Source organism: Paenibacillus lutimineralis (assembly GCF_003991425.1).
GTDB classification, from domain to species: Bacteria; Bacillota; Bacilli; order Paenibacillales; family Paenibacillaceae; genus Fontibacillus; species Fontibacillus lutimineralis.
The window spans coordinates 90001-205343 of the sequence record NZ_CP034346.1; the positions used below are offsets into that span (position 1 = coordinate 90001).

Sequence of the window (115343 nt, forward strand, 5' to 3'; positions counted from 1 at the left end):
GTGGGAGCCTAGGAAGCCGGAGCGCCAGCTTCGGTGGAGGCGCCGTTGGGATACCACCCTGATCGTGTCGGAGTTCTAACCTAGTACCGTGATCCGGTGCGGGGACAGTGTCAGGCGGGCAGTTTGACTGGGGCGGTCGCCTCCTAAAGAGTAACGGAGGCGCCCCAAGGTTCCCTCAGAATGGTTGGAAATCATTCGAAGAGTGCAAAGGCAAAAGGGAGCTTGACTGCGAGACTGACAAGTCGAGCAGGGACGAAAGTCGGGCTTAGTGATCCGGTGGTACCGCATGGAAGGGCCATCGCTCAACGGATAAAAGCTACCCTGGGGATAACAGGCTTATCTCCCCCAAGAGTCCACATCGACGGGGAGGTTTGGCACCTCGATGTCGGCTCATCGCATCCTGGGGCTGAAGTAGGTCCCAAGGGTTGGGCTGTTCGCCCATTAAAGCGGTACGCGAGCTGGGTTCAGAACGTCGTGAGACAGTTCGGTCCCTATCTGTCGTGGGCGTAGGAAATTTGAGAGGAGCTGTCCTTAGTACGAGAGGACCGGGATGGACGCACCGCTGGTGCACCAGTTGTTCCGCCAGGAGCATAGCTGGGTAGCTAAGTGCGGAAGGGATAAGCGCTGAAAGCATCTAAGCGTGAAGCCCCCCTCAAGATGAGATTTCCCAATTAGTAAGACCCCTTGAAGACGACGAGGTTGATAGGCCTGAGGTGGAAGTGCAGCAATGTATGGAGCTGACAGGTACTAATCGGTCGAGGGCTTATCCAAAAAACACCCCAAAAAGTGACGTAAGGCTTCGAAGGTAATTCCGATTACTTTTCGGGGACCCCGGAACTGAGTAAGGGCTAAAATGCAAATGAGTTTCGTATCCAGTTTTCAAGGATTAACCTTGAACGTTTGGTGGCGATGGCGGAGGGGTTCCACACGTACCCATCCCGAACACGACCGTTAAGCCCTCTAGCGCCGATGGTACTTGGACCGAAGGGTCCTGGGAGAGTAGGAAGTCGCCAAGCAATAAGAACCACTACCGATAACCGGTGGTGGTTTTTTTGTATATAGAATAAAATAAGAACAGAAGAACTTACGATAATTTTTATATCACCGTATCGATTACGGTGATTTTTTCGTTTATTACAGTGAAGGCTCTGCAAGGAGCGAACAGAAAGATCATCAAATGATAAGGGGGCATGGCCGAGTGGATCGAATAATTCCAATGAATTCGAAGGTTAAGGATACAGAAGCTTCTCCCGAATGGATACAGGAGCATCATCAGGTGCTGCAGAAATATTGTCGTTCTCTGACTGGCTCGGTCTGGGAAGGAGATGATCTTGCTCAAGAGACCTGGATGAAGGTATGGGCATATGTGCAGGAGAGGCCATTGGCACAGACTCATATAACTCGGGCTTTCTTATATCGCGCTGCTCGGAACGCATGGATTGACCAGGGACGCCGGAAGCGCTTGGATACGGTATCGTTGCCCATGGAACCCGAGCAATTAGAAGAGCCATTGAACTCGTATCAGCCATATGATCCTTCTGCTCTCCATCACATCATGGAGTTGATGATTCAGAGGTTCAATCCAGAGCAGAGGACCGTCCTTCTATTGATAGATGGCCTGAAGTTCACGGCTAGAGAAGTATCGGGGATGTTGAATATGACCGAGGGTGCGGTGAAGGCTCTGCTGCATCGTGTCCGGACCAAGCTAAAGGCCTTGGTAGACCCTATGAGCCAGGCTGATGATCCAGGCAAGGTAAAGAGACTATTCGGCTCTTACCCTGCCTCGCAAGTGGATGAGGACACTGTCTATGCCTATATCAAGGCATTCCATGAACAAGATGCCGCAGCATTGCTCTTATTAATGAACGAAGGAAGTAGGGATGTTCTCCCAGCGGTGCAATACGTGCATAAGGATAGATCCAGGAAGAAGACTCATGCCGAGGTGAGGCCTTTTAACTTGTTGCTCGGTCACGACTTGATCCAGAGCATGGTAGCTTAAGTTGTGTGTTGAACTGTTTTGATGATAACGCGTTGGATTAACCAACCTTTTTTAGAGGAGGCAATACAAGATGAGTACAGTGATTCCTTATGTTATTGACCAGACTGCTCATGGCGAACGGTCGTATGATATTTACTCCAGACTATTGAAGGATCGGATTATCTTCTTAGGCTCGGAGATTAATGATACCGTGGCGAACAGCATCGTGGCGCAAATGCTATTTCTGGCGGCAGAGGATCCGGAGAAGGATATTCACTTCTATATCAATAGTCCTGGTGGTTCGACCTCAGCAGGGTTCGCTATCTATGATACGATGCAATATGTGAAGCCAGATGTGCAGACGATTTGTTCGGGGATGGCGGCTTCATTTGCAGCTATTTTGCTGTTAGCTGGAACAAAGGGGAAGCGATATGCGCTTCCGAATAGTGAGGTCATGATCCATCAGCCCCATGGTGGTGTGCAAGGGCAGGCTAGCGATATCGCGATTAGTGCTAAGAGGATTATTAGTATTCGCAGTCGACTTAATGAAATTGCAGCGGAGCGAACAGGGCAACCTTTAGAGCGGATTGAGAAGGATATGGACCGTGACTTCTTCATGACCGCGGAGGAAGCGAAGCAATATGGGGTTATCGATGACGTTATTCAAAGGCAGCATAATATATAGTTCTGAGGAAGATGGGTAACATACTCAAGATCGAGGGATTGTCCAATGTAGTTCTCACTACAGGGGACAGTCCCTGTTTCGTCTGAGGGCATCTACCCAACAGCGGAATCAAAATGATGCGTTTGGGGTAGCATTATGATCATAAAATGTTCGAAATTGCAGATATGTACACTGCTGATGGACAATCGTGTGTACTGGGGAGCCTAACCTTTTTTCCTGACACATTTTCTTGACAGCCTATAGGGGCTTTGCTAAGATTGCAATTAATATATTTTCGTAAGTAAGGAAATGGCCTTGATTTATACGGGAATCGGTCGAATGGTAGTTCAAACTAAAGGAGGAAATTTCAAGGTGTGGGAAAGCAAATTTAACAAAGAAGGCTTAACATTTGATGATGTACTACTAATCCCTCGCAAATCAGAAACATTGCCTAAGGAAGTCGATGTATCGACCAGACTTAGCAATCGGGTGAAGTTGAATGTGCCTTTGATCAGTGCAGGCATGGATACGGTAACTGAATCAGCTCTGGCAATTGCAATTGCTCGCGAAGGCGGTATTGGTATTATTCATAAAAACATGCCAATCGAACAGCAGGCAGAGGAAGTGGATCGGGTTAAACGTTCGGAAAGTGGCGTAATTACGAACCCGTTCTCCTTGACAGCTAATCATCTTGTCTCTGATGCGGAGACAGTTATGAGTAAATTCCGGATCTCCGGCGTACCGATCGTGGATGAGGACAATAAGCTGATTGGCATTTTGACGAACCGTGACTTGCGTTTCGTACATGATTACAGCATCAAGATCAGTGAAGTTATGACTCATGAGAATTTGGTGACTGCACCTGTTGGTACGACCCTCCAAGAAGCAGAGGTTATTCTGCAGAAACACAAAATTGAGAAGCTGCCATTAGTGGATGACAATAATATTCTCAAAGGCCTTATTACGATTAAGGATATCGAGAAAGCGATCCAATTCCCGAACGCGGCCAAGGATTCCCAAGGTAGACTGCTGGTTGGCGCCGCTGTAGGTATCTCCAAGGATATGTTTGAACGGACTGAGGCATTGGTAAATGCCGGTGCGGACGTCATCGTGCTCGACTCTGCGCATGGCCATCATATTAATATTATTGAAGCAGTAGCTGATATTCGTAAAAAGTATCCTGAGTTGACTATTATCGCAGGTAATGTGGCAACGGGTGAAGCTACTCGTGAACTGATTGAGGCAGGCGCTTCAGTCGTTAAGGTTGGTATCGGGCCAGGCTCGATCTGTACGACCCGGGTTATCGCCGGAATCGGTGTACCGCAGATCACAGCGATTTATGACTGTGCTACGGTAGCCCGTGAATATGGCGTTCCAATTATCGCCGACGGCGGTATCAAGTATTCTGGTGAGATCACCAAGGCCTTGGCTGCAGGTGGACATGCTGTAATGTTGGGAAGTATGTTTGCAGGCACAGAAGAGAGCCCTGGCGAGTCTGAGATTTACCAAGGACGCCGCTACAAAGTATACAGAGGTATGGGTTCTATGGCTGCGATGAAGCAAGGCAGTAAGGACCGTTACTTCCAGGATGATGACAAGAAGCTGGTTCCAGAGGGTATTGAAGGCCGTGTAGCTTATAAAGGGCCGCTAGCTGATACGATTCATCAATTGATTGGTGGACTTCGCTCAGGTATGGGCTACTGTGGAGCTAAGAATCTGGACGAGCTTCGTAATGATACAGAATTTGTACGAATTACTGGCGCGGGACTTCGTGAGAGTCATCCACATGACATCCAAATTACGAAGGAAGCACCTAACTATTCTATTAGTTAATAGAAGAATAAGATTGGAGAAAGACAGGCCAGGCGGAAATCGCTGGGCCTGTCTTTTTTTGCAGGGTGCCCTGTGATAGAATAGACTAAGCAATAATTGAGAATATGAGGGGAGCTTAAGGAACATTGAAACTGAAAAGAAAACAACGCGCAATTCCGACTTCCAAACAAACTATGAAACCGCATTTTATTCGTAAAAGTGCTGCTTCTATATTGGTTTTGAATATGCTGTGCTTCTCTCTGGTTCCAGCGATGGCGCTGGCTGAGGGTGGACAAACGCAGCAAACGACGCAAAAGGAATCGACAACAACGACGAAATCGACAACTCCTGCCAAGGGAACGGCTATACCATCTGCGGAATCTCTCGACTTGAAGGTAAGCTCGGCTATTCTGATGGATGCAGAGACGGGGCAAGTTCTGCTTGATGTAAATGGAGAGCAGGCACTGCCACCTGCGAGCATGACCAAGATGATGTCTGAATACATCGTGGCGGAGTATGTGAAGCAAGGAAAGATCAGTTGGGATACCGTCGTGACTACAGGCAAGAATGCCGCCTTAACTAAGGGATCACGTATTTTTCTGGCTGAAGGGGACCAACATACTGTCAAGGATCTATATGCAGCAATGGCTATCGGCTCAGCCAATGATGCAACGGTTGCTCTAGCCGAACACGTTGCCGGCTCCGAGCAGGAATTCGTACAATTAATGAATGATGAAGCTAAGCGTATGGGGATGACTACAGCTCATTTCGCCAATTCTACAGGTCTTGATATAAAGGATATGCCGGAAGAGTTCCGTACTCCTGGTGATCAGGAGACAGTGATGTCGGCCAAGGATGCAGCTATTTTGGCCCGATATATTGTGACTGACCATCCGGATTTTAATCAATTTACTTCGTTGCAGACTTACAAATTCAGAGAGCGCGATAAGACACCAATCGTCAATTTGAACTGGATGCTTGAAGCAAATAAGGACATAACCAATTTCAAAAAATATGCCTATGAAGGTCTTGACGGCCTGAAGACAGGCCATACACAAAATGCGGGCAACTGCTTCACGGGAACCGCTGTTCGTGATGGTCATCGTCTGATCAGCGTCGTTATGGGGACCTCCAGTGATTCGGCGCGCTTTGTTGAAACGCGCAAAGTTCTCGACTACGGCTTCAACAACTTCGAGACCAAACAGGTCGTTGCTCCTAATGCGACGGTAACTGGATCTGAGACAATTACAGTGAAGAAGGCGAAGAACACCGAGATTCCGCTTGTGAGCAGCCAAGAAGTGGCCTTTGTCATTCCAAAGGGTGCGGATATCAGCAAGGTGGAGTCCAAAGTAACAATGACGCCGGAGAGCGCATCTCTGACTGCTCCTCTTCCAAAGGGAACCAAGGTTGGAACAGTGACTTACACCTTGAAGCCTGATGGAATGAATCAGACATTGGAGAAGACGGTTGACTTGGTTACTTCCCAAGATGCAGAGAAAGCGAACTGGTTCAAGCTTTTCATGCGAGCAATCGGTGATTTCTTCAGCGATTTGTTCAATGGCATTAAGAATTTGTTCTAGTACGAATAAATTCCGAGTGAATGGGTTGTATATTTTAGGCGACTGATGTAAAATATCAAGTTAGATTATTATCGGGAGGCGTGGAATTTATGGAAACTGGAACATCGAGAGTTAAAAGAGGTATGGCTGAGATGCAAAAAGGCGGCGTCATCATGGACGTTATGAACGCCGAGCAAGCAAAGATCGCCGAAGCAGCTGGTGCGACCGCTGTTATGGCTTTGGAACGGGTTCCTTCCGATATTCGTGCAGCTGGCGGCGTAGCTCGTATGGCTGACCCAACCATCGTTGAAGAGGTTATGAAAGTAGTATCTATTCCAGTTATGGCCAAAGCAAGAATCGGTCATTATGTGGAAGCTAAAGTTTTGGAATCGCTTGGGGTAGACTATCTGGATGAGAGTGAAGTTCTGACTCCGGCAGATGAAGTCTTCCATATTGATAAACGTGATTTCACAGTTCCGTTCGTATGTGGTGCAAAGGATCTGGGTGAAGCACTTCGCCGTATTAGCGAAGGTGCATCGATGATTCGTACGAAGGGTGAACCAGGAACAGGCAACATTGTTGAAGCTGTTCGTCATATGCGTCTAATCAATAGCCAAATTCGTAAAGTACAGAACATGTCCAAGGACGAATTGTATGCTGAAGCCAAGAACCTTGGCGTAGCCTATGATCTGCTGTTTGAAGTACATGAAGCTGGCAAGCTTCCAGTTGTAAACTTCGCCGCTGGTGGAGTGGCTACTCCTGCAGATGCTGCCCTAATGATGCATTTGGGTGCTGACGGCGTATTCGTTGGCTCGGGTATTTTCAAATCAGATAGTCCTGAGAAGTTCGCTCGTGCGATTGTAGAAGCGACTACCCATTATACAGATTATAAGTTGATTGCTGAAGTATCCAAGAACCTGGGTACGCCAATGAAAGGCATCGAAATCTCAAAATTGTCCCCCGCTGAGCGTATGTCCGATCGCGGTTGGTAAGATGGCTCCGAGGCGCGCTTCATGTTTTATGAAACGCGTCTTAAGTTGATAGCTTGGATAGAGAAAGAAGGTTTGGCCATGAAGGTAGGAGTATTGGCATTGCAAGGTGCTGTAGCAGAGCATATCCGCAGCATAGAGCTAGCGGGAGCAGAAGGCGTTACTGTGAAGCATACTGAGCAGCTTGAAGAGCTGGATGGATTGATTATTCCGGGCGGCGAGAGTACGACGATCGGTAAATTGATGCGGAAATACGAATTTATTGAAGCTATTCGAGCGTTCTCGGAGCAAGGGAAGCCGGTATTTGGCACTTGTGCCGGACTGATCGTAATGGCCAAAGAAATAGAAAACGGAGAAGAAGCGCATCTCGGGCTGATGGATATCAAGGTCTCCCGAAATGCCTTTGGACGCCAGCGTGAGAGCTTCGAGACGAATCTTGATGTGAAGGGACTTCAGGAGCCGCTCAGAGCTGTATTTATTCGCGCACCATTAATTACAGCGGTAGGAAATGAAGTTGATATTCTGTCGACCTACAATGATGAGATTGTAGCGGCCCGGCAAGGACATCTACTCGTTTCTTCATTCCATCCGGAGCTTACGGATGATTATTCCCTGCATACTTATTTTACAGAGATGATTAAGACTTACCAAGCGGCCGTACTATAAGTGCGTTTTGAACAACCTCTATAAAGCTGATAGTGAAGACACCTTGACTCCTTTCCAAGGGTCAAGGTTGTTTTTTGATTGATTCTTGTCGTTTAAGCGATCCCGGCGTCTATTGTTCAGCTTGTAATCGGCACGGCCTGCTACGGGATGATTCTAGGAGGGACTATCCATGTTAGATGTTAAAATATTAAGAAATGACTACGCTCGTGTCGAACAAGCTCTTCAGAACCGAGGTAAATCATTGGAGATGATCTCGGGCTTTTTACCGCTTGATGAGAAACGTCGGGAGTTGCTCCAAGAGAGTGAATCGCTGAAGAACCGTCGTAACACAGTATCTGCGGAGGTTGCCCAGCGTAAGAAGAACAAAGAGGATGCAGATGATCTGATTGCAGAGATGCGTGAGGTCGGCGACCGCATCAAAGCTCTGGACGAAGAAGTACGTGAGCTTGAAGTGAAAATCGATAATTTAACAATGAGCATTCCGAACATTCCGCATAGCAGTGTACCGATCGGCGCCACTGAGGATGATAACGTGGAAGTGCGCCGTATTGGCGAACCGCGTTCGTTCGATTTCGAGCCGAAGGCACACTGGGATATCGCGACGGACCTGGATATTCTCGATTTCGAAGCAGGCGCCAAAGTAACTGGCTCGCGCTTCACTTTCTATAAAGGCTTGGGAGCGCGCCTGGAACGCGCTTTGATTAACTTTATGATGGATTTGCATAGCAACGAACACGGCTATGTAGAAATGCTGCCTCCTTATATCGTTAACCGCGACAGTTTGTACGGTACAGGACAGCTTCCGAAGTTTGAAGAGGATGTATTCAAGCTGACAGAGGAAGGCTATTACTTGATTCCAACAGCAGAAGTTCCTGTAACGAACTATCATCGAGAAGAAATTCTGAATTCCGAGGACTTGCCTAAGAAGTATGTGGCTTACAGTTCTTGCTTCCGCTCTGAGGCAGGCGCGTCTGGACGAGATACGCGCGGACTGATCCGCCAGCATCAATTCAACAAGGTAGAGATGATCAAGGTTGTCCATCCGGAGACATCCTATGACGAATTGGAGCAAATGACGGCGAATGCGGAGCGTGTGCTGCAGCTTCTCAACCTGCCTTACCGCGTATTGGCCCTGTGTACGGCTGATCTTGGCTTTACAGCGGCTAAGACGTATGATCTTGAGGTATGGCTACCACAGAGCAATATGTACCGTGAGATTTCCTCCTGCTCGAATGTAGAGGATTTCCAGGCACGTCGAGCTAATATTCGTTTTCGTCCGGAACCGAAGGCGAAGCCGGAATTTGTACACACCTTGAACGGGTCTGGATTGGCTGTAGGGCGTACAGTTGCTGCTATCCTGGAGAATTATCAACAAGAGGATGGCAGTGTAGTCATTCCTGAGGTGCTTCGTCCGTATATGGGCGGTGTGGAAAAGATCACTACAAAAAAATAACTTGATCATGTGTAGAAAATATGTTAGAATCTGATTTGTTACGCGAATCAGATTCATACATGGAGAGGTACCGAAGCGGTCATAACGGGGCGGTCTTGAAAACCGTTAGGGTGCAAGCCCACATGGGTTCGAATCCCATCCTCTCCGCCATTTTACTAATAATAAGCCTTGATCAAGGTGATATATAGAAGCGAATCGAAATGAGGATGAGATGTCCTCATTTTTTTGTTGTATAAAGCGGGTGATTTCTTCACAAGTTACAGGGGGATATATCAATGGAATTGGAGGGAATCGCAATATGACCAAGCCTAAAGGATATACGACCCCGGGAACCCAGACAGACCAGAATAACCGCCCTAGGGATGACAGGGAGCATGATGGCCCTGAGCCGCTGTCGGGCTCTAAGAAGGTCAAGAACCGTAACCATGTTAGTCATCATAATCCACAGGGCTAGTGTAACAGAATGAGGTCGACTTGGTGATGCTTCAGACTTCCGGCGAATTGCCGGATTTTTTTTATCTTAAATTGAAATAAACAAGACATGAGACAAAGATAATGTCATAATATAAGTAGGGCCTTGACCATACGAGACGCTCACGAGTGGGAGAGAAACTCTAAAATTATACTAAAGAAATGAAAGGAAAGTGATGCGTTTGAACTCTGTCAACCTGGATACGATCTCTGAGGCGGCGAAATCCCAAACGATTAGACGGCATAAGCAGAAGTCTGTAGGGAATATCCTGATGAGATCCATCTTTATTGTTATTGGTGCCATTATTGTCTCAGTAGCGCTGGAGCTATTCCTAGTTCCGAACAAGATTACGGATGGCGGAATCACCGGGATCTCCGTAATGTCCTCTTACTTATCCGAATTACCGCTTGGTATTTTTCTGTTCCTGTTTAACCTTCCATTTCTGATTGTTGGCTATAAGCAAATTGGCAAGACCTTCGCGATTTCTACCTTATTAGGAATCTCGGTCATGTCTCTTGGTACGACATTGCTTCACCCGGTTGACCCTTTTGTCAGCGACACGCTGCTTGCTTTTGTATTCGGCGGGATTCTGCTCGGTTTAGGGACAGGTATCGTCATCCGGTTTGGGGGATCATTGGACGGAACAGAGATCGTAGCTATATTGATTTCACGCAAGACGCCATTTTCAGTTGGCGAGATTATTATGTTCTTCAACTTCTTCATTTTGTTGAGTGCAGGGTTTGTATTTAGTTGGGAAAGTGCTTTGTTCTCATTGTTAGCTTATTATATCGCTTATAAATCAATTGATATCGTAGTGGATGGTCTTAATGAATCCAAATCGGTTTGGATCATTAGTGATCAAATCGATGAGATCGGATCTGCTATATTGAGCCGCTTGGGCCGTGGCGTTACTTATTTGTCAGGTGAAGGTGGATTTTCGGGTGATCCGAAACGGGTTATATTTTGTGTAATTACTCGCTTGGAAGAAGCCAAGCTTAAGGAAATCGTAAATCATTACGATGAGAATGCTTTTATGGCTGTAGGAAATATCCATGACGTAAAAGGCGGGCGCTTCAAGAAAAAAGCTATTCATTAGTGGCTTGAAGACGCTCTTACTACGTTGGTTAATAATATGTATAAATAGGCTGGCTCGGAATGAATCCGGGCCAGCCTAACTATATGCGCCAGTTGAACTTCCTCTATATGCGTTATTTATGACGCAATTGCTTGAAGAATTGCTTGAGCAGGTCTGCACACTCTTCTTCTAATATGCCTGCAGTTAATTCTGTACGGTGATTGAACTTTGGTTCCTGCAGCAGATTCATAATGGTCCCTCCACATCCTGCTTTGGGATCTGTAGCACCGTAGATGACATGTGGCACACGGCATTGGACAATAGCTCCGGCACACATAGGGCAGGGCTCCAGCGTTACATATAGACGGCAATGCAACAGTCTCCAAGCATCTAGATTTTCACTAGCCTCACGAATCGCGATCATCTCAGCATGTGCTGTTCCGTCCCGTGAACTTTCTCTTAGATTATATCCTCTTCCTACAATTTCATCTCCACGAACAATAACAGCACCGATAGGTACCTCTCCAATCGCTCCGGCCTTGCGCGCTTCAGCGATCGCTTCACGCATCCAGTAGTCGTGGGGAAATGTCGATGCAGGGGGTTCGTGTATTAAGGGTAATGACATGACCATTCAGCTCCATTCACGGTTGTTCAGATCAAAAAATTCAGTATTTTGTCCGACGAACAAATATTCGTTGTTAACATGTTGTGGATAACACTGTTCATAACTGCTCATTTATCCCCATTATTATACACATATTAGACTTTTGCGTTGTGTATATGTTTATAACTTGTGCATAACTTTTTCGGTTTTGGGTGATAAATCGTAGAAAATAGATATTTTTTCTTAATTGTAGATAAAGGAAATAGGAATTTCAACGTCTTTGCAAAATCTTACAATACGGTTATGATGAGGGTAGTATCAAAGCAAGATTCGACATTAACCTCAATGTCCTGCAAGAGGTGAGAAGATCATTTGTCCATTAAATTCAAATTATCTATAGTGATGTCTCTTTTTGCTCTGGCCCTATTAACGTTTAACATCGTTCTTAGTTTTCTGTCAACTCGTGACAATCTTCGTAGAGACAGTGAAGCCAATATGATGTTAATTGCTAAGCAAATTGCTCTAGCTGTGGAACAATCCCGTTCCATATATGATTACGTGAAGAGAAATGAAATCGGCCAACAAACTGGGAACGGCTCTTCATTTGGCGGAATGCTAGACATGACGAGTCCAGAGAGAATTGTAAATGAATCTCTCATGTCCAATCATCATCTTTTGGAGATTACGGGTTTCTTCCCCGATGAACTTCGTGATCATCACAGCATCCTATTTGGCACGTACAAGTACAAAAATGATGTTGATATCTTTGAGAAATCCGGAGAAGCAGCCGAGAAGGGGACAAGCCTACTCAAGGATACAATAATTAACGGCAAGCGCGTACTAGAGTGTCTTATCCCCATTCAACCGAACAATCAGCAGCCTTATATGATCCGAATTATCTCCAGCTATGAACCTATTTCTGCAGCGATCACCAAGCAGGTGATTAACGAGATTTCAATCTCCATTATTTTGTTGCAAATCGTCGTATTCTCAAGTTATATTCTTGCCGGAGAACTGATTCGACCGGTTCAAGACATTCTGTATAAGGTGAATCGGTTATCCTCAGGAGATTTTCAGGCGAAGATCGAGGTAAGGCGCCAAGATGAACTCGGCCTGCTGGGACGACAGATTAATAGGATGGCGGATTATATGGGTCACTATACGGAAGAATTGAAGCTTAAGAATGATGAGAATCAGGTGATCAAGGAACGTCTGGAATCGATTATTAATCAGATGGCTGATGCGATTCATGTAACAGATCTAAGCGATAGGATATTGGAAGTGAATCGGGCATTCGAACAGCTGTATGGCTGGAACAGCGCTGAGATCGTCGGCACCAGGCTCGATTTTGTACCACGTTCTTATCAAGAGGAGAGAGAATCCTGGCTGAAGGAGCTCAGAGAAGGGCGTCCTCACGTCCTAGCTGAGACAACTCGTATTTGCAAGGATGGGAGATCTGTTAATGTAAGCATTAGCGTCTCTCCAATATTCGATGAAGACGGTGAGATCGTATCTCTGATCAACATCTCAAGGGATATGACGGAGCATAATAAAATGGAGGAACTGCTCAGACGTGCGGAGAAGCTGCGGACGGTTGGGCAGCTGGCAGCTGGTGTAGCGCATGAAATACGCAATCCGCTGACTACGCTCAGAGGATTCCTGCAATTGCAGCAGCGCGCGCGTACCGTCAATGACACACATACGGATATCATGCTTTCTGAACTGGAGCGGATTAATATGATCGTGAGTGAATTTCTAATCCTAGCTAAGCCACAGGCTGTTCAGTTCGAAATCAAGGATGTCAGATATACCGTCGGCGATGTGATATCGCTGCTGGATAGTGAGGCGCATTTACATAATATTGTGTTCGAGCACCATTTCTCTACTTCTCCTCTTCTGGTACACTGTGAAGAGAATCAATTGAAGCAGGTGTTCATTAATGTGTTGAAGAATGCAATGGAGGCGATGCCTGGAGGAGGACGGATCAAGCTCCAGGTCGCTGATCATGACGAGCATTACATTGCTATTCGCTTCATTGATGAAGGAGAAGGGATATCGAAGGAACGGCTGGATAAGCTTGGAGAACCGTTCTATACGAGCAAGGAGAAGGGGACAGGCCTCGGACTAATGATCAGTCAGCGTATCATAGAAGGCCATAAGGGAATGTTTGAAATCGATAGTGAGCTGGGTAAGGGAACGACCGTGACGATTACCCTACCTCGAGTCAAGGAAGCTCAAGAGCCAGTTGCGACCACTACAGGTGAAGAAATAGCATAACGGGGTGACCATACAACGGTGAGAATTAATAAATTTATTAGTGAGACAGGGTATTGCTCCAGACGGGAGGCAGACAAGCTGGTTGAATCCGGCAAGGTAACGATTAACGGTGTAACCGCACTGCTAGGAAGTCAGGCCGAGCCGGGAGATGATGTGAAGATTAATGGGGTTCCTCTCCAGGAGAAGCCGTCTAAGCACGTCTACATCGCTCTGAATAAGCCTGTCGGGATTACGAGTACAACAGAGCAGCATGTCAAAGGCAATATCGTCGATTTTGTTGGGCATGAAGAACGTATTTTTCCAATCGGACGCTTGGATAAGGATTCGGAAGGATTGATTTTGCTAACCAGCGATGGTGACATTGTTAATAAGATCTTGCGGTCTGAAGGCAAGCATGAGAAGGAATATATCGTTACAGTGAACCGCCCGATTACGCCTTCGTTCCTGAAAGCGATGGAGGAGGGCGTCAGGATCCTAGGCGCGATGACCTTACCTTGCCGGATTACAAGAATCTCTGATCGAACGTTCAGAATTATACTTGTCGAAGGTAAGAATCGCCAGATTCGCCGCATGTGCAGTGCTCTCGGGTATGAAGTACAGAAGCTGCAGCGGATTCGTATTATGAATATCCAGCTGGGATCATTGAAGGTTGGAACGTGGCGAGAATTGAACGAGCAGGAGAAGAGAGAGCTTGGTGGGATGTTGAATTATAAGCTCTAACAAGCTCGGTGCTGATATTAGACTTTATGAACAGCAATAGGTAAGAAAAAAAGATGGAGCCAGAGTTCTGGTCTCCATCTTTTTATTTTATTCATGAGCCGTGGTTACACCTAGCTTCTGATCCGGATCGACATACTTACGAATAATCGATACTTCGACGCGGCGGTTCTGTGCTCTGCCGACTGCTGATTCGTTTGTGGATACTGGATGATACTCGCCGTATCCAATCGCACTGAATTTCTGTGGATCAAGCTGTGTATTCAGCATCAATATCTTCATAAAATTCAATGCCCGGGCAGAACTGAGATCCCAGTTTGAAGGGTACTCTTTATTGGATATCGGTATATTGTCGGTATGACCCGAGACAATAACCTCATAGTCCGGGAACTGCTCCAGCATGTCCGAGATGGCCTCGGCCAGCTTCCGGGCATCCGGTTTCACCTCAGCTTCTCCCGAAGGGAACAGCGCTTTGTCGCTGATCGTAATCATTAGCTGGGACTGATTGAGCTTCGTATCAAGATCATTCGTCAGTCCATTCTGCTTAATATAGTTGTCCAATTGCTTCTTAAGCCCTTCCAGATTTTCCTGCTCCCGGCGCCTCAGCTCATTTACGCTGGCTTTTACATCATCCGGCTTAGGCTGTACTTTGAAGGATTGCATGTCGTTACTGTTGAATGAGCTCTGATCCAGAATACCCGATCCACCGCTAAGCACGTTGTTAAAGGCATCGCTGACCGCTTTGAATTTCTCCGCGTTCACGGAGCTCATTCCGAACAGGACGATGAACATGGCAAGCAGAAGTGTCATAAGGTCAGAATAAGGGAGCAGCCAGCTCTCGTCTGCATGCTCTTCATGCTCTTGATTCCGTTTGCGCACCTTGACCTGCCCCCTTTTCTAGGATATGAGCACGCTCGGCAGGGGTTAAGAATACAGCAAGCTTTTGTTGAATAGCGATCGTAGACACCCCGGATTGAATCGATAACAGGCCTTCTACCATCATTAGTCGGATCTCTATTTCTTTCTTAGAGAGACGTTTCAGTTTATTAGCAATCGGATGCCACATGACGTAACCAGTGAAAATACCGAACACGGTTGCGATAAATGCACCTGAGATCGCATGGGATAGAACTTCGACATCGCTCATATCTGACAATGCTGCAATCAGACCGACGACGGCACCGAGTACCCCGAGCGTAGGTGCATACATCCCGGCTTGCGAGAAGATTTGGGCCCCTGCTTTGTGTCGCTCCTCGGTAGCGGCGATGTCCTCCGTCAGTACATCCTGTACGAATTCCTGATCATTGCCGTCAATGATCATCCGCATTCCGTTTCGTAAGAAATCATCGTTGATTTCTTCTACCTTGGCTTCCAGAGCGAGCAGTCCTTCACGGCGGGTAATTGTGGCCCACTCCGCAAATAGAGCAATCAGTTCGCCCTTTGTAATGATTTTTGGCTTAACGACCGTCATTTTGAGCAGCTTCGGAAATTTCTTCAGCTCGGATAGCGGGAACGCCACGAACAGAGTCGCTGCGGTACCCACGAAGATAATGACAAAGGCCGCGGGGTTGGAGACCAAGCTTTCGATCGGCGCACCTTTGAGGAACATTCCCCAAATAAGTGCCACGAATCCAAGAATAAGTCCAATAATCGTTGAGATTTCCATTGCACACCTCGTCCTTGAGATAATTATTCCATAATTCTGCCACCCGCATCCTTGCAGAACGGCATTTATGATTTTATGGAAATGGCTTATCTTTTTTATCGACAGAATTCCCTTTTTTTTTAAGGGCGATTTTCCGGTATAATAGGACTACGACTGAATATTTGTTAGAGCGAAGGGAGAAAAAGGATCGTGGGCGTGAAGCATGGCAGAGATTATGAATATATTTTGGCAGATCTCACGAAGGCGGTAGGCCAGATATCTGATAGCTATAATTTCTTTGAAATGGAGGCTTCTGAATGGGAGGACCTATCGGCGGAGGAGAAGCTGGAAGTCCAAGAGGCGCTGGCAGAGGACTTGTTCTTTGCGCTAGGTACGGAGTCGGTCATTTCCGTTGGTAGCGCAGTGGTGATCTATGATGCGGACAACCATCGCATTAACTTCCTAATCGGAGAGGATGAACTGGATTTCGTTGCATTGATTTAATATTAATTCCCTTATTTTGTTTATACAGTAAACACTATGGTAATATATTGGATAGCATGATCGTTGAATAGAAGAATATAATGAATTAATATCTCATGTACGAATCGTATGTAAGAATGATATGGGGATATTTTTTGAGAACGAACGGGAGGTAGGAATTAAAATGCCGTTTACACCGCAGGAAATAGAAGCGCATTTAGAGAGACTGGAAGGATGGGAGCTAGAAGAAGGACGATGGATCGTTCGCAAATATACCTTCTCTAATTATATGAAGGGAATCGCTTTTGTCGATGAGGTTGCAGCCATATCGGAAGCGTTCAATCATCACCCTTTTATAACCATTGACCATAAAACAGTGACGCTTCGGCTGACATCATGGGAGGAAGGCGGAATAACGGCCGTTGATATTAAAGAAGCACAGCAGTATAACGAGGCATTTGAGAAAGCACGTTCTGTAGGCTGATGCATCGATAAGCTCTATAGCCAGGCTGAAAGAGGAGTACTATGAATCTTTACAGCCGGCTCGTATAGAACAACGCCCCCAAGGGACTTCCTTGGCGGGCGTTGTTCGTGTTACGGTTATTTTTGCTCCGCAAGCCACAGGGCTACGTTCGCAATTTCTTCGTCCTTCAGCCTATCCTTGAAGGTTGGCATTTGTCCTTTGCCTTTCTTGATGATGCCGTAGAGCTGATCCGCTGATAATGTAGCTCCGATTTTCTGCAAATTCGGACCAACTTGACCTTGCAGTTGATCGCCATGGCAACTGATACAGTTTGCCTTGATAATAGCATCGGCCTGATCAGCATTGAGTGTAATTTCAGGCATGGTTGGTTTGGCCTCTTTGGCCACTTCTTCTTTACCAGGTAAGGTGAAAATCAACACGATGGCCATAATGAATGCCACGCCGAGTAATCCGCTCATGATCCATTTCTGCACACGAATCGCCCCTTTATGTAAGCTATCCATTCCATTATACCGGAACATCGCAGTGGATCATAGCATTTGTGACAAAAAAAGTAATGATAATTTAGTGTTTTCTTGAAAATATATGCAAATCATCACAGACAACATTAAAGTTCGTTGTGGCCAGGATCTTCTCCCTTAGGGAATCCGCGAAATACCATACAATAGTAAGGCTTGGAAATGCCGCCGGGCGTCATCTTCTCATATAGGTCCGTAATGACGAAGCCCGATTTCTGGTACGCTCGGATCGCTCTTTTGTTCCAGGTCAGTACCTCGAGATCCACCTCATTACTAGGCTTACGACGCAGCGCCTCCTCCGCGATCGCGATGACAAATGATTTACCATAGCCGTGACCACATAAATCAGGTCTCATCCCGACCCCAATACGGGTTACTCCTTTGAGAGGGAAGTATTGGGCAAAGCCAGCGAGCTCGCCGGTCTCATCCAATAGGGAGGCGTATTGTTCGGCCCGTAGTGCAGGATTGCCGAATTCTACATCGAGCGCCTTCATCTGTTCCCAAGGGAGCCAGCTATATACGTCATAGGGAGAATCGTAGCGCCAGGTGCAGATATCTGCGCCATGGTCTTCTTCCATAGGTACAATAAGAAATTTCGGAATATACTTTTCCATATTTACGCCTCCTTGCTTATTGCATGATAGGATGGATGCCTAGATTACCTTTTTAAACTCACTCTAACGGGAATTCTATTCCTTGTAAAGGTGTTAGCGCGATTTTAGAATATTTTGCTTACCCAATACGTTGTAGAAGCGGATATAAAAAAATGCAACTGATTCCGGGCTTGGAATCAACTGCATTATATAGATAAATGATGATAAATGAATGAATGAAAGTCAAATGGTTGAACGCTGGAGATTAAGCTTGGGCATACAGAGAATAAGTATATTGACTAAGGATACGCTTGGCGCCGACATAACGCGCTTTGTAGTAGCTATTGCTCAAGCTGTCGATACGAACGCCCTTGGATGAGGAGGAATGCGCGAATTCTCCATTACCAACATAAATGCCTACATGGGACACGCCACTACCCGTCGTATTGAAGAAGACGAGATCGCCAGGCTTCAACTGGCTCTTGCTTACTGCAGTGCCTTGCTTGAACTGATCCGTCGATACACGAGGTAGGGTTACGCCCATTTTCTGATATACATATTTGGTGAAGCCTGAGCAGTCAAAACCGCTACTGGCGCTGATTCCACCTAGTCTGTAAGGTGTACCGTATACCGAGTCAACAACATTAGTTAGAGTGGTGCTCGCAAAAGCATTGCCGCTTTGCATAGTGAAGAAGATGGCTAGGCTTGCTGCGGCTGCGATGATTGTTTTTCTCAAGATGTAAACTCCTTCCAAGGCCTGCGAGGTTAGCTTGCGGATTCGGTTGAAGGTTCCCTATGGCAGCGTGATAGCGGCCAATTCACCCCAGATGGTTCCCCCGTTTCCCGGGTGCTTAGGAATTCGGCTGTTCTTAGTTGATTCACCCAAAAGTTACGATAGTTACAATAAAGTTTACAAACTTGTTACTATTACATTGGTCATTTTACCAAACCCGCCCAGGTTTGACAAGCTTGTCGATAGATTTGATCTGTAAGTCTGTGTTTATATTTGAGTGCATAGGCATAAAGGGCCAGAAGTAGGGGGAATGCAGGCCCTTAGGCAAATAAAAAACCCGCGGTTGTGATTCTAATTGAATCGCCGCGGGCTTAAAATTCGTTATTATTCTACATCATCGTGATCTGTAACTTCTCCAGTAGCATCTTCGTACTTGTCAGAACTCATAACGCGCTTAGCTCCAACATAACGGTCTACATAATATTTCTCGCTCAATTTGCTAATTACAACGCCCTTGGAAGTGGAAGCGTGAGCAAATTTGCCTTCACCTACATAAACACCCACATGAGATATGCCTTTGCCTGAAGTGTTGAAGAACACCAGGTCGCCGGCGAGTAGTTCATCCTTGGATATGGATTCGCCCATTTTATATTGCGATCCCGATTGGTGAGGAAGCTTGATACCGATTTTGGAGAATACATACATCGTAAATCCTGAGCAGTCAAACCCAGAAGTCGTTGTACCACCGGATACATACTTCGTTCCGAGCGCTCCATCAATAGCAGAGTCTAATTTGGAGTCTGCGAAAGCGCTGCCAGTTCCGATGGAGAAGAGCAATGTAACACCAAGAGCTAATGTAGTTAACTGTTTCTTCAAGAAAAATACTCCTTCCGATTGCCTACGAGGTTAGCTTACGGATTCGGTTGAAGGTTCCCTATGATCCCTCTCTAGCGAGATCAATTCACCCAAAGTGGTTCCCCCGTTCCCCGTTAAGGGAATTCGGCCATGATTTCGTAAATAATTGTTATAATTACACTCGCTATTGCTATTACTTGACTTATTATGACAATAATGATTACAAAACTGTTACTGAATTTCTGCTGTTGTTATTGTAACAAAGAGAAGTATATTTTGGCAATGGTTAATTCACAAGATTCAGAGAGAAAAACAAAGAACAAGGCCTCCGATTCTGGCGGAGGCCTTGTGGTATAAGGGATTGTAATAGTGAAAAAAAATTAACTTTTTTGTGATTTCATTTCCCATAGTTGATATTGAGAGGTTATTTCCCAAACTCTAAACAAACTTCGTATGAAAGGATAGCTTTGCTGCAGAATAAGAGCGAGTATTCCGGTCCATATCCACGATACTGAGCCAAAGATTAAGAACAAGATCAGTGCAAAAGCTCCAAGTAAGAGAGAGATGCCTGCTCCAGGAAGCGCATATCGAATACCTATTAGAATAGAACCCCATAGCCCCTTTTTAAAAAGATAGCCAAATTGCGCGAACAGCGAGATTTGGTCAATGAGCCAGCAATAGATCATCCATGCAAGTAGAACGCCCGACATCTTCAGGATCGGGGTGATCTGTATGGTTCCTGAGCGAAGTATGTCTGGCAGAAGTCCCTGAACGTGAGGGAGAATCCATAATAGGGGAAGGCTGATTAATATAAGTTCGATAAATAGGAAGAAGAACACCGGCTTCCCAAACTCCTTCATGCCTCGGAACAGCGGAAGTCCGCTCTTTCGCTCCTCCTTGGACATTAAGCCATACAGGATCCCTGCCTGGAGCAGGGGCGTCACTAGCAGTCGGATGAGAGCCATGCCGAGCAGCATCCCCAGATAGAGACGGATGTCTGGGCTATGCTTGAGCTCGTACTGACCTTCCAGAAGGAATAGAGACTGGCTGAGCATATTGGGCGGGGGATCTGGGTATCTAACCAAGACCTCCGTAACTACTGAATTGACGAGCCTGTATAAAAATAGTCCCCAGAGCAGTTGATACAGAAACAGAATGATAATAGAGGGAAGCTGGTTTTTTATAAGACTCCATCCATTACGTATATAGATCATACTTTTCCCCCTCAGAGTTTTGTTAAGGTAAGGCTTCATAGAATACGGCCGCAGAGGTTAGATATCTACCATAATAACGATCCGAGTACGATCTCCAGCAATTTGACGATCGTTAAGGTAGAGCGGGTACCCACTGGTTCCTGAACCTCCGCCTTCAGGTAGTTGTTAATATGTTTGTTCTCTAGAACGAGCGCATATTCAGGATCGATTTGTACCCAATCCACAGGCTCTTTGTACTGGACCTTAATCTTCAGGGTGTCGTTATCCACATTCCAAGTTTTACGCAGAGTATGTCCGTCCTTGAACGAGAGCAATATGGAAACCTCTGGGTAATTGGCGCCCTTACGGCTTATATCGATGATTGATTCATAGACCGATCCGCTGCTCGAATTGGAGGGATAAATCTGAATTCGATCGACTGAGAAATCAGCCATTTTGTCGCTATATACGTATTGGTTGAAGTATTCCTTCCACGATCGACCCGTGATCTGCTCAACGGTACGCTGGAAATCTTTTGTTGTCGGATGCTTGAAGCGGTATTTCAGGCTGTAGCTGGACATAATTCGCTTCATCGTCTTGGCACCTACTTGCCTCTCAATATCAAGCAGGATCAGTTTCCCTCTATAATAAGCATTCTGGGCGTATACATCGCTATTTCCATATTTCCAGGCATTCTGGGTTAGCGAAGCCGGAGAAGTGATGATCGCTGATTGGACCGGGAGTGGAAGGTTAGTTGTGAATTCCTGCTCCATCAGCTTATCTTCGGCATAGGAGGCGAATCCTTCATCCAACCAGGCTTCCTCGAACTCATTACTAGCAATCATCCCGTAGAAATACTGGTGAGCAATCTCATGGATAACTGTACGCTCCAGCTCATTGTAATCTGGGGAGTCGCTCTTTGCTCCGAAGGAAGTAACCAGAGTTGGATACTCCATGCCCCCTGCACCGTTCGCTTCTGCGGGTGGGACCACAATCGATAACGTAGAGTATGGGTAGCGCCCGTACCACTTGCTGAAGTTAGCCAAGGCTACCTTGGCGGCATAGAAATAACGTTCCTTCAAATCCTTATGAGCAGGATCAAGATATAACTTAATCCGCACGCCGGGAATCGTGTCGGAAGAGAAGGGCTCTTCTGCATAGATGAAGTCTGGCGACGCTGCCCAAGCGAAATCATGCACATCATCGGCATAGTAATGGACGAGCTTCCGTCCATTCTGGATGTTAGCTGCCTTGGTCGGGAAGCCAGTGGCGGCGACGGTGTAGTTGTCGGGGACATCGATCTCCACACTGTATATACTGAAATCGGAATAGAATTCTGAATTACCATGGTATTGATGCAGATTCCAACCTTCAGTGGATCGTCCTCTTGTACCGGCAGGCTCGTACACGCTTATCTTGGGGAACCACTGTCCAGCCATTACAAAGTCGCCGGAGGCGCCCATGCGAGCAAAGATTTTCGGTAGCTTCACTGTGAAGTTAATCTTTAGGGTAATGCTCTCACCACTTTGGACAGAGACAGGCAGACGAACTCTAACCAGCGTTCTGTCCTTGGTATTGCCGTCATCAGGTTGGACATATTGAATCCGATGAAGCAGGGAGATCCCATCGGTTGTCCGAATTTCGGTCAGCTCCATCGATCCCCAGCCATCCTTGGGCATGGCGTCATTCCGCAGCTTGCCGCCCGATTCCTTCATAAATGTACTGTCTGCTGAAGCAAAGGCATTTGGATATAAATGAAGGTAGAGCTCATTGACCGATTTCTTGCCAGGATGCGTCCAGGTAACCGTCTCTGAACCTGTCAGCGTATTTTCCTGTTCATCCAGCTTAACGTTGATATGATATTCCGTTACACGGTTGCTGAGCACCTCAGCGGTTGGCTGCTGGATGCTCTCGCTCTGAGGCGCGGAGGATACGTGCTCTATCCCAGCTATTTGCCCAGGCTTGTTCTTATCTAAGGTGAAGGCAGCCTGATGAGTCTGGCTCTGTTGGTAGAAATACAGGGCCGTTCCAGCGACGAGGCATAGCGCGACGAAGGAAAGGCCAAAGATCAAAATTCTTCGGGTCATACAATGGATACCTCCCGTTGACAAGCATCTACAGCATGTATATGTTTGCATTTGGAAGATTATTAGCTAAAATTAAATTAAGTTGAGGAAACCGTTTCGACTATAGCTTGATGGCGTTTTTCGCTTTGAAATAAACAGAGTATGAACGAAAAGGGGAATTGGAGGATAACATGGATCAATCACAGAAGACGGGTAAGAAGATTTTCTCCCTAAATATTATTAGTAATGAAGAGAAGAGCAAGCATAAGGGCTTCGGCGCGGGTTCAATTGATCTGAACAGTATGTCACCGGTAATTATCGATGTGGACGAGACGTATATTGATATCGGGGCCATGCATGCGAAGAGTAAAGTAGAGAAGGGTATCAAATTCTCCATGAATCGTGAGGACGTACCGAATGGACGCCAGGTATGGATCGTCTGGGTAGCGGTTGATCGGACTCCTGAAGGGCAATTTTATGGCGGGATGACGGCCTGTGAGATGCTCATTGATAAGGAAGCACGCCGTGGCTGGAAGATTCTCGCTGATCACGTGAACAAGATGGACTATGCTTTGAAGCGTAAAGTTATTCTAGACGGCTTGTCGCCGGAACAGAAGGCTTCGCTTAAGCAATTGCTGGTAGACACGAATGCAGAATGGTGGGAGAATTCTCCGGAAGAGTTGAAGGCGGCGCTGGAAGCATAGGAATGGAACAAGCCGACATAAATATTAGAAAGCACCCCATAGAGCTATGAACAGGCCATGCCTGTTTACTCTCTATGGGGTGCTTTTTTGCAATTTATTAGTGTTCAAAGCGTCCACCTTTCAGCACCGAGAAGGTTGGATGAAGCTAGGGACTGAGGAGCGGAACGTACGTAGTTGGTACGTGAGCACCGGAAGGCCCGACTGAATTCAAGATTCGATGTCGAATCAACTCTCAGTGTTACTTCGTGATCAAAGGCGGACTTTATTCGTCTTTACCCAGTAGGACGGTGAGCCCCAGCAAGGTTACGACGATGGTAGCTCCCATATCGGATAAGACAGCGATCCAGAGGGTCAGCCATCCCGGTATCGTAAGTAAGAGAGCGATTATCTTCAAGCTAAGGGAGATGCCGATATTCCACTTGATGATTCGGCTCACCTGTCTGGCGACCTTGATTGCACCTGGCAATTTGCCTAGATGGTCCTGCATCAGCACGATATCTGCGGTCTCGACCGCGCTATCGGTTCCTTTACCCATAGCGATGCCTAGTTGCGAAGCTGCCAGTGCTGGTGCGTCATTAATGCCGTCGCCAACCATCGCGACATTCCAGCGAGTGGCCATTTCCTTCACTTGCTCAACCTTCTGTTCAGGGAGCAACCCGGCATGCCAATCCGTGACACCTGTCTTCATAGCAACCGAACGAGCCGAATAGGAGTGATCACCGGTTAGCATAACGGTGTGTTCGATGCCGTAACGATGGAGTTGGGCGATGACGTCCGGACTTTCCGCTCTGAGTTGGTCGGCGAGTCCGAACAATCCGAGCACCTGATGTTCGGTAGCGATGATCACAACTGTTAGTCCTTCTTGCTTAAGTTGGTTCAGCTCTGCTTTGACTTGATTGCGGGTCTCTTCGCTAATTGTGATCTGCTCCAGTATTTCATCACTGCCAGCCCAGTAGCGGGCCCCTTCAACATTTGCAGCAAGCCCTACACCCGGCAGGGTGATCAGTCCGGAGACGGAAGGAAGCTTCGATTTGTCGATGCCTTGGCTAGTGACCTGACGAACGATAGCTTGCGCGAGCGGATGCAGTGATCCGGATTCAAGAGCTCCAGCAATAGCGTGGAAGCGCTCGGGTTCGTATACGACCTCACGAATAACGGCAGGACGGCCTTCGGTTAAAGTTCCGGTCTTGTCAAAAGCGATAGCATTGATCTTGCCGAGCTGTTCCAGATGCACGCCGCCTTTGACGAGGACGCCATTGCGGGCACTTCTTGTCATTCCGCTAACGAGGGCAATTGGCGATGAGAGCACGAGTGCACATGGACAGCCTACAATTAGAATGGCCAATCCTTCGTAGACCCATTTCATCCATGGCTGACCTAACAGCAATGGCGGAATCAGTACGACCAATGCGGCGATGATCATGATAGCTGGTGTGTAGTACTTAGCGAATTTATCAATGAATAATTCAGTAGGCGTCTTCGTATCTTGAGCCTCTTGCACCAGATGCATGATCTTGGCCAAGGAGGAATCCTCATAGGCTTTGCTGATCTTAATCTTCAATAAGCCTTCACTATTCACACTGCCTCCAAATACATTGGAGCCAGGCTTCTTCGTAACAGGGATCGACTCGCCGGTTATCGCCGCTTCATTCACGGCACTATGGCCTTCAGCGACAATACCATCAGAAGGGATCTTCTCACCAGGGCGAACGAGCACGATGTCACCGACCTGCAGGCTAGCGATCGGTACGATAACTTCTTCTGCTCCACGAATCAGGACAGCTTGCTTCGGTGCTGCATCAAGCAGTGCCTCCATGGACTTCCGTGCCCGGCTCATGCCGTAGCCTTCCAGAATCTCGTTAAGTCCAAATAGGATAGCGACCAGGGTTGCTTCCTTCCATTCGCCGATAATAACGGCCCCTACTAAGGCGACGGTCATCAGGGTGTCCATATTGAACCGGAAACGTGTCAGGTTCCGCAAACCACGCAGGAAGGTAGGGTATCCGCTGAGTACGATGGCGATCAGATACATGCCTATAAGGACACTCTTAGGAAGTACACCTCCTAAGACAAAAGTTAGAATATATATAATTGCTGAAATACTGAGGAACCATTTCTCCTGCTTGCCTTCACCGTCACCATGACTATGTCCGTGACTGTGATCATGACCATGGCTGTGGCCTTCCGTATGGTTATGGCCCTTGGAATGGCTGTGGTCGTGGGAATGAGAATGATCCTTGCCAGGATTCATGGCGACTGTCGGGTCCATAGTGGTGGACGCCTCAGCCTCGGCACGGCTGGTCTCCGGATGAATAAGTGAGGCGCCGTCGCTCTTCAAGATTTTCTCTACCTTTTGAACATTAATCCCAGGTCGCATGAGCAAGCGTCCACTATTGTACATCAGGGCGGCATCATGCCCGTGCTCTAGCTTGCGGATTTGATCCTGCATCTCACGTGCACAGTTGGCACAGGACAATCCTTGAACTCGATATTCAACTCTAGTGTCAGAAGCAGCTGCTTGCTGACGATCATCGGATCTACTCATGATCGTTCCTCTCCTTATGGTGTTCCAGGGTCATCGTAATCAGCGCCTGGATATGATGGTCTTTCAAGGAATAGAAGACATGCTTGCCGTCCTTGCGGGACTTCGTAATGTTCATTAGTTTCAATTGCCGAAGGTGATGTGATGCGGTAGCTACGGAGGTTCCAAGGATAACAGAGATGTCATATACACATAGCTCTTGATCCTGCAGCAGGTAAGCGATTTTCATTCGATTTGAATCGGATAAGGCTTTAAAAATTTGCGTCATGCCTTCTATATCTTCTTCACATAACGTGTGCCGCAGTACCTCTGCTCTAGTGGGATCTCCGCACACATGCCCATAAGTCTCTTCAGTTAATTGGTCGCCCATCGTCTTCCCTCCATTGGAACCATGATTATAAAGTTATATTCAAACGTTTATTTGATTGTTTGAGTATAGTATATACCCTTTCTAAAAATATTCAAATGAACATTTGAATGATTGGACATTTTTTTAATTTTATTATGTAAAAATCAAAGCCAGCCGGATTATCCGGCCGGCTTGAACTTTTGCTGAAGCATGGATATGGTTTTTTTTGTCAATCTTGCTTCGAATTCATCCACCAGCGCTTCAGATCCTTCCACCACGATTTGCTCTCAGGCTTCTCCGAGGTAGGTATCGGCTCCGGAGGAGGCTCGTTGCTACTATGGGCGGAGCAGAACTCTGTCGGTTCTGTGCCTTGAATGAATACTTCCAGCTTCTTATTAGGACAATCAGCCGTGGCCAGTTTGCCGGTAATGGGATCGATATAGACGCTGACAACACTGTCGGGGATCGGGAATATTTTTGGCGGGACCTTTTCCAGCGCCTTCTCTGTAAATTTGGCGAAGATCGGGGCCGCCTTTCGCGATTCTGTTGTATCCAGCGTCTTACCCTTGTCATAACCGACCCAGACTGCAGTGGATAATTCGGGCGTGAAGCCAACAAGCCAAGCGTCAGTACTCGTTGTGCCTGTCTTTCCAGCGACCGGCCGTTTAATATCTGAGGATACCCGGTTGCCAGTTCCGCCTGTCTCAAATACGCTCTTCATCAACTGGGTCAGGACGTAGGCGGCGGCTGGCTCCACGATTGTCTCTTCTTTGGGCTGCGGCGCTTCATACAATACTTTTCCGTCTTCATCGGTGATTTGGAGTACGGCGATTGGCTTGACGCTGCTGCCCTGATTGCTGATAACCGCGAAGGCGGTAGCCATCTCAAATGGACTGATTGGCGAGGTGCCCAGCGCTAGGGAAGGAACGGCCTGCATCGGGCTGGTGATGCCCATTTTCCGAGCCATCTGAATAACTTGATCGGCGCCGATATTGAGTATCGTATTTACGGCATAAATATTGTCGGAAGCAGCGATAGCCTGACGCATATCAATCTCCCCCAAATATTTTCCTCCGAAGTTTTTAGGACTATAGGTTTTGCGATTATCGTCGTAATGGAACAAGGTCGGTTGGCTGTTGAACTGGCTGGCGCTAGTCATCTTCCCTGAAGCCAGCGCTGACAAGTACATAATCGGCTTGAAGCTCGATCCGGGCTGTCGGGTTGTAGCGAATACATGATTAAATTGGCTCTTGGTGTAGTCCGTCCCACCTACGAGTGCTCTTATCTGACCGTTACGTGGGTCGATGGAGACAAGCGCGGCCTCCAGATCACCGGAATCGCTCAGCTCAGACTTAACCGCATTTTCTGCCGCTTGCTGGGCCCCTAGATCAAGGGTTGTGTAGATTCTAAGGCCACCATGCTCCAACTCGTTCTCATCAAAGCCCAATTCATTAACGACGATATTCCGTACATAATCACGGAAATAGGGGGCGATGCTTAATGCAGCGCGCTCCTGACGCGTCTGGAAGGACAACATCTCTTCATAGGCCTGGTCTGCTTGTTTCTGGGTAATATCGCCGGTGGCCACCATCGCTGAGAGCACGATCTTCTGACGGTCCTTGGCGTTCTTCATATGATTATATGGTGAATAGTAGGTAGGACCCTTTGGCACACCAGCCAGCATGGCGCTCTCTGCCAAGTCGAGATCTTTAGCATGCTTGCCAAAGTACATTTGCGCTGCTGTCTCGATTCCATATGCCCCGTGACCATAGTAAATTTCGTTCAGATACATCTGTAGAATATCTTCTTTGCTGTACTTCATTTCCAATTGCGCCGTGTACATGGCCTCTTTAATTTTTCGCGTCCAGGTGCGTTCATGGGAGAGATAGAGATTACGGGCGAGCTGTTGTGTCAGTGTACTTGCTCCCTGCACTTTCTCCATTTCTTTTAAATTTACGAACATGGCTCGGGCCATCCCTTTGACATCGAAGCCGAAATGATCATAAAATTGCCGGTCTTCCGTAGCAAGCGTAGCCTGGATCAGCCATGGCGAGATTTCAGTTAGCTTTACGCTGGCACTGTTCTTTCCCCCATCGGAGAAGACGGCGATGGTCTCGCCGTTTCGACTGAAGAGCTCAGAGCTCTGTTCGGAATAGGATAGTGGGAGATCGGTCTGATATAGGTAGATCAGCAAGATACCGGCGGCGAGTACGCCAAGTAGTCCGGTGGATATCGTGAGCTTAAGAAACAACCGCCTTTTGCGCGGTGATTTGCGTCGATTGCCGCTGCGTACGAGCCTTTGCATGACTGTACGCCTCCCTCCTGTGAATGTATCAAGTATTTGCTTAAATGCCGCTAGAGGCCATTAAATAGTATTAACCTTGTAATAAATGATTAATTAGCAGAGCACTTTTCATAGCCTAGGAGCACTTGCGGGCATAGTATATGTACTCATAGTATGGGAAAGTTTGAAGGAGATATTCATAGGTAGGAACAGCAAAGCGGGGAGTTTACATTTTTACAGAATAGAGAATGTTGCAATTTTACCTTGTTTTAATATAATCATTCTTATGTTTGGTGCAATATATTAGGAAGTGAAACTTTGCGAGAAGTCGAGAAGTGAAGCTAGAGGCCCCGAAAATCCGCTCGTGGGTGTAATATGGCGGCTAGACAACTATTCTATTGGAAAAGGTAATTCAAAAGTCCATTTTTGATCATGAAGCCGGGCTTAGGCAGATGCTTGCAAAAGACATATTTCCTTTGGAAACATCTCAGGTGCTCACGTACACACCACAAGCGAATGCTTTCGAGGTCGTTTCTAAGAAAACGTGTAGCTGCACTCCTCATGCCTGCTTCATTCAACCTTCTCAGTGCGGAAGAGTGGACGCTTTGAACTTTTACTGGAAGGAATGATGTACGATGGAATTGTGGTTTACGGAGAAACAAACTCCCGTCTTTGGCATTACCGCAAAAATTAAGGAAACGTTAGTTACGGAGAAGACGGATTTTCAGGATTTGTCGATCATCGATACTGAAGAGTTCGGGCGAATGCTCGTCTTAGATGGAATGGTCATGACAACGGTTAAGGATGAGTTTGTTTATCATGAGATGGTCGCTCATCCGGCTCTCTTTACGCACCCGAATCCGAAGCATGTGTTAGTAGTAGGAGGCGGTGATGGCGGCGTGATCCGTGAAGTGCTGAAGCACCCTGAAGTGGAGAAGGCGGTCCTCGTAGATATCGATGGCAAAGTTATTGAATATTCGAAGAAGTTCTTGCCGGAGATTGCCGGAGAATTGAACAACCCACGTGTTGAGGTTCAAGTGAATGACGGGTACATGCATATTGTAGAGAGCAAGAATAAATATGATGTGATCATGGTTGATTCTACAGAGCCAGTCGGTCCCGCTGTACAACTGTTCGAACGTGGATTCTATCAAGGAATTTATGAAGCGTTAAAAGAAGATGGTATCTTCATTGCGCAAACGGATAACCCTTGGTTCAAGGCCGACTTGATCCAGAAGGTGAATCAGGACGTGAAGGAGATCTTCCCGATCGTACGTGTATATGGAGCTAACATTCCAACATATCCAAGCGGTCTTTGGACATTTACGCTAGGCAGTAAAACCTATGATCCACTACAAGTCGATGAGACGAAAATACCTGAGATCGATACGAAATACTATACGCCGCGCCTGCACAAGGCCGCATTCGTGCTGCCTAAGTTCGTAGAAGATCTTGTAAAATAGGAGGAACAGTAAAATGAAATTAGATCAGGCTTACTCTGGTAACGTATTTATTTGTAGTTCAGAAGATTATGCTGCTTCGAAAGCAGTCATTTACGGGATGCCAATGGATTATACAGTTAGCTTTCGTCCAGGCTCTCGCTTTGGTCCGGGACGAATCCGCGAGGCTTCCGTTGGTTTAGAAGAATACAGCCCTTATTTGGATAAAAGTATTCTGGACCTCGATTATTTCGATGCTGGAGATTTGCTGCTCCCATTCGGGAATGCATCCCGCAGTCTTGAGGTGATTGGGGAATATGTGCGCGGTCTGCTGGCTGACGGTAAATTCCCGATGGGTCTGGGTGGGGAACATCTTGTCACTTGGCCAGTAATTCAGGCGATGTATGAGAAGCACCCTGATCTGGCCCTCATTCATATCGACGCACATGCGGATTTGCGCGAGCAGTATGAAGGCGAGGTTCTCTCCCACTCGACTCCGGTTCGTAAAGCGGCAGCTTTGATGGGCGGAGAGAATGTATATCAATTCGGTATCCGCTCAGGCTCCAAGGAGGAATTCCTGTTCGGACGCGAGAATACGAATTTCTATCCATTTGACGTAGCTGCTCCGCTCAAGAGCGCTCTGCCTAAGCTGGGAAGTCGTCCGGTATATGTTACGATCGATATCGATGTGCTCGATCCTTCATGCGCACCAGGAACAGGAACTGCCGAAGCAGGTGGCATCACTTCTAGAGAATTACTGGAAGCGATCCATATGATTGCTGGTTCTGATGTTCATGTTGTTGGTTGTGACTTGGTTGAAGTTGCACCGATTTATGATCCAACAGAACAGACGCCAATCGTGGCTGCCAAGCTGATTCGCGAAATGCTGCTCGGTTTTGTAAAATAATTGGACTGAAAATAAGATATAATCGAAGCCGCCGGCACTTTTGCCTGGCGGTTTTTACTTTTAATATTTTGTTAACATTCCAAGGTAGGGGAAGGCTATGGCTAGTGAATGTTTGCCAATTCCGATTGAATTGCGGGAATGAACTGGATATAGTAGTACAGTGAGATACAATGTAATATTATAGAGGTTGTTCAAAAAGCTTGCTTTTGAACGCGCACATATAGAATGGAGATTTGGGCTATGACCGATAAGAACGGAGCCAAAATTGTAATCACGAGCCGTCAGGGACAAGAGGAGACGATCCAAGAACTGACTGGCGAAGCTATGGTCCGTGGCGACGTTATCTATATTCGCTATGAAGAAGTGGAGAAAGGGCCAACCGGCGGAGTAACACGGGCACTTGTTAAAATCTCAGGAGATGAGGTTAAGATTATGCGCCATGGAGAGGTGGAGTCAGAGCAGACCTTCCGCACCGGACATAAATTACCCGGATTCTATTTTTCCCCATTCACGAAATTCCATTTGTCCACGGTAACACATCGATTGGAATCCAAGTTCTCAGGTGCTTTTGGACAAGTTACCTGGGACTATGATCTATATGTCTACGATGAGCTATCAGGGAATTTTAATATTAGTCTACTTATTCAGGAGGAAGCGTAAGATGACACTCAATCCATTAGAACAGGTGAATCAGGATTTAAAAGAAGCCATTTTCGAGGCGATTAGCGCCGCTGGTCTGGCAGCGGGGGAGGAGATTCCGGCAGTAGTATTGGAAGTTCCGAAGGATAAGGCACATGGCGACCTGGCAACGAATGCTGCGATGCAATTAACCCGAATCGCCAAGCGGAACCCTCGCCAGATTGCTGAAGCGATTATCGAGCATTTGGATTATGACAAGGCGGGAATCGTCAAGGCAGAGATTGCGGGTCCAGGCTTTATCAATTTCACACTGAGCAAGAGCTATCTGTTCCCGATTATTGAACAGGTCTACCGTCAAGGTGAGGATTATGGTCGTACGGATAAAGGGGCAGGGCAGAAAATTCAAATGGAGTTTGTCAGCGCCAATCCAACAGGCAGCCTGCATCTAGGCCATGCCCGCGGAGCTGCTGTAGGCGATGCACTCTGTAATGTACTCGATTTCGCTGGATATAAGGTAACTCGGGAGTATTATATTAATGATGCCGGGAACCAGGTCGTTAATCTATGCAAATCGATCGAAGCAAGATATTTGCAGGAACTCGGGCAGGATGCAGAAATGCCAGAGGATGGTTATTACGGTGAGGATATTAAGGGCTTTGCCAAAGAATTGGTTGCCGAGCAGGGCGATGCATTGATGTCGATGGCTCCAGAGGAACGTGGACAGTTCTTGCGTAAATACGGCTTGAACAAAGAGCTGGACAAGATCAAGCGCGACCTGGGACGCTTCCGGGTCAGCTTCGATGAATGGTTCAGTGAGACATCCCTCTATGCGGACGGACAGGTTGAAGCTGCGCTAAATGAGCTTCGTTCCAAAGGAATGACCTATGAACAAGAGGGAGCTACATGGCTTAAGACGACGCCATATGGCGACGACAAGGATCGCGTGCTCGTGAAGAATGACGGCACCTATACTTACCTGACTCCTGATATCGCCTACCACCGGAATAAGTATGATCGTGGCTACGACCGGATGATCAATATTTGGGGCGCCGATCACCATGGTTATATTCCGCGGGTCAAAGCGGCTATGCAGGCGCTGGGCAAGGACCCTGAGAAGCTGACGGTTCTAATCGCGCAGATGGTCAGCTTGTTCCAGGACGGCGAGAAAGTGAAGATGTCCAAGCGGACAGGTAAAGCGGTCACCATGGTTGACTTGATGGATGAAGTAGGTGTCGATGCAATTCGTTACTTCTTCACCATGCGTAGTATGGATTCTCATCTCGATTTTGATATGGACTTGGCTATTTCCACTTCAAATGAGAATCCGGTGTATTATGTGCAATATGCCCATGCGCGGATTTGCAGCATTTTCCGCCAGGCTGAAGAACAGGGGATTGCCCTTCCGACACCAGATTCTGTGAATCTGGACAAGCTGACGTCAGAGCATGAGTATGATTTGCTGCGGAAGATTGGCGAATTACCAGAGGAAATCGGAATCGCTGCCGATAATTTCGCCCCGCACCGTCTTGTTCGTTACGTGTACGAGCTGGCTGCGCAGCTTCATAGCTATTACAGAGCGGAGCGTGTAATTACGGAGGACAACGAGCAGACAGCGGCACGGCTTGCCCTGCTCGGCGCTGTACGGACGACGCTGGCTAATGTACTTCGTCTGATCGGTGTGTCTGCCCCGGAACGGATGTAATGATAGAAGGCGATGTTGACTTCGATAGAGTCAGCATCGCCCTTTTTAGATTTTAACGGGAATTACAGCCATTAGGAAGACTTACTGCGACTTTTATTGCGAAGCAGCCGTGACGCGTTGAGCTCCCCTGCAGTGGGCTTTGCCCTCGACGCAGTAGCAGGGATCGGCCGTGCGGCGCGGCGCAGCTTCCTCTTAATCTCCGACAGCTGCAGTCCGGGACGGGCCGCAAGCAGCAAAGCAACAGCTCCGCTAACGTGAGAAGTGGCCATAGAAGTACCATTCATCTCATGATAGCCTCCGCCTAGCCAGCATGAGCCAACCTTCTCTCCAGGAGCGTAGATATCAATATAGGGACCGAAATTACTGAATGAAGCGATACGTCCGTCCTTTCCGGTTGCTCCAACGGAGATGGTATTTGGATACCGCGCCGGGTAATCGATTCTTCGAGTTTTCTTATCATTGCCTGAAGAAGCAACGACGACGATGCCTGCTGCGTGGGCTTTGCTAATAATATTTTGTAGAGATTGACTCTTACTCTTCATTCCAAAGCTCATGTTTATAATGTGCATACGGTTTCTAATGCACCAGTCGATTCCGAGGATAATATCGGAGACGTAGGCGGAGCCGTTATGGTCGAATGCTTTCACGGGATAGACGAGCGAGCGGGGGGCTACGCCCATCATTCCTCTAGAGCCGCCGGATGCGGCGATCGTGCCAGCGATGTGGGTGCCGTGTCCATTATCATCGTAAGGAAGCATTCCGCGGTTGAACATATTGATCCCTCTGCCCAGGCTGTATCTGAGATCAGGGTGGCTGAAGTCTGCACCTGTATCAATGACCCCGATGCGGATTTGGTTACCAGTGGAGATGGACCAGGCATCTTGCGCACCGATACGCTTCACTCCCCAGGGTTGGGGACTTTTCTTATCTTTGTCCGTGGAAGTAGAGTGAACACGAATTCGGGTGTCCTCTTCTAGCACTAAACCGAATCTCGTGTCGACGCTTCCGCTATTATGGGATAAAGGGCAGAAAAAGGCCTGCAATAGCGGTGAGACGCGAACTCTCCGCAAGGCCGGGAATTGACGTTTGTAATCCTGCAGCTGGCGCAAGCATTCTTTATACTGCAATTTCTGGGCGAAGCGGAGAATATATCGCTCGCCTGTTCCAGAGGTGTCTAGGTGTTCGCTCAGATATCGCAGGAATTTGGAGTAGTCCATTGGTTAGCCCCTCCTGACGAAGCGTGTTGCAGTATATTATGACAACGCATCAGGACTCGAATGGGGAAGGGGCCCTGTTTCCAGGAAATGGGCAGGGGGTGAAAAATGAGTCAAGTTAAGATGATTTTTCTAACTTAGGCGTAGGTGCGGCGTGTCAATGCAGCAATCTGGACATAGGATAAAGTGAAGGCCCTCTGCGGCCTTCAGGGCCATCGGAGAGGAGATAAGGGTCTCCTTTTCGAACGGATACAGTCAGTTGGCAGGGCGATAGCCCTGCCTCTTTTTATATTTGGGCGGTCACTTTTTAAACACATTTTAAAACTTGCAATTTAATGTTAAATAAGGTTTACTATTTTGTGATATGGATAAGTTAGATTAAGAAATCGATATTTAAGCTCGATTTTTTGGTGAACATTGCGTGAGAGGATGTGTCCGTAACGTGAGTAATTCGCTCAATTTGAAAATTGACTCGGAGAAAGCACAGGAGATCCCAATGGTGGACCTGGCTTTTATGGTACTGAAGGCGGCTAATACGCCGTATTATTATCGTGACCTAATGAATGAAGTTGCTAAGATTCGTGGAATGTCTGAGGAGGAAATTAGCGACGTTATTGCACAACTGTATACGGAGATTAATATCGACGGCCGTTTCGCTTGTGTTGGCACCAATCTTTGGGGTCTGAAGCGCTGGTATCCGCTTGAGAAGTCTGAGGATGCAGTTAGCAGTGGCAAACGTCCTCGTATCATTAATGACGAAGATGATGATCTGGATGACGACTTCGTTGAAGAGGAAGAAGATGGTTACAACTCCGAAGAGGACGACGATTATGATGCAGCCGACGAGGATTCTGATGAGGACTTGTTTGCAGATGATGACGAAGAAGAAGACGTTGAGGCTGTGGAAGATGACTCGCTTCTGGATGAGGAAGATATGGATGACGAAGAAGAGGATCCAGCGGATGACGAGTCTGAGGAAGAAGATTATAGCGACAAAGACTAAGAGCGCATGATCCAGAGGAGTTTTTGAACTGCCTAATAAAGTGCGTGTTCAAAAAGTTCGGTTTTCAGCACCGAGAAGGTTGGATGAAGCTAGGGCATGAGGAGCGGAGTGTACGTAGTTGGTACACGAGCACCGGAAGGCCCGGCTGAATTCGAGATTCGACGCCGAATAAAACTTTCAGTATAAACTTCGTGATCAAAAGCGGACTTTTTGAACTACCTCTTAAAGAGAGAGAAACTTCGAATATTTTACCTTCCTCCTTCACTTGACAGGGGCTAAGGTAACGAGTAAACTATTGCATGGGCTTATGATTCAACCATAAATAATGTATTTTATATAAAAGTGCCCCGACGTTGTTCGGGTGTCACTTTTTTGTTTTTTTATGCCCATTTGGCTATGTTTTTACGCTAAATGGGTTACGCTATATTGATCTATAGTCGCCAGGGAATTGTTAGTAATGTTCATAGGTTGTTCAAAGGTCATTTTCATCGTTAAACGTACCTGGTTGCTGATTTCCACTTATCATGAATTCAGCCCGGACTTCTGATATGACTGACTTTTTGAACCCGTACAAATTTAGGAGGTTTTTGGACTGTGACAAAATATATTTTCGTGACAGGTGGGGTCGTTTCTTCATTAGGTAAAGGGATTACGGCTGCATCATTGGGAAGACTGCTCAAGAACAGAGGATTGAAAGTAACGATTCAGAAATTTGACCCTTATATCAACGTGGACCCGGGAACGATGAGCCCTTATCAGCACGGTGAAGTGTTTGTTACCGATGACGGCGCCGAGACTGACCTTGATCTGGGCCATTATGAACGGTTTATTGATATTAACCTGTCGAAGAACAGCAATGTTACGACCGGCAAAATCTATTCTTCTGTTATTGGTAAAGAACGCCGCGGCGAGTATTTGGGCGGCACGGTACAAGTCATCCCTCACATCACGAATGAGATCAAAGAACGGGTATTCCGCGCTGGCCGTGAAGCAGGCTCGGACGTAGTCATTACTGAAATCGGGGGTACAGTAGGCGATATTGAGAGTCTGCCATTCCTGGAGGCGATTCGTCAGATTAAGAGTGAAATCGGCCGTGAGAATGTGATGTATATCCATGTTACGCTGATTCCTTATATCAAAGCCGCTGGTGAAGTGAAAACCAAACCAACTCAGCATAGTGTAAAAGAATTGCGCAGCATCGGTATTCAACCTAACGTGATCGTATGCCGTACTGAGCATGAGCTGTCCGAAGATATGAAGGCGAAGATCGCCCTGTTCTGCGATATCGATCCTAGCGCGGTTGTAGAGTGTCGCGATGCGAATACTTTGTACGAAGTGCCTTTGAATTTGCGTGAAGAAGGTCTAGATGAGATTGTAGTTAATCATCTGAAGCTGACCACTCCTGCACCGGATATGAGCGAATGGGAGCATCTGGTTGACCGCATCAGCAAGCTGGAGAAGAAGGTAGAGATTGCCATCGTAGGTAAATATGTTGCTCTGCATGATGCTTATTTGAGCGTTGTAGAATCCCTCTCCCATGCCGGATTTGATGCGAATGCTGATGTATCGATTCGTTGGGTCAATGCTGAGGAAGTTACCGAGGACAATGTTGAGCAAATGCTGAAAGGCATAGGCGGCATCCTCGTACCAGGCGGTTTCGGAGACCGAGGAATCGAAGGTAAAATTACGACGATCCGTTATGCTCGTGAGAACAATATTCCGTTCTTTGGAATTTGCTTGGGCATGCAAGTTGCTGTTATAGAATATGCACGTGCACTTGCCGGCTTTGAAGGAGCTAACAGTTCTGAGATCAACCCATCCACTGAATTCCCTGTGATCGATCTGCTTCCAGAGCAGAAGGATATTGAAGATCTGGGCGGTACGATGCGTCTTGGCTTGTATCCTTGCAAACTGCAGGAAGGTTCTTTGGCTATGCAATGCTATAATGATGAACTGGTCTATGAGAGACATCGCCATCGTTATGAATTTAATAATACTTACCGTGAAGCGATTGAAGCAGCCGGTCTGAAAATTTCCGGTACTTCGCCAGACGGAAGATTGGTCGAGATCGTCGAGCTTCCGAACCATCCTTGGTTCCTGGCTGTACAGTTCCATCCGGAATTCACTTCCCGTCCGAATCGTCCGCAGCCGTTATTCCGCGAGTTTGTGAAGGCGGCAATCACTCATATATCCTAATCGGACATCTAGCATAGGCAGCTTGAACCATACGATCTATTCAAAATATTCGCCTCAAATGATTTTTATAGTATCTTTTTTCCATTTTAGAAGGGATATACAAATTTGAAGCGAATATAGTCATTCAGTATGAATTGGGTGGATCGTAGGAGGTCTGTTTTGTGGATGAGAAGAAGGTATTGATTGTTGATGATCAGAATGGTATCCGCATCTTACTGATGGAAGTATTCAGCAGTGAGGGATACATGACGTTTCAAGCACCAAATGGCAAAATTGCCTTGGAGATTGTACGTGCTGAGTCGCCGGATCTAGTTCTGCTTGACATGAAGATTCCAGGAATGGACGGACTTGAGATTCTGAAGCATATCAAGGAAGCGAATCCTGAGATCAAAGTGATCATGATGACGGCTTACGGCGAGCTGGACATGATTAAGGAAGCGACCGAGCTCGGGGCACTGATGCACTTCACCAAACCTTTCGACATCGATGAAATACGTACGGCAGTAAATATGCACTTAAAGGGCGGGGCCGTCCTTTAAGGGTCAGAAGGAACCTCGGCAAGTAATAGGCGGGGTTCCTTCTTCCTTTTAGCTGATTTCACCATTATTTACATGATAATTTGTGTATTTTGTATACAAAAGCATGAATAGTATTTTTGCCCCGATGTGGTATAATAAAACATGTGTGAATGTCGGCTAGAAATCTAGATAATCCAACATCCTTAGGAGGATTGAAACCATGCCATTAGTATCCATGACTGACATGTTGAACAAAGCGCTTGAGGGAAAATACGCCGTAGGTCAATTTAACATTAACAACCTCGAGTGGACTCAAGGAATTCTTGCTGCTGCTGAAGAAGAGAAATCCCCAGTAATTCTGGGCGTATCCGAAGGCGCAGCACGCCACATGAGCGGCTTCTATACCGTTGTTAAGATGGTAGAAGGTCTTATTCATGACATGAAAATTACGGTTCCAGTTGCGATCCATCTGGACCATGGTTCCAGCTTCGATAAATGTAAAGAAGCAATCGATGCTGGCTTTACTTCCGTTATGATCGATGGTTCCCATCATCCAATCGATGAGAACATCGAAATGACGAAGAAAGTAGTAGAATACGCTCACGCTAAAGGCGTGTCCGTTGAAGCTGAAGTAGGAACAGTAGGCGGACAAGAAGACGACGTAATCGGCGGCATCCAATATGCTGACCTTCAAGAGTGCGTACGCATCGTTAATGAATCAGGTATCGATACTCTTGCTCCTGCGCTTGGTTCCGTTCATGGACCTTACCATGGTGAGCCTAACCTTGGATTCAAGGAAATGGAAGAAATTCGTAATGAAGTGAAGCTTCCGCTCGTTCTTCATGGCGGTACAGGCATCCCTACACACGATATTCAGAAGGCAATCTCCCTTGGTACTTCGAAGATCAACGTGAACACGGAGAATCAAATCTCCTTCACGAAGAAGGTTCGTGAAGTTTTGGCAGCAAAACCAAACGAATATGATCCTCGTAAATATATCGTTCCAGGCCGTGACGAGATCAAAGCTACAGTTGTCGGCAAGATCCGTGAATTCGGTTCGAGCAACAAAGCATAACTAATGTTTTGAGTTAGCCTGGCTTGATGCTGTGATTATAGATAGCCTTTGTTAACAAATAGGACAGCCTTTGACAAGAAGGCTGTCCGGTTATATATATGGAAACGATGAGTACACCGCGCTTGCCGGTGTCTTTCCATTTCCATTACTTTATTACATGGGGCGCTCAGTCGTCCCGTCTGCAAAATACGTGGGGGGACCCTTAAACTTATGGAGAAATTAATGATTAGCGGCGGACGCCCGTTACGCGGCACGGTTTCGATCAGCGGTGCCAAGAACAGTGCGATTGCTCTGATTCCGGCTGCGTTGTTGGCGGAGTCCGAAGTCGTGTTGGACAACTTGCCGCATTTGAGTGATGTTGCGGTCTATTCAGAAATTTTGGAGGAGCTAGGTGCCCGCGTATCGTGGGAAGGCAACTATATGAAGATTGACCCTTCCAATGTAGTATCCATCCCTATGCCTAACGGACCTGTGAAGAAGCTGCGTGCTTCCTATTATTTAATGGGTGCTCTGCTAGGCCGGTTTAATGAGGCAACAATCGGTTTGCCAGGGGGCTGTAATTTCGAGCCTCGTCCAATTGACCAGCATATCAAAGGGTTTGAAGCGCTCGGCGCTACTGTAACGAATGAACACGGTTCCATACATTTATATGCCAAAGAACTGCGGGGAGCCAAGATTTACTTGGACGTTAGCAGCGTAGGCGCAACTATTAATATTATGCTGGCGGCCACTCGGGCCAAAGGCTCCACAATTATCGAAAATGCGGCCAAAGAGCCTGAAATTATAGATGTAGCTACATTATTGAATTCCATGGGTGCGAGTATTAAAGGGGCCGGCACGGAGACGATCCGGATTGAAGGCGTGTCCAAGCTAAGAGGTTGCCGGCATTCTATCATTCCTGACCGTATTCAAGCGGGTACCTATATGATAGCCGCGGCAGCAACTCGTGGCGATGTAGTGATAGATGGCGTTATTCCTAAGCACCTTGAGGCACTTACTGCTAAATTGCTAGAAATGGGTGTGACTGTAGAGGAATTGGACGAATCCATTCGCGTCATCGGTTCCGATAAATATGAGCATGTTGACGTCAAAGCGTTCGTATACCCTGGATTCCCAACGGATTTGCAGTCGCCTATGACTAGTCTGCTTACACAAGCTGAAGGGGTTAGTGTATTGAGTGATTTCGTGTATAGCAACCGTTTCAAGCATGTTCCGGAGCTAGTACGAATGGGAGCTAAGATCCGTGTAGAGGGCCGTTCGGCTGTAATCGAAGGCGGATTGCTCAATGCAGCTAAGGTGAAGGCATCCGATTTGCGCGCTGGCGCTGCCCTAGTTATTGCCGGATTAACGGTGAAAGAAGGAATTACCGAGGTATCTGGAGTAGAATATATTGATCGCGGATACGATAATTTGGTTACGAATCTTAGGTCCTTGGGTGCTGATGTATGGCGGCAGGTGGAATAACATCCCTGCTGCCCGCATAAGTTGCCTGAGAACAGGAGATAATATAGTATGGTGTCAACAAAAAATGCTCTCATAGATTTCAAAATTATATGATAGTAAATGATTAAAATTGAATAGGTGGTTTTCACATGGATCTTCAAATTGCCGACTTGGAAGGGATGAAGCTGACGGAGCTGTACAAGCTGGCCAAACAGTATCAGATTCCATATTACGGCCAATTAAAAAAGAAAGAACTGATTTTTGCGATTTTAAGAGCTCAGGCAGAGCAGAGCGGACTTATGTTTATGGAAGGCGTTCTTGAGATCTTGCCGGAGGGTTATGGCTTCCTCAGGCCAATTAACTATTTACCTAGCACGGAGGATATTTACATCTCCGCCTCGCAGATTCGCAAGTTTGACCTTAGAACCGGCGATCTAGTCTCAGGTAAATGCAGAGCGCCGAAGGAGAATGAACGCTACTTTGGACTTCTGCAGGTAAATGCCGTTAATGGAGAGAGCCCTAACATTGCTGCAGAACGTTTGCATTTCCCGGCACTTACTCCACTTTACCCACAAGAAAAAGTTGTACTTGAAACATCCCCAACACATTTATCCACGCGAATTATGGATTTGCTAGCTCCCGTTGGACTTGGACAGCGCGGCCTGATCGTTGCGCCACCTAAAGCGGGGAAGACGCTACTGCTTAAAGAAATTGCCCACAGCATATCCACTAATTATCCAGATGTTGAGCTATTCGTATTGTTGATTGATGAACGTCCGGAAGAAGTAACGGACATGCAACGTTCCGTGAAGGGTGAAGTCATCGCTTCAACCTTTGACGAGCTGCCTGAGAATCATATCAAAGTAGCTGAACTTGTATTGCAGCGTGCATTGCGTTTGGTGGAACATAAGAAGGATGTTGTTATTTTATTGGATAGTATCACCCGTCTGGCGCGAGCATATAACCTGGTTGTACCGCCATCAGGTAGGACCTTAAGCGGTGGTATTGACCCGGCAGCTTTCCATCGCCCTAAGCGATTCTTCGGCTCAGCCCGGAACGTGGAAGAAGGCGGAAGCTTAACTATTCTGGCTACTGCGCTGGTGGACACCGGTTCTCGTATGGATGATATTATTTATGAAGAATTCAAAGGTACTGGTAATATGGAGCTGCATCTTGATCGCAAATTGGCGGAGAGAAGAATTTTTCCGGCGATCGATATCCGTCGTTCGGGTACACGGCGTGAAGAAGTGCTGCTGAATAAGGAAGAACTGGATACCATTTGGGCGATCCGTAAAAATATGAATGATTCCTATGATTTTGTCGAAGGTTTCTTGAAGAAACTGCGCGACTCTAAGACGAATCAAGAGTTTCTTGCTTCATTTGATGCATCGGCATCGGGAAATAACACCTCGTCTGGCGGAACCAGTGCACGCCGTTCTGTACGCAGCGGGACGCAAGCTTCGGGTTCAGGGTCCAATTCCGGGTCTTAATAAACGCGGTTGCGCGATGCCTTAATCGTTGATAAATGTTCGACAAGTCTGTACCTAGGTTTATGTTTATGATGTGCTTTTTCATAGCGCTTTAGCTGAATAAAGCTGAGAAGCGGAGCTATATGTTTTCGTTGAAAACAGCTCGTAAGCATTGAACTTCCCCAAGAGAGTTATTCTGAAGAGGAGAACAACATGTATTTAGTATATGCTGATGCGCAAGGACAGGTTTACGATCACCCGTCATTGTATGGCTTGGCCCGCAGTGCTGATATGATCGTAGAGATCATGGAGGATGAATTAATTCCACTGCCGGAGGGGGCTACACTAGTAGGTCTTCCCTGTACACGTCCGATTGGAATGGATCCAGATTCGGGTGAGATGCTTCCGCTCCAAGGTGATGTTCAAGCCGTGGGAGCGCTCCTTCCACAAGGATATACAAGGCTATGTCTCCCTGGTTACGTGAAGACAGATAAAGAATACAAGCTGCCGCTATTTGGCTATTCGGCTGTAGTGTGGAAGGATGGGCAGTTCTATGTAACGGCTCGGCGATCAGATGATCCTGAGAAATGGAATCCACTGAATTGCGATCCGCTAGAGTTAAAACATAATGTGAAGGCTCTAAAAGCGAAATATCCGGATAATCGTCTTTATGAGCATCTCTCGAATTGCGCTTTAGGATATGAGTGCTTGACTGCTTCCAACACTTTTCTGAATCGTTGGGAGGGGGCAGTCCCTGTCTCCTATTCTTGCAATGCTGGTTGCTTTGGCTGCATCTCGGAGCAGCCAGATGATAGCGGATTTGTCTCCCCGCAGACGCGAATGAATTTCCGTCCGCGTGTTGATGAATTGGTTGAAATTATGCTAGAGCATCTGAAAACTCCAGAATCGATTATTAGCTTTGGCCAGGGCTGCGAAGGAGAACCGTCCACGCAGGCTAAGCTGATTATTGAGGCAATCCGTGAAGTACGGCGTCAGACCAATATGGGCTATATTAACATTAATACGAATGCGGGGTTATCCGACCATATCCGTGGTATTGTTGATGCTGGGTTGGACCTGATGCGAGTCAGTACGATTAGCGCTCTGGATGATCATTACAATGCATACTATAAGCCGCGGGGCTACACACTAGCCAATGTAGAGAAATCACTGAAATATGCAGCTAGCCAAGGTGTCTATACTTCCATCAACTATTTAATATTCCCTGGGGTAACTGATCGGGAGGAAGAGATCGAGGCGATGGTTGAACTTGCCCGCCGTACGGATTTGAAGCTGATTCAATTGCGGAATCTGAACATTGATCCAGAGAGCTATCTAGAGCTTATCCCTAAGGCACAAGGCGATATTCTCGGTATGAAGCAGGCCATTGAAATATTCCAAGCGGAGCTGCCTGATGTTGTCATCGGATCTTATACGCATGTGCCCCCAGCTGAACTGGCAAGGGCGAAGGTAAGATGGTAATCTCACATTTATTGTGATTGCATAGTGAACAGCAGCATGCTATAATTTTTTTTGTTGCCATTATAACTCTGTACACGCATGAGGTGCAGGGCGGAAAGAGGTGAAAGTCATGAACGAAGCAATTCAACCGAAATACCACGTGACTACGGTAACTTGCGCTTGCGGCAATACCTTTGAAACAGGTTCCGTAAAACAAGATCTACGCGTTGAAATTTGCTCCAACTGCCATCCATTCTTCACAGGTAAGCAAAAATTTGTGGATGCTGGTGGTCGTGTGGATAAATTCAAAAAGAAATACGGCATGTAAGAGAAAGCTGCTTAGCAGCGAATTGCATAAATGCAAATCCCCTGTCCATAATATAGGACAGGGGATTTTTCTTTTTACAACGAAATGTAAAAGTGCCTGAATAGATGATGTGTTTTTTACGATTTAAATTCAACTGTGTTATAAATGGAGTTCCACTCATTCTTATTAACAATACCGAGCCGCCAAATGGCGATGCCCTTCAGATCATAACGTTTGGCAAGTCCAATCAAAGTGTTGACGGAGTTCTCATCCTCATTATCCATATTCAACCCAAGGATCAGCTTGGATTTATCGGTCTCTTTCAGAGCCAACGTAATCGCTTCGTTCACTTTATCAACCGGCTCTGGCTTCTTGGAGCTGCCGCCTTCATAATTGTACGCCATGATGATGAGTTCATCCGCGAATTGACCGAGTATTTTATAATCATATCCTTTATAGGAGGAATTAAGCGGATGCAGAGCCAGCGATAATTTCAAGTTAGCCGCTTTTGTCGCTGTAGCAAGTTGCTTGACGAAGGTGTTGAAGGAGGAACGGGTTAATTCCTTGTCCGTTGTTAGTCCTAAACCTTCGAAATCAAGCATGATTCCTTGAAACTTGTAATCATTAGCCGCTTGAACCATGTCTGCTATCGCTTGTTCCCTGTAGGCTTGATCCTCAATGATTTTTGTTAATTCCCCCTTGACATCACTCGAGTAGACCATCAGATAAGGAGTTGTATCTGCCTTGGCTGCATCGCTAACTAGAACTTCAGGAGTTATATCACCGGCAGCCGGAGGGATTTGAAATACGTTCCCTTTAGTAGTAAACTTCCCATCCTCATCGATCCTGCTCCACCCATAAGATATAGCGTTAAAGTCAGGAACCGCATTTACATCGGAGAATGAAGAGATTGCATAGAAGCCGAGCGTATACATCTTCTTCGGTGGTGAAGTGATTGATACTGTGCGGCTTGCTTGGTTCCATCCTACTTTGGCACCAAATTGTTGGCTAAAGAAGCTGAGCGGAATCAATGTGGTGCCGTTCTGTGATATAGGGGCAACAGCCAGTTTGACGGAAGAGTCATTCACGATTGCCTCTGGGTTATTCAGTGTAAGCACAACTTGAACTGAATCATCTCCCGTACCTTTGATTGCTGTAATGGTCTTCTGTGTCTGATTCCAGGTCACTTCGATACCTAACGCTTCGGAGATCGAACGGAAAGGTACCATAGTTGTTCCCTTGAGTACTATAGGTTCTCCAGAGAAGGACAATGGATAACCGTCAAGCAAAATTTGTACTGATGATGCCGCTTCTGCTCTTGCTGGATATGAACCTGACAGGGTAGCAGCGAATAAGGAGACTCCTAATAGTAGTGTCCCAAGTTTTTTCATTTTCAAAATCAACTTCCTCCCTCTACCAAATCCTTCGAGACTATACTCTATAAATATATCAATATTTTCCTGATATTGATAGTTTCAGAGGGATGACAGCGGTTTATCTATTTTTAATGTACTGCTCTTAGAATTTATGCGATTGTTATGGCCCTACAGGTACAATGAATTTGTAATTGCTAACTACATGATTAGGAGGGATTGGCTTGCTGCACATTATCATTAAGCCAAACTTATATCAAGATTCCGTAAGTCTGATGCTTATGTCCAATAAGCTGTCTGGTATTGAAGGTGTAAATCAGGTTTCTGTTATGATGGGAACCCCGGCTAACATTGACATTATGAAAAATACGGGGATGTACGCGCCTGAGCTCGACAAGGCCGCACCTAGTGATCTATGCATTGCCATCGATGCTGAAAATGGAGAGATTGTCAGCACCGTTCTTGAAGAAGTAGAGCAATTTTTGAAGAATCAAGCAACTGCATCTGCTAGTAATAAAGTAGAAAAAGTTAGAACATGGGATCGTGCCGTGAAGGCTATGCCGGATGCTAATCTGGCCGTAATTTCGATTCCGGGTAAATATGCTGCTGAAGAAGCGATGAGCGCGCTAGAAAACGGGCTCCATGTCTTCATGTTCAGCGACAATGTAGCGATTGAAGATGAGAAGCGTGTTAAAGATTTTGCGAAGGAAAAGGGCCTGATTGTAATGGGACCAGATTGTGGTACCGCTGTTATTAGCGGAGTACCTATCGCCTTCTCCAATGTTGTAAATAAAGGCAATATCGGTGTGGTTGGTGCTTCTGGTACAGGAATTCAAGAAGTAATTACGCTGATTGACAAGATGGGTGCGGGTATCAGCCATGCGCTTGGAACTGGTGGACGCGACCTGTCTGAGGAGATTGAAGCGACTACGATGTTGGATGGAATCCGTGCTCTTGCTAACAACGCAGATACAGAAGTAGTGGTTGTTATTTCTAAACCACCAGCACCGAAAGTACGCGAACAAGTAGTAGCATTGTTGGCGAATATCGGTAAGCCAGTTGTAGCTATCTTTATGGGCGAGAAGCCTGAATCGTATTTGCCGACCATTAAATTTGCTCATACGCTTGAAGAAGCAGCGATTATGGCGGTTGAATTGGCAAAAGGGTCCAAGCTGGAAGTAGCGCCTGAAGCTGCATTGCCTGCAGATCTTGGACTGGCATCAGGTCAGACGAAAATCCGTGGTCTGTATACGGGCGGTACGCTTGCTTATGAAGCAGCTACGATCATGAAGGAATCCCTTCATGCGGCCAAGGACAATAAACATGATGAAGGATATTTGCTGCAATATGATGGTCATGAAGTCATTGACCTTGGTGATGATATGTATACGCAAGGCCGTCCTCACCCCATGATCGATGGAACTACTCGCTTCCAATTCATTGAGAAGGTGGCTAAGCAATCCGATGTTGCGGTTATTCTGTTTGATCTTGTGTTGGGTTATGGCTCGCATGAAGATATGGCTACTCCTCTATCCAAAGTTGTGAAGAGAGCAATCGCAGAAGCGGCGAACGAAGGCCGTAAGTTGTATTTTGTAGGCTCTATTTGCGGAACGAAGAACGATCCTCAGGGATATGATACGCAATTGAAGCTGATGCAAGAAGCTGGCGCAATTATTACAGACAGCAACTTCAGTGCTGTACGTACTGCACTTCATATTATTGGTCATGAAGTTCAAGTGGGCTCAAGAGAGCTTCCGGTTCAAGAGGCAGATCTGCCTAACGTAACTGTTGCTGCACCATCCGAAGAGTTGAAGCAATTGCTCGATTCCAAGCCTCGTGTTATCAATATTGGTCTGAGCAGCTTCGCTGACAATCTGGAGACAGAAGGCAGCCGCGTTGTCCAGTTCGATTGGAGACCGGTAGCTGGCGGCAACGAGAAGTTGAGAAAGATATTGAGCATCCTCAATAAAATGTAAGAAAAATAAAACATGGGGTGATGAGAATGTATTCAACCATTGATGAGGCCAATCAAGCGGTCATTGAGAAAATTAAAAATTCACAACCATTCCTATTGGACGTTGTTCCAGCGAAATCGGTCATTCCTGAACTGAACGGGAAAGTTTTGCTTCATGCAGGCCCGCCAATGAAGTGGGATAATATGACAGATCCAATGAAAGGATCATGTGTCGGCGCTGTCTTGTTTGAAGGCTGGGCTGCTGATGAGACCGAGGCACGGAAAATGTTGGAGGGCGGAGAAGTCCAATTCATTCCTTGCCATCATGTATCTGCTGTAGGGCCGATGGGTGGAATCACGTCTGCCAATATGCCTGTATTGGTTGTTGAGAACAAAGAGCATGGCAACCGTGCTTACTGCACGATGAACGAGGGTATTGGTAAAGTGCTTCGTTTTGGCGCTTATAGCGAAGAAGTTATCAACCGTTTGAACTGGATGAGAGACGTACTCGCTCCAACGTTGTCCAAGGTTCTGAAATTGATGGATGGCGGATTGAACGTGAACGTTATTATTGGTAAGGCAATTACAATGGGCGACGAATTCCACCAACGTAATATTGCTGCATCGCTTGTATTCCTCAAAGAAGTCGCTCCTTACCTGACGATCGTTGATTTGGATGAGAAGACGAAGCATGATGTTATGAAGTTCCTTGCTGATACCGACCAGTTCTTCTTGAACATTATGATGGCTTCGGCAAAAGCGGCTATGGATGCTTCTCGTACAATCGAATACGGTACGATCGTGACCGCAATGACACGTAATGGTCATGAATTCGGTATCCGTGTGGCAGGACTTGGCGACCAATGGTTTACAGCTCCTGTTAATACACCGGAAGGTCTATTCTTTACTGGCTATACTCAAGATGATGCGAACCCAGATATGGGTGACTCCGCAATCACTGAGACATTTGGTGTCGGTGCTATGGCGATGGTAGCAGCTCCTGGGGTAACCCGTTTTGTTGGTGCAGGCGGATTTGATGATGCGCTGGCAATCAGCAATGAGATGAGCGAAATTTGTATTGCTTACAATTCCAACTATGCTATTCCTACATGGAACTTCCAAGGCACTTGTCTGGGAATCGACATCCGCAAAGTCGTAGAGACAGGAATTACACCGATCATTAATACCGGTATTGCGCATAAACAAGCAGGCGTAGGCCAGGTTGGCGCAGGTACGGTTCGTGTTCCGTTCGGTTGTTTCGAGAAGGCGTTGATCGCCTATGCGGAGAAAATGGGAATTGAAGTTTAATGCTCTATCCAGCTACGTTCATATCTAGAGGGCGGTATAGCGCATCTATGTTTTTTCTGAGCCAGACGAGGAGCTTTGGAGTTGTTCAGAGCATATTTACCAATGGACTTAATATAGCCTTCGGTAAAAATCTTGTCTTTGTAGGAACGGAATATGGCAATGGAGTACCATTCGGCATCCACATCGAGTCGTATTTATATGATCGTCTGCTTGCTGAGACATTCATCGGCGAGGAGGTTGTGTGGAACCGCGAGAAGCAGCAGCTCTCATTTACGAACTGCAATGTTCACATTCACATCTCATTGATGGATTCCTTCGATTGTTCTTTGAAGCTGCGGGCACAACCGGACCTTCGGTTATCTGAATGGGCTCCGAAGATGCGTGATTTAGCCACAAGCATGAACAAAGAGCTGGGACTAGGTTTGACCTTAAATGATGCGTTGGCATTGCTTGAGACCCGGGAGGCAAATTCGGACCTGGAGCGCCGTTTATTAACTTTATCACAGGCCATCAAAGAACCGGGTCATGAGATGAATATCGACTTGATCAAATATTTTATCGGTCGGGGGCAAGGGTTGACGCCAAGCGGCGACGACTTCCTCGTTGGTATTATGGCGATCGAGCGAATACTCGGCAAGGCAGACTCCGGGGTATCCTGGGCGATAAGCAGAATTATGGGGAAGCTACCTAGCTTAACGACACAGGTTAGTGCCAACTATTATTACAGCGCATGCGACGGCTATTTCAGCACAGTAATTCTGGATTTACTTGCCGCGCTGCTGAATGAACCGGATTATGATTTCGAAGAATGTGCAACGGCTTTATTAGATGTAGGCAGTAGTTCTGGGATGGATACGTATTTCGGACTTTCATTTGCCATCATGTCATGTGGATTGTTATAGATTTGTAATGCAGCTAAGGGGCGGGTTACGGGAGAGAGTCGTTCAGCTACGAGTTCAGAATTCTCATAACTCGCCCTAAATATTGTTTCTGTGCTCCCTTCATTCACACTAAGGGAAAGCGACCGTTTATAACAACTTTTGTTATGTTTATTTTATTTTTTTGAAGCTGAATTGCCGATTATTTTAATGAACTTTTGATTAGATTTAAGGGATTTTCGTACGTATGATTAAGGTATAGATAGCTATCTTATTTAGTTTCAATATGGAGAGGTTATTATGAGTAAAATGCTTATTGCAATTGGTGGAAACGCCATCATCCAAGAGGGTCAAAAAGGCACTATTGCCGAGCAGAAAGTGAATATATTAACAAGTTGTGAACCCATTGTTGATATGATCGCACAAGGACATCAAGTTGTTGTCACACATGGCAATGGACCGCAAGTAGGTAATTCATTAGTTAAGGCGAAAATGTCCGCCGATGTTATTCCAATGTTTCCTCTCGACGTATATGGGGCTGAATCGCAAGGGAATTTAGGTTATTTAATTCAGCAAACGATTACAAATATGCTGGCTAGACGCGGATTGGACAAGAAGGCTGTATCGTTGGTAACGCAAGTGCAAGTTGATGCGGACGATCCAGCATTCAATCATCCAACCAAGCCAATCGGTCCTTTCTATACGAAGGAAAGTTTGGATAAGGCTTTTGCTGAGGCAGGAGCTTTCCCTTATGTTGAGGACAGCGGCCGGGGTTACAGACATGTTGTTCCATCACCGATTCCTTCCAAGATTGTTGAGAAGGAAGCCATTGAAGCACTGCTATCCCAAGACTTGACGGTTATTACTGTGGGCGGGGGCGGAATCCCTGTCGTAGAGGAGAACGGACAGCTTAAAGGTGTGGAAGCGGTTGTGGATAAGGACTTTGCCAGCGCTTTGCTTGCTGCAGAGATCGGAGCTGATTATTTGTTCATTCTGACTGGTGTTGCTCAAGTTGCAGTTAACTTCGGTAAGCCGGACCAGAAGAACCTAGATCGTATTACGCTGGATGAGGCTATTGGCTACCTAAATGAGGGTCAGTTCCCGAAAGGTAGCATGGGTCCTAAGATCGAAGCGGCGATTCTATTCTTGAAGAATGGCGGCAAGAATGTCATCATTACTTCAATTGATAAATTGCAAGATGCACTGGAAGGCAAATCAGGTACTTGGTTAGTTCCAAATGCAGATTCAATGAATCACAAACTCGCATAGAAAGGTGCATACCATGAAGACGAAAAAATACTTTTTAACGTCAATATTTACTTTGGCAATGTTCTTGCTCATGCTACCTATGCAAGCCTTCGCAGCAGATTCTATTGGTGCTGATGTACCGACTCCTACCGGATGGTACGCGCTATTAACGATTCTGCCCCTGATTGTCATTCTGGTCCTGCTGTTCATGAAGGTTGATATGATTGCAGCTGGTCTGGTCGGTGGCGTGATGGCTATGATCATCGGCGGCATATCTTTGACTGAGGCCAATCAGGCCTTCCTGGATTCGATTCCAGGTATGCTCTCGATTACCGTACCGATCATTAACTCCGCGGTAGCGATGGCTGTGTTTAAATCAGGTGGTTATACCTCGGCCTTGACCCTGGTTCGTAGAGGGATTAAGGGACGCGTTGAAATTTTCGCTGCATTTATCGTTCTGCTGCAAGCTGCAGCGACTTATATGTCAGGTATCGGCGGCGGAAGCGCGATGGTTATCGCACCACTGGCGATGGCGGCATTGGGCGCTATTCCAGAAGTTATTGCTGCGATGTCTATCGTATCTGCAGTCAGCTTCACAACATCTCCTGCATCGCTGGAGTCTGGTATCGTCTCGAAGTTGTCCGGCATTCCAGTAGCCGACTATGTAGCTGAAATGCGTCTGTTCACTTTGGGCTTCGTTATCCTTGGTGTTGCTATTGCATTCTGGGGAGCTAAGCGCAGAAAGGCACTCTTCGTAGGTGAAGAGAGCAGCGAGTTTGCCGGAATGAACAACAAGCAATTATTCAAAATGACGATCCCAGCGATCTTCTTGCTCGGATCGGTTATTCTCGGCCCTATCATTAATAAAGCAATTCACTATAGCTTGTTTACACCGCTTGTGTATACAATGTTGACCGTGTTCTTGATTTTCCTTTGCACGAAATTCACACTTAACAAATCGCTTGAGGCGATGGTTGATGGTTCAACTTATATTTTGACACGTCTGTTCAGTGTAGGTATCTTCCTAGCGTTCATTAATATGATCGGTCAGACCGGCGCTTTTGCAGCGATCTCGAACGTAGCAAGTCAGGCTCCTACAGCTATTGTTGTTCCTGTAGCCGTACTGGCAGGTATATTGGTTGGTATTCCAGCCGGAGCATATGTTGGTTCCATTCTGACCTTGGTATTGCCGATTGCCGTAACACTCGGATTCTCGCCTATTGCCTTTGGTTTTGTAGCTATGGGTGTAGGTCTGGGAAGTCAGCTCAGCTTCGTTAACATTACCATGCAAGCTCTTTCGTCCGGGTTCCAAATTCCAATTTTGCAAGTCGTTAAAGGTAATGCGAAGTGGGTAGGACTCTCGATGGCAATCTTGTTGGTACTTTCGTTGATCTTCGGATAAGTCACAGTCGTTCGGATTTACTCAATTCATTAATTATTCAACCGGGAGGAACAAACAATGGATATCTTGATTAAGAAGGCAAGAATTGCTGAGGGTGCGGAGCTCCGTGATATTGCGATCGACAACGGGAAAATCGTTGGAATAGAAGCTAATATCGAGGCAGAAGCAGGCCGTGTTATCGAAGCGAACGGTAAGGTATTAATCCCAGGCCTAGTTGAGAGCCATCTTCATTTGGATAAAGCGCTCATCGCAGACCGTCTGCCGAACAAATCAGGTACATTGCAGGAGGCCATTCGTGTTACAGGCCAATTGAAGCCTACGTTTACGAAACAGGATATTCGCGATCGTGCCAGCAGAACATTGGACATGTTGGTTAAGAACGGTACGACTCATTTGCGGACTCATTCTGAATTCGATCCATCCCAGGGCTTCACAGGACTTGAAGTGATTCTTGAGCTCCGTGAAGAGTATAAGAACCTGATCGACATTCAAGTTGTTGCCTTCCCTCAAGAGGGAATCTTCAAAGCCCCAGGTACAGATAAAATGATGTACGAGGCTATGGAGATGGGCTGCGATATCGTTGGTGGGGTTCCATACAATGACATCTCAGCTAAAGAGCATATCGACTTTGTGTTCGAGCTTGCTAAGAAATACAATAAGCCTATCGATCTTCATCAGGACTTCAAGGATGACGCAGAAGGCACCACGATTGACTATGTTGCTGAGAAGACCATTGCTGAAGGCTTCGTAGGCAGAGTATCGGTAGGTCACTTGACCAGTATCGCCGCTATGCCTCGTGAGCAATTGCTGCCAATCATCGAGAAGATGAATGAAGCGCAAATCAGCGTTATGAGCCTTCCATGCACAGACTTGCATCTTGGAGCGCGTAATGATGCTTATAACGTTCGCCGCACAGTTACTCCTATCCGTGCACTTCGCGATGGCGGTGTAAATATGTGTATTGCGACGAATAATATTCGTAACGCATTCACACCATATGGTAACGGCGACTTGATGCTGACAGCTATGATCGCTATCCCTGTAGGCCATTTGGGTGGTGCAGATGACTTGCATACGGTTCTGCCGATGATTACTACGAATCCAGCTAAGGCTCTTGACTTGAAGGGCTATGGTATTGCTGTGGGTAATAACGCGGACCTTGTATTGCTCGACTCTGAATCAGTTACGAATGCTATCATTGATGTACCGACAAGATTATTCGTCATCAAGAGCGGTAAAGTAACGGTTGAAACGGTACGCACTGTTAAAGTCAATGCATAGTTTTTCGAAACGGATTTAATAGAATTACTCCATATTCTTCGCTGAGAATATGGAGTTTTTCCATTTCTGTTGCTCTTCACAGAATTCGGCCTGAGTTATAATATTTAATTAGAATGATATCAACAGTCTTAAGAATGGAGACCGACGAATGACTCAGAAAAAGACAGCGAGCGAAGAATTTGATACGGATGATCGATTTAATCCAAATGTGCAGATTGTTGGGAAGGAGTTCTTCTTGAAAGAATGCCTAAAGGAATTGCAGAACTTAACAAATTATCAAGTAAGTTGCTGGTTCCCGAATTATTCGATTATCGCTAGCGGTGCTGTTCATCAAGGGGAGGAGTGGGAGGATTTCCTTCGTGAACGAATCCCGAACCCGAACCCAGTTGTTCATTCGATTCAAATTCATGAGGTTGAGAATGGTAAGATCGTATTTGATGACGGGGGTAATGAGGAAGCGAAGAATGAACCGCAGGAGCGCTTAATCACTCTTGCCAACCTATTCAGCTCCTTATACCAAGCGAAGTTGAATTCGGATCTATATAGAGACTGGTTATATAAATTGGACAATTTGTTAAAGAGTATGTCAGACGGGATTGTTCTGTTGAACTTGCAGAGGAATGTGATTCATCAGAATGATGCTTTCGTTCAATTTATTAAGACATATAATGATGGTAAAATGATTATTAATGAGAACCAGCTCATTAAGATGTTCATACAGATCAACGAACTCGAGTCGGTCGATATTGAGGAATTTGCATCCCAGAATGAAGCTTCGATCCGAATCAAGGCGCAGCTTCCTGGAAAGATTCGTTACTTTGAAATTAAGAAATTCGCTGTGTATGAGAGTAGTGAGCCCTTGGGTAATGTGTATAGTATCCGGGATATTACGAAGGAATATGAGGTTGACCAGATCAAGAGCAACTTGATCTCGATCGCCAGTCATGAATTCAAGACTCCGCTGACCAATATCAGGGGAAGTGTGGAGACTCTCTTAAGAGGGGCATCCAATAAATGGGACGAGTCCTTCTCTCATGATCTGCTGCTAGGAATCCATGAGGACGTGCTTCATTTACAAGAGCTGATTGACGTCTGGATGGATGTGAAGAAGATTGAGACAGGCACCTTGCTGTTGCATCAGGATTTCTTCCCACTGTTCCAACTGATCAAGGGAACGATGAATCAACTTCCTGAGAAGGCAATGAGCCAAGGCGAGATCGTGTTTAATTATGATACGATGTCTAACTTCCCGTTATTATACGGAGATGAAGCTCGTGTAAGGCAAGTTCTGATCAATCTGATTATTAATGGACTTACTTATAATGATGCGAATGAAAAGAAGATTGTCGTCAATATTTATCATGATGATCAATTTATTTATATAGAAGTAACAGATAATGGAATCGGCATTTCTGAGAAATATCAGAAGAAAATATTTGAGCGTTTCTATAGAGCCGATATTTCAGCGGCACGAAAGAGCGGAGGGTCCGGCCTCGGTCTGTCGATCAGCGAGGGCCTGATCCGCGAGCATGGCGGCGAAATATATGTGAAGAGCCAACTAAATGAAGGAAGCACCTTTACCGTTAAACTGCCGATTATTCAAGTTCCATAGGAGGTAAAGATGAAGAATAACTATAAAATAGCAATCGTGGACGATGAACCGAAGATCGTACGATTCATTAAAGCGAATTTGCTGTCTTTTAACTATCAAGTCTGTACATTCTCCAACGGCGAGCAGTTCCTGGAGCAATTCGACTTGCATGAGCCTGACCTGGTTTTACTTGATGTGATGATGCCCGATATGGATGGCTTTACGGTATTGAAGCAGCTCCGCAAATTTAGCAAGGTCCCGGTAATCTTCCTGACGGCGCGCAGCGCATCCGACGATATGCTTCAAGCCTTCGATCTGGAGGCTGATGATTATTTGACGAAGCCGTTCTCTCTGGACGAGCTGTTCGCCAGAGTGAAGGCTGTGTTGCGGAGAACAAAGGTGAATTATGAGCTCGGACGTGAGGAGAGCCGGATTACAACCTTTAATCTCGAGATCAACATCGCCCAGAAGCGCGTCTATGTCAAAGGGAATGAAGTGAAGCTGACGAATATTGAATATTTGATTCTGGAGCTTCTAGGGATGCACATGGACAAGATTATTAGTCATGAGCAGATATTGACGACCGTATGGGGACCGGACTATAGTAACGAAATTGAGTATCTGAGAGTAGCGGTGGCTCGGGTCCGCAAGAAGCTGAAGCAGGCTGGCTGTGATCACTATCTGGAAGTGATTAAGACCTACTCGGGTATAGGTTATTCACTGATATCCAGTAAGGGTGATTATGAATCGGAGAACAAGCCAGCTAGCGAAGAGAACTAACTATTAGAAGAGTAGATTTGCTGCCAGAATTGGTTGGGCAGCCAAGTTTTTCTCCTAGGTTGCAATTTGGATAGGCATGAGATATACTTAATTTCACCGTGCTAGATGGGGAGGTAGCGGTGCCCTGTAACTCGCAATCCGCTATAGCGAGGTTGAATTCCTGTTAGAGGTCTTGTCGATGTGAGGTCCGGTCTTTATGGCAGACGTTGACGGATGGGTCCTCCGCAATGAGTAACTGTGAATCTGGTCAGGTCCGGAAGGAAGCAGCCATAAGCAGTCCCACTCATGTGCCGGAGGAGTGCCTGTCCCGAGTTGAGCCATAAGGGTGCCGCTCGGATCGCAATGATCAATAACAGGTGCACGGCTACATATTGAATAAGAGTACATCTTTGTCTTGGGACAGAGATGTTTTTTTATGGGGATGTGGCTACTCTGGTAGATACCTCTTCTTAGATAGCTGATGGGTAACATATAGTGCGTGTTCAAAAAGTCCGGTTTTCAGCACCGAGAAGGTTGAATGAAGCTAGGGACTGAGGAGCGGAGCGTAGGCAAAACCTACGTGAGCACCGGAAGGCCCGGCTGAATTCAAGATTCGATGTCGAATAAGCTCTCAGTGTTACTTCGTGATCAAAAGCGGACTTTTTGAACAACCTCTTGTAGAAGTTTTTCTGTTCACGTGAGTATAGTATAATAAGAGGGCGGCGACTGAGCCGCCCTAGGGATAGAAAGAAGGTGCCGCAATGGAGCATATTGCGTTGTACCGTGCTTGGCGGCCGCAGTCGTTTCAAGACATGGTAGGACAACAGCATATTATCCGTACACTGCAGAATGCGATTCGTGAGCAGCGCCTATCGCATGCTTATTTATTTAGCGGACCGCGCGGGACGGGGAAGACGACAACTGCCAAGGTCCTGGCCAAAGCAGTTAACTGCGAGAAGGGTCCTGCAGCAGAGCCTTGCAATGAGTGCGAAGCATGCCGGAGGATTACTGCAGGCGCTGTGATGGATGTGCTTGAAATTGACGCCGCTTCCAACCGGGGGGTCGAAGAAATCCGCGATCTTCGGGAGAAGGTGAAGTACGCCCCTACGGAAGTGCGGCAAAAGGTTTATATTATCGATGAAGTTCATATGTTAACAACTGAAGCTTTTAATGCGCTACTCAAGACGCTTGAGGAGCCGCCTCCACACGTGATGTTCATTCTGGCTACAACTGAGCCGCACCGGCTTCCGGCGACGGTAATCTCGCGCTGTCAGCGCTTTGACTTCCGTCGTGTCTCATTGGAAGAGCAGGCTGGTCGTCTGAAGATGATATGCGAGCAAGAAGGGATCACCGCCGAAGAAGATGCTATTCAGTATATTTGCAGGTTGTCTGATGGGGGAATGCGGGATGCCCTCAGCATTCTGGATCAGATCGCTTCATTTACGGATGGACATGTCTCTTACGAGCAAGTGATGAGCTTAACCGGTGGGATTCCGTCCAAGCAGTTCGCTCAGCTGGCTCAGACCCTAATTGAAGGTGATGTCGGCAGCATGATGCAGATCATTGAACAGCTCATGCAGGAAGGCAAGAGCGCCGATAAGTGCATGGAGAACTTGATGTATTATTTCCGCGATCTGCTGATGATCAAGACCGTCCCTCAGGCGGACAAGCTGACCGAGCGTGTACTTGATCCAGAGGATTACAGGGAGATGGCGCATGCTTTCTCACGGCCTCAATTGTTCCGGATTATTGAGACGTTGAATCACTATCAGACGGAGATGAAGTATTCTCAGCAGCCGCAGATGCTGTTCGAAGTCGCTTTATTGAAGCTCTGTAGTATTCCGCAGCAGGAATCTGCGTCGGGAGAGGGTGCGGGAAGCGCTGCTCACGTAGCCGAGGCTTCGGAGATTAAGCAGCTCAAGCAGCAGTTGGTCGAGCTGGAGAAGAAGCTTGAGAAGGCGCTGCAGGGTGGTCTGGCAGCGGCTGGTGGAGGTGGAGCACAGGCTTCTAGCCAAGCAAGCTCAGCCCGATCATCCAGAGGTGCATCGCCACGCGTCTCCTCGGCGGCCAAAATACCGTCCGGCATGGATCGGTACGTCGCTCAGAAAGACGATTCGGATACCGCCAAGGTTCAGAGCAAATGGCACCAGGTGCTGCAGGCCGTTAAAGATGAGAAGGTGACGATTCACGCCTGGTTCATGAATGGGGAGCCTGTCTCTGTACTGGAGGATGCTATTCTGGTTGCTTTCAAGAATGAGATTCACCGGGAGACAACAGAGAAGCCAGCCCATAAAGGTGTTATCGAGCAGGTACTTGAACGCCAATTCGGTAAGCCATACCGTCTGGTAACTATGATGCTTAAGGACTGGAGTGAAGCGATTCAGAGTGGGACGGCTGCTCCGGCGCAGCCTCTGGAGCTTGAGCATGAGGAAGAGCAGGGCGGGAGCAAGGAACCTTGGGTCGATGAGGCTCTAGAAATGTTTGGAGAAGATCTCGTCGTGATTAAAGAGTAACTTTTTGGTATGATTAACAACACATAAATAAATCACTTATTGAATTGAAGGAGATGTGTCTTACGTGAACAATATGAACCAAATGATGAAGCAAGTGAAGAAAATGCAAGAGCAAATGCTGAAGGCACAAGAGGAACTTGCCACTAAGACAGTGGATGGTAGTGCAGGTGGCGGCGTTGTAACTGTAGAAGTGAATGGACATAAGAAGGTGTTGTCCGTCAACATCAAGCCAGAAGCGGTTGATCCGGATGATGTGGAAATGCTGCAGGATCTTATCCTTGCTGCGGTAAATGATGCTCTTGGCAAAGCCGAAGAACTCGCTAACCAGGATATGGGCAAATTTACAGGCGGAATGAAAATTCCAGGTCTATTTTAATCCAGATTGAAGGAGAACACTCCCATTGTATTATCCCGAACCGATCGCGAAGCTGATCGATGCTTTTACACATTTGCCAGGTATCGGCCCTAAGACCGCAGCTAGGCTGGCTTTTCATGTGCTACGCATGGAAGAAGATGACGTCATAGATTTCGCCAAAGCCCTCGTCAGCGTGAAGAGAAATCTTCATTACTGTTCCGTCTGCTGCAATATTACGGATACGGACCCGTGTCGGATCTGTCAGGATAAGACTCGCGATCCTTCTGTGATCTGCGTTGTTCAGGAATCGAAGGATCTGGTAGCGATGGAGAGAACGAAGGAATTTGACGGCTACTATCATGTGCTTCAAGGGGCGATATCCCCTATGGAAGGTCTTGGCCCGGATGATATCCGTCTGAAGGAACTGCTAACTCGTCTAAGTGATGAACGGGTCAAGGAACTGATCCTTGCTACTAATCCGAATATTGAAGGCGAAGCCACAGCTATGTATATTTCGCGGCTGGTGAAGCCTTTCGATATTCGGGTTACACGGATTGCCCATGGACTGCCGGTTGGCGGTGACCTTGAGTATGCGGATGAGGTAACACTGTCCAAGGCACTTGAGGGTCGGAGAGAACTCAGTTGATTTATACCTTTTGTGGAGAACCTTAATCCAGAAGAATAACCTCTTCTTTTGGATTAAGGTTCTTTGTTTTTTTGGTTCTAAGTTTGTCCCTCGCCCGATACACATGGAATAAACCGGAATGAGGGGGTTAACGGCCATGAGACATAAGATTGCTGAGAGCAAGGAGCTATTGTCCGTAACATTGGAGCCGGGTCAGGAGGAAGAGTATAAGAGGATGCTCTACCATGAGGTCAATAAGGCTCGTAAGGAGTGGGAGTGGGCCTATATGGCATTTCAGGAGGCGGTAGGTCAGGATAATATTGATGTGGCCATTTATACACTGGAGGCCGCGGAGAGAAGGTATCAAATTGAACTTAAACGGGCCAAACAGGCTAATGTAAGATGGGATGCCTTCCAATATGGTTCCTATTTTGAGTAAGGTGAATGTTCAAAAAGATCGGTTTTCTTATCAAAAGTGGTTTTTTGAACAACCTTTTAAGGAAAGGATGGGACGAGACGGTGAGAATTATTCTAATAGGTGTTTTAGCTGTTTCTTTGCTCTTTCTGCTGTATGTCGTCTTTTCACGTAAGCTAGGTCTAGCGTGGTTAACCCGGATGGGGCTACATATTGTCCTGGCTGCGCTAGGGATTTATATCGTGAATTTCTCCGGATTGTTGAGCGAGGCATACATCCCTCTGAACCCGATTACAATTAGTACGGCGCTTGTGCTCGGATTGCCAGGGGTAGCTCTTCTGTTAGGGTTAAAATTAACTATGATTTGACTGTTGACGAGCAATCCGTTTCTATGGTACATTATTAATCGCTTCTCTAAGAGGTCAAGCTGTTTTGATAACTTCAAAAAAACAAAGTTAAAAAAACTTCTTGACACAAACGAGGCGAACATGATATATTATAAAGGTCGCTGCTGAGAACGCAGCAGCGCTGAAAACGAAGTTGATCTTTGAAAACTGAACAACGAGTGAGCGGGTTTCACGTCAAGTGAAATCTAAGAAATAAGTCAGATTCAAAATGAGCTAATCGCTCTTTCAATGAAACACTTTATTGGAGAGTTTGATCCTGGCTCAGGACGAACGCTGGCGGCGTGCCTAATACATGCAAGTCGAGCGGACTTGATGGAGAGCTTGCTCTCCTGATGGTTAGCGGCGGACGGGTGAGTAACACGTAGGTAACCTGCCTGTAAGACTGGGATAACTAGCGGAAACGTTAGCTAATACCGGATAATTTATTTTCTCGCATGGGGAGATAATGAAAGACGGAGCAATCTGTCACTTATAGATGGACCTGCGGCGCATTAGCTAGTTGGTGGGGTAACGGCTCACCAAGGCGACGATGCGTAGCCGACCTGAGAGGGTGAACGGCCACACTGGGACTGAGACACGGCCCAGACTCCTACGGGAGGCAGCAGTAGGGAATCTTCCGCAATGGACGAAAGTCTGACGGAGCAACGCCGCGTGAGTGATGAAGGTTTTCGGATCGTAAAGCTCTGTTGCCAGGGAAGAACGTCCGGTAGAGTAACTGCTACCGGAGTGACGGTACCTGAGAAGAAAGCCCCGGCTAACTACGTGCCAGCAGCCGCGGTAATACGTAGGGGGCAAGCGTTGTCCGGAATTATTGGGCGTAAAGCGCGCGCAGGCGGCTATTTAAGTCTGGTGTTTAATCCTAAGGCTCAACCTTAGGTCGCATTGGAAACTGGGTAGCTTGAGTGCAGAAGAGGAGAGTGGAATTCCACGTGTAGCGGTGAAATGCGTAGAGATGTGGAGGAACACCAGTGGCGAAGGCGACTCTCTGGGCTGTAACTGACGCTGAGGCGCGAAAGCGTGGGGAGCAAACAGGATTAGATACCCTGGTAGTCCACGCCGTAAACGATGAATGCTAGGTGTTAGGGGTTTCGATACCCTTGGTGCCGAAGTTAACACATTAAGCATTCCGCCTGGGGAGTACGGTCGCAAGACTGAAACTCAAAGGAATTGACGGGGACCCGCACAAGCAGTGGAGTATGTGGTTTAATTCGAAGCAACGCGAAGAACCTTACCAGGTCTTGACATCTGAATGTAACACCTAGAGATAGGTGCCCTCTTCGGAGCATTCAAGACAGGTGGTGCATGGTTGTCGTCAGCTCGTGTCGTGAGATGTTGGGTTAAGTCCCGCAACGAGCGCAACCCTTGATTTTAGTTGCCAGCACTTTGGGTGGGCACTCTAGAATGACTGCCGGTGACAAACCGGAGGAAGGCGGGGATGACGTCAAATCATCATGCCCCTTATGACCTGGGCTACACACGTACTACAATGGCTGGTACAACGGGAAGCGAAGCCGCGAGGTGGAGCGAATCCTAAAAAGCCAGTCTCAGTTCGGATTGCAGGCTGCAACTCGCCTGCATGAAGTCGGAATTGCTAGTAATCGCGGATCAGCATGCCGCGGTGAATACGTTCCCGGGTCTTGTACACACCGCCCGTCACACCACGAGAGTTTACAACACCCGAAGTCGGTGAGGTAACCGCAAGGAGCCAGCCGCCGAAGGTGGGGTAGATGATTGGGGTGAAGTCGTAACAAGGTAGCCGTATCGGAAGGTGCGGCTGGATCACCTCCTTTCTATGGAGAATCGTTCTCTGCAACGAGAACATTCAAATAAGCTTCCTTAGGGAAGCGCAACGCTCACTCGTTGGTCAGTTTTGAGAGTTCAACTCTCATGCGTTTGGTGGCAATGGCGGAGGGGTTCCACACGTACCCATCCCGAACACGACCGTTAAGCCCTCTAGCGCCGATGGTACTTGGACCGAAGGGTCCTGGGAGAGTAGGACGTCGCCAAGCGCTAACCCTTCTAGGGTAAGCACAATATAGTTATGGGCCCTTAGCTCAGTTGGTTAGAGCGCACCCCTGATAAGGGTGAGGTCGGTGGTTCGAGTCCACTAGGGCCCACCATCTAAATCCCATAACTTAACTTAATGATTTTGGGAAGCCTATATGGGGGCATAGCTCAGCTGGGAGAGCGCCTGCCTTGCAAGCAGGAGGTCAGCGGTTCGATCCCGCTTGTCTCCACCATATAATCTTTACAATTGATCCTTGAAAACTGGATATACGAAACGAAATTTTGCGTTTTAGAAACATTCCTTTAGCGATGGATTTCAATTTGGCTTAACGTCAAATTGAAATCCATCGTAGCTGAACTTGTGTCAACAAGTTTAAATAAGTAGTGTAGGTTAAGCTACTAAGAGCACACGGAGGATGCCTAGGCACTAGGAGCCGAAGAAGGACGTGGCGAACAACGATACTGCCTCGGGGAGCTGTAAGCAAGCGTCGATCCGAGGATGTCCGAATGGGGAAACCCGGCTGGATTAATCTCCAGTCACTCATACCTGAATACATAGGGTATGAAGAGGCATACCAGGGGAACTGAAACATCTAAGTACCCTGAGGAAGAGAAAACAATAGTGATTCCGTCAGTAGCGGCGAGCGAACGCGGAACAGCCCAAACCAGGGAGCTTGCTCTCTGGGGTTGTAGGACGTCTCACATGGAGTTACCAAGGATTAGGGTAGGCGAAGAGGTCTGGAAAGGCCCGCTAAAAGAGGTAAAAGCCCTGTAACCGAAATTCTAATCCCTCCGAGACGGATCCTGAGTAGTGCGGGGCACGTGAAACCCCGTATGAATCCGGCAGGACCATCTGCCAAGGCTAAATACTCCCTAGTGACCGATAGTGAAGCAGTACCGTGAGGGAAAGGTGAAAAGCACCCCGGAAGGGGAGTGAAATAGATCCTGAAACCGTGTGCTTACAAGAAGTCAGAGTCCTCTATATGGATGATGGCGTGCCTTTTGTAGAATGAACCGGCGAGTTACGTTTGCAAGCAAGGTTAAGTCGAGAAGACGGAGCCGCAGCGAAAGCGAGTCTGAATAGGGCGACTAAGTTTGTAGGCGTAGACCCGAAACCGTGTGATCTACCCCTGTCCAGGGTGAAGGTGCGGTAACACGCACTGGAGGCCCGAACCCACGTACGTTGAAAAGTGCGGGGATGAGGTGGGGGTAGCGGAGAAATTCCAATCGAACTCGGAGATAGCTGGTTCTCCCCGAAATAGCTTTAGGGCTAGCCTCGGAAAGAAGAGTCGTGGAGGTAGAGCACTGATTGGGTGCGGGGCCCGCCAAGGGTTACCAAGCTCAGTCAAACTCCGAATGCCATAGACTTATTATCCGGGAGTCAGACAGTGAGTGCTAAGATCCATTGTCAAAAGGGAAACAGCCCAGACCATCAGCTAAGGTCCCCAAGTGTGTGTTAAGTGGGAAAGGATGTGGAGTTGCACAGACAACCAGGATGTTGGCTTAGAAGCAGCCACCATTTAAAGAGTGCGTAATAGCTCACTGGTCGAGTGACTCTGCGCCGAAAATGTAACGGGGCTAAACACACCACCGAAGCTATGGCTTGATACTTATGTATCAGGGGTAGGGGAGCGTTGTATGCGGATTGAAGTTGGACCGGAAGGACTGGTGGACTGCATACAAGTGAGAATGCCGGTATGAGTAACGAAAAGATCAGTGAGAATCTGATCCGCCGAAAGCCCAAGGTTTCCTGAGGAAGGTTCGTCCGCTCAGGGTAAGTCGGGACCTAAGGCGAGGCCGAAAGGCGTAGTCGAAGGACAACAGGTTGAAATTCCTGTACCACCGTAAACCGTTATGAGTGAGTGGGGTGACGCAGGAGGGTAGTGACGCGAGCTGATGGATGCTCGTCCAAGCAGTGAGGCTGATGTGTAGGCAAATCCGCACATCGTTAAGGCTAGGCTGTGATGGGGAGGGAAAATTTATAGTACCGAAGGTCATGATCTCACACTGCCAAGAAAAGCCTCTAGCCAGGTGAAGGTGCCCGTACCGCAAACCGACACAGGTAGGCGAGAAGAGAATTCTAAGGCGCGCGGAAGAACTCTCGTTAAGGAACTCGGCAAAATGACCCCGTAACTTAGGGAGAAGGGGTGCCCCGGTAGTGTGAATAGCACGAGGGGGCCGCAGTGAAAAGGCCCAAGCGACTGTTTAGCAAAAACACAGGTCTGTGCGAAGCCGCAAGGCGAAGTATACGGGCTGACGCCTGCCCGGTGCTGGAAGGTTAAGGGGAGTGGTTAGGGATTTATCCCGAAGCTATGAACCGAAGCCCCAGTAAACGGCGGCCGTAACTATAACGGTCCTAAGGTAGCGAAATTCCTTGTCAGGTAAATTCTGACCCGCACGAATGGCGTAACGACTTGGGCGCTGTCTCAACGAGAGATCCGGTGAAATTTTAATACCTGTGAAGATGCAGGTTACCCGCGACAAGACGGAAAGACCCCATGGAGCTTTACTGCAGCTTGATATTGGACTTTGATACGATTTGTACAGGATAGGTGGGAGCCTAGGAATCCGGAGCGCCAGCTTCGGTGGAGGCGCCGTTGGGATACCACCCTGATCGTGTCGGAGTTCTAACCTAGTACCGTGATCCGGTGCGGGGACAGTGTCAGGCGGGCAGTTTGACTGGGGCGGTCGCCTCCTAAAGAGTAACGGAGGCGCCCCAAGGTTCCCTCAGAATGGTTGGAAATCATTCGAAGAGTGCAAAGGCAAAAGGGAGCTTGACTGCGAGACTGACAAGTCGAGCAGGGACGAAAGTCGGGCTTAGTGATCCGGTGGTACCGCATGGAAGGGCCATCGCTCAACGGATAAAAGCTACCCTGGGGATAACAGGCTTATCTCCCCCAAGAGTCCACATCGACGGGGAGGTTTGGCACCTCGATGTCGGCTCATCGCATCCTGGGGCTGAAGTAGGTCCCAAGGGTTGGGCTGTTCGCCCATTAAAGCGGTACGCGAGCTGGGTTCAGAACGTCGTGAGACAGTTCGGTCCCTATCTGTCGTGGGCGTAGGAAATTTGAGAGGAGCTGTCCTTAGTACGAGAGGACCGGGATGGACGCACCGCTGGTGCACCAGTTGTTCCGCCAGGAGCATAGCTGGGTAGCTAAGTGCGGAAGGGATAAGCGCTGAAAGCATCTAAGCGTGAAGCCCCCCTCAAGATGAGATTTCCCAATTAGTAAGACCCCTTGAAGACGACGAGGTTGATAGGCCTGAGGTGGAAGTGCAGCAATGTATGGAGCTGACAGGTACTAATCGGTCGAGGGCTTATCCAAAATCTTAAAATGCAAAATGAGTTTCGTATCCAGTTTTCAAGGATTAACCTTGAATTTATGGCTTTGGAGAGATACCCAAGTGGCTATAAGGGGACCCTCTGCTAAGGGGTTAGACTGCGTAAGCGGTGCGAGGGTTCGAATCCCTCTCTCTCCGCCATTTCCATACAAGCTATAAATAATAATATGGCGGTGTAGCTCAGCTGGCTAGAGCGTACGGTTCATACCCGTGAGGTCGGGGGTTCGATCCCCTCCGCCGCTACCATATTTACCTGGAGGCTTAGCTCAGCTGGGAGAGCATCTGCCTTACAAGCAGAGGGTCAGCGGTTCGATCCCGTTAGCCTCCACCATTTAACTTCATATGCCGGTGTAGCTCAATTGGTAGAGCAACTGACTTGTAATCAGTAGGTTGGGGGTTCAAGTCCTCTCGCCGGCACCATTTGTATCACAGCGCGGAGCCGTGGTGTAGAGGCCTAACATGCCTGCCTGTCACGCAGGAGACCGCGGGTTCGAATCCCGTCGGCTCCGCCATTTATTTCAAATGAATGTTTCCACAAAGAAGTGGGAAGGTTATCAAGACTTACCCATTTATTTTTTTGACCAAATTACATATGGCTCGGTAGCTCAGTCGGTAGAGCAGAGGACTGAAAATCCTCGTGTCGGCGGTTCGATTCCGTCCCGAGCCACTTTGCAAGTTTTAGGACAAACCTAGAGCTGGCATATTATATGGAGGCTTAGTGAAGTGGCTAAACACGGCAGACTGTAAATCTGCTCTCTACGAGTTCGGTGGTTCGAATCCATCAGCCTCCACCATTTTTATGAGCCATTAGCTCAGTTGGTAGAGCACCTGACTTTTAATCAGGGTGTCGAAGGTTCGAGTCCTTCATGGCTCATCCCAACAAGAACCCTTTCCAAGTAGTGATCATGCTACAAGGAAAGGGTTCTTTTCTTATGATCTCTCATATAATTTGTGTTCGCGGCAGTGAGCGCAGTTTTCCTTGACACATACTCGTTCTCGCAGGGCTTGAAGATTATGGATGAGAAAACCTTTGCGATTTACGGTCAGTAATCCTTCTTTACATAAGCTGCTTAATAAACGGGTGACCGACTGCCTTGTGAAGCCAATCAGATTTGCAATCTCCTGGTGAGTCCTAGGTACATTAATCAGGATATTTCCATCAATTCTAATACCGAAATCCTCAGCCAATTTAATTAAGAAAGAGATTCCTCGATCTTCTAGATTTCTTGAAGTAAATCCTTGTAGTTTATTGTGCAACTCTCTAATTTCACTGGCCATAACCGCCATCATTTTAAATGCGATACTTGGCGAGCCCGCTAGAATTTGCTCAAAAGAAGATATAGGCAATGCAAACAGCTCCGTGTTAATGACAGTTGTAGCCGTGGTAGGGTAAGGGTTAGAGCCAAATTGTCCGGTATGTGGGAACATATCCCCTGTTTTTAATAAAGAAAGGATTTGTTCGTTGCCCTTTTCATCAATTTTATGGGTTTTAATTAGTCCATGGATGATGAAGTAGATAGGATGTGTGTATTTGTTAATTAAACATACTTTCTACCTCATTATAAAAACGTAGAATTGGATTGAATCGTGAGGGGGGTCACAGCAAATAATCCAAAATTGTTACATTTTCAATATTAAAAACCACCCCATCCATTAACTACGTGGAAAGGGTGATCAGACTTCACAATATTGCGAAGTGAATATAACAGTACAGCAACGGCAAACATACCATAGACACCCATCATGGAGCCGTGCGCATGCGCAGTAGTCAACGTTGATCCATGTTCAAAATAACTAACAGCTGGCAGATTTATGAGGAAGCCAAGTACCCCGGCACCGAGTAAATTCCAAACCGCAGTTGAAACTAGGAATCGGAAGGACGAAGTATACGGGAAGTTCGTTCCGCCGTCTTTCATTACTTTGTATTGATCGTAAGCCTCCATGATCAAAAGGGTAAGCGTAATAACTTCTAATGCTGAGAACAACGCACCCAGGGCGATCCATATTTCAGAGGATCCATTGTAATCGTAATGGTGGCCGATGCCAAGTATACCGCTAGGCCCTTATTTCGGCTAGTCCCTCTGCCTGGCCATCTGTCAGAGTCAAGGTATGACTCTGCTTGTCGTAGCGATTTTGCTTCATCTCCCGCTTTACTTGATCGAATATCGATGTTTGTTGATCTTGAGTGAGCTCTGCATAAGGTTTGCTGTATTCGGCATGTGCATGCTGATCATGCATCGCGTCGACCATGATTTTAAGTGACTCTGCAGTATAATCTGGACCGAGATAGGAGCCATATCCAAGCACTGTAGCATAGACCATCAACCCGTATTTCTGGAATACTGTCTGACCACCAGTGATTTGTTCTTGCGTAGTTAACACATCACCTCGGCTATTTACTACTTTAAGCGGGATAGGAGCCTGTGATTTGAAAATCCAGAATCCGCCAGCAATCAGTACAGTGAAGCATATAATTAGGGTGGATACCTTTCGATAATCTTGCCACTCCAAGCATAGGATTGAGCCAGAGGCAGTTTTGTGATTTCAATTACAAACTGGAGAAAATTTTTGCTGCCTTGTTTGTGATACAATAAATTCATACAACCAAAACCTATAGATCAGAGAGGCAATTGAGGTATGGATATAAAAGAGCTGAAGCGACAGTTAGAGGGGATTATAGGATCATCCTTATCTTTGTTAGAGATGGATCAAGAGATTTGGAATAGCTTGGCAAATGGCAATAGCTTGAATCAACCATCTTCCGGAATGGCTCGGTTGCATGACCGGCCTCGATGGCTATGGAAAACGGATTCTTCCAAGGTGTATGTTTTTGAGGCCGAAACTCCACTGACAGAACGGGAAATTAGATTGATCGATCTCCTGCTGTCTGCAGCCCGTGAGAAATCGAACCATCATCCCTTTCCGTCAAAACGAGATGAGGAATCCCGCTGCATAGAGCTTGGCAAATGGCTGCAGGAGCAAATTAAAAGCGGCAATATACAGAGTACTGTTCCAGATGATATGGCTATTAAGCCCAAGCTAGCGGAAAATTTATTCCTTTTTCTGTTAGGCTGCGAGGATCGGCCGGGTCAGGAGGTTCAATATTCCAAGCTAAACAAATTGCTACGTAGTTATTTTGGGGGTGAGGTTGTCCTCGTTCCTATGAGAGAGTCATGGCTTGTCCTGGTTCGGGAGGCTCTTTTGCTGGATGTGCAGGATGAGAGCAATGAGGGGATTGAGACAGAACGTGATATGTTAGGTGCGCTTTGTCAGGGATTGTATGAGCTGATCGCCAATGAATGGGGTGGAGGAGGATTCCGCTTAACTGTAGGGGACAAGCTGATCAACCAGGAGCGGCTTGTACCGACGACGATTGCTCTGCAGGAAACGCTGTTGCTCGGGCGGATCTTTCAGGTATCAGAGCATATCTATCTGCCTTGGGATTTGGAGCTTGAACGGCTTGTATACCATATACCGGATGATCGGAGACTGCAATTTATTGAGGAGAGCGGGGTCGACTCCCATCTGCTTGAGGATGAAGAGACGCTGATTACACTTGAGAATTTCTTTCAGCTGGATTGCAATGTAAGCGAGACAGCGAAGCGCTTATATATACATCGCAATACCTTGCTTTACCGACTTGATAAGTTCAAACAGGAGACGGGGCTTGATGTTAGGAGCTTTCAAGATGCGGTTCTGGTGAAGCTGAGGATCCTATTGTATAAAGTTACGAAAAGGCTATAGTATTTTTGTGCAGTTTGTGGATGGTAGTCTACTGGGCTTATGGGTTACTATATATACAGAAGTTGTATCCGATTACATTTAAGCAAAGACAGTTTATAAATCACTTATTATTAGGAGGAAAACAAATGGCAGGCGTACGCTTAGAACACATTTTCAAGAAATATGCAGGTGCTGATAAAGCAACGGTTATGGACGTAAACCTTGATATCGCAGATAAGGAGTTCCTCGTACTCGTAGGTCCTTCCGGTTGCGGTAAATCTACAACTCTTCGTATGATCGCTGGTCTTGAAGAAATTACCGAAGGTAAATTGTATATCGGCGACCGCGTCGTGAACGACGTAGCTCCGAAAGACCGTGACATCGCGATGGTATTCCAATCCTACGCTTTGTATCCGCATATGAACGTATATCAAAACATGGCGTTCGGTTTGAAACTTCGCAAAGTGAAGAAGGAAGAAATCGATCAACGTGTACGCGAGGCTGCTAAGATCCTCGACATCGAGCATTTGCTTGATCGTAAACCAAAAGCTCTCTCCGGTGGTCAGCGTCAACGGGTTGCCTTGGGCCGCGCTATCGTCCGCGATCCTCAAGTGTTCCTTATGGACGAACCTCTTTCCAACTTGGACGCTAAACTTCGTGGTCAAATGCGTGCGGAAATCACAAAGCTGGTTAAACGTCTGGAAACCACTTGTATCTATGTAACGCATGACCAAACAGAGGCTATGACGATGGGTGACCGTATCGTAGTTATGCACGACGGTATCATTCAACAAGCTGCTTCTCCGGAAGAATTGTATAACCAACCAAATAATATTTTCGTAGCTGGATTTATCGGTTCCCCTACAATGAACTTTATTAACGGTAAAATTGTAGAGCAAAACGGTTCTGTATACTTCCAATCCGATTCTCTCAAAGTTGAAGTACCTCAAGGTAAAGCTGTTACCCTGAAGGAAAAAGGATGCATAGGCAAGGAAGTAATCATGGGCGTACGTCCTGAAGATATTCATGAAGAGCCGATCTTCTTGGAAGGATCCCCAAATACCGTCTTCACGGGAAGTGTAGACGTAACAGAGAACCTTGGTCACGAAATGCTGTTGTACTTGAACAGCACTTCCCCATTGATCGCTCGCGTTGATGGCCGTTCGAACACTCGTGAAGGCGACAATGTGAAGCTTGCCATCGATATGAACAAGATTCATATCTTCGACAAGGAAACTGAATTGAACGTTTTCAAATAACTAATAGCTAATTGATAAGATAATCCCTGGATTATCTTTCAAAGAACCGTCCTTCGGGACGGTTCTTTGTTTAATAGGAGAGCTGTGATTGATTTACGAGGCGTTTTCATTTACGATGAATACATTAGCACGGTATAAATTGGTTTTTGTTGACAGCTTAACATATTCGGCAGACATCCTGTTCAAGAGAGGTATATACTTGGGCCTGGATGCCTGATAGGAAAGGAAGAACACCATGGCAAAAAAGGTTAAGGTATCGGAATTGGTGGGTCAATTTGGACTCGAGGTCATTTCCGGTGAACAAGGGCTAAAACGTGTGATCACGGTTGACGATCTATATCGTCCAGGTTTGGAAATGGCTGGTTATTTTGAGTATCACCCACCAGAACGTGTTCAGATCTTAGGCAAGACCGAGTTGGCTTTTTATGAAACATTAACGATGGAGCAGCGCCGGGAACGGATGCAGCTGTTGTGCAGCAACGAGGAGACACCTTGTATTATCGTGACGAGAGCATGGAATGTTCCTGAGGAATTGATCGAGATCAGTGCGGAGAAGAACCTTCCTGTACTGCGCAGCAGCATGGCTACAACGATTCTATCCAGCCGTATTACGAGCTTCTTGGAGAAGAAGCTGGCACCTACGGCCACGATTCACGGCGTATTGGTAGACGTGTATGGCGTAGGAATGCTCATTACAGGCAGCAGCGGGATCGGGAAGAGCGAGACAGCGCTTGAGCTGGTGAAGCGTGGCCATCGACTGATAGCCGACGATGCGGTTGAAATCCGCCAAACATCGGACAATCAGTTGCATGGTACAGCGCCTGAATTGATTCGCCATCTGCTTGAGATCCGCGGCGTTGGTATTATTAATGTTATGACGTTATTCGGTGCAGGAGCCATCCGCAACAATAAGAGAATTACCCTCGTCGTCAAGCTTGAGGCCTGGCAGCAAGAGAAGCAGTATGATCGGCTGGGACTTGATGAAGAGACGACGCGCATCATCGATACGGACGTACCACTAGTAACGATCCCTGTACGTCCTGGGCGTAACCTCGCGGTCATTATCGAAGTAGCTGCAATGAACTTCCGCTTGAAGCGGATGGGCTATAATGCGGCCTTGCAGTTTACATCGAAGCTGACAGAGACGATTGCTGAAGATATCGATGATTTAGATTAGGAGCGTGAACGATGGGTACCTTGTTATTGAACCCGATAGCATTTTCTATCGGTGCTTTGGAAGTGCACTGGTATGGTCTGATCTTGGGAACAGGTGCGCTAATGGGCTTGCTCTTTGCCATCTGGGAAGGGAAGAGATTCAAAATCCCGCAGGAGTTCTTCATGGACTTGCTTCTGTTCGGGGTCCCATCGGCGATTGTCGGGGCAAGGATTTATTTCGTTGCCTTCAAATGGGAGGATTATAAGAATAATCTATGGGATGTCTTCAAAATCTGGAACGGTGGCATAGCTATCTATGGAGCGCTGATCGGAGCCATTATTTGTGCCTTGATCTTCGTGAAGAAGCGCGGTTATACCTTCTGGCGTATAGCGGATATTTGCGCACCATCACTTCTCGTCGGTCAGTTAATCGGCCGTTGGGGAAATTTCGTTAACCAGGAAGCGTACGGTGGCGAGACAACGGAGGCATTCCTAAGAGATTATCTACACTTGCCTTCATTTATTGTGAATCAAATGAATGTGGAGGGCATTTTCCGCCATCCTACTTTCCTATATGAATCGGTCTGGAACTTCGTAGGATTGCTTCTACTTCTAATCTTGCGTAGACGGAAATTTCTACGTGCCGGCGAACTATTTTGTTCCTATTTCATATGGTATTCGATCGGCCGCTTCTTCATTGAGGCCCTGCGTACGGATAGCCTGGCCTTCCAAGGCGCCGCTTGGCTGGCATCATTTGTGAATGGTCTGTGGGCACCGATGCAATGGATCGGATTTGAACAGGGATATCTGGCACCGTCATATGGGAATGTACGGATATCGCAACTGCTGGCTCTTCTGATTGTAATCACTGCGGTCTTGTTCATCATTGTTAGACGCAAGACGATTCCGAATATGCCGGTTTATCTCGATCCGATTGTATCGACCAAGGCTACGGAAATCGATATCGCTACCCTGCAAATGCCTGCTCCAGCAGCTAAAACTGCTGCTGAGCAAGACAACGGTACAACCTCAGCCGAGGAAGCAAATACGCTGAATGGGCCGAATAGTACGGAGGATAAAAAGGAGTAACATACTGCATGATGCGCACAGTATTATTTGATTTGGATGGAACAATTGTAAATACAAACGAGTTAATTATTAAGACTTTTATACATGTAATAGACAAGCATCTGGACAAGCCCTATACGCGCGAGCAGATTATTCCCTACATGGGTATGACGTTGGAGGAACAGCTGCAGATATTTTCAGGTAAAGAGGAAGTAAGCCATCTGGTGAAGGAGTACCGTACCTATAACAATGAACATCATGACGAATTGGTACGGGAATTTCCTCATGTCCTGGAAGTCATTCGCGCGCTGCATGAGAAGGGTATCAAGCTCGGCGTGGTGACGACGAAGATTCGGCATACGGCGATGCGTGCTCTGGAACTATTCGGTCTTAGACCGTATATGGATGTCATTATTACCGTGGAGGATGTGCAGCATCCTAAGCCGCATGCGGAACCAATTCTGACGGCAATAAGTCAATTGAATGCAGATCCAGCTAGCACATTGATGGTTGGAGATAGTGCTGCGGATCTGTTGTCTGCCCACGCGGCAGGCGTACGCTCTGCGGCGGTAGCTTGGTCGCTGAAAGGCACTAAGGAGCTGCAGAAGTATGACCCGGATTATATCCTTAATGATATGACTGATCTATATGATCTTGTGGGGATGGGAGCCAGGAACTAAGTGAGGAAAGTGGAGCGTTATCCAGTGAACGGCCCGAATGCGCTATGGCAGCTATATCGGACCGTCAGCCCCTGGAAGGGCGTCAAAAACTTCATCTTCATACAAATCGCCAGATATTGTCCGATTTTACCGCTGAAGAACTGGATTTATCGCCATATTCTTGGGATGAGGGTCGGAGAGCATACCGCGTTTGGCCTGATGGTTATGGTAGATGTCTTCTTCCCGGAGAAGCTGACGATCGGTCGTAATTCGGTCATCGGTTATAACACGACGATCCTTGCCCATGAATACTTAATTCGCGAGTATCGGCTTGGGGAGGTCCATATCGGTGATGAAGTGATGATCGGGGCCAACACGACGATTTTGCCGGGAGTAACGATTGGGGATGGCGCAGTTGTCGCGGCCGGCTCGGTGGTTCATAAGGATGTAGCGCCCGGAAGCTTTGTCGGCGGGAATCCGATGCGTGAAATTGATCGTAAAAGCCCGGAGGGAGTCCGTGAATCCGCTAGTCAGGAATAACGGATAGATTACCTGGACGAATGTCATAAGGCACAAATACTCGCAAAAAAATAAGCAATTGGAGCAGCTTGGACAGGCGCTCTAATTGCTTATTTTATTTAGACTTATTAAGAGTTTCACTGTAAGCAGCTGCTGCTAAAAAAAGTGGAAAATAAGGTAATATTGCAAACGATCTCCCCAACTCATCCTACATAAGGTATGATAAATGATGGTAGTAAAACGATGGAAACTATGATTACCGGGAGTTGATACAGTGAGTCAAAGCATCAAAAAGGAGAGACTGCCTCAGCTTGATCTGTTTAGGGCGATGGCTATCTTCTGTGTTATTCAGGTACACTCTTCATCTTTTGCGGCTGCGGAGCAAGCCTTGAACTCGCCAATCTATTATTTCTATAATTGGATGAATATTTTCTTCAAGATTGGTACCCCTTGCTTTATCTTTCTAAGCAGCTTTGTATTGTTCTATAACTATTATGATCGACCTGTAAACAAGGAACTGATTGGACATTTCTATAAGAAGCGTCTTGCGTATATTATTCTCCCCTATATATTGGTCTCTTGCTGTTATTTCTTGTTGGTTGCTTGGCAGCGCGGGGAGCTGGCGAGTAATTCCAAAATGTATGAGCTGCAGCAGCTTGGCATGAAGCTACTTACGGGTACGTCTTATACGCATCTGTATTTCGTATTCATCAGCATTCAGTTCTATATCCTGTTCCCGCTGCTACTATGGCTATTCCAATCGTTCCGGAAGAGCAAAGTACTATTAGCCCTAATCATACCGTTAGGCTTGGCGATTCAGTATGGTTTTTATTTCTGGAACAAATTTGAGCTTCATATCCCTAACAAAGGGAGCTATGCCCCGTCCTACATGGCTTATTATTTCATGGGGGCTGCGATCGCTATCTACTTTGAACACCTCAAAGGCTGGCTTAAGAGCGACTGGAAGGACATGTCTGGGAAACAGAAAATGTGGACAGGATTGCTATGGGGAAGCTGGCTGATTATCGCCTTCACCCATGTTCAGATCTGGCTGTCTTACCGTCAGCATTGGAGCAGTCCGAACTCTACCTGGTTTGAAGTGCTGTGGAATGCTCATACGTTATTGTCGGCGCTGGTGCTGATGCGGGCATCCTTCCTGATTCAGCGGAGAGGCTCGGTATTCTGGAACAAGGCGCTGACTCGTCTGGGCGAACTGTCCTTCGCCGTTTATTTGTTCCATCCCGTAGTTCTGCTCTATTACCGGAGATTAAGAAATCATTATACGATCCCGGGCGACTCTGCGATGTACTTCTTATACATCATCGGCGGTTCTGCGTGCGCTCTGGCCATTTCATGGCTCTTCACACAGTTCTGCTTCAGAAGGCTCCCATTTGCGTCCATATTCTTGGGCAGTGTCCCATATTCACTAAAGAAAAAGAAGAAAGCACCGGGTACTCACGGTCCTGGCCAGGATCGTACGGTGAAGATGAATGGCTAAAAAGAATAGTCGGTTGGGGAAATCCCGGCCGACTATTTGTTTATATGGACTAAAAATAATGGGCATATATCACTATATTCATGTAAAATTGATGTATTGGGAGTTAATTATCTATTTATAACTGATAAGGTCTGATAGGGATGGAATAACGGCGAATTCAATCGATTTTGCAATAATATATCTTGGATCTAATGTTCAAAAATTCGGGGGATCGATCGTTGACGGTTCAAGATAAAGTATGATAAGATATGCCATATTCTTTATTTTGGTAGTATGGTAGTACTTTAATGTGATAAAATAAATGAACTTATAATGGATGTATTTTAAGCGACGAGAGGTGAGGACATTGTCAAAACCGAAGGGCTTTGAAAAACCGGCTGGTGTACGTGATTATTTACCGTTTGCAGTCGAGAAGCTAAGGGAGATCGAGCGACGTGTGCTGGATTGTATGGCTGGCTGGGGTTACTGCCAGATCATGACCCCGACGATGGAATACTATGACACGGTTGGTGTAGCCAGCTCTACGTCAGATCAGAAGCTGTTCAAATTGCTTAATAATCGGGGGACGACGATGGTTCTTCGTTCCGATATGACAACGCCGATTGCCCGGGTTGTATCTTCCCTATTGAAGGAGGAGCCTTTGCCACTGCGCTTATCCTATCATGCGAATGTCTTTCGCTCAATTGAAGAGGAAGCGGGCAAGGAAGCGGAGTTCTATCAGACGGGGGTTGAGCTGGTCGGGGATAATTCTGCCGAGGCGGATGCCGAAGTGGTGGCTCTTGCCGTAGCTTCTCTGCAAGCTGCGGGAGTATCTTCCTTCAAGATTGCACTTGGGCATGTTGGTTTCTTGAATGGTCTGCTGGAAGAGGCGATTCCGGGCCGTGAGGATGTGCAGCAGGAGCTAAAGGCTAGATTGCTGAGACGGGACTTTGTAGGATATCGTGAGATCTTGGCTCGGCTGGATCTATCGGCAGGCCAGCGTGACGAGTTGGCTGGTATTCTGAAGCTACGTGGCGGCAAGGAAGTTTGCCGTGAGGCGCTGGAGCTGAGCAATAATTCGCTCGTCCAGAGCTCGATCGAATATTTAAGTGCAGTCTGGGAGGCTCTAGAGGACTTCGATGTGGCCAGACATGTCATTATCGATCTGACGATGATCGGCGACTTCTCCTATTATACAGGGTTGATCTTCGAGGGATATGCAGCTGATATCGGCTTTCCCGTCTGTGGCGGGGGGCGCTACGATAAGCTGCTGCAGCAATTTGGCCGCCCGGCTCCAGCAACAGGATTCTCTCTTAAGACGAACCGGATTCTGGATGGTGTCGATGGGTTGAAGGTTGGACGCGAGCTGCCTGTATTGATGCAGTATGATGCATCAAATCGCAGAAGGGCCTATGTAGAGGCGGAGCGATTGCGCAGTGAAGGAAGAGGCGTACGGATGCAGCTTGTATCTGGGCCCGATGAGTTAGAGACCGGGGACGACGTTATTACGTTGGTAAGTTTCTAAACAGGCTGGTATTCAAGGTTAGAGCAGAACTAGAAAAGGTTGAGATCATATAAATTTCCGATAAGGCAGTACTGATGAGAGGAGGCGGGTCGTCATGAGTGAGATCATTAAGGTTGCCATGCCTAAGGGGCGTATCTATAAAAAAGCTTCGGCACTGTTCAGAGAGGCGGGCTTCCATATCCCGAACGATGTGGATGAGACCCGGAAGCTGGTTATTCCATTGCCGGAGATCGGTATGGAGTTTATTCTCGCTAAGCCGGTAGATGTGCCCACTTATGTGGAGTATGGCGTAGCTGATATAGGTATCGTCGGCAAGGACGTGCTGATGGAGGAGGATCGTGACGTATATGAGCTGCTCGATCTAGGCATTGCACGCTGCCGGATGTCGGTTATCGGGCTGCCTGACTGGAAGCCAGGTATCCACCAGCGGGTGGCTACCAAATATCCGAACGTGGCCTCGCGATACTTCAGGGAACAGGGGCAGCAGGTAGAAGTGATTAAGCTGAACGGGTCGATTGAGCTTGCCCCATTGATTGGCCTGGCCGACCGAATTGTGGATATGGTAGAGACCGGTCAGACGCTTAGAGAGAACGGACTTGTGGAAATGGAGCGTATATTCGAGATTACGAGTCGGCTTGTTGCTAACCGGGTCAGCTATCGGATGAAGAATGCCGAGATCCAGGCTCTATGTGATGCTCTAGCCTTGGTGATCGAACGGTAACAGGAAGCCCGGTTGAGCGGTTGGGATGGATAGAAGCGGAGACTATTAAGTCCCATGAGCAGGATGAATGTGAAGCAGTATTGATGAGGAGGAGCCAGGATGAAGATCGTAAGGGCACAGGATTTTGATTTGAAGCGGGAAGTCGAGTATGGCTCAGTAGAGCAGAATGCAGCTGTGCGTCAAATCGTCACGGATGTGAAGCGGGAAGGTGATGCGGCGCTGCTTCGATATACGGAGCAGTTTGACAGGGTGAGACTGGACGCGGGAGCGCTGCGGGTTACTGAAGCTGAGCTTAAGGCCGCTTATGATCACGTAGAGCCTTCGTTCGTCACAGCGATTTCTGCGGCAGCCGCGAATATCCGTGCGTTCCATGCCAGACAGAAGCGGAACTCCTGGATGGATCTACAGCCGGATGGCAGTCTGCTTGGACAGATCATCCGCCCGTTGAAGCGGGTTGGCGTATATGTCCCTGGCGGCAAGGCGGCCTATCCTTCCTCCGTACTGATGAACGTCATCCCTGCCCAGGTCGCCGGTGTTCCCGAGATCGTCATGGTAACTCCGCCTGCGACTGGCGGTAAGGAAGGGATTGACCCATACATTCTCGTCGCTGCTGCTGAAGCTGGAGTGAATGAGATTTACCGGATTGGCGGTGCACAAGCGATTGCTGCATTGGCTTACGGTACGGACACGATCGTCCCGGTAGACAAAATCTGTGGACCAGGCAACATTTATGTAGCTTTGGCCAAGCGGGAAGTGTACGGAGTCGTAGATATCGACAGTATTGCTGGTCCGAGCGAGATTGCTGTGCTGGCCGATGATAGCGCCGATCCGGCGTATATTGCCGCGGATTTGCTGTCCCAGGCAGAGCATGACGAGATGGCGTCAGCTATTCTGGTCACGCCGTCTGCTACGTTCGCATCCGCCTGCCAGGCTGAGGTGGAGCGTCAATTGGCGGAGTTGCCGCGCCGGGATATCGCGGCGACCTCAATCGCGGATTACGGCGCGATCGTTATAGTAGACTCGATCGATGAGGGAATCGAGGTCATTAATCGGCTCGCTCCGGAGCATTTCGAATTAATCGTGGAGGACCCGCTCGTCTACCTTGGTAAGATCGAGAATGCGGGCGCTATTTTCCTAGGACCGTACAGTTCAGAGCCGGTTGGAGATTATTTCGCCGGACCGAATCACATCATTCCAACGAATGGTACAGCGCGCTTCTCGTCGCCGGTCGATGTGGATGATTATATTAAGAAATCGAGTTTGATTTACTATAGCAAGGAAGCTCTTCTCGCGAACGGAGAGACCATTATGGAGCTGGCGCGTCGTGAAGGGCTGGAGGGTCACGCCCGAGCAATTGAGGTCCGGCTTCGTAAGGAAGAATCACAATCTGGCACTGCATTAGAAGGAAAGGCGGGGGCATACGATGGCGACAAATGAAGAGAAGGCAGTAGCAGTAAGGCAAGGGGAGATCAGCCGTGTCACGAATGAGACGCAGATTAAGCTGAGCTTTGGCCTGGATGGTAGCGGTAAGTCTGAATTGGAGACGGATGTTCCGTTTCTGAACCATATGCTGGACTTATTCACGAAGCACGGCCAGTTCGATCTATCAGTTGAGGCACATGGGGATATTGAGATCGATGATCACCATACGGTGGAGGATATCGGTATTTGTCTGGGCCAATGTCTGTATCATGCGCTTGGTGACAAGCGGGGGATCAAACGTTATGCTAGCGTGTTCATTCCAATGGATGAGGCACTGGCTCAGGTAGTTATCGATGTCAGCAACCGCCCGCACTTCGAATATCGGGCTGAATATCCTTCGGACCGCGTTGGCAGCTTCGATGTACAGCTCGTGCATGAGTTCCTGTGGAAGTTGGCTCTGGAAGCGCGGATTACGCTGCATGTTATCGTACATTATGGACAGAACACCCATCATATGATTGAAGCGGTATTCAAGGCATTGGGCCGGGCGCTTGATGAGGCGACGAGCATCGATCCGCGCGTTAGCGGTGTGCCTTCGACGAAGGGAGTCCTCTAGTCATGAAGCTCGCGATTGTCGATTATGGGATGGGCAACTTACATAGTGTTGCCAAAGCCATCGAGCGTCTCGGCTACGAGGCCGTCGTGAGCGGTGATGCAGCCGTACTTCTGGCTGCGGACGGCATATTGCTGCCTGGAGTCGGCGCCTTCGGCGACGCGATGGAGCAGCTTACCGCCTCCGGCCTCGATGGCACGCTGAGGCAGGCTGTGGACAGCGGCAAGCCGCTGCTCGGTATCTGCCTCGGGATGCAGTTGCTCTTCTCCGCTAGCGGAGAGCATGGCTTGCACGACGGCCTGGGTCTGCTACCCGGCCGGGCCGTGCGTTTCAGCCCGGAGAGCGGCCTGAAGGTGCCGCACATGGGCTGGAACCGGCTGCAGTTCAAGCAGCCGGAGCACCCGCTTCTGGCAGGACTTGACGAAGGACATGTATACTTCGTCCACTCCTATCATGTACTGCCAGAGCGGGAGCAGGATCTTCTGGCCGTGACCGACTACGGCCAGCCAGTTACCGCGATCGTAGGTCGCGGTAATGTGTTCGGGATGCAGTTCCATCCCGAGAAGAGCGGTGAGCTGGGCATGGCGCTGCTGCGCAATTTCCTCGCGCTAGTTGCGTCAGGTGCAGCGATAAGCTAATTGATGCAAGGTGCTACCAAGACAGAATGAGCAAGTACACTTATAGTACGTGATCAAAGTGGACTTTTTGAGGAACCTCTTATATTGTTCTATAGAAATCATAACTAACCAGTGCGGGGGGAAGGGAAATGTCATCATTCGTAATTTATCCGGCGATCGATATCCGCGGCGGGAAATGCGTTCGTCTCATTCAGGGCGATTATAGCCAGGAGACGGTATATAATGATAATCCGATTGAAGTGGCTAAGTCATGGGAGAAGCAGGGCGGACAGTTCATCCATCTGGTCGATCTTGATGGAGCCAAGGCCGGTCATCCGATGAACGATCAGCTGATCGGCGAGATCGCACGGGCGGTACAGGTTCCGGTTCAGGTCGGAGGCGGGCTGCGCTCAGTTCAGGATGTGGAACACTTGCTGTCGCTCGGAGTCAGCCGGGTTATTATCGGGACGGCAGCGATTGAGGATCGGGAGTTCACCGAGTCGGTGCTGGGCACATATGGCGATAAAGTGGCGATTGGCATCGATGCCCGGGACGGACTTGTTGCGACACGCGGCTGGCTGGAGACATCAGAAGTTAAGGCAGAGGAACTGGCCAAAGAATTGGCATCCAAAGGGGCCGAGACGTTTATTTTTACCGATATATCCCGCGACGGTATGATGCAGGGACCGAATGTAGAAGCAATCCGCCGTCTAGCTGAAGTATCGGGGCGCACGGTGATTGCCTCCGGCGGGGTGACGGTGCAGGATGATCTGCTGAAGCTGGCTGCTTATGCCAAGCAAGGCATCGGCGGGGCAATTGTCGGCAAGGCGCTTTATACCGGCAATATTGATCTGGCGAAGGCAATTCAGGCGTTCTCTGCATTGTAAGTGCGTATTCAAAAAGGTCGGTTTTTAGCACCGAAGCTTATGCTCCGATGTGCGTTTTTTCAAAACGCTGCAGTTGGATAAAGCTAGGGTCTGAGGAGCGGAGCGTACGGTTAGTACGTGAGCACCTAAGATGTTTCCGTAGGAAACATGACTTCGTAAGCATTCGCTTAGACCCGGCTGAATTCAAGATTCGATGTCGAATAGCTGCCTGATTGACTTCGTGATCAAAAGTGGATTTTTTTTGAACAACCTCTATAAGGTTTGCTAACACACCGTAAATTTGGAGAGGAGAGCGATGAGCATGCTCGCAAAGCGTATTATTCCCTGCCTTGATGTGAAGGACGGACGAGTGGTAAAGGGCGTTAATTTCGTGAATCTTTGTGATGCTGGAGATCCGGTGGAGCTGGCTGCTCTCTACGATCGGGAGGGGGCAGATGAGATCGTATTTCTTGATATATCCGCTTCCCATGAAGGTCGGGCTACGATGATCGAGGTAGTGCGTCAGACTGCCGGCGAGATCGCTATTCCCTTCACGGTCGGCGGAGGCATATCGCAAGTGGACGATATGAAGCGGATTTTGAGGGCAGGTGCTGACAAGATTGCCATCAATACTGCAGCTGTAACCAATCCCGAGCTGATCTTAGACGGAGCGAGAAGATTCGGCTCGCAGTGTATTGTAGTGGCTGTAGACGCCAAGTACAATGCGGAATGGGGAGATTGGGAAGTGTTCACCCATGGAGGCCGTAAGCCTACGGGCATGAGAGCCTTAGCCTGGATCCAGGAGGCTGAAGCGAAAGGAGCGGGCGAGATCCTGCTGACGAGTATGGATGCCGATGGTACTAAGGATGGCTTCGATCTTGCGCTAACGAAGGTGGTTAGCAGTCAGGTTGGCATACCGGTGATCGCTTCCGGCGGAGCTGGCAAGATGGCAGATTTCTACGACGTATTCACGGAAGGACAGGCGGATGCTGCGCTAGCGGCGACGATCTTTCATTATAAAGAAGTAGCAGTACCTGAGCTTAAGGCAGACTTGAAGGCTAGAGGGGTGGAAGTAAGATGACGATGAATCAGCCGCTACAATTGGCATTATCATATACGGAGCTGAAGCAGAATATAAAATGGGATGCGGATGGGCTTATCCCTACGGTCGTCCAGGATGCTGCTACAAAGGATGTGCTGATGCTCGCCTATATGAATGAAGACTCGCTGCAGAAATCGATTGAGACGGGCCAAACCTGGTTCTGGAGCCGTTCTCGCTCCGAGCTGTGGAATAAAGGGGCTACTTCAGGCAATACGCAGCAAATTCTCTCGCTGAATTACGATTGTGACGGGGATACGCTGCTAGCACTCGTGAGCCCGCAGGGTCCGGCTTGTCATACGGGGGAGACAACTTGTTTCTACCGGTTGTTAGCTTCTGCCGATCAAGAGGGACTAGCAACAGAGAGATCGGTTACGGAGAGTCTGAATCAGGCTACGACGCCAACTTCAAATGCTTCGCCACAGGAAGCAGCAGGTATTTCCGAAGCAGACAGCCGTTTTGCCGTATTAGCTGAATTGGAGAGTCTGATTGCCCAGCGTTATATTGAACGTCCTGAAGGAGCTTATACGACTTACCTGTTCGAGAAAGGCATTGATAAAATCCTGAAGAAGGTAGGCGAAGAGACAGCAGAATCGATTATCGCCGCCAAAAATCAGGATAACGACGAGCTGCGATACGAGGTCAGTGATCTCATCTATCATTTGCTGGTACTGCTGCGGGAGAGAAACCTGCCGCTGGATGATATTATGGCTGAGCTGGAGCGCCGACACGAGCGTCCGCGTCGTGATTAAGGGCGGAGGTGAGGCGATATGCTTATAGATTACCATACGCATCATGCCCGCTGCGGGCACGCCGTTGGAACACTCGAGGAGTATATCCAGCGTGGTATCGAAATCGGCTTGTCCCAAATCGGAGTCTCCGATCATATGCCGCTTCTGCATGTAAACCCGCAGACTTATTATCCAGAGATGGCTATGCCAATGGAAGAGCTGCCACGATACGTGGAGGAAGCATTTGAGCTGAAGCAGAAATATGCTTCTTCGATTTCAGTACGGGTTGGGCTTGAGGCCGATTATATTGAAGGCTGGGAGAACGAGATTGCGAAGATCATCAATGATTACCCGTGGGATTATGTCATTGGCTCGGTACATTTCCTTGAGGAATGGGATGTCTCCGATTTCCGTCAGGTCCATCATTGGGAAGGACGGGACGTATTCGAGGTATACCAAACCTATTATGACGCTGTGCAGAAAGCGGCCAGAACAGGATTCTATGATATCATGGGGCATTTGGACGTGATCAAGCGGTTCAATTATAAGCCGGAGGGGCGTCAGCAAGAAGTGGCCGAACTGGAGCAAAAGACTCTAACTGCTATTGCTGAGGCTGGTATAGCGATGGAATTGAATGCTTCGGGACTAACGAAGCCGTGCGCAGAGATGTTCCCTTGCGACAGAATATTGAAGGCTGCGATAGAATTGGGCATTCCGTTAACGGTCGGTTCTGATGCCCACGACCCGAAGAAGCTAAGCGAGAACCTGGATATCGCCCGTAGTACATTGTGTAAGCTGGGGGTTCGTGAATTGGCGACGTTCGAACAGCGGCAGAGGGTGATGGTGCCATTGCAGCTCAAGAGCGGCCATAAATAATGTTCGGCTGTAGTGATATAATAGTGTTAGCAACTTTAAGGGTATTGAACAAGCAATTCAATGAACTCTAGGAGGGCATTATGGAAGGCAAGTTACGGATTTTCGCAGGCTCTTCCAACCCGGTACTGACGCGGCAAATTTGTGAGCGGTTGGGGGTTGAACCAGGTAGAATCACTTTGTCCCGCTTCAAGAGCGGTGAGATTTACGTTCATTATGAGGAGAGCATCCGCAATTGCGATGTGTTCCTGGTCCAATCTCTGGCGCATCCGATTAATGAGCTGTTCGTTGAATTGCTCGTGATGATAGATGCTGCCAAGCGGGCTTCGGCCCGAACGATTAATATCATTATGCCTTATTACGGCTATGCGAGACAGGAGCGCAAGTCGGCTCCGCGCGAGCCGATCTCGGCCAAGATGGTAGCCGATGTACTTACTACAGCCGGGGCGAGTCGGGTTGTAACTATCGACTTGCATGCGGCGGCCATACAGGGCTTCTTCAACATTCCTGTCGATCATTTGACTGCGCTGGATTTAATGACAGATTATCTGAAGTCACAGAATATCTCTAACCCGGTCGTCGTATCCCCGGATGCGGGACGAGCCTCTATGGCAGAGAAGCTCGCCAATGGTCTTGATGCCCCGTTCGCAATCATGATTAAGAAGCGTCCAGCCCATAACGAATCGGTCATTACACATGTGATTGGCGATGTAGAAGGCTATACGCCCATCATTATCGAGGATTTGATTGATACAGGTTCAACGATTGTCAATGTGGCCCAGGGATTGAAGGAGCGCGGGGCAGGCGAAGCTATTGTGTGTGCGACGCACGGTCTGTTCTCGGACCACGCGGAGGAGAGACTGCGTCATCCTTGGATCTCCCAAGTGGTCATCACGGACTCGATTGCCCAACCGGATCAGCATGGTCCGCATGTTACTGTCCTATCCGTAGCTCCTATGCTGGCTCGGGCAACCCAATACATTCTTGATGGCGGTTCGATTGCTACGCTGTTCAAAGACCAGGGGATATAATAAACTGACATTTAGCCTACCCTGGCTTTGCAGCATAATCGGGTATGTTCTATTATGAAATCGAATACAAGTATTTAGAGTATTTGATTCTCTGACTCATGACTCCCCCTCTACTATTTCCTGAGCTTAGTAACTAGCCAATATACCAAGCCACCCATACATGCTAGTATGAATGCGATTGCGATTAAGGTAATAATTATATTTCCCCAGAAGATCTCCACCACAAATTATCCTACCTCTTCCAAAAAAATATATGACCAATAATCTTTTTACCATTTATGTTGGAAGTTACATCGCTAAATATTAGATTTATCATGCGCTTTCATTTAACAACCGTAATTCTCCAAATGCATTTATCATGGGAGGACGGGGTTGGCTGTGTTATACTGTGAAATGGATAGCATTCAAAAGATGTTGTTTTGAACATGTATTTTAAAAGAATGAATTAAAGAAGGAGGTGCCTTGTTTGAAAGAGACTCAACAACCTGGAAGAAGAAGCAAGCGGGCCAAAGTGCTGCCTATATCTATGGATGCTGGCTTTTTCTTTGAGAGAGCTGTCTCTTCATTGGATCGTTTTCACTATGACAAGGCATTGAAGTATTTTCGCAAAGCAGTAGAGTATGAACCGGATAATCCGGTCAATCATTGCAATATGGCAGGCATCCTGTCGGAGATGGGCGATTACGAGGCTTCAAACGCCGCCTTGTCCGTTATACTGGAGAAGATCGATCCTGCGATGACAGAGTGCTATTTTTATATGGCAAATAATTATGCGAATATGGATATGTTTGAAGAAGCGGAGAACGCACTAATTACTTATTTAGAAGAGGACCCGAACGGTCAATTTCTAGCCGAGGCTGAGGAAATGATGGAACTGCTCCAATATGAGCTTGAACGTCCTGCAAAGGTAACGAAGATCAAGTCATTGGCTGGTGTTCTGGAGCATGACCGAGCCCGCGAGCTGTTAGAGCAGGGTAAATTCACCGAAGCCGTGAAGCTGCTGGAGAGCATCGTGGAAGGTCAGCCCGATTTCTGGGCGGCGCGCAACAACTTGGCTCTGGGTTATTACTATATGGGGCAATGTTCTAAGGCCATCGAGACGATATATGGGGTGCTTGAGCAGGAACCTGGCAATTTGCATGCCTTATGCAATTTAGCCATTCTGTATCAGCATGAGGGAGAGACTGCATTACTGCTGGAGCTTGAACACAGGCTTCGCAAGATTGTTCCCTTCCATCAAGAGCATCTATTTAAATTAGCAACGACGATGGGAGTACTTGGTGCACATGATGTGGCATACAGACATTTCCGGCGTCTACTCAAGGACGAGGATTTAAGGTTGGACCCGGCTCTTTATCACTATACCGCTGTAGCCGCGTGTAATATTGGGCGATTCACTGAGGCAGAGGTGTTATGGCGTCATGTAGATAGGCTTGAACCGGGCAGTGAGGTATCCGAGTATTACTTAAGCCAGATTGAAGAGATGTCAGCAGGAACGAGACCGGTACCGATCCATTATCATTATCATCTCCCATTCGAGGAGCAGATCAAGCAATGGGAGCAGCCGGGGGAAGGGGTTCCGGCCGATCTAGCTGATAATCCGTTGGTTCGATCCTCTTTCTTCTGGGCCCTGCGTTATGGGGATAATCGAACCAAGCTTCAAGTTATTCAAGCATTTGGTCTTATAGGTGATCATGAAGTGGAAGAGGCGCTGAAGTCGTTCCTGCTGGAGCCGAATGAAGATCTCTATCTGAAGGATCTGGCACTATATGTACTGCGTAGTCTCGGTGTTAATTACGAATTGCCTGTATGTACCGGGGAAGCAACGCTTATGATAGACCCGAGCCAAACTTCGCCGCAGCTTCCGATCTGGAAGCACGAGTGGCAGGCCGTATTGGATTTGGCTAGTGAGCATATGCGCAGCAACACAGATATCAAGCAGCAACATGACTTGGAATCATTATGGGTGCAATATTTGAACTTATCTTATCCTGATACTCCATCGATTTCACATATTGAAGGCTGGGCAGCTGCATTGGAATATCTCACAGCAAAAATGAATCACCGCCCTATGTCCTATGAGAAGATAGCGGAGCGGTACGGTATTTCGTCTTCGACGGTAAGAAGATATTGTCGCCGAATTGATGAGGTATGCGGAGCAGAGGGCGCGTCAAAGACGATCTTCCCGATGTGTAAATAACAATTGAAATCATTCTGTGATCCTAATGAGCCGATTTCTTCCTCCCTGATATGGGAGGGAAGGATCGGCATTTTTGCGTCTCATTAAAGGTGAATGGAATGAAACTTATGTCCGCATAGAATATAAAATGCTTGACGGAACAATCCTAATCTATATCTAAGTTATATACTTCGAATGAATATATATCCTGATTGGAGAGGGATCACAATGTATAAATCAATTGTTATTGGCACAGGTCCATCTGGCCTGACGGCAGCGATCTATCTGGCACGAGCCAATCTGAATCCATTGGTGATCGAGGGGGTTCAGCCGGGAGGACAGTTAACGACGACGACAGAGGTGGAGAATTTCCCGGGCTTCCCCGAAGGCATTCTGGGACCGGAACTGATGGATCGGATGCGCAAGCAGGCCGAGCGTTTTGGTGCGGAATTCAAAAATGGATGGGTGAAGAAGGTTGATTTCTCAGATAAGCCATTGAGACTCACTCTGGAAGGCGGGGAAGAACTTACTTCGGAGACGGTTATCGTATCTACGGGCGCCTCAGCAAGATATCTTGGCATTCCTGGAGAGCAGGATAATGTCGGGCGTGGAGTAAGTACTTGCGCGACCTGTGATGGCTTTTTCTTCCGCGGCAAAGGGATTATCGTCGTCGGAGGCGGTGATTCAGCGATGGAAGAAGCGGGATTTCTGACCCGGTTCGCTACGAGCGTAACGGTGGTACACCGCCGTGATGAGCTTCGTGCCTCTAAGATTATGCAGGAACGGGTGCGGAAGAATGAGAAGGTGAAATGGGCGCTAAATCGGATACCGCTTGAAGTTGCTACAGATGATGGAGGTGCTGTGATTGGCTTGAAGGTGCGTAACAACGCGAATGGACAGGAGGAGTTGATCGAAGCGGAAGGAGTATTCGTCGCCATCGGCCACACTCCGAATACGAAGTTCCTGGAAGGCGTAGTGAAGACGGATGAACATGGTTACATCGTCGTTGCACCAGGCACCACCAGGACCAGTATTCCGGGGGTATTCGCTTGCGGCGATGTACAGGATACGCACTATCGCCAGGCGATTACGGCCGCAGGTTCAGGCTGTATGGCTGCAATGGATTGCGAGAAGTATCTGGAAGGGGATATGGTCCATGATTGGAGCAAAATGCTCTAGCAGCTATAAGAAAACTGGCCTTTTTGAACACGTATTTTATGGGCTATATCCAGCCCTTCTCTTCTGCAATTCGGACAGCTTCCATCCGATTTTTGGCCTCGAGCTTATTAATGATCTCGGATATATAATTACGCACCGTGCCATAGGATAAATGCATCGACTTGGCGATATCCGCTGCGCTGCCTCCTTGAGCAGCCAGCTTGAGAATATTGATCTCTCTGGCTGTTAACGGATTCTCATTGTGCAAGCTGCCGAAGATGAGCTCCGGAGAAACTTCGCGATGTCCTGCCATGACTCGGCGGATCGCTTCGGCTAGTCTGTCGCTGGGCTCATCCTTAAGTAAGTATCCATGGATATTCGCCTTGATGGCCCGTTCAAAATAACCTGGACGTGCGAAGGTGGTCAGGATGATAACGCGGCAAGGGAGTGCCCTAGCCTGTATCTCTTCTGCGACGTCAAGACCGCTGAGCTGCGGCATCTCAATATCCATGAGACAGATGTCCGGTTGAAGTTTGCAGATCAGCTCCAGTGCCTCAGCACCGTCTGACGCCTGTCCAATGACCTCAATATCATCCTCAAGATCAAGCAGAGAAGCCAGGGCTCCGCGCAGGAGGCGCTGGTCTTCTGCGATCAGAATCTTAAACATGCTGTCTCACCATCTTCCCGTTCTTTAATAATCTGTGGTATTGTCACGGTCATCATCATCCCCTGTCTAGCTCCGGCTGCTACTGATAGGGAGCCTTCGATGAGGGACAGTCGTTCACACATCCCGTTCAATCCGTTGCCATACCTAATGCTCGCCTGATCCTGCTGCGCGGGACCGATCCCGTTATCCTCGATTTGAACTGTAATTTTCCGCTCTGTTCTTGCTATCGTGATCTGGCAGTGCGTAGCTTGGCTATGCTTGACGATATTCGTAACCCCTTCCTTGATACAGAGGCTAATGATGTTCTGATTCAAGAGGGCAACATCCTCCAGCGTCGCATCTCCTTTGATCTCCAGCTTGATATTCGCCACCTTCAATATCTTGGCCGTCTCAGCCAGCTCTTCAGCAACTGTGATGGCTCTCATATCAGAGACAAGCTCCCTCACTTGCCGTAATGCGGCCCGCGACGTCTGATAGATTTCCCTCGCCTCATTTTGGGCACGCTGCGGATCCTTGGTTGTCATTTTCTCAACGAGTTGGCTCTTCAATATGATCAATGACAGCGTGTGCCCCAGTGTATCATGCAGATCACGAGCGATGCGAACCCGCTCCTCCCGCTTGACGAGCTCCTTGATTCGTTCATTGGCTTGATCCAGCTCCTTCTCCAACTGCTGCCGACGGTTCATAGAGCGAATGCCAAATGGAGAGACCAGCATAATGAGGAAGAAGGGGATACTGAACAACATCTCTTGAATCTGCATTTGTTTCACTAGAAGGATCACTGGTGTTGATTCCACGGCGGCAAAGGCAGTCATAGCAATCTTGAATTTTCGCTTGTCCGTGAACCAGCCGATGAAATTGGCGGTATAGAAGCCCATATAGAGGTTGTAGAAGCTGTAGAACCCGCTCATGATGGAGATAATCAGCATCTGCAGTCCAAGCCAATAGGAGAAGCTTCTGCCCGTGGCAAAATATAATTGACGATACGTTAAGACGAACAAGCCGATCATCATATAACCGATAATCAGCTTGATCCCGGATTCATTCTGAATGTTGATGATTGGCATAATGATATATATTAGCCATATATAAGGGAAAAATCCGTATTTTCTAGGGAACATTCAGAGAACTCCTTCCTACGGCATTACGATTAAATCGCTTCTTGCTTCCTTCTTGTATATATGGATATTAACATAAATAGGATAAAGTAGCCTGCCAATATGAGAATATTACTCCATTCCGGAGGATTCCCTTGGACAAGCTCCCAAGCTCCGTTGCCGAAGTTGTAAGAAGGCATCCATTTACCGATATTTTGCATGATGTTGGGCAATATCTCGAGCGGCATCCACATCCCTCCCAGAAGGGCCATCACTAGATATAAGGCATTACTTACACCAGAGGCGGTGTCAACCCGCTTCATGCACCCGACAAGTGTGCCTAGTGCCAAGAATGGCGAGGAGGCTATCAGAAGCCATAGTCCACAATAAATCCAAGTAAGTGCTGGCAATGAGACGCCGTTAATTAGGTAGCCTGCTACGAAGATGAAAATGATCGATGTTAGATGCATAATCGTCTGTCCGAACATTTTACCCAGAAAATATATCGCTCCCGGAAGCGGGGTAACGCGCATAAATGTGCTCCAGCCATGGTTGCGTTCCTGTACGATACGTATGCCTAATGTCATTATAGCCGAGCCCATGATGCTGAAAGCAGCCATCGACATGAGATAATGATTATTCCAGGCTGCAGCGTCGGGAGCTCCAGTACTAATGATACGAGTAAAGAGAAAATAGAAGACGATCGGCATAGCCAATGACCAGAATACATAATAGGGATTACGGAATATCCGTAGTAGCTCCATTTTGAATTGTGTAATTACTAGTTTCATATCGCGGTCTCCTCCTGGGTCATCGTTAACTGCTCAAATACTTCATCAAGGCTTCCAGAGTGAATCTTTATATCCCGGACAGGGAGTCCGGCTGCAAAGATGGCGGCAAGCGCGGCATCGGTGTTGTCGGTGGATACATAAATTCTTCCGTCTCGGTTATAGCAGTTCGTAACCGGTGGCAATAAGCTAAGCTTGGCTCGCAATTCCGGTCCGTCCTCATCGGATAGAAAGGACAGGGAGCTATGGATGATCCTCGACTTGATCTCTCCTGGAGACCCATCGGCTACGATTGATCCTTGGTTGAACAGGATGATGCGGTTTGCCGTATCATCAGCCTCCTGCAGATAATGGGTGGTGAATAGAATTGTCTTGCCTTGTTTGGCCAGCTTATGCACCGTCTCCCAGAAGCGGCGTCTTGCCATGGTATCGAGACCAACGGTAGGCTCATCGAAGAACAGTACCTCCGGATCGCCGGCCAGTGCCATGGCGAAGCCCAGGCTACGCTTCTGTCCGCCGGATAGCTTCTCGGTATAGCGGTTCAAGTCGCTAGGCGTTAGACCGGTGAGATGGATAAGGAATTCCATGTCCATGGGATTCGGATAATAGTTGCGAGTCAGTTCGAGAATCTCTCGCACCTTCAAGCGATCCATGATGCTGACATGCTGCAGCATGACTCCGATTCGTTCTCTGACGGACCGTTCTTTGGGCGAGCGGCCAAACAGCTTGACCGTTCCTTGGGATGGCTCCAGCAGGCCGAGCATCATCGAGAGTGTGGTCGTCTTCCCGGCTCCATTAGGGCCAAGGATGGCTGTGACAGAGCCCGGTTCGATTTGAAATGATACATCATTTACAGCTATTCTATGGTTAAAGGTTTTGCTCGTGTTACGCAGTTCAATAATAGGATTCAAGATATTCGCCTCCATAACTTAAAGTACATGACCTTTATGTCGTAATTTAAAGATATAGAATTTTCAAAAACCTTAGTAGTAAGCTTTGTCATGACTTCAAAGTGACAGATGTCATAAATATGAATGGATGTTCTATTCTTAACTTGATCCTCTAGGAGGCTAATGATGAAGACGAGAAAATCGATCTACGAACTGGTGGAGACAAGCGATACTTTACCGTTTGATGTCTCCTTGCATAGTGTGAATTATGTGCCGAGCCACTGGCATAACAGTGTGGAGATGATCTTTGTCCTCCGGGGAAGCCTGGAAGTGACGGTGGGTCATAAGCAGCAGACGTTGTCAGAGGGCGATGTCAAACTGATTAATTCGGGGCATGTACATGAGGTAATTGGCTTCCACAACAACATCATCGCGACTTTTCTAATTCCTGATACCTTCATTAAGGGGAATATCAAAGGTGTGGAGCATGCTTACTTCGATTGTGATTCCAGTACGGCGGGCAAGGAATCCCGTCCTGCTCTGGATCGCATTCGTCAGCTGCTGGCGGAGATGGTACAGATGACATATAAACGAGGCGAGGTATACGAGCTGGAAATGCGGATTCGTATGTTGAGCGTATTTTCGATTCTAATGCAGCGGTTCCGGACAGAAGAGCCGGAGGGAGAAGGTGCGATTAAGGAAAAATATATGGATCGCATGCTGCGCATTATCAATTACATAGAAGAGCATTATCAAGAACCGATCACGCTGCAGGAAATTGCGGAGAAGGAGTTTTTATCTGTTCCGTATTTATCGAAGTTCCTGGGCGAGCAGATCGGTCTGAATTTCCAATCATTTGTAAGTGGAATACGCTTGAAAAATGCAGTGGACGACATGCTTAATCATATGGAGACGCCGGTCAATGAAATTGCGCTGAAGCACGGCTTCCCCAATTCGAAATCGTTCTATACTGTGTTTAAAAATCGTTATCATATGACCCCAAGCGAGTATCGCAGACAGTACAATCCGGTCATGGGTAAGACGAATGAGAGAATATCGCAGGGCTACCTCGCCTTCAATAGGGCTAGCGCGCTTGGAATCATTAATCAGTATTTGCAGCGAAGCCAATCCGGTCAGGAGCTGCAGGTTCTGGGAATCGAAGTAATTAATAAGGCTATTGACTTGTCTATACAGGGGCGGCAGCTAAGGCATACCTGGAAGAATCTCATCACGATCGGCAAGGCCAAGGAAGGACTGCATGAAGATGTGCGGAATCAGCTGCGTTATTTGCAGCAGCGCTGTCCTTTTCGGGAGATTCGCTTCCACGGAATATTTGATGACGGTATGATGATCTATCACGAGGATGAGGGGCAGCCTTATTATAACTTTCGCTTTGTAGACCAGCTCTTCGACTTTTTATTATCCATCGGTTTGAAGCCGTTTATCGAGTTAGGGTTCATGCCTTCTGAGCTTGCGGCTGAACAGAGCAAGTCGGTATTCTTCATCCCCAGCTTCGTGAGCGGACCAAGCTCCATAGAGCGCTGGTGTGAGCTGTTGGATCGGTTTCTGCGTCACTGCATCAACCGGTATGGCCGTGAAGAGGTAGAGAGCTGGAAGCTTGAATTCTGGAACGAGCCGGAGCTGGCCGTATTCTGGCCGGGGACAGTGGATGAATATAATGAGTTCTATCTGCATTCGTATCGTGCAGTGAAACGGGTCGCAGGCAGATTGCAGATCGGCGCACCAGGGCGGATTATCTCGACGGATACGGTAGCGTATTTTCACAATTTCATTGCATTTTGCCAGGAGCATGATTGTTTGCCTGATTTTCTTCCGGTCCATTTCTACCCTCATGAGGATCTCATCGAGAATGATCATCGCAAATTAGAGCATTTGTATACCATGAGCAACTTGTCCTTCCGTGTTGTCATGGAGCAATTTGTATCGATATCACCGAACCCCGATATTCTTCGGGATATGCTGGCGCAAGAGAAAAGAATGCTGGATGATCTGGGACTATCTCACCTCGATCTATATTTGACAGAGTGGAACTCTACGGCGTACCATCGTGAATTGACGAATGATACGCTATACAAGGCGTCCTATATTGCGAAGAATATCGTCGAGAATCTGGATAGCATTGAAGGCTTCGGGTACTGGGTGCTTAGTGACAATATCGAAGAGACACCAGCATCGGAGCAATTGTTCCATGGAGGTCTTGGTCTGATCGCCCAATACGGGATTCCTAAGGCTGCGATGACAGCTTATGAGCTTCTGTCCAAGCTGGGAGATCGGCTGATTGCCCAAGGCGATGGTTATGTCGTAACCGAAGCTCGCGGTAGTTATCAAGTGCTAAGCTATAATTACTGTCACTTCGATGATCTGTATGCGCTGGGGGATAACTCATTTATTAACGCAACGAATCGTTATAACGGATTTAAGAATGAAAAGGTCGCTAAGCTGGAGCTGGATCTTCAAGGAATTCCCGAAGGAAGGTACCGGATGGAGACCCACTCTGTATCACGTCAGCAAGGCAGCAGTTATGATGAATGGGTCAGGATGGGGGCGCCGGATTATGTAACGGAAGAGGATAGTGTCTATTTGACCGCTGCCTCGCGTCCCCAGAAGCATATACAGGAGATTGAAATTCATGGCGGAATGACCTATATAGCACAGCTTGAGCCGCATGCATTAGAATTGATGGTGCTGACACCTCTGCTTTAAGGGACAAGGAGATGTATGGCGAGTATGTCGTTATTTAATGTCCTTTCCGGTCCAGAATGAAGCGCTTGCATAAAAATGATTAAAAATAACCCTACAAGAAGCTAATTAAGCGCCTGTCGGAAGACGGGCGTTATTTTATATCATAGATATATGAAAGCGCTGTCAAATATGTAGTTATCATAAGGGGGTCCTTCTAATGGCAGAGTCCAAAATAAGAGGGCAAGTCGTAACACCGCTAGGAAGATTAACATCCGGCATCATGCTGGGTTACGGATTAATGATGTTAGCGCTAATGACTCCGGCAGTTCTGCTGCTGACTTTTAAAATGATAGAGATCGACCCTGATGGATACACATCATCCTACGGTCTAGTCGCCGGTATCGGCGCTTTCTTTGCCCTGATTGGCAATCCGCTTGGCGGTGCGATCAGCGACCGGACGAATATCGGGTTTGGCCGTCGGCGCACCTGGATCTTTATCGGTTCTGTGATCGGAAGCTTGGCCTTGCTATGGGTAGGTACAGCTACTCAGGTGTGGCAGATTATCGTTGGTTGGTCGGTTGCCCAATTGTTCTTCAATTTTGCCATGGCGGCTTATACCGCGCTTATTCCAGATCAGGTTAAGCAAGAGAAACAGGGGACGATCTCGGGCCTGATTGGCTTGATTCTGCCGATTGCAATGACAGTAGGAATGGTATTGATGATGCTGATGCCTGGCGTATCCTCGGCTACGAAGTGGACCTTATTGAGTGCTCTAGGAATTATCGGACCGGTGATCAGCTGCTTCTTAATCCGCGATGGCAAGATAGAGATTGAACGTGCTCCAAAAGAGCGAATTCCATTCGGTGAGAAGCTGAGCAAAATTTATCCGAGCCCACGGAAATTCCCGCACTTCACCTGGGCACTCATATCGAAATTTCTGCTGATGATGGGCTATTGCAGCACTCTTTATTTGACGGTCATGCTCGTTAATCGGATGGGCTTCACAGAGACACAGGCAACGAATAGTGTGGGGACAATCAATATTATCTCGATGCTGGCTATGGCGGTTACAAGTATCTTTGGTGGTGTTCTCTCGGATAAATACCGCAAGCAGAAACCGTTCCTGTATGGTTCCGCTTTTATTATGGTTATCGGTCTTCTGATGTTCGCTTTTATTCCGAACTACATCACGTACGTTATCGCCGCAGCGATTATTGGTTTGGGCGGAGGCTGCTTCTCGGCAGTGGATATGGCCCTTGTAGCCCGTATCCTTCCTCGGAAAGAGGACTCAGCCAAGGACTTCGGCTTGATGAATGTCGCGAATGCCTTGCCACAATCGATCGTACCTGCGATCGCACCGGTTCTGCTGGGCATCGGCGGTTGGTCATTCTTCTATGTTGTACTGGCGCTCTGCGTCGTGCTTAGTATGATGGCGGTTAAGCCATTACCAGAGGTCGGGCAAAAGTAAGTAAACAATCATTCCGTATACATGTACACACGATGAATATAAGGAGGAATCTTAAATTATGACACAAACCTTGGACAGAAATATTCAAGCTATCATTTCCCAGATGACCATTGAAGAGAAAGCAAGTCTATGTTCCGGGCTGAACATGTGGCAGACCAAAGCGGTGGAGAGAGTAGGTATTCCTTCCATCGTCATGACAGATGGTCCACATGGCCTTCGCAAGCAGGAGAATCCGGGCGATATGTCGAGCAAAAGCGTACCGGCAACCTGCTTCCCGAGCGGTGCGGCTCTGGCCTCGTCCTGGGACCGTCATCTTATTCAAGAAGTCGGGCGTGCGCTCGGCGAGGAATGCCAGGCGGAAGACGTCCAGATCATTCTCGGCCCGGCTGTGAACATTAAGCGTTCACCGCTCTGCGGACGCAACTTCGAGTATTTCTCGGAGGACCCGTTCCTCGCGTCGGAGATGGGAACCCATCATGTACTAGGTGTTCAGGAGCAAGGCGTTGGTACTTCTGTGAAGCATTTTGCGGCCAACAATCAAGAGACACTGCGCAACTCGATCAATACGATCGTGGATGCGCGCACATTGAATGAAATCTATCTGCGGGCTTTTGAAGGGACGATTTCCAAGGGCGATGCCTGGACGGTCATGTGTGCCTACAACCTCGTTAATGGAGAGTTCTGCTCGGAGAATGAATATTTGTTGACGGATGTGCTTAAGAAAAGATGGGGCCATCAAGGATTCGTGATGACCGACTGGGGCGCTATTAATGAACGCGTCAAAGGACTTCAGGCTGGGCTTGAACTGGAAATGCCGTATAGTGGGCCGGATCGTGATCAGATGATCGTTGACGCTGTGAAATCAGGCAAGATGGATGAAGCTGTGCTTGATCAAGCGGTTGAACGACTGCTGAATGTCATCTTCAAGACCTATGATGCGCGGAAGGAAGGCTTCACTTACGACAAACAGGAGCATCACGTGCTGGCTAGACGAACGGCCGCTGAATGTATGGTTCTGCTTAAGAATGAAGATAGCCTACTGCCGCTTGATCCAAAGCAATCGGTGGCTGTGATCGGCGCCTTTGCAGCAAAGCCTCGCTATCAAGGTGGGGGTAGCTCGCATATTTCTCCGACACAGTTAGACCATGCTCTTGATTCAATCCGCGAGATAGCCGGTGATGGGGTTGGTTTTGCAGAGGGTTACCATTTGAATCAAGACGTGGTAGATGAAGCTCTGATCACTGAAGCGGTTCAACTGGCAGCCGGCAAGGATGCAGCGATTATATTCGCGGGGCTGCCGGACAGCTTCGAATCAGAGGGCTTCGATCGTAAGCACCTGGATATGCCAGAGTCCCATTGCGAGCTGATCCGCAGGGTTGCCGAGGTACAGCCGAATACGATCGTTGTACTGTCGAACGGTGCGCCGGTAGTTATGCCTTGGCTGGACTCCGCCAAAGCCATTCTTGAAGGGTATTTGGGCGGGCAAGCCGGCGGGGGCGCGGCAGCGGATATTCTCTTCGGCAAGGTGAACCCAAGTGGCAAACTGGCTGAGACCTTCCCAGTCAGTCTGAAGCAGACTCCAGCATATTTGAACTTCCCTGGAGGGAAAAGTGAGGTTAATTATGGTGAAGGCTTGTTCGTAGGGTACCGCTATTACGAGGCCAAAGAGGAGCAGCCGCTGTTCCCGTTCGGTTATGGTCTTAGCTACACAAGCTTTACTTATGAAAATATCAGGTTGAGCAAAGAGGTTATGAAGGATAGCGATACTGTCGAGATTATAGTTACTGTACGCAATACCGGAAATCGCACGGGGAAAGAGATCGTGCAGCTCTATGTACAGCCGCTGGACAGCACGGTGGTAAGACCTGTGAAGGAGCTTAAAGGCTTCGAGAAGGTGGAACTGCAAGCGGGAGAGTCTACAGAGGTAAACTTTACGCTCGACAAACGCTCCTTCGCCTATTTCAACACGGAAATCCATGACTGGTTCGCGGAGACGGGCTCGTATGATATTGTCGTTGGTTCTTCTTCCGTTGCAACGCCGCTAAGAGCGACCATCAAAGTGGTATCGACGATGATTCCGTTCTGCAAGGTAACCCGTAATACGAAGTTCTATGAGCTGCTGGCTATTCCAGAGACAGCTGAATTTGCTGAGAAAGCAATGAATGACAGTCTCGAGAGCATTAAGCATATGGGAGCACTCTTCGCAGAGAGTATGGGGGATGGGGGCCTGCTTCTATTATTTGAAGAAGTTGCTAAATGGAAGAAATACGACGGACTGCGTTCTATGATCAGCTTCTTTGGCTCAGGCATGTCGGAAGCAGATTTCCAGAAGCTCATCGATGATTTGAATCAGAAGCTGGGTCTGTAAGTAAGTGATTCGAGCGGACCTTTGAATAGCCTCTGCAAAATAGATAAATACGTGATAGGAGGAGTTTTGACGATGGGAGAGCATAGGGATACTACCAATCAAATCAAATATGTACAAAATCCGGGAGGCCCGACCCTAGGGTATTCAACCTTATCGGGTGTACAGATTCTGAAGCAGAACGGCCTCTTCTTTAAAGATCTGAGCAAGGACGGCAAGCTGGATAAATATGAGGATTGGAGATTGCCTGCGGAAGAACGGGCTAAGGATCTTGCTTCAAAAATGACCATAGAGCAAATCGCCGGCTTGATGCTGTACAGCAGTCACCAGAATGTGCCGGGAGCCAGCGGCGGCTGGTTCTCAGGCACTTATGGAGGGAAGACCTACGAGGAGAGCGGGGCCAAGCCGTGGGAGATGACGGATGAGCAGATGGGTTTTCTCGCCAAGGATCATGTGCGCCATATTCTCGTCGCGGCGGTAGAGAGCCCGGAGGTGGCGGCCCGTTGGAACAATCAGATTCAGGCCTTTGTTGAGGGAACTGGCCTGGGCATTCCGGCCAACAACAGCTCTGATCCGCGGCACGGTACGCAGACGAGCTCAGAGTTCAATGCCGGTTCAGGCGGCACAATCTCCATGTGGCCGGAGACATTGGGGCTAGCGGCAGCCTTCGATCCGGAGGTCGTGAAGCAGTTCGGTAAGATTGCTTCCAAGGAGTACCGGGCGCTTGGTCTGACCACGGCATTATCGCCGCAAATCGATATTGCGACCGATCCGCGCTGGTTCCGCTTTAATGGTACATTTGGTGAGGATTCCAAGCTTTCGACGGATCTGGCCAGAGCCTATGTGGATGGCTTCCAAAATTCCGAAGGCGAGAGTGAACTGGTTGACGGCTGGGGTCATGATAGTGTTAATGCGATGGTGAAGCATTGGCCTGGCGGCGGTTCTGGTGAGTCAGGTAGGGATGCGCATTTTGGCAGCGGCAAGTATGCTGTCTATCCAGGTAATAACTTTGAAGAGCATTTGCTTCCTTTTGTAGACGGAGCCTTCAAGCTGGATGGTAAGACAAGGCAAGCATCTGCGGTGATGCCGTATTATACGATTTCGGCGGAACAGGATACAGTCTATCATGAGAATGTCGGCAATTCGTACAGCCGTTATCTGATCAAGGATTTACTGCGCGATAAGTATGGATATGAAGGTGTAGTGTGTACGGACTGGATGATTACTGCCGATGAGACGAGTCGGGATGAGTTCCTGAGCGGTAAATCATGGGGGGTTGAAGGTCTTACGGTAGCTGAACGCCATTATAAGGTTTTGATGGCCGGGGTGGACCAGTTCGGCGGGAACAATGATAAGGGGCCAGTGCTGGAGGCTTACCGGATGGGCGTGGCTGAGCATGGCGAAGCCTATATGCGCGAACGGCTTGAGCAATCCGCAGTGCGCTTATTGCTTAATGTTTTCCGCTTGGGGCTGTTTGAGAATCCGTACCTGGATCCGACGTTAAGCTCTGAGACGGTCGGTCGGCCGGAATTTATGCAAGCGGGTTATGATGCACAGTTGGAATCTATTGTTATGCTTAAGAACAAAGAGAATGTGCTGCCAATAGCCTCAAAGAGCAAAGTATATATTCCGAAGCGGTATATCGCGGCTGGTTATGACTGGTTCGGAAACCCTGTCGCTGAGAAGCTGGTGGATCCGGTGAATCTCGATATTGTGAGTCGCTATTTTACAGTAACGGAGAATCCGGAAGAAGCGGACTTCGGGCTAGTATTTATTGAGGGCCCAACCTCTGGGATGACCGGATACAGCCGCGAGGATGCGGAGCAGGGAGGCAACGGATATGTTCCATTAAGCCTACAGTATCGTCCATATACAGCCGATTATGCGCGTGAGACGAGTCTGGCGGGAGATGCTCGTGAAGGCGATGTATTGAACCGCTCATATAAAGGTAAGACCGTAACGTCTAAGAACGAGACCGATTTGGATACGGTGTTGGAGACGAAGAAACGGATGAATGGCAAGCCTGTCATTGTATCCTTGCGTCTCTCTAATCCAGCTGTTGTGGCGGAGTTTGAGCGTGAGGTCGATGCGATTCTGGTGAATTTCGGGTTACAGGATCAAGCGATAATGGATGCTATAAGCGGAGCCTTTGAACCTTCCGGCTTGTTGCCGATGCAGATGCCGGCCCATATGAAGACGGTAGAGGAGCAGCTTGAGGATGTGGCGCATGACATGGAGTGCCATGTGGATTCGGAGCAGCATATGTATGATTTCGCTTACGGGTTGAACTGGAGCGGCGTGATCCGGGACGAGCGGACAATGAAATACGCCAAGCGGTAAAAATAAAACGGGCTATCCTGCACACGAAGTTTTGGTGTAGGGTAGCCGTTTTTTTTGCGTACTGTCCTGCATCTAAGTGAATAGGACAATCCGTCTATTAGATCTCTTTACGTTGAAAATGGACGAGGCCAACGATCATGAAGACGATCAAGCTGCCTAGAACAGTAACCATCAGACTCTCTATTGGAAGATTAAATGCACCGAAGTCTCTTTGACCCGTCGGCATCATTGCCAGCAGGGGCTGTGCCCATGGATAGAATGGGGCGTAAGTCGATGAATTTACGATGAGCATGTTCGGTATCGTTAATGAGACATTCACGGCAAGTGGAGCGGCGAAGCTAGCCCAGCCCAGGGAGACGCCAAGCTGTAGGGTGGCTAGCGGCAAGCAGGCGATCCATCCGCCGATCAGGCTGGTGGCCAGGGCTCCCCAAGGGATATCTCCCAATATGCCATGGAAGGCTCCGGCCATAAGGAAAGCCCCTAGCATAAGCAACTGGCAGATTGCTAATAAGCCGGCTACAATAGTTAGCTTGGCGAAATATACAGCCGTGCGTGATACAGGCATTGCTAGGAGCTGCTTCCAGCCTCCGCCATTGTGCTCATAACGGCAAATGGAGGCCGATAGTACTCCGGTTATGATCGGCAGGATCAGTAAGCCATGGAGCATAACCATTGAGGCAATTAACATCGGCCATGCTACCGGACCTGACGGCAGATTGGCGAAGACACCGATCAGACAGGCCAGGATGGGACTGACGATTAAAATAAGCCACAGACGCGACTTCGACATTTTAAGCTGTTCGGAAGATAGGATTCGAGCAAAAGTCCGCATCTTAATCCACATCCTTTCTATTGAAATGAACAAGGCCAATCAGCATAATGATAATCCCTACGCCAATGCCAAAACCGATGAACCAAAGCTGATGCTCGGAACGAAGGGCCATTATTGGCCAGTTCAACGGGAACCATTCGGATAATTGCATAAGGAAGGGCGACATCAGTGAGATCAGAACGCCTAGTGATACTGGCAACGTCTGATTCTGGAAAGTAAGTGACAGCCATAGCTGCAGGGATAAGACCGGCATAGTGGCCAAGAATGGGAAGAAGCCCATGGTCAGCAGGTCTTTCCAAGGTATATGCGTACCGAATCCTAGCGACATCCCGAGTATGATAGTTCCGATCGATAGAACGATACAGGACACGAATAGAAGAAGCACACTCAGGGTGAACTTACCGCTAAATACCGCTGTGCGCGAGATAGGCAGCGCGAGCAATTGCTTCCATGAATTGAGCTGATGCTCGACATTGGCAATAAGTGAACTGACTAATGTACAGCCTAGATATAAGGAGATCGGAACGAACATTGTTGTCTCCCCGATAAGACCTCCCCAGAGGTCGTCGGCATATATTTTACCTAGGTAATCGAAGCGAAGCCCGAAGTTTAGCGCTTCAATAGCTACTACTCCGAGCGGCGCGAGAATGATGAGAAGCCAAATTCCTTTGCCGCGGATTTTCAGGAAGTCAGCCGATAGCGAACGAAGCATCATGGCTAATTCCCCTCCCCGATGACCTGCATGAAGATATCCTCGAGTGATTTTCTCTCTTGCTCTACCCGGTATATATCATGGCCATTCTCTACTAGACGTTTGACTAACGCAGCGATCCTGGTGTCCTGCATGTCAGGGAAGACCAATGTATTCTTCTCAAGGCTGCCGATAGAACCGAGATCCCGGGCAAGCCAGAGTGCGGATTCCGGCTCGGAGACGACAAGCTTGATATGATGGGAAGCCTTCATCTGAAGATTAGAGATCGTATCCTGGAATACCATCTGACCCTCCCGAATAATGCCGACCGTTCCAGCCATTTGCTCAATTTCGCTCAGCAAGTGACTGGAGACCAGTACAGTAATACCATACTGCTCTGGCATGCGCTTAATTAACTCACGGATCTCATGAATCCCCGATGGGTCCAAGCCGTTCGTCGGTTCGTCAAGGATAAGCAGCTCCGGGTTGCCGAGCAGGGAAGCGGCGATGCCAAGGCGCTGTCTCATCCCGAGTGAATAGCCCTTAACTGGTCGGCGTGCTTCTGAAGTTAACGAGACGATCTCCAGCACTTCGTCAATCCGTGATTTGGGAACGTCCAGGATCCGTCGCAGTGCCTCCAGATTGTCAATGGCGTTCAGATGGCCATAATAGGAAGGATACTCGACCAACGAGCCGATCCGCTTCAGAATCGCCAATTTATCTTTACGCAAATCGCGACCGAAGATTGAGATGGAGCCCGATGTCGGCTTAATTAGACCGAGCAGCATCCGGATCGTGGTTGTCTTGCCGGCTCCGTTTGGTCCTAGGAAGCCATATATATCCCCTTGTGTGATTTCAAGGTTCAATTGATTGACCGCGGCTCGTCCGCGATATTTTTTTGTTAGTCCATTGGTTTGAATGACCATTTCATTCACGATTAATCACCTCGGCTACTATATTACTGGGGCAAGTTTAAATGAAAGAAGGCCGAAGTTTAAGAATAGTTTAAATTTACATAGCAGACTTTTTTGAACAGCCTCTATTATGAATGGTTAGCTGGATAAATATAAATGCATGTGCCTGTATCAGATGTGTCTATTTCCAGAACCAGTTTCATTTGCTTCATTAAAAGGTCGACGATCGCAAGTCCAAGTCCTGCTCCCTTGGAAGGGGTATCAGCGTTAAAGCCAGGGCCGTGATCGGCGATTACCAAGGCCGTCCATCCATATCTCTGTACAGTAGCAATACCTACATATTTGCCGGAGCTTGCATAGCGGTACAGGTTCTGGAACAGATTGTCCAGAATCCGACGGAATGCCTGCTCGTCAACTTCCCAGATCAGCGGTTCGTCCGGAAGATCAATGTCGATGGTAAGTTCTGCTTTCTCCCAAATCGGATACCAGGCTGCGGCGCTTACCCGGACAATGCGGAGTATATCCTGAGTTTTCGCAGACATGGCATAACGTCCGCTAGTAAGCAGATTGTATGAGAGCAGGTGGTCAATCAGATGATCGAGATCGCTGATCTTAGTCTTCATAAGTTGTACGGACTCAAGGGCCTCTTCGGGCAGCGGCTGTTTATCCAGGGCATAGATATGCCCGGACAGTACGGTTAACGGTGTCCGCAAATCATGCGATAGATTATTGATCAGGTTCTTGCGCAGCTTCTCTTCTTCTTGCTCCCGTCGCTTACCTTCCTCCAGCTTGCCGACCATATGATTGAAGGCCTTCTCCAGGCTGCCGATCTCATCCGCACGCCCTTCATCAACCCGTATCGGCAATCCATCCTTATTCGTACGCATCATACCTGACTCCAGGTTAAGCAGCCGTTTGCGGATATTCCGGAAGAAGAGATAAGAGAGAAGCAGGAATATCGACAGCAAGGTCAGTAAGAAGAGACCATAGAAACGGTTTTCGAATTCCCGGCCTTGCTTCAAATACTCGCGAGAGATCTTCAAAACCATGAACCCTTCCCCACGAGTCGTATTATCACCAATAAAGGCGACGGTACCAAAGGTATTCGTATTGGACACTGTCTTCATAAATTGAATCGTATTCTCGGTGGACCATTTAGCGGGCAGATCACTCTGTTTGGGTAGTTGCAGGCGCGTTCTCTCTGCACTATCTACCCAAAATAGAGAGGCCTGGGGATATTTATCCTTAATCTCACGCAGCTTGGCATCTATCTCTTCAGGCGCTTTATGACCGCCAAGTTGCTTAGCTTCTTTGTGCCACATCTCTTCCAGGTCTCCTGAATTGTATCTCAACGGCTGTTCGATTTGATGCTCAGGGAAGAAGTAGTAGTTCACAGTGAAGGAAAGAATGAGGCCGGCAGGAACCGCCACAGGAATGAATAGAAAAGCGATCGCGATAATCAGAACGTATCTCGACATCAGCGAGTTGCGAAACTTCGGCTTGTTCCAGTGACGCTGTCTCATGCCCGCACCCGGTAACCGATGCCGCGAATCGTCTCAATAATCTCCGGTGCTGCTGGGTCGCGTTCAACTTTCTCCCGTAGATGGCGGATGTGTACCATTAATGTCTTGTCCCCGTCCAGGTAGGGCTCACCCCAGACTCCTTCGTATATTTGTTCCTTGGTTAGAATTTGCCCGAGGTGTTGCAGCAGAAATTGAAAGATGTGAAACTGTTTGCCGGTCAAAATAATCTCTTCTCCGGTGTCCTGATTCACGATGATATTCTCTTTCTCGTGAATTAGTAAGTGGCGCAGCTGTAGTGGAGCAGCAGATGAAGCCCCACTGCGGCGCAGTAACACCTCAATCCGGGCCGCCAATTCCTCAGGATGAAATGGCTTCGTCAAATAATCATCAGCGAACTGCAGGCCATGAAGCTTATCATCGATCGAGGCCCGAGCCGACAGCATCAGGATCGGAATATGTGGGAACTGCTTCTTCAGACGCTGTCCAACGGTAAATCCATCAAGCCCCGGCAGCATGACATCCAGAATGACCAGATTGCTTGTCTCTGCTTCCTCCATGGCACGGTCCCCACTTGTTAACCAGGTAACCTCATAGCCCCGGCTACTTAGTTCACCGCTAATAAAGGTTCCAATTTCCTGATCATCTTCTATATATAATAAGTTTGCATTTGATACTGACATGTTAAATCCCTCCCGCCTCTATTGTGGCAAAACCAAGCCTAAAAATAAACATACATCATTATAAAATAATTTGTGATTCCAGTCACAAGGAGGCCGTGTAATGTATGTTAAGTTTTAGCTGAGAACAGTTCTCAATGATTGCAGGTAACGAGTTTATGTTCTAAAAGACTTGTTTTCAGCACCGAAGCTTCTATTTGCATTTACTAAGGTGGGATAAGTACATGGGCAAAGTTATCGATTTAAGCAAGACCGTCTACGAGTTGTGCTCATCTGATCCGGAAGTAATCGAGGTTATGGCGGAGCTTGGATTTGAGCAAATCACCCAGCCTGGTATGCTGCAGAGTGCCGGTCGTTTCATGACCATTCCTAAAGGAGCCAGACTGAAGAAGCTGGATATGGATGTAATTAAGAGAGCCTTTTTAGACAGGGGCTATAGCATAGAAGAATAAGCACTAGACCTAGATCAGTATAAATCGGAGGGGAAGAATAGTGAGCGAATTAATCAATAATCGCGAGCAAGGAGTTTCGAGGCAGACGGAACGGCAGGAGATGCTTAAAGAGATCATCAAGCAGTTGCATCAGGGGAAGAGTGTCGATGAAGTGAAAGCCCGCTTCGAAGAGGCGGTAGGCGATGTAACGGTCGCAGAGATTTCGGCTATGGAGCATGCTCTTATGGAGGAAGAAGGTATTCCAGTATCGGAGGTGCAGCGGTTGTGTTCGGTTCATACGGCAATATTTAAAGGATCGATCGAAGAGATTCATCGCTCCAGCAAGCCTGAGGATCAGCCAGGCCATCCTGTGCATACCTTCAAATTAGAGAATCGGGAGATTGAACGGCTCGTTAACTTCAAGCTGGAGCTGCATTTGGATCAGTTCCGCAAGGAGGATGCTCCTGGGACAATTATCAAGCTGCTTGAGGATTTGGGGCTGCTGCTTGATCTCGACAAGCATTACAGCCGTAAGGAGAATTTGCTCTTCCCTTATCTGGAGAAATACGGGATCTTTGGCCCGACGAAGGTTATGTGGGGAGTTGACGATGTCATTCGCGCCATGATTAAGGAAGTGAAAGGTAAGCTAAGCGATTATAAAGGCAATCAGCAGGAATTGATTACCGACTTGGAACTCGTTATTAGAGAAGTTAATGAAATGATCTTTAAAGAAGAGAATATATTGCTTCCTATGGCTCTGGAGAAGCTTACCGAGGATGAATGGTTGAAGATCGCCCGGGAGAGCGATCAAATTGGCTTCTGTCTGACGGCGCCGGATCAGGAGTGGATTCCAGAGCGGGTTCCTCTGGAAATAGAGGATACAGCTGTAGAGTCAGAGCGGGACAACGAAATTCCCCAGGGATATGTAAGGTTCCAGACGGGAATTCTCTCCGTACAGCAACTTGAAGGGGTGTTGAATCATCTGCCAGTAGATCTTACCTTTATTGACGAGAACGACGTGGTACGTTATTTCTCTCATGGTAAGGAACGGATTTTTGCTCGTACGAAGGCGGTAATCGGCCGTACGGTCCAGAATTGTCATCCGCCGCAAAGTGTACATGTTGTCAATCAATTATTGGAGGATTTCAAATCAGGGAAGAAGGATGCCGAGGATTTCTGGATTCCATTCAAGGATAAATTCGTACTAATCCGTTACTTTGCCGTGCGTAGCGAGGCTGGGGAGTACATGGGAACCTTGGAATTCACCCAGAATATCGCACCGATTCAGGCTATCGCCGGACAAAAACGAATCATGTCTTGAGCTGTTGGACTTGATGATATGAAGAGCCGCTTTAGAGGGTTCACAAGCGTGAATCCTAAGGCGGTTTTTTGTTTTTCCACAATATGTGAATCTGATCACGTCCGTAAAAAGCCTTGTTCTTATGGGCTCTTACGGAGGTCCCCTTCTCTTGACCGAATAGGAGGGTTCGCTTATAGTTGGTACGTAGGTATATCTTCATAAAAGTCATAATTTTAATTAAATCTTAAGGAACATTATAGAGGAAAAGGTGGCTTGTATCATGTCTGAAAAAATCTACATTGGCGTAGACCTGGGCGGAACGGCGATTAAAGTCGGAATTTGTAATGAAGAAGGACAGCTTCTGCATACGTATGAGGGACCGACTGAAGTGGATAAGGGCCCGGAGACGATTGTAGATAATATCGAGCGTTATGTGCGTCTCGTTGTAGAGCAATCTCCATTCAATTGGGAGCAGGTAGCAGGTGTTGGTGCTGGTGTAGCTGGCTTTACCAATGTACGCGAAGGTATCATCATTTTTGCGCCGAATGTAGGTTTGAAAGACTTCCATATTCGCCAAATATTAGAGGAGCGTCTGGACAAGCCTGTTAAAATAGACAACGATGCTAACGTAGCGGCTCTCGGCGAAGCTTGGGGCGGCGCTGGCAAAGGAATTGATAACTGTGTATGCTATACGCTCGGTACGGGCGTTGGCGGCGGCATTATTATCGATGGTAAAATCTATCAAGGTTTCTCCGGCTTGGCTGGGGAGCTTGGCCATATGTCCGTAGTTCCAGATCTGGAAGCGATTCAGTGCGGCTGCGGCAAGATGGGCTGTCTGGAGACGGTCTCTTCGGCGACCGGTATTATCCGTATGGCCAATGATGCAGTAGCTCGTGGCGATCGTACAGAACTGGCGCTAGTTGAGAACATCACGGCGAAGGATGTATTTGATGCAGCTAAGGTTGGTGATGAGGTTGCCTTGCGAATTGTTAATCGCGCAGCATTCTATCTTGGCAAATCTCTTGCAGCTGTAGCTGTAGTGCTTAATCCGGAAGTATTTATTATCGGTGGCGGGGTATCGAAAGCCGGAGATATTCTGTTTAATGAAGTTCGCAGTGTATTCGCACAGTTTACACCGGAGCCGGTACAGGCTGGACTAAGAATTGAACCTGCTACACTTGGCAATGATGCGGGTATGGTCGGCGCAGCCGGTCTATTTCTCCGTTCATAAGAAATAGGGGAAACATCCATCTATCAGTTGCATAAAATATTACAAGTAGCTGAGATTCATATAGATAAAGGGACTGGAGAATTGCGAGGAGGGAATTTCATGTCGGATAAAGAAGGAGCTTCCGTTGCCAATCTTGTAATCATCACTGGCATGTCGGGGGCAGGAAAGTCACTTGCTGTCCGTAGTCTGGAGGATCTAGGTTTCTTCTGTGTGGACAATTTACCTCCAGTATTAATTCCCAAATTTGCTGAATTGATTGAACAATCCAAAGGTAAGATCGCCAAGGTCGCGCTTGTGATCGATTTGCGCGGCCGGGAGTTTTTCACGGCATTATCGGAGTCGCTTGCATATATCAAGGAGCATTTCACAATGAACAGCGAGATTCTGTTCCTGGATGCAACGGATTCGGTGCTTGTACAGAGGTACAAGGAGAGCCGGCGGCGTCACCCGCTTGCTCCAGAAGGTATGCCGCTTGACGGTATCCGGCTTGAGCGTAAGATGCTTGATGAGTTGAAGGTATCGGCGACCCAAGTCATCGATACTAGTAATATGAAGCCTTCGCAATTGAAGGAGAAGATTATCTCTAGATTCTCACATTCGGAGGGCGGCAGTCTATCGGTGAACGTGACCTCATTCGGGTTCAAATACGGGATACCGATCGATGCCGATCTTGTGTTTGATGTTCGCTTCTTACCTAACCCTCATTACATTGAGCAACTTCGTCCGCACACGGGACAAGATGATGATGTATATGAATATGTTATGAAGTGGCCGGAGACGCAAGCTTTCTTAACGAAACTGCTAGACATGCTGCATTTCTTGCTGCCTCAGTATCGTAAAGAGGGAAAGAGTCAGGTGATTATCGGGATTGGCTGTACCGGGGGCAAGCATCGGTCCGTAGCAATAGCCGAGTATCTAGGCCGTATGCTCGGGGCGAGTGAGACAGAGACGGTTCGTGTCAGCCATCGCGATGCAGGCAGGGACCGACAGTAAGAGGTGAGTCAATTAGTGGCCAATCGGAAGAATGAAGGAAGAATTCCACGAATTGTGGTGATGGGCGGGGGAACTGGCCTATCTGTCATGCTCCGCGGATTAAAGCACAAACCTATAGATATAACAGCGATTGTTACTGTCGCCGACGATGGGGGCAGCTCAGGTATTTTACGGAACGAGCTGCATATGCCCCCTCCAGGTGATATTCGCAACGTATTAACTGCGCTGGCGGATGTAGAGCCACTGCTGTCTGATATGTTGAATTATCGCTTCTCATCAGGTTCCGGACTTGCAGGACACAGTTTGGGAAATCTTATTCTTGCTGCCATCACGGACATCTCGGGTGATTTCGTGACGGCGGTACGTGAGCTTAGCCGCGTATTTGCCGTCCGTGGACGGGTGCTTCCGGCTGCGGACCAAGCGGTTATTCTACATGCGGAGATGGAAGATGGTGCGATTGTTACTGGGGAATCGAAAATCCCTGAAGCGGGAGGCAAGATCAAACGGATCTTCCTGGAGCCAGAGATCGTTGAGCCTCTGCCGGAGGCTGTAGAGGCGATTCAGGATGCCGATGCGATATTGATCGGCCCGGGTAGCTTGTATACGAGTATCATTCCGAATCTGCTCGTACCCAAGCTGGCTGAGGCGGTTCTGGAGAACAAGAACGCAATCAAGATCTTTGTCTGTAACGTGATGACCCAGCCAGGCGAGACGGATGACTATACGGTCAGCGATCATTTGAAGGCCGTATATGAGCATGTCGGACATCATCTGTTCGATTATGTCATCGTCAATGACGGCGAGATCCCTACACAGGTGCAGGACTATTATGCCGAGAAGGGCGCCAAGCCGGTTCAGATCGACTGGGATGTCGTAACGAGCCGCGGCTATAAGGTGATTGCTGATACGCTAGTGATGTTCCGCAGATATTTAAGGCATGATGCGGACAAACTAAGCCATCATATATATCAGCTTGTACAGGACTGGATTACACGAAAGGGGTGAGTTCCTTGTCGTTTGCGGCGCAAACCAAAAAAGAATTAACCTTGGTCGAGGCGGAACCCTGCTGCGAGAAGGCTGAGTTATCCGCCCTGATTCGCATGAACGGTTCAGTTCAAGTTTCGAATAAAAAGGTTGTTTTGGATATCTCTACGGAAAACGCCGCGATTGCTAGGCGAATATATTCCTTGTTGAAGAAGCACTTCCAGATCCATACGGAGCTGCTTGTCCGCAAGAAGATGCGGTTGAAGAAGAACAATGTGTACATTGTACGTATTCCAGTTCGAGTCGAAGAGATTTTGAAGGAACTGCACATCGTATCTGAGGGTTTTATTTTTACAGATGGGATTAATACGGAGCTTACTCGGAAAAACTGTTGTAAGAGAGCTTACTTACGAGGCGCTTTCATGGCAGGCGGATCGGTGAACAACCCGGAAGGCTCCTCCTATCACTTGGAGATTGCTTCAATGTATGAAGAGCACTGCCGGGCGCTTGTCGATTTGGCCAATGAATTCCATCTGAACGCTCGCTGCATTGAGCGTAAGAAGGGCTTCATCTTCTACATCAAGGAAGGCGAGAAGATTATTGAACTGTTGAATATTATCGGTGCGCATCAAGCGTTATTCAAGTTCGAAGATGTACGAATTATGCGAGATATGCGTAATTCGGTCAACCGAATCGTCAACTGCGAGACGGCGAATCTGAACAAGACGATTGGGGCAGCGGTAAGACAGATCGATAATATCAAGCTGTTGGAGCGGGAGGTCGGTCTGGAGAATCTGCCGGACAAGCTGCGTGAGGTAGCTGAGGTACGGCTAGCCCACCCAGATATGAATTTGAAGGAAGTCGGTGAATTGCTCAAAGGAACAGTTAGTAAATCCGGCGTAAATCACCGTCTGCGCAAAATTGATGAGATGGCGGAAAAAATTCGCAACGCCTGAATTTGTTCTGCTAGTGTGCTACTGGTGTGTATGCTATAATAATATAATAAAAACTGTTGATTGATAATGTAATAGGGGGGTATAGGTTTATGATCAAGAACCCAGTTGTTGTAAAATTGAAGACTGGTCTGCACGCCCGTCCAGCGGCGTTGTTCGTTCAGGAAGCGAATAAATATTCTTCTGAAATCTTCGTTGAAAAAGACGATAAAAAAGTGAATGCTAAAAGTATCATGGGCATTATGAGTCTCGCGATCAGTACCGGTACGGAAATCTACATCAGTGCTGAAGGTGCGGACGCCGAACAGGCTGCAAACGCTTTAATCAACCTGGTTAGCAAGGAAGAATTGGAGAACCAATAATCGCCTTTTTTCTCTACGACAAGAGCTAGAAGGACCTCTGTTCAATAATTTTGAATAGGGGTCTTTTTATTTATATTTAAACCCTGCAACATTTCTCAGCAATCTTCGTTTAGTAGTTAGAATTAACCAAGTAATGGAGGGTATAATGATGAGAAAATGGTTGAAGCCCGTAGGAGTAGTTATGATCACAGGAACACTGCTGCTTGGAGGACAGGTATTTGGCGGAGTATTCCAGGCCACTCCAGCCTATGCGGATGAGGTGCAGAAGAACGTGATTAATGTAGTCGGCAATGGAGAAATTACGGTGAAGCCGGATGTCGCTTATCTCTCAATCGGTGTTGAGACGCAAGCCAAGACTGCAAAAGAAGCACAAAGCGCGAATGCTGCCAAGGTTGCTCAAGTGAATAAGGTGCTCAAAGAGACTTGGAAGATCGATAGCAAGGATCTGAAGACAGGGCAGTTCTATGTACAGCCGAATTATACGTATAACGAGAAAGACGGCCAGAAATTGACGGGTTATACAGCAACGCATACATTGAGCGTTACTTATCGTGATCTGGAGAAGGTTGGAGCATTACTCGACGCAGCTACAGAGGCTGGAGCTAACCGTATCGACAATATCCACTTCAGTGTAGAGAATTCAGACCAGTATTTGGCCGAGGTGATTCAGAAGGCGATGAATAATGCCAATGTGAAGGCTAACGCCATTGCCAAGGCTGCGAACCGTCAGTTAGGTACGGCGTTGAACATTACCCAGTCGGGTGGTAACGTATCGCTGTACACACAAAATTATGTGATGAAGGATATGGCTATGCCAGCTGCTGATGCAGGGACATCTGTTGAGCCAGGTGAGATTACGGTTTCTACTTCTTTAAGTATTACTTATGAAATGAAATAAGAAGCTATCGCGAGTTAACAAAGGGGTATGCAGCGATTTAAACGCGGTATGCCTCTTTTTATGTCTTACAATTTAGCAGCTTATTTTTGGACAGACAGGGGATATTATTAACAAACAAGAGGGGTAAATCCATTTTGCGTATAAAGTGGACAAATATTTTGTCGATTCAGTCAATTATTCGGGGAATTCCTGTCCGGTGACTTAGAAAAGTGTTGTAACTGAGTCTAAAAAAAGGTATAGTGTATATTGCAAAAATGAATCAATAGACCTGTGAAAGCCATACCAATGGATATGGCTTTTTTTTCTTAAAGAGGCAGTTCAGAAAGTCCTCTTTTGATCACGAAGCTATTCAGGGAGCTTATTCGGCATCGAATCTTGAATTCAGCCGGGCCTAAGCGAATGCTTACGAAGTCATGTTTCCTACGGAAACATCTTAGGTACTCACGTACAAACTACGTACTCTGCGCTCCTTTCGTCCCTAGCTTCATCCAACCGTTCTCGGTGCTGAAAACTTGACTTTCTGAACTTTCATTTGAAAGAGGACTTTGAGACATCCATTACTTCTAAAGGAGTTGATGCATACATGATTGAACTGGCTGGGGTTGAGAAGCACTTTGCAGGACAAGTTGTAGTGCATCCGCTATCGCTTACGATTAAGGAAGGGGAATTCCTGACCTTGTTGGGTCCGAGCGGCTGTGGCAAGACGACGATTCTTCGCATGATCGCGGGATTTGAGCAACCTTCGAAAGGCAGAATATTACTCGATGGTGCAGATCTGACGAAGCTGCCTCCAAATCAACGGGATTTGAACCTTGTCTTTCAACATTATGCTTTATTTCCGCATATGACGGTAGAAGATAATATTGATTTTGGACTAAAAATGAAAAAGCTGCCTGCCAAAGAGCGGCGTGAACGAATAGAAGAAGCGGTGGCCATGACACAATTGACCCCGCTTACGAAGCGTTATCCGCATCAATTGTCGGGCGGACAACAGCAGCGTGTTGCAATTGCTCGCGCGATTGCTAATAAACCCAAGGTACTGCTTCTGGACGAACCGCTAGGTGCACTTGACTTGCAACTGCGTAAGAATCTTCAGTCTGAATTGAAGCATTTGCAGCGCAGCCTTGGGATTACGTTTGTATATGTGACGCATGACCAGGATGAAGCAATGATGATGTCAGACCGGATCGTAATTATGAACAACGGTCAAGTGGAGCAAATTGGTACACCTCGCGAGGTGTACGCTAAGCCAACAACGCTCTTCGCGGCTACCTTCATCGGGGAGAACAACATCTTATCCGAAGATGGACGATTGTTCGCAGTACGGCCGGAGAAGCTTCGCGGTACTCATGATCTCGATGGAGCGATGCGTACGGGAGAGATCGTCGACGTACAATATCTGGGAAGCATCCATAAAGTCATCGTCCAGCTTGATGAGGAACCGATGACTGTGTCGATTGTACTCGATTCAGAAGACACCCAAGAATGGGTAGTCGGAGGGAGAATCGGAGTGCTTTGGGACACCCGGGATGAGGTGAATATCGGGTCATGAGGAAGTCGAACCTAAGCCTCCTGCCGGTATTTTTATGGTTATTCCTGTTCCTGATCTTACCGATGCTGATGGTGGTGGGCATTTCCTTCATGGACCGTGATGAGCTCGGGAATGTGATCTATCATTTCAATCTGAACTCTTATGCGACGTTCTTTGATCCATTATATCTAGGCATCTACTGGGATACGATCGTATTGTCCGTCGTGACTACGGTGATATGTCTTCTGCTGAGCTATCCACTCGCATATTATATCGCCAATGCAGGCCCGAGGATGCAGACCTGGGGACTCGTGATGATTACGATCCCGTTCTGGATTAACTTCTTGATCCGCACATATGCTTGGGTGCTGTTACTCCGAACCCAAGGCGTCGTGAATTCATTGTTGCTCGATCTAGGCTTCATTCAGGAGCCACTGCAAATGCTATACACAAAAGGGGCCGTATTCCTAGGGATGGTATATACTTTTATCCCTTTCATGGTGCTGCCAATTTATGTGGCTCTCGAGCAAATGGATAAGAAGCTGCTGGAGGCGGCCAGCGATCTAGGGGCTACCCCGTGGAAATCGTTCTGGCATATTACTCTGCCGCAGACCAAATCGGGGATTATGACCGGTGCGGTTCTTGTGTATGTCTCGACGACGGGGATGTTCGTCGTTACGGACATTCTCGGTGGGGCCAAATCGGCGATGATTAGTAACATTATTCAGAGTCAATTCTTAGGGGCGCGGAACTGGCCATTTGGGTCGGCCTTGTCCGTTATATTCGTCATTACTTCGCTAATTATGATTGCTCTCTTTAACCGGGCAATGACATCTAGACATTTGAAAGTGAAGGAGGAGAGCTAATGAAGAGCAAGAATCATCCGCTTCTCGGCATTCACTCCTTACTGATGATGATCTTTATTTATATCCCGATCATTATCATTATCGTATATTCATTCAACAGCTCTCGTCTGGCTTCAAGCTGGAGTGGCTTTACGTTCGATTGGTATATCTCTTTGTTCGATAACAGCTACGTTATGGAAGCTTTGACGAACACGCTAATTGTTGCAGTGGTATCCACATTGGTATCTACGGTGCTGGGTACACTGTCGGCCTTATCGATTCGCAAGGCAAGAAAGAAAATAAAGGCAGGGATGGGTGGCTTAATATACTTGCCAATCATTATCCCGGATATTATTATGGGTTTGTCGCTGTTAATGCTGTTCACCCAGTTCCATATTCCGCTCGGAAGATTGACAATCATTATTGCGCATATTACCTTTAGTATTTCTTATGTGCATGTCGTAGTCTCCACACGTCTGGCCGGGATGAAGGATGGTCTGGAAGAGGCAGCTCAGGATCTAGGCGCGGGGGCGTGGCAGACGTTCCGTTTGGTTACGATGCCGCAGATCCTACCGGGTATCATCTCAGGGGCGATCATTGCGTTTACGATGTCGCTGGATGA

Annotated in this window: 98 protein-coding genes, 11 tRNA genes, 5 rRNA genes, 1 other RNA gene, 1 pseudogene and 2 riboswitches (2 of these 118 only partly in view); of the genes and pseudogenes, 90 read left to right on the top strand and 26 right to left on the bottom strand. The window is 47.6% G+C overall.

Translation table 11 applies throughout. The annotated features are described in order from the left end of the window. From EI981_RS00400 to EI981_RS00455, 12 genes are all read left to right on the top strand, one after another. A 23S ribosomal RNA gene (locus tag EI981_RS00400) occupies positions 1–771 on the top strand (it extends 2162 nt beyond the left edge of the window). Between the two features lie 128 nt (positions 772–899). Next, positions 900–1016 (top strand): 5S ribosomal RNA (gene rrf / locus EI981_RS00405). A gap of 200 nt (positions 1017–1216) precedes the next feature. Beyond that, positions 1217–1999: an RNA polymerase sigma factor gene (locus EI981_RS00410; RefSeq protein WP_227011634.1), complete on the top strand. Its 783-nt coding sequence runs from the start codon at positions 1217–1219 to the stop codon at positions 1997–1999. A 70-nt stretch (positions 2000–2069) separates the two neighbouring features. Then, on the top strand, positions 2070–2663 hold the full coding sequence (gene clpP, locus EI981_RS00415; RefSeq protein WP_126994464.1) for an ATP-dependent Clp endopeptidase proteolytic subunit ClpP: 594 nt from the start codon (positions 2070–2072) through the stop codon (positions 2661–2663). Between the two features lie 351 nt (positions 2664–3014). Next, positions 3015–4475, top strand: coding sequence for an IMP dehydrogenase (guaB, locus tag EI981_RS00420; protein WP_126994466.1), 1461 nt, complete (start codon positions 3015–3017; stop codon positions 4473–4475). A gap of 173 nt (positions 4476–4648) precedes the next feature. After that, positions 4649–6034, top strand: coding sequence for a D-alanyl-D-alanine carboxypeptidase family protein (locus EI981_RS00425; RefSeq protein WP_127004206.1), 1386 nt, complete (start codon positions 4649–4651; stop codon positions 6032–6034). An 89-nt stretch (positions 6035–6123) separates the two neighbouring features. Then, on the top strand, positions 6124–7005 hold the full coding sequence (pdxS, locus tag EI981_RS00430; RefSeq protein WP_126994468.1) for a pyridoxal 5'-phosphate synthase lyase subunit PdxS: 882 nt from the start codon (positions 6124–6126) through the stop codon (positions 7003–7005). Positions 7006–7083: 78 nt separating this feature from the next. After that, complete coding sequence (gene pdxT, locus EI981_RS00435) at positions 7084–7668, top strand: pyridoxal 5'-phosphate synthase glutaminase subunit PdxT (protein WP_126994470.1); 585 nt, start codon at positions 7084–7086, stop codon at positions 7666–7668. Positions 7669–7837: 169 nt separating this feature from the next. Continuing rightward, positions 7838–9121: a serine--tRNA ligase gene (gene serS / locus EI981_RS00440; protein WP_126994472.1), complete on the top strand. Its 1284-nt coding sequence runs from the start codon at positions 7838–7840 to the stop codon at positions 9119–9121. A gap of 61 nt (positions 9122–9182) precedes the next feature. Then, positions 9183–9271: transfer RNA gene (locus tag EI981_RS00445), tRNA-Ser, on the top strand. Between the two features lie 148 nt (positions 9272–9419). Continuing rightward, positions 9420–9575, top strand: a complete 156-nt coding sequence (locus tag EI981_RS00450) for a small acid-soluble spore protein P (protein WP_126994475.1) — start codon at positions 9420–9422, stop codon at positions 9573–9575. Positions 9576–9768: 193 nt separating this feature from the next. After that, positions 9769–10689: a YitT family protein gene (locus EI981_RS00455; protein ID WP_126994477.1), complete on the top strand. Its 921-nt coding sequence runs from the start codon at positions 9769–9771 to the stop codon at positions 10687–10689. A gap of 112 nt (positions 10690–10801) precedes the next feature. Here the strand turns inward: EI981_RS00455 and tadA are convergent, their stop codons facing one another. Next, positions 10802–11299, bottom strand: coding sequence for a tRNA adenosine(34) deaminase TadA (gene tadA, locus EI981_RS00460; protein ID WP_126994479.1), 498 nt, complete (start codon positions 11297–11299; stop codon positions 10802–10804). Positions 11300–11674: 375 nt separating this feature from the next. Between tadA and EI981_RS00465 the strand changes: the two genes are divergently transcribed. Both EI981_RS00465 and EI981_RS00470 read left to right on the top strand, forming a co-directional pair. Continuing rightward, complete coding sequence (locus EI981_RS00465) at positions 11675–13549, top strand: HAMP domain-containing sensor histidine kinase (RefSeq protein ID WP_227011635.1); 1875 nt, start codon at positions 11675–11677, stop codon at positions 13547–13549. 18 nt (positions 13550–13567) lie between these two features. Continuing rightward, positions 13568–14269, top strand: a complete 702-nt coding sequence (locus EI981_RS00470; protein ID WP_126994483.1) for a pseudouridine synthase — start codon at positions 13568–13570, stop codon at positions 14267–14269. Positions 14270–14356: 87 nt separating this feature from the next. Here the strand turns inward: EI981_RS00470 and EI981_RS00475 are convergent, their stop codons facing one another. Both EI981_RS00475 and motA read right to left on the bottom strand, forming a co-directional pair. Beyond that, on the bottom strand, positions 14357–15145 hold the full coding sequence (locus EI981_RS00475) for a flagellar motor protein MotB (protein ID WP_126994485.1): 789 nt from the start codon (positions 15143–15145) through the stop codon (positions 14357–14359). Continuing rightward, a complete protein-coding gene (motA, locus tag EI981_RS00480) occupies positions 15120–15932 on the bottom strand; it encodes a flagellar motor stator protein MotA (RefSeq protein WP_126994487.1) in 813 nt (270 codons plus the stop codon). The genes EI981_RS00475 and motA overlap by 26 nt, the downstream gene beginning before the upstream one ends. Before the next feature lie 189 nt (positions 15933–16121). Here motA and EI981_RS00485 point away from each other — a divergent pair, with 189 nt between their 5' ends. Further along, positions 16122–16415, top strand: a complete 294-nt coding sequence (locus EI981_RS00485) for a hypothetical protein (RefSeq protein ID WP_126994489.1) — start codon at positions 16122–16124, stop codon at positions 16413–16415. Between the two features lie 163 nt (positions 16416–16578). Further along, positions 16579–16878 carry a 4a-hydroxytetrahydrobiopterin dehydratase gene (locus tag EI981_RS00490; protein WP_068778064.1) on the top strand — a complete coding sequence of 100 codons (300 nt, stop codon included), beginning with the start codon at positions 16579–16581 and terminating at the stop codon, positions 16876–16878. Between the two features lie 116 nt (positions 16879–16994). Here EI981_RS00490 and EI981_RS00495 read toward each other — a convergent pair whose 3' ends face one another. From EI981_RS00495 to EI981_RS00520, 6 genes are all read right to left on the bottom strand, one after another. Then, a complete protein-coding gene (locus tag EI981_RS00495) occupies positions 16995–17351 on the bottom strand; it encodes a c-type cytochrome (protein WP_126994491.1) in 357 nt (118 codons plus the stop codon). Between the two features lie 134 nt (positions 17352–17485). Then, positions 17486–18010: a GNAT family N-acetyltransferase gene (locus tag EI981_RS00500; protein ID WP_126994493.1), complete on the bottom strand. Its 525-nt coding sequence runs from the start codon at positions 18008–18010 to the stop codon at positions 17486–17488. Between the two features lie 244 nt (positions 18011–18254). Further along, entirely contained in the window at positions 18255–18725 is a 471-nt protein-coding gene (locus tag EI981_RS00505; protein WP_126994495.1) for a C40 family peptidase, read from the bottom strand. Positions 18726–18728: 3 nt separating this feature from the next. Further along, a riboswitch (cyclic di-AMP (ydaO/yuaA leader) is annotated at positions 18729–18864 on the bottom strand. A gap of 242 nt (positions 18865–19106) precedes the next feature. Then, positions 19107–19598, bottom strand: coding sequence for a C40 family peptidase (locus EI981_RS00510; RefSeq protein WP_126994497.1), 492 nt, complete (start codon positions 19596–19598; stop codon positions 19107–19109). A gap of 3 nt (positions 19599–19601) precedes the next feature. Then, a riboswitch (cyclic di-AMP (ydaO/yuaA leader) is annotated at positions 19602–19737 on the bottom strand. Between the two features lie 220 nt (positions 19738–19957). Beyond that, positions 19958–20791, bottom strand: coding sequence for a hypothetical protein (locus EI981_RS00515; protein ID WP_126994499.1), 834 nt, complete (start codon positions 20789–20791; stop codon positions 19958–19960). Between the two features lie 65 nt (positions 20792–20856). Then, positions 20857–22857: a M1 family metallopeptidase gene (locus EI981_RS00520; protein WP_126994501.1), complete on the bottom strand. Its 2001-nt coding sequence runs from the start codon at positions 22855–22857 to the stop codon at positions 20857–20859. Between the two features lie 170 nt (positions 22858–23027). Between EI981_RS00520 and EI981_RS00525 the strand changes: the two genes are divergently transcribed. Further along, positions 23028–23540 carry a YwhD family protein gene (locus EI981_RS00525; protein ID WP_126994503.1) on the top strand — a complete coding sequence of 171 codons (513 nt, stop codon included), beginning with the start codon at positions 23028–23030 and terminating at the stop codon, positions 23538–23540. Positions 23541–23802: 262 nt separating this feature from the next. Here the strand turns inward: EI981_RS00525 and EI981_RS00530 are convergent, their stop codons facing one another. From EI981_RS00530 to EI981_RS00540, 3 genes are all read right to left on the bottom strand, one after another. Further along, the gene (locus EI981_RS00530; RefSeq protein WP_126994505.1) at positions 23803–26085 is read right to left on the bottom strand and encodes a heavy metal translocating P-type ATPase; all 2283 of its coding nucleotides are present in this window, start codon (positions 26083–26085) and stop codon (positions 23803–23805) included. Continuing rightward, the gene (locus tag EI981_RS00535) at positions 26078–26452 is read right to left on the bottom strand and encodes an ArsR/SmtB family transcription factor (protein ID WP_126994507.1); all 375 of its coding nucleotides are present in this window, start codon (positions 26450–26452) and stop codon (positions 26078–26080) included. Before EI981_RS00535 ends, EI981_RS00530 begins: the two co-directional genes overlap by 8 nt. Before the next feature lie 208 nt (positions 26453–26660). Beyond that, positions 26661–28736 (bottom strand): transglycosylase domain-containing protein, encoded by a 2076-nt coding sequence (locus EI981_RS00540; RefSeq protein WP_126994509.1) that lies wholly within the window; start codon positions 28734–28736, stop codon positions 26661–26663. 614 nt (positions 28737–29350) lie between these two features. Here EI981_RS00540 and speE point away from each other — a divergent pair. The 4 genes from speE to argS all read left to right on the top strand — a co-directional run bounded on the left by speE (position 29351) and on the right by argS (position 33402). Beyond that, positions 29351–30178, top strand: a complete 828-nt coding sequence (speE, locus tag EI981_RS00545) for a polyamine aminopropyltransferase (RefSeq protein ID WP_126994511.1) — start codon at positions 29351–29353, stop codon at positions 30176–30178. Positions 30179–30191: 13 nt separating this feature from the next. After that, the gene (speB, locus tag EI981_RS00550; protein WP_126994513.1) at positions 30192–31061 is read left to right on the top strand and encodes an agmatinase; all 870 of its coding nucleotides are present in this window, start codon (positions 30192–30194) and stop codon (positions 31059–31061) included. 240 nt (positions 31062–31301) lie between these two features. Continuing rightward, entirely contained in the window at positions 31302–31721 is a 420-nt protein-coding gene (locus EI981_RS00555) for a YwiB family protein (protein WP_126994515.1), read from the top strand. A gap of 1 nt (position 31722) precedes the next feature. After that, positions 31723–33402 (top strand): arginine--tRNA ligase, encoded by a 1680-nt coding sequence (gene argS / locus EI981_RS00560; protein WP_126994517.1) that lies wholly within the window; start codon positions 31723–31725, stop codon positions 33400–33402. A gap of 71 nt (positions 33403–33473) precedes the next feature. Here argS and EI981_RS00565 read toward each other — a convergent pair whose 3' ends face one another. Beyond that, the gene (locus EI981_RS00565) at positions 33474–34619 is read right to left on the bottom strand and encodes a S8 family peptidase (RefSeq protein ID WP_126994519.1); all 1146 of its coding nucleotides are present in this window, start codon (positions 34617–34619) and stop codon (positions 33474–33476) included. Positions 34620–35058: 439 nt separating this feature from the next. Between EI981_RS00565 and rpoE the strand changes: the two genes are divergently transcribed. The 8 genes from rpoE to rpmE all read left to right on the top strand — a co-directional run bounded on the left by rpoE (position 35059) and on the right by rpmE (position 44109). Beyond that, the gene (gene rpoE / locus EI981_RS00570) at positions 35059–35619 is read left to right on the top strand and encodes a DNA-directed RNA polymerase subunit delta (RefSeq protein ID WP_126994521.1); all 561 of its coding nucleotides are present in this window, start codon (positions 35059–35061) and stop codon (positions 35617–35619) included. A 594-nt stretch (positions 35620–36213) separates the two neighbouring features. Then, entirely contained in the window at positions 36214–37815 is a 1602-nt protein-coding gene (locus EI981_RS00575; protein WP_126994523.1) for a CTP synthase, read from the top strand. A 161-nt stretch (positions 37816–37976) separates the two neighbouring features. After that, positions 37977–38354 (top strand): response regulator, encoded by a 378-nt coding sequence (locus EI981_RS00580; protein WP_126994525.1) that lies wholly within the window; start codon positions 37977–37979, stop codon positions 38352–38354. 199 nt (positions 38355–38553) lie between these two features. Continuing rightward, positions 38554–39408, top strand: a complete 855-nt coding sequence (gene fba / locus EI981_RS00585; protein ID WP_126994527.1) for a class II fructose-1,6-bisphosphate aldolase — start codon at positions 38554–38556, stop codon at positions 39406–39408. A gap of 210 nt (positions 39409–39618) precedes the next feature. Further along, entirely contained in the window at positions 39619–40872 is a 1254-nt protein-coding gene (locus EI981_RS00590; protein ID WP_126994529.1) for a UDP-N-acetylglucosamine 1-carboxyvinyltransferase, read from the top strand. Positions 40873–41000: 128 nt separating this feature from the next. Continuing rightward, a complete protein-coding gene (gene rho, locus EI981_RS00595; protein ID WP_126994531.1) occupies positions 41001–42341 on the top strand; it encodes a transcription termination factor Rho in 1341 nt (446 codons plus the stop codon). A 192-nt stretch (positions 42342–42533) separates the two neighbouring features. Beyond that, positions 42534–43802 (top strand): radical SAM family protein, encoded by a 1269-nt coding sequence (locus EI981_RS00600; RefSeq protein WP_126994533.1) that lies wholly within the window; start codon positions 42534–42536, stop codon positions 43800–43802. 109 nt (positions 43803–43911) lie between these two features. Further along, positions 43912–44109, top strand: a complete 198-nt coding sequence (gene rpmE / locus EI981_RS00605; RefSeq protein WP_126994535.1) for a 50S ribosomal protein L31 — start codon at positions 43912–43914, stop codon at positions 44107–44109. A gap of 116 nt (positions 44110–44225) precedes the next feature. On the opposite strand, the gene EI981_RS00610 is transcribed toward rpmE, so the two are convergent. Further along, the gene (locus EI981_RS00610; protein WP_127004208.1) at positions 44226–45479 is read right to left on the bottom strand and encodes a stalk domain-containing protein; all 1254 of its coding nucleotides are present in this window, start codon (positions 45477–45479) and stop codon (positions 44226–44228) included. Positions 45480–45685: 206 nt separating this feature from the next. On the opposite strand from EI981_RS00610, the gene fdrA reads away from it, so the two are divergent. The 27 genes from fdrA (at position 45686) to EI981_RS00745 (ending at position 66417) form a co-directional block, all read left to right on the top strand. Next, positions 45686–47437: an acyl-CoA synthetase FdrA gene (gene fdrA, locus EI981_RS00615; protein WP_126994537.1), complete on the top strand. Its 1752-nt coding sequence runs from the start codon at positions 45686–45688 to the stop codon at positions 47435–47437. Between the two features lie 26 nt (positions 47438–47463). Then, positions 47464–48723 (top strand): YlbE family protein, encoded by a 1260-nt coding sequence (locus EI981_RS00620; RefSeq protein WP_126994539.1) that lies wholly within the window; start codon positions 47464–47466, stop codon positions 48721–48723. Between the two features lie 47 nt (positions 48724–48770). Continuing rightward, positions 48771–49625, top strand: a complete 855-nt coding sequence (locus EI981_RS00625; RefSeq protein WP_162616043.1) for an oxamate carbamoyltransferase subunit AllH family protein — start codon at positions 48771–48773, stop codon at positions 49623–49625. 276 nt (positions 49626–49901) lie between these two features. After that, the gene (gene arcC / locus EI981_RS00630) at positions 49902–50870 is read left to right on the top strand and encodes a carbamate kinase (protein ID WP_126994543.1); all 969 of its coding nucleotides are present in this window, start codon (positions 49902–49904) and stop codon (positions 50868–50870) included. Between the two features lie 13 nt (positions 50871–50883). After that, positions 50884–52251, top strand: coding sequence for a citrate transporter (locus EI981_RS00635; RefSeq protein ID WP_126994545.1), 1368 nt, complete (start codon positions 50884–50886; stop codon positions 52249–52251). A gap of 57 nt (positions 52252–52308) precedes the next feature. Beyond that, positions 52309–53532, top strand: coding sequence for an amidohydrolase family protein (locus EI981_RS00640; RefSeq protein ID WP_126994547.1), 1224 nt, complete (start codon positions 52309–52311; stop codon positions 53530–53532). A gap of 148 nt (positions 53533–53680) precedes the next feature. Continuing rightward, on the top strand, positions 53681–55144 hold the full coding sequence (locus tag EI981_RS00645) for a sensor histidine kinase (RefSeq protein ID WP_126994549.1): 1464 nt from the start codon (positions 53681–53683) through the stop codon (positions 55142–55144). Between the two features lie 9 nt (positions 55145–55153). Beyond that, a complete protein-coding gene (locus EI981_RS00650; RefSeq protein WP_126994551.1) occupies positions 55154–55903 on the top strand; it encodes a response regulator transcription factor in 750 nt (249 codons plus the stop codon). A gap of 96 nt (positions 55904–55999) precedes the next feature. Then, an RNA gene (gene ffs / locus EI981_RS00655) (signal recognition particle sRNA large type) lies at positions 56000–56267 on the top strand. A gap of 376 nt (positions 56268–56643) precedes the next feature. Then, positions 56644–58395, top strand: a complete 1752-nt coding sequence (gene dnaX, locus EI981_RS00660) for a DNA polymerase III subunit gamma/tau (RefSeq protein WP_126994553.1) — start codon at positions 56644–56646, stop codon at positions 58393–58395. Positions 58396–58459: 64 nt separating this feature from the next. Continuing rightward, complete coding sequence (locus EI981_RS00665; protein WP_126994555.1) at positions 58460–58771, top strand: YbaB/EbfC family nucleoid-associated protein; 312 nt, start codon at positions 58460–58462, stop codon at positions 58769–58771. Positions 58772–58796: 25 nt separating this feature from the next. Further along, a complete protein-coding gene (gene recR / locus EI981_RS00670; RefSeq protein WP_068778097.1) occupies positions 58797–59396 on the top strand; it encodes a recombination mediator RecR in 600 nt (199 codons plus the stop codon). 136 nt (positions 59397–59532) lie between these two features. Beyond that, positions 59533–59814: a DUF2508 family protein gene (locus tag EI981_RS00675; RefSeq protein ID WP_126994557.1), complete on the top strand. Its 282-nt coding sequence runs from the start codon at positions 59533–59535 to the stop codon at positions 59812–59814. A gap of 80 nt (positions 59815–59894) precedes the next feature. Next, positions 59895–60158, top strand: a complete 264-nt coding sequence (locus EI981_RS00680; RefSeq protein WP_126994559.1) for a pro-sigmaK processing inhibitor BofA family protein — start codon at positions 59895–59897, stop codon at positions 60156–60158. Positions 60159–60435: 277 nt separating this feature from the next. Then, positions 60436–61987: ribosomal RNA gene (locus EI981_RS00685) — 16S ribosomal RNA — on the top strand. Positions 61988–62089: 102 nt separating this feature from the next. Further along, positions 62090–62206: ribosomal RNA gene (gene rrf / locus EI981_RS00690) — 5S ribosomal RNA — on the top strand. Between the two features lie 34 nt (positions 62207–62240). Continuing rightward, positions 62241–62317 (top strand) — tRNA-Ile (locus EI981_RS00695). Positions 62318–62361: 44 nt separating this feature from the next. Next, a tRNA-Ala gene (locus EI981_RS00700) sits at positions 62362–62437 on the top strand. 156 nt (positions 62438–62593) lie between these two features. Continuing rightward, positions 62594–65527, top strand: a 23S ribosomal RNA gene (locus EI981_RS00705). Together the 16S, 23S and 5S rRNA genes with 10 tRNA genes alongside form the textbook arrangement of a ribosomal RNA operon. A gap of 65 nt (positions 65528–65592) precedes the next feature. Then, positions 65593–65684: transfer RNA gene (locus EI981_RS00710), tRNA-Ser, on the top strand. Between the two features lie 28 nt (positions 65685–65712). Beyond that, a tRNA-Met gene (locus EI981_RS00715) sits at positions 65713–65789 on the top strand. A 9-nt stretch (positions 65790–65798) separates the two neighbouring features. Next, a tRNA-Val gene (locus EI981_RS00720) sits at positions 65799–65874 on the top strand. Between the two features lie 13 nt (positions 65875–65887). Further along, a tRNA-Thr gene (locus tag EI981_RS00725) sits at positions 65888–65963 on the top strand. A 15-nt stretch (positions 65964–65978) separates the two neighbouring features. After that, a tRNA-Asp gene (locus tag EI981_RS00730) sits at positions 65979–66055 on the top strand. Positions 66056–66137: 82 nt separating this feature from the next. Then, positions 66138–66210, top strand: a tRNA-Phe gene (locus EI981_RS00735). A 42-nt stretch (positions 66211–66252) separates the two neighbouring features. After that, positions 66253–66337 (top strand) — tRNA-Tyr (locus EI981_RS00740). Between the two features lie 7 nt (positions 66338–66344). Continuing rightward, positions 66345–66417, top strand: a tRNA-Lys gene (locus tag EI981_RS00745). Positions 66418–66473: 56 nt separating this feature from the next. Here the strand turns inward: EI981_RS00745 and EI981_RS00750 are convergent. The 3 genes and pseudogenes from EI981_RS00750 to EI981_RS30160 all read right to left on the bottom strand — a co-directional run bounded on the left by EI981_RS00750 (position 66474) and on the right by EI981_RS30160 (position 67925). Beyond that, a complete protein-coding gene (locus EI981_RS00750) occupies positions 66474–67082 on the bottom strand; it encodes a Crp/Fnr family transcriptional regulator (RefSeq protein WP_335926384.1) in 609 nt (202 codons plus the stop codon). 134 nt (positions 67083–67216) lie between these two features. Next, positions 67217–67600 (bottom strand): annotated as a pseudogene (locus tag EI981_RS30155) (cbb3-type cytochrome c oxidase subunit I); the annotation flags it as partial. Continuing rightward, the gene (locus tag EI981_RS30160) at positions 67599–67925 is read right to left on the bottom strand and encodes a hypothetical protein (protein WP_418789030.1); all 327 of its coding nucleotides are present in this window, start codon (positions 67923–67925) and stop codon (positions 67599–67601) included. The pseudogene EI981_RS30155 and the gene EI981_RS30160, both read right to left, overlap by 2 nt. Before the next feature lie 255 nt (positions 67926–68180). Between EI981_RS30160 and EI981_RS00760 the strand changes: the two genes are divergently transcribed. The 19 genes from EI981_RS00760 (at position 68181) to trxB (ending at position 88259) form a co-directional block, all read left to right on the top strand. Then, the gene (locus tag EI981_RS00760) at positions 68181–69287 is read left to right on the top strand and encodes a PucR family transcriptional regulator (RefSeq protein WP_126994563.1); all 1107 of its coding nucleotides are present in this window, start codon (positions 68181–68183) and stop codon (positions 69285–69287) included. Positions 69288–69412: 125 nt separating this feature from the next. After that, positions 69413–70525 (top strand): ABC transporter ATP-binding protein, encoded by a 1113-nt coding sequence (locus tag EI981_RS00765; RefSeq protein WP_126994565.1) that lies wholly within the window; start codon positions 69413–69415, stop codon positions 70523–70525. Positions 70526–70760: 235 nt separating this feature from the next. Beyond that, positions 70761–71702, top strand: a complete 942-nt coding sequence (gene hprK / locus EI981_RS00770) for an HPr(Ser) kinase/phosphatase (protein WP_126994567.1) — start codon at positions 70761–70763, stop codon at positions 71700–71702. An 11-nt stretch (positions 71703–71713) separates the two neighbouring features. Further along, positions 71714–72769, top strand: coding sequence for a prolipoprotein diacylglyceryl transferase (lgt, locus tag EI981_RS00775; protein ID WP_126994569.1), 1056 nt, complete (start codon positions 71714–71716; stop codon positions 72767–72769). A gap of 8 nt (positions 72770–72777) precedes the next feature. Beyond that, positions 72778–73428 (top strand): pyrophosphatase PpaX, encoded by a 651-nt coding sequence (ppaX, locus tag EI981_RS00780; RefSeq protein ID WP_126994571.1) that lies wholly within the window; start codon positions 72778–72780, stop codon positions 73426–73428. Then, positions 73429–73947 carry an acyltransferase gene (locus tag EI981_RS00785; RefSeq protein ID WP_126994573.1) on the top strand — a complete coding sequence of 173 codons (519 nt, stop codon included), beginning with the start codon at positions 73429–73431 and terminating at the stop codon, positions 73945–73947. 253 nt (positions 73948–74200) lie between these two features. Next, positions 74201–75424 carry an acyltransferase gene (locus EI981_RS00790; protein ID WP_126994575.1) on the top strand — a complete coding sequence of 408 codons (1224 nt, stop codon included), beginning with the start codon at positions 74201–74203 and terminating at the stop codon, positions 75422–75424. 346 nt (positions 75425–75770) lie between these two features. Continuing rightward, positions 75771–76928: an ATP phosphoribosyltransferase regulatory subunit gene (locus EI981_RS00795; protein WP_126994577.1), complete on the top strand. Its 1158-nt coding sequence runs from the start codon at positions 75771–75773 to the stop codon at positions 76926–76928. Between the two features lie 94 nt (positions 76929–77022). Further along, complete coding sequence (gene hisG, locus EI981_RS00800; protein WP_126994579.1) at positions 77023–77649, top strand: ATP phosphoribosyltransferase; 627 nt, start codon at positions 77023–77025, stop codon at positions 77647–77649. Between the two features lie 99 nt (positions 77650–77748). Further along, positions 77749–79086, top strand: coding sequence for a histidinol dehydrogenase (gene hisD, locus EI981_RS00805; RefSeq protein ID WP_126994581.1), 1338 nt, complete (start codon positions 77749–77751; stop codon positions 79084–79086). Beyond that, positions 79073–79687: an imidazoleglycerol-phosphate dehydratase HisB gene (gene hisB, locus EI981_RS00810; protein ID WP_126994583.1), complete on the top strand. Its 615-nt coding sequence runs from the start codon at positions 79073–79075 to the stop codon at positions 79685–79687. Before hisD ends, hisB begins: the two co-directional genes overlap by 14 nt. 2 nt (positions 79688–79689) lie before the next feature. Then, positions 79690–80322, top strand: coding sequence for an imidazole glycerol phosphate synthase subunit HisH (hisH, locus tag EI981_RS00815; RefSeq protein WP_126994585.1), 633 nt, complete (start codon positions 79690–79692; stop codon positions 80320–80322). A gap of 128 nt (positions 80323–80450) precedes the next feature. Then, positions 80451–81188, top strand: coding sequence for a 1-(5-phosphoribosyl)-5-[(5-phosphoribosylamino)methylideneamino]imidazole-4-carboxamide isomerase (gene hisA / locus EI981_RS00820; RefSeq protein WP_126994587.1), 738 nt, complete (start codon positions 80451–80453; stop codon positions 81186–81188). A gap of 301 nt (positions 81189–81489) precedes the next feature. Beyond that, entirely contained in the window at positions 81490–82248 is a 759-nt protein-coding gene (gene hisF / locus EI981_RS00825; protein ID WP_127004210.1) for an imidazole glycerol phosphate synthase subunit HisF, read from the top strand. 2 nt (positions 82249–82250) lie between these two features. Beyond that, a complete protein-coding gene (hisIE, locus tag EI981_RS00830; RefSeq protein ID WP_127004212.1) occupies positions 82251–83018 on the top strand; it encodes a bifunctional phosphoribosyl-AMP cyclohydrolase/phosphoribosyl-ATP diphosphatase HisIE in 768 nt (255 codons plus the stop codon). Between the two features lie 18 nt (positions 83019–83036). Next, positions 83037–83873 carry a histidinol-phosphatase HisJ gene (hisJ, locus tag EI981_RS00835; protein ID WP_126994589.1) on the top strand — a complete coding sequence of 279 codons (837 nt, stop codon included), beginning with the start codon at positions 83037–83039 and terminating at the stop codon, positions 83871–83873. An 80-nt stretch (positions 83874–83953) separates the two neighbouring features. Further along, complete coding sequence (locus tag EI981_RS00840; protein WP_126994591.1) at positions 83954–84901, top strand: ribose-phosphate diphosphokinase; 948 nt, start codon at positions 83954–83956, stop codon at positions 84899–84901. 457 nt (positions 84902–85358) lie between these two features. Beyond that, entirely contained in the window at positions 85359–87101 is a 1743-nt protein-coding gene (locus tag EI981_RS00845) for a tetratricopeptide repeat protein (RefSeq protein WP_418789031.1), read from the top strand. 207 nt (positions 87102–87308) lie between these two features. After that, positions 87309–88259 (top strand): thioredoxin-disulfide reductase, encoded by a 951-nt coding sequence (gene trxB / locus EI981_RS00850; RefSeq protein ID WP_126994593.1) that lies wholly within the window; start codon positions 87309–87311, stop codon positions 88257–88259. A gap of 43 nt (positions 88260–88302) precedes the next feature. Here the strand turns inward: trxB and EI981_RS00855 are convergent, their stop codons facing one another. Genes EI981_RS00855 through EI981_RS00870 form a run of 4 tightly spaced genes read right to left on the bottom strand, consistent with a single transcriptional unit; the run spans position 88303 to position 91701 of the window. Continuing rightward, positions 88303–88905 carry a response regulator transcription factor gene (locus EI981_RS00855; RefSeq protein ID WP_126994595.1) on the bottom strand — a complete coding sequence of 201 codons (603 nt, stop codon included), beginning with the start codon at positions 88903–88905 and terminating at the stop codon, positions 88303–88305. Continuing rightward, positions 88890–90026: a sensor histidine kinase gene (locus tag EI981_RS00860; RefSeq protein ID WP_126994598.1), complete on the bottom strand. Its 1137-nt coding sequence runs from the start codon at positions 90024–90026 to the stop codon at positions 88890–88892. Before EI981_RS00860 ends, EI981_RS00855 begins: the two co-directional genes overlap by 16 nt. 29 nt (positions 90027–90055) lie before the next feature. After that, positions 90056–90793, bottom strand: coding sequence for an ABC transporter permease (locus EI981_RS00865; RefSeq protein ID WP_126994600.1), 738 nt, complete (start codon positions 90791–90793; stop codon positions 90056–90058). After that, positions 90790–91701, bottom strand: a complete 912-nt coding sequence (locus EI981_RS00870) for an ABC transporter ATP-binding protein (protein ID WP_193556420.1) — start codon at positions 91699–91701, stop codon at positions 90790–90792. Before EI981_RS00870 ends, EI981_RS00865 begins: the two co-directional genes overlap by 4 nt. A gap of 165 nt (positions 91702–91866) precedes the next feature. Between EI981_RS00870 and EI981_RS00875 the strand changes: the two genes are divergently transcribed. The 4 genes from EI981_RS00875 (at position 91867) to EI981_RS00890 (ending at position 100556) form a co-directional block, all read left to right on the top strand. Beyond that, positions 91867–94404, top strand: coding sequence for a GH39 family glycosyl hydrolase (locus tag EI981_RS00875; protein WP_126994604.1), 2538 nt, complete (start codon positions 91867–91869; stop codon positions 94402–94404). Between the two features lie 196 nt (positions 94405–94600). Next, complete coding sequence (locus tag EI981_RS00880; RefSeq protein WP_126994606.1) at positions 94601–95851, top strand: MFS transporter; 1251 nt, start codon at positions 94601–94603, stop codon at positions 95849–95851. Between the two features lie 58 nt (positions 95852–95909). Next, a complete protein-coding gene (locus tag EI981_RS00885) occupies positions 95910–98219 on the top strand; it encodes a beta-glucosidase family protein (RefSeq protein ID WP_227011636.1) in 2310 nt (769 codons plus the stop codon). A 72-nt stretch (positions 98220–98291) separates the two neighbouring features. Next, positions 98292–100556 carry a glycoside hydrolase family 3 protein gene (locus tag EI981_RS00890; protein WP_126994608.1) on the top strand — a complete coding sequence of 755 codons (2265 nt, stop codon included), beginning with the start codon at positions 98292–98294 and terminating at the stop codon, positions 100554–100556. A gap of 97 nt (positions 100557–100653) precedes the next feature. Here EI981_RS00890 and EI981_RS00895 read toward each other — a convergent pair whose 3' ends face one another. From EI981_RS00895 to EI981_RS00915, 5 genes are all read right to left on the bottom strand, one after another. Beyond that, positions 100654–101388: an ABC transporter permease gene (locus tag EI981_RS00895; RefSeq protein ID WP_126994610.1), complete on the bottom strand. Its 735-nt coding sequence runs from the start codon at positions 101386–101388 to the stop codon at positions 100654–100656. Position 101389: 1 nt separating this feature from the next. Continuing rightward, positions 101390–102103: an ABC transporter permease gene (locus EI981_RS00900; RefSeq protein WP_126994612.1), complete on the bottom strand. Its 714-nt coding sequence runs from the start codon at positions 102101–102103 to the stop codon at positions 101390–101392. A gap of 2 nt (positions 102104–102105) precedes the next feature. After that, positions 102106–103014, bottom strand: a complete 909-nt coding sequence (locus EI981_RS00905) for an ABC transporter ATP-binding protein (protein WP_126994614.1) — start codon at positions 103012–103014, stop codon at positions 102106–102108. A gap of 107 nt (positions 103015–103121) precedes the next feature. After that, positions 103122–104516 carry a HAMP domain-containing sensor histidine kinase gene (locus tag EI981_RS00910; RefSeq protein WP_126994616.1) on the bottom strand — a complete coding sequence of 465 codons (1395 nt, stop codon included), beginning with the start codon at positions 104514–104516 and terminating at the stop codon, positions 103122–103124. Beyond that, positions 104513–105196 carry a response regulator transcription factor gene (locus EI981_RS00915; protein WP_126994618.1) on the bottom strand — a complete coding sequence of 228 codons (684 nt, stop codon included), beginning with the start codon at positions 105194–105196 and terminating at the stop codon, positions 104513–104515. The genes EI981_RS00910 and EI981_RS00915 overlap by 4 nt, the downstream gene beginning before the upstream one ends. A gap of 221 nt (positions 105197–105417) precedes the next feature. Here EI981_RS00915 and EI981_RS00920 point away from each other — a divergent pair, with 221 nt between their 5' ends. The 11 genes from EI981_RS00920 to EI981_RS00970 form a co-directional block, all read left to right on the top strand. Then, entirely contained in the window at positions 105418–105645 is a 228-nt protein-coding gene (locus tag EI981_RS00920; protein WP_126994620.1) for a DUF1858 domain-containing protein, read from the top strand. Positions 105646–105685: 40 nt separating this feature from the next. Further along, complete coding sequence (locus EI981_RS00925) at positions 105686–106945, top strand: DUF438 domain-containing protein (RefSeq protein WP_126994622.1); 1260 nt, start codon at positions 105686–105688, stop codon at positions 106943–106945. 259 nt (positions 106946–107204) lie between these two features. Continuing rightward, positions 107205–108155, top strand: a complete 951-nt coding sequence (locus EI981_RS00930) for an ROK family glucokinase (protein ID WP_126994624.1) — start codon at positions 107205–107207, stop codon at positions 108153–108155. A 99-nt stretch (positions 108156–108254) separates the two neighbouring features. Next, positions 108255–109148 (top strand): RNase adapter RapZ, encoded by an 894-nt coding sequence (gene rapZ, locus EI981_RS00935; protein ID WP_126994626.1) that lies wholly within the window; start codon positions 108255–108257, stop codon positions 109146–109148. Positions 109149–109208: 60 nt separating this feature from the next. Beyond that, positions 109209–110153, top strand: a complete 945-nt coding sequence (locus tag EI981_RS00940; protein ID WP_127004219.1) for a gluconeogenesis factor YvcK family protein — start codon at positions 109209–109211, stop codon at positions 110151–110153. Between the two features lie 5 nt (positions 110154–110158). Then, positions 110159–111088, top strand: a complete 930-nt coding sequence (gene whiA / locus EI981_RS00945) for a DNA-binding protein WhiA (RefSeq protein ID WP_126994628.1) — start codon at positions 110159–110161, stop codon at positions 111086–111088. Positions 111089–111177: 89 nt separating this feature from the next. Further along, positions 111178–111447 carry an HPr family phosphocarrier protein gene (locus tag EI981_RS00950; RefSeq protein WP_068779183.1) on the top strand — a complete coding sequence of 90 codons (270 nt, stop codon included), beginning with the start codon at positions 111178–111180 and terminating at the stop codon, positions 111445–111447. A gap of 148 nt (positions 111448–111595) precedes the next feature. Then, positions 111596–112345 carry an SIMPL domain-containing protein gene (locus EI981_RS00955; RefSeq protein WP_127004221.1) on the top strand — a complete coding sequence of 250 codons (750 nt, stop codon included), beginning with the start codon at positions 111596–111598 and terminating at the stop codon, positions 112343–112345. Between the two features lie 583 nt (positions 112346–112928). Further along, positions 112929–113897, top strand: coding sequence for an ABC transporter ATP-binding protein (locus tag EI981_RS00960; protein WP_126994630.1), 969 nt, complete (start codon positions 112929–112931; stop codon positions 113895–113897). Further along, complete coding sequence (locus EI981_RS00965; RefSeq protein ID WP_126994632.1) at positions 113894–114742, top strand: ABC transporter permease; 849 nt, start codon at positions 113894–113896, stop codon at positions 114740–114742. The genes EI981_RS00960 and EI981_RS00965 overlap by 4 nt, the downstream gene beginning before the upstream one ends. After that, on the top strand, positions 114742–115343 hold the 5' portion of the coding sequence (locus tag EI981_RS00970; RefSeq protein ID WP_126994634.1) for an ABC transporter permease. The gene runs 205 nt beyond the window's last position; 602 of the gene's 807 nt are visible here — the first part of the coding sequence; the start codon lies at positions 114742–114744; its stop codon lies off the right edge, out of view. Before EI981_RS00965 ends, EI981_RS00970 begins: the two co-directional genes overlap by 1 nt.

What these genes read in the sequence shown, in the direction of transcription:
- EI981_RS00410 (WP_227011634.1), top strand. Translation starts at nt 1,217, where the DNA reads ATGAATTCGAAGGTTAAGGATACAGAAGCTTCTCCCGAATGGATACAG.
- clpP (WP_126994464.1), top strand. Translation starts at nt 2,070, where the DNA reads ATGAGTACAGTGATTCCTTATGTTATTGACCAGACTGCTCATGGCGAA.
- EI981_RS00425 (WP_127004206.1), top strand. Translation starts at nt 4,649, where the DNA reads ATGAAACCGCATTTTATTCGTAAAAGTGCTGCTTCTATATTGGTTTTG.
- pdxS (WP_126994468.1), top strand. Translation starts at nt 6,124, where the DNA reads ATGGAAACTGGAACATCGAGAGTTAAAAGAGGTATGGCTGAGATGCAA.
- pdxT (WP_126994470.1), top strand. Translation starts at nt 7,084, where the DNA reads ATGAAGGTAGGAGTATTGGCATTGCAAGGTGCTGTAGCAGAGCATATC.
- serS (WP_126994472.1), top strand. Translation starts at nt 7,838, where the DNA reads ATGTTAGATGTTAAAATATTAAGAAATGACTACGCTCGTGTCGAACAA.
- EI981_RS00450 (WP_126994475.1), top strand. Translation starts at nt 9,420, where the DNA reads ATGACCAAGCCTAAAGGATATACGACCCCGGGAACCCAGACAGACCAG.
- EI981_RS00455 (WP_126994477.1), top strand. Translation starts at nt 9,769, where the DNA reads ATGCGTTTGAACTCTGTCAACCTGGATACGATCTCTGAGGCGGCGAAA.
- tadA (WP_126994479.1), bottom strand. Translation starts at nt 11,299, where the DNA reads ATGGTCATGTCATTACCCTTAATACACGAACCCCCTGCATCGACATTT.
- EI981_RS00465 (WP_227011635.1), top strand. Translation starts at nt 11,675, where the DNA reads ATGTCTCTTTTTGCTCTGGCCCTATTAACGTTTAACATCGTTCTTAGT.
- motA (WP_126994487.1), bottom strand. Translation starts at nt 15,932, where the DNA reads ATGGAAATCTCAACGATTATTGGACTTATTCTTGGATTCGTGGCACTT.
- EI981_RS00490 (WP_068778064.1), top strand. Translation starts at nt 16,579, where the DNA reads ATGCCGTTTACACCGCAGGAAATAGAAGCGCATTTAGAGAGACTGGAA.
- EI981_RS00500 (WP_126994493.1), bottom strand. Translation starts at nt 18,010, where the DNA reads ATGGAAAAGTATATTCCGAAATTTCTTATTGTACCTATGGAAGAAGAC.
- EI981_RS00515 (WP_126994499.1), bottom strand. Translation starts at nt 20,791, where the DNA reads ATGATCTATATACGTAATGGATGGAGTCTTATAAAAAACCAGCTTCCC.
- EI981_RS00520 (WP_126994501.1), bottom strand. Translation starts at nt 22,857, where the DNA reads ATGACCCGAAGAATTTTGATCTTTGGCCTTTCCTTCGTCGCGCTATGC.
- EI981_RS00525 (WP_126994503.1), top strand. Translation starts at nt 23,028, where the DNA reads ATGGATCAATCACAGAAGACGGGTAAGAAGATTTTCTCCCTAAATATT.
- EI981_RS00530 (WP_126994505.1), bottom strand. Translation starts at nt 26,085, where the DNA reads ATGAGTAGATCCGATGATCGTCAGCAAGCAGCTGCTTCTGACACTAGA.
- EI981_RS00535 (WP_126994507.1), bottom strand. Translation starts at nt 26,452, where the DNA reads ATGGGCGACCAATTAACTGAAGAGACTTATGGGCATGTGTGCGGAGAT.
- EI981_RS00540 (WP_126994509.1), bottom strand. Translation starts at nt 28,736, where the DNA reads ATGCAAAGGCTCGTACGCAGCGGCAATCGACGCAAATCACCGCGCAAA.
- speE (WP_126994511.1), top strand. Translation starts at nt 29,351, where the DNA reads ATGGAATTGTGGTTTACGGAGAAACAAACTCCCGTCTTTGGCATTACC.
- speB (WP_126994513.1), top strand. Translation starts at nt 30,192, where the DNA reads ATGAAATTAGATCAGGCTTACTCTGGTAACGTATTTATTTGTAGTTCA.
- EI981_RS00555 (WP_126994515.1), top strand. Translation starts at nt 31,302, where the DNA reads ATGACCGATAAGAACGGAGCCAAAATTGTAATCACGAGCCGTCAGGGA.
- argS (WP_126994517.1), top strand. Translation starts at nt 31,723, where the DNA reads ATGACACTCAATCCATTAGAACAGGTGAATCAGGATTTAAAAGAAGCC.
- EI981_RS00565 (WP_126994519.1), bottom strand. Translation starts at nt 34,619, where the DNA reads ATGGACTACTCCAAATTCCTGCGATATCTGAGCGAACACCTAGACACC.
- fba (WP_126994527.1), top strand. Translation starts at nt 38,554, where the DNA reads ATGCCATTAGTATCCATGACTGACATGTTGAACAAAGCGCTTGAGGGA.
- EI981_RS00590 (WP_126994529.1), top strand. Translation starts at nt 39,619, where the DNA reads ATGGAGAAATTAATGATTAGCGGCGGACGCCCGTTACGCGGCACGGTT.
- rho (WP_126994531.1), top strand. Translation starts at nt 41,001, where the DNA reads ATGGATCTTCAAATTGCCGACTTGGAAGGGATGAAGCTGACGGAGCTG.
- EI981_RS00600 (WP_126994533.1), top strand. Translation starts at nt 42,534, where the DNA reads ATGTATTTAGTATATGCTGATGCGCAAGGACAGGTTTACGATCACCCG.
- rpmE (WP_126994535.1), top strand. Translation starts at nt 43,912, where the DNA reads ATGAACGAAGCAATTCAACCGAAATACCACGTGACTACGGTAACTTGC.
- EI981_RS00610 (WP_127004208.1), bottom strand. Translation starts at nt 45,479, where the DNA reads ATGAAAAAACTTGGGACACTACTATTAGGAGTCTCCTTATTCGCTGCT.
- EI981_RS00620 (WP_126994539.1), top strand. Translation starts at nt 47,464, where the DNA reads ATGTATTCAACCATTGATGAGGCCAATCAAGCGGTCATTGAGAAAATT.
- EI981_RS00625 (WP_162616043.1), top strand. Translation starts at nt 48,771, where the DNA reads ATGTTTTTTCTGAGCCAGACGAGGAGCTTTGGAGTTGTTCAGAGCATA.
- arcC (WP_126994543.1), top strand. Translation starts at nt 49,902, where the DNA reads ATGAGTAAAATGCTTATTGCAATTGGTGGAAACGCCATCATCCAAGAG.
- EI981_RS00635 (WP_126994545.1), top strand. Translation starts at nt 50,884, where the DNA reads ATGAAGACGAAAAAATACTTTTTAACGTCAATATTTACTTTGGCAATG.
- EI981_RS00640 (WP_126994547.1), top strand. Translation starts at nt 52,309, where the DNA reads ATGGATATCTTGATTAAGAAGGCAAGAATTGCTGAGGGTGCGGAGCTC.
- EI981_RS00645 (WP_126994549.1), top strand. Translation starts at nt 53,681, where the DNA reads ATGACTCAGAAAAAGACAGCGAGCGAAGAATTTGATACGGATGATCGA.
- EI981_RS00650 (WP_126994551.1), top strand. Translation starts at nt 55,154, where the DNA reads ATGAAGAATAACTATAAAATAGCAATCGTGGACGATGAACCGAAGATC.
- dnaX (WP_126994553.1), top strand. Translation starts at nt 56,644, where the DNA reads ATGGAGCATATTGCGTTGTACCGTGCTTGGCGGCCGCAGTCGTTTCAA.
- EI981_RS00675 (WP_126994557.1), top strand. Translation starts at nt 59,533, where the DNA reads ATGAGACATAAGATTGCTGAGAGCAAGGAGCTATTGTCCGTAACATTG.
- EI981_RS00760 (WP_126994563.1), top strand. Translation starts at nt 68,181, where the DNA reads ATGGATATAAAAGAGCTGAAGCGACAGTTAGAGGGGATTATAGGATCA.
- EI981_RS00765 (WP_126994565.1), top strand. Translation starts at nt 69,413, where the DNA reads ATGGCAGGCGTACGCTTAGAACACATTTTCAAGAAATATGCAGGTGCT.
- hprK (WP_126994567.1), top strand. Translation starts at nt 70,761, where the DNA reads ATGGCAAAAAAGGTTAAGGTATCGGAATTGGTGGGTCAATTTGGACTC.
- lgt (WP_126994569.1), top strand. Translation starts at nt 71,714, where the DNA reads ATGGGTACCTTGTTATTGAACCCGATAGCATTTTCTATCGGTGCTTTG.
- ppaX (WP_126994571.1), top strand. Translation starts at nt 72,778, where the DNA reads ATGATGCGCACAGTATTATTTGATTTGGATGGAACAATTGTAAATACA.
- hisG (WP_126994579.1), top strand. Translation starts at nt 77,023, where the DNA reads ATGAGTGAGATCATTAAGGTTGCCATGCCTAAGGGGCGTATCTATAAA.
- hisD (WP_126994581.1), top strand. Translation starts at nt 77,749, where the DNA reads ATGAAGATCGTAAGGGCACAGGATTTTGATTTGAAGCGGGAAGTCGAG.
- hisB (WP_126994583.1), top strand. Translation starts at nt 79,073, where the DNA reads ATGGCGACAAATGAAGAGAAGGCAGTAGCAGTAAGGCAAGGGGAGATC.
- hisH (WP_126994585.1), top strand. Translation starts at nt 79,690, where the DNA reads ATGAAGCTCGCGATTGTCGATTATGGGATGGGCAACTTACATAGTGTT.
- hisA (WP_126994587.1), top strand. Translation starts at nt 80,451, where the DNA reads ATGTCATCATTCGTAATTTATCCGGCGATCGATATCCGCGGCGGGAAA.
- hisF (WP_127004210.1), top strand. Translation starts at nt 81,490, where the DNA reads ATGCTCGCAAAGCGTATTATTCCCTGCCTTGATGTGAAGGACGGACGA.
- hisIE (WP_127004212.1), top strand. Translation starts at nt 82,251, where the DNA reads ATGAATCAGCCGCTACAATTGGCATTATCATATACGGAGCTGAAGCAG.
- hisJ (WP_126994589.1), top strand. Translation starts at nt 83,037, where the DNA reads ATGCTTATAGATTACCATACGCATCATGCCCGCTGCGGGCACGCCGTT.
- EI981_RS00840 (WP_126994591.1), top strand. Translation starts at nt 83,954, where the DNA reads ATGGAAGGCAAGTTACGGATTTTCGCAGGCTCTTCCAACCCGGTACTG.
- trxB (WP_126994593.1), top strand. Translation starts at nt 87,309, where the DNA reads ATGTATAAATCAATTGTTATTGGCACAGGTCCATCTGGCCTGACGGCA.
- EI981_RS00855 (WP_126994595.1), bottom strand. Translation starts at nt 88,905, where the DNA reads ATGTTTAAGATTCTGATCGCAGAAGACCAGCGCCTCCTGCGCGGAGCC.
- EI981_RS00860 (WP_126994598.1), bottom strand. Translation starts at nt 90,026, where the DNA reads ATGTTCCCTAGAAAATACGGATTTTTCCCTTATATATGGCTAATATAT.
- EI981_RS00865 (WP_126994600.1), bottom strand. Translation starts at nt 90,793, where the DNA reads ATGAAACTAGTAATTACACAATTCAAAATGGAGCTACTACGGATATTC.
- EI981_RS00875 (WP_126994604.1), top strand. Translation starts at nt 91,867, where the DNA reads ATGAAGACGAGAAAATCGATCTACGAACTGGTGGAGACAAGCGATACT.
- EI981_RS00880 (WP_126994606.1), top strand. Translation starts at nt 94,601, where the DNA reads ATGGCAGAGTCCAAAATAAGAGGGCAAGTCGTAACACCGCTAGGAAGA.
- EI981_RS00885 (WP_227011636.1), top strand. Translation starts at nt 95,910, where the DNA reads ATGACACAAACCTTGGACAGAAATATTCAAGCTATCATTTCCCAGATG.
- EI981_RS00890 (WP_126994608.1), top strand. Translation starts at nt 98,292, where the DNA reads ATGGGAGAGCATAGGGATACTACCAATCAAATCAAATATGTACAAAAT.
- EI981_RS00895 (WP_126994610.1), bottom strand. Translation starts at nt 101,388, where the DNA reads ATGCGGACTTTTGCTCGAATCCTATCTTCCGAACAGCTTAAAATGTCG.
- EI981_RS00900 (WP_126994612.1), bottom strand. Translation starts at nt 102,103, where the DNA reads ATGATGCTTCGTTCGCTATCGGCTGACTTCCTGAAAATCCGCGGCAAA.
- EI981_RS00910 (WP_126994616.1), bottom strand. Translation starts at nt 104,516, where the DNA reads ATGAGACAGCGTCACTGGAACAAGCCGAAGTTTCGCAACTCGCTGATG.
- EI981_RS00915 (WP_126994618.1), bottom strand. Translation starts at nt 105,196, where the DNA reads ATGTCAGTATCAAATGCAAACTTATTATATATAGAAGATGATCAGGAA.
- EI981_RS00920 (WP_126994620.1), top strand. Translation starts at nt 105,418, where the DNA reads ATGGGCAAAGTTATCGATTTAAGCAAGACCGTCTACGAGTTGTGCTCA.
- EI981_RS00930 (WP_126994624.1), top strand. Translation starts at nt 107,205, where the DNA reads ATGTCTGAAAAAATCTACATTGGCGTAGACCTGGGCGGAACGGCGATT.
- rapZ (WP_126994626.1), top strand. Translation starts at nt 108,255, where the DNA reads ATGTCGGATAAAGAAGGAGCTTCCGTTGCCAATCTTGTAATCATCACT.
- EI981_RS00940 (WP_127004219.1), top strand. Translation starts at nt 109,209, where the DNA reads ATGGGCGGGGGAACTGGCCTATCTGTCATGCTCCGCGGATTAAAGCAC.
- EI981_RS00950 (WP_068779183.1), top strand. Translation starts at nt 111,178, where the DNA reads ATGATCAAGAACCCAGTTGTTGTAAAATTGAAGACTGGTCTGCACGCC.
- EI981_RS00955 (WP_127004221.1), top strand. Translation starts at nt 111,596, where the DNA reads ATGAGAAAATGGTTGAAGCCCGTAGGAGTAGTTATGATCACAGGAACA.
- EI981_RS00960 (WP_126994630.1), top strand. Translation starts at nt 112,929, where the DNA reads ATGATTGAACTGGCTGGGGTTGAGAAGCACTTTGCAGGACAAGTTGTA.
- EI981_RS00965 (WP_126994632.1), top strand. Translation starts at nt 113,894, where the DNA reads ATGAGGAAGTCGAACCTAAGCCTCCTGCCGGTATTTTTATGGTTATTC.